The 98,270-nt window shown below is 60.6% G+C and carries 97 protein-coding genes; 56 read left to right on the top strand and 41 right to left on the bottom strand.

The window, feature by feature from the left end:
• The first annotated feature begins 123 nt into the window (after nucleotides 1–123).
• From KGB20_RS06335 to KGB20_RS06315, 5 genes are all read left to right on the top strand, one after another.
• Nucleotides 124–1,677: an amino acid permease gene (locus tag KGB20_RS06335; RefSeq protein WP_223532172.1), complete on the top strand. Its 1,554-nt coding sequence runs from the start codon at nucleotides 124–126 to the stop codon at nucleotides 1,675–1,677.
• 186 nt (nucleotides 1,678–1,863) lie between these two features.
• Entirely contained in the window at nucleotides 1,864–2,154 is a 291-nt protein-coding gene (locus tag KGB20_RS06330; protein WP_154908716.1) for a hypothetical protein, read from the top strand.
• Nucleotides 2,155–2,235: 81 nt separating this feature from the next.
• Nucleotides 2,236–2,808, top strand: coding sequence for a chorismate mutase (locus KGB20_RS06325; RefSeq protein ID WP_223532170.1), 573 nt, complete (start codon nucleotides 2,236–2,238; stop codon nucleotides 2,806–2,808).
• A 6-nt stretch (nucleotides 2,809–2,814) separates the two neighbouring features.
• Nucleotides 2,815–3,558 carry an SGNH/GDSL hydrolase family protein gene (locus KGB20_RS06320; RefSeq protein WP_154947870.1) on the top strand — a complete coding sequence of 248 codons (744 nt, stop codon included), beginning with the start codon at nucleotides 2,815–2,817 and terminating at the stop codon, nucleotides 3,556–3,558.
• Nucleotides 3,551–3,979 (top strand): nuclear transport factor 2 family protein, encoded by a 429-nt coding sequence (locus KGB20_RS06315; protein ID WP_154861318.1) that lies wholly within the window; start codon nucleotides 3,551–3,553, stop codon nucleotides 3,977–3,979. The genes KGB20_RS06320 and KGB20_RS06315 overlap by 8 nt, the downstream gene beginning before the upstream one ends.
• Before the next feature lie 149 nt (nucleotides 3,980–4,128).
• Here the strand turns inward: KGB20_RS06315 and KGB20_RS06310 are convergent, their stop codons facing one another.
• From KGB20_RS06310 to KGB20_RS06295, 4 genes are read right to left on the bottom strand one after another with little or no spacing between them, the layout of a single operon-like run.
• Nucleotides 4,129–5,253, bottom strand: coding sequence for an agmatine/peptidylarginine deiminase (locus KGB20_RS06310; RefSeq protein WP_154861319.1), 1,125 nt, complete (start codon nucleotides 5,251–5,253; stop codon nucleotides 4,129–4,131).
• Between the two features lie 48 nt (nucleotides 5,254–5,301).
• Nucleotides 5,302–6,402 (bottom strand): extracellular solute-binding protein, encoded by a 1,101-nt coding sequence (locus tag KGB20_RS06305; RefSeq protein WP_223503335.1) that lies wholly within the window; start codon nucleotides 6,400–6,402, stop codon nucleotides 5,302–5,304.
• Between the two features lies 1 nt (nucleotide 6,403).
• Nucleotides 6,404–7,312 (bottom strand): N-carbamoylputrescine amidase, encoded by a 909-nt coding sequence (aguB, locus tag KGB20_RS06300; protein ID WP_223532168.1) that lies wholly within the window; start codon nucleotides 7,310–7,312, stop codon nucleotides 6,404–6,406.
• 4 nt (nucleotides 7,313–7,316) lie between these two features.
• Nucleotides 7,317–8,369 (bottom strand): agmatine/peptidylarginine deiminase, encoded by a 1,053-nt coding sequence (locus KGB20_RS06295; RefSeq protein WP_154861321.1) that lies wholly within the window; start codon nucleotides 8,367–8,369, stop codon nucleotides 7,317–7,319.
• Between the two features lie 134 nt (nucleotides 8,370–8,503).
• Between KGB20_RS06295 and KGB20_RS06290 the strand changes: the two genes are divergently transcribed.
• Nucleotides 8,504–9,379, top strand: a complete 876-nt coding sequence (locus KGB20_RS06290; RefSeq protein WP_223503333.1) for a LysR substrate-binding domain-containing protein — start codon at nucleotides 8,504–8,506, stop codon at nucleotides 9,377–9,379.
• Here the strand turns inward: KGB20_RS06290 and KGB20_RS06285 are convergent, their stop codons facing one another.
• The 4 genes from KGB20_RS06285 to KGB20_RS06270 all read right to left on the bottom strand — a co-directional run bounded on the left by KGB20_RS06285 (nucleotide 9,380) and on the right by KGB20_RS06270 (nucleotide 11,835).
• Nucleotides 9,380–9,769, bottom strand: coding sequence for a c-type cytochrome (locus tag KGB20_RS06285; protein ID WP_057714215.1), 390 nt, complete (start codon nucleotides 9,767–9,769; stop codon nucleotides 9,380–9,382).
• Between the two features lie 235 nt (nucleotides 9,770–10,004).
• Nucleotides 10,005–10,448 carry an arsenate reductase ArsC gene (locus tag KGB20_RS06280; RefSeq protein ID WP_150814771.1) on the bottom strand — a complete coding sequence of 148 codons (444 nt, stop codon included), beginning with the start codon at nucleotides 10,446–10,448 and terminating at the stop codon, nucleotides 10,005–10,007.
• A gap of 318 nt (nucleotides 10,449–10,766) precedes the next feature.
• The gene (locus KGB20_RS06275; RefSeq protein WP_057714212.1) at nucleotides 10,767–11,105 is read right to left on the bottom strand and encodes a hypothetical protein; all 339 of its coding nucleotides are present in this window, start codon (nucleotides 11,103–11,105) and stop codon (nucleotides 10,767–10,769) included.
• Nucleotides 11,106–11,172: 67 nt separating this feature from the next.
• On the bottom strand, nucleotides 11,173–11,835 hold the full coding sequence (locus KGB20_RS06270; RefSeq protein WP_154861324.1) for an ATPase: 663 nt from the start codon (nucleotides 11,833–11,835) through the stop codon (nucleotides 11,173–11,175).
• A 230-nt stretch (nucleotides 11,836–12,065) separates the two neighbouring features.
• Between KGB20_RS06270 and KGB20_RS06265 the strand changes: the two genes are divergently transcribed.
• The gene (locus KGB20_RS06265) at nucleotides 12,066–12,383 is read left to right on the top strand and encodes an NIPSNAP family protein (RefSeq protein ID WP_102670496.1); all 318 of its coding nucleotides are present in this window, start codon (nucleotides 12,066–12,068) and stop codon (nucleotides 12,381–12,383) included.
• Nucleotide 12,384: 1 nt separating this feature from the next.
• On the opposite strand, the gene KGB20_RS06260 is transcribed toward KGB20_RS06265, so the two are convergent.
• From KGB20_RS06260 to speB, 5 genes are all read right to left on the bottom strand, one after another.
• Nucleotides 12,385–12,843 carry a GNAT family N-acetyltransferase gene (locus KGB20_RS06260; protein WP_150814720.1) on the bottom strand — a complete coding sequence of 153 codons (459 nt, stop codon included), beginning with the start codon at nucleotides 12,841–12,843 and terminating at the stop codon, nucleotides 12,385–12,387.
• A 211-nt stretch (nucleotides 12,844–13,054) separates the two neighbouring features.
• Nucleotides 13,055–14,743 carry a choline dehydrogenase gene (gene betA / locus KGB20_RS06255; protein WP_090457955.1) on the bottom strand — a complete coding sequence of 563 codons (1,689 nt, stop codon included), beginning with the start codon at nucleotides 14,741–14,743 and terminating at the stop codon, nucleotides 13,055–13,057.
• A 2-nt stretch (nucleotides 14,744–14,745) separates the two neighbouring features.
• Nucleotides 14,746–16,320, bottom strand: coding sequence for a purine-cytosine permease family protein (locus tag KGB20_RS06250; RefSeq protein ID WP_090456554.1), 1,575 nt, complete (start codon nucleotides 16,318–16,320; stop codon nucleotides 14,746–14,748).
• A 226-nt stretch (nucleotides 16,321–16,546) separates the two neighbouring features.
• Entirely contained in the window at nucleotides 16,547–18,058 is a 1,512-nt protein-coding gene (locus tag KGB20_RS06245; protein ID WP_150814722.1) for an aldehyde dehydrogenase family protein, read from the bottom strand.
• 53 nt (nucleotides 18,059–18,111) lie between these two features.
• Nucleotides 18,112–19,113: an agmatinase gene (gene speB / locus KGB20_RS06240; RefSeq protein ID WP_057714206.1), complete on the bottom strand. Its 1,002-nt coding sequence runs from the start codon at nucleotides 19,111–19,113 to the stop codon at nucleotides 18,112–18,114.
• A gap of 151 nt (nucleotides 19,114–19,264) precedes the next feature.
• Here speB and KGB20_RS06235 point away from each other — a divergent pair, with 151 nt between their 5' ends.
• From KGB20_RS06235 to KGB20_RS06205, 7 genes are all read left to right on the top strand, one after another.
• The gene (locus tag KGB20_RS06235; protein WP_150814723.1) at nucleotides 19,265–20,179 is read left to right on the top strand and encodes a LysR family transcriptional regulator; all 915 of its coding nucleotides are present in this window, start codon (nucleotides 19,265–19,267) and stop codon (nucleotides 20,177–20,179) included.
• 68 nt (nucleotides 20,180–20,247) lie between these two features.
• Entirely contained in the window at nucleotides 20,248–21,756 is a 1,509-nt protein-coding gene (locus KGB20_RS06230; protein WP_223532167.1) for a sigma-54-dependent transcriptional regulator, read from the top strand.
• A gap of 404 nt (nucleotides 21,757–22,160) precedes the next feature.
• Nucleotides 22,161–22,544 (top strand): glycine cleavage system protein GcvH, encoded by a 384-nt coding sequence (gcvH, locus tag KGB20_RS06225; RefSeq protein WP_057714203.1) that lies wholly within the window; start codon nucleotides 22,161–22,163, stop codon nucleotides 22,542–22,544.
• A gap of 40 nt (nucleotides 22,545–22,584) precedes the next feature.
• Nucleotides 22,585–23,841 (top strand): serine hydroxymethyltransferase, encoded by a 1,257-nt coding sequence (gene glyA, locus KGB20_RS06220; protein ID WP_223532166.1) that lies wholly within the window; start codon nucleotides 22,585–22,587, stop codon nucleotides 23,839–23,841.
• A gap of 144 nt (nucleotides 23,842–23,985) precedes the next feature.
• Complete coding sequence (gene lipA / locus KGB20_RS06215) at nucleotides 23,986–24,975, top strand: lipoyl synthase (protein WP_223532164.1); 990 nt, start codon at nucleotides 23,986–23,988, stop codon at nucleotides 24,973–24,975.
• 33 nt (nucleotides 24,976–25,008) lie between these two features.
• Nucleotides 25,009–25,767, top strand: coding sequence for a M15 family metallopeptidase (locus KGB20_RS06210; RefSeq protein WP_223532162.1), 759 nt, complete (start codon nucleotides 25,009–25,011; stop codon nucleotides 25,765–25,767).
• Nucleotides 25,764–26,483, top strand: a complete 720-nt coding sequence (locus tag KGB20_RS06205) for a L,D-transpeptidase (protein ID WP_150814728.1) — start codon at nucleotides 25,764–25,766, stop codon at nucleotides 26,481–26,483. The genes KGB20_RS06210 and KGB20_RS06205 overlap by 4 nt, the downstream gene beginning before the upstream one ends.
• Nucleotides 26,484–26,628: 145 nt before the next feature.
• Here the strand turns inward: KGB20_RS06205 and KGB20_RS06200 are convergent, their stop codons facing one another.
• From KGB20_RS06200 to KGB20_RS06170, 7 genes are all read right to left on the bottom strand, one after another.
• Nucleotides 26,629–28,017 carry a purine-cytosine permease family protein gene (locus KGB20_RS06200; RefSeq protein WP_223532160.1) on the bottom strand — a complete coding sequence of 463 codons (1,389 nt, stop codon included), beginning with the start codon at nucleotides 28,015–28,017 and terminating at the stop codon, nucleotides 26,629–26,631.
• A 46-nt stretch (nucleotides 28,018–28,063) separates the two neighbouring features.
• Nucleotides 28,064–28,804 carry a TorF family putative porin gene (locus KGB20_RS06195; RefSeq protein ID WP_150814730.1) on the bottom strand — a complete coding sequence of 247 codons (741 nt, stop codon included), beginning with the start codon at nucleotides 28,802–28,804 and terminating at the stop codon, nucleotides 28,064–28,066.
• 106 nt (nucleotides 28,805–28,910) lie between these two features.
• Nucleotides 28,911–30,650, bottom strand: coding sequence for an amidohydrolase (locus KGB20_RS06190; RefSeq protein ID WP_150814731.1), 1,740 nt, complete (start codon nucleotides 30,648–30,650; stop codon nucleotides 28,911–28,913).
• A gap of 18 nt (nucleotides 30,651–30,668) precedes the next feature.
• The gene (locus tag KGB20_RS06185) at nucleotides 30,669–32,465 is read right to left on the bottom strand and encodes an amidohydrolase (protein ID WP_223532176.1); all 1,797 of its coding nucleotides are present in this window, start codon (nucleotides 32,463–32,465) and stop codon (nucleotides 30,669–30,671) included.
• 202 nt (nucleotides 32,466–32,667) lie between these two features.
• On the bottom strand, nucleotides 32,668–33,690 hold the full coding sequence (locus KGB20_RS06180) for a helix-turn-helix transcriptional regulator (RefSeq protein WP_223532174.1): 1,023 nt from the start codon (nucleotides 33,688–33,690) through the stop codon (nucleotides 32,668–32,670).
• Between the two features lie 100 nt (nucleotides 33,691–33,790).
• On the bottom strand, nucleotides 33,791–34,618 hold the full coding sequence (locus KGB20_RS06175) for a nitrilase-related carbon-nitrogen hydrolase (RefSeq protein ID WP_223532158.1): 828 nt from the start codon (nucleotides 34,616–34,618) through the stop codon (nucleotides 33,791–33,793).
• Nucleotides 34,615–36,114: a purine-cytosine permease family protein gene (locus KGB20_RS06170; protein WP_150814733.1), complete on the bottom strand. Its 1,500-nt coding sequence runs from the start codon at nucleotides 36,112–36,114 to the stop codon at nucleotides 34,615–34,617. Before KGB20_RS06170 ends, KGB20_RS06175 begins: the two co-directional genes overlap by 4 nt.
• 199 nt (nucleotides 36,115–36,313) lie before the next feature.
• On the opposite strand from KGB20_RS06170, the gene KGB20_RS06165 reads away from it, so the two are divergent.
• Nucleotides 36,314–37,219, top strand: a complete 906-nt coding sequence (locus tag KGB20_RS06165; RefSeq protein ID WP_150814734.1) for a LysR family transcriptional regulator — start codon at nucleotides 36,314–36,316, stop codon at nucleotides 37,217–37,219.
• A gap of 116 nt (nucleotides 37,220–37,335) precedes the next feature.
• On the opposite strand, the gene KGB20_RS06160 is transcribed toward KGB20_RS06165, so the two are convergent.
• Nucleotides 37,336–37,869 carry a cysteine hydrolase family protein gene (locus tag KGB20_RS06160; RefSeq protein WP_223532157.1) on the bottom strand — a complete coding sequence of 178 codons (534 nt, stop codon included), beginning with the start codon at nucleotides 37,867–37,869 and terminating at the stop codon, nucleotides 37,336–37,338.
• A 69-nt stretch (nucleotides 37,870–37,938) separates the two neighbouring features.
• Complete coding sequence (ggt, locus tag KGB20_RS06155) at nucleotides 37,939–39,666, bottom strand: gamma-glutamyltransferase (RefSeq protein ID WP_154947854.1); 1,728 nt, start codon at nucleotides 39,664–39,666, stop codon at nucleotides 37,939–37,941.
• A 136-nt stretch (nucleotides 39,667–39,802) separates the two neighbouring features.
• On the opposite strand from ggt, the gene KGB20_RS06150 reads away from it, so the two are divergent.
• Nucleotides 39,803–40,318, top strand: a complete 516-nt coding sequence (locus KGB20_RS06150) for a methylated-DNA--[protein]-cysteine S-methyltransferase (RefSeq protein WP_150814737.1) — start codon at nucleotides 39,803–39,805, stop codon at nucleotides 40,316–40,318.
• A 168-nt stretch (nucleotides 40,319–40,486) separates the two neighbouring features.
• Here KGB20_RS06150 and KGB20_RS06145 read toward each other — a convergent pair whose 3' ends face one another.
• Together KGB20_RS06145 and KGB20_RS06140 are read right to left on the bottom strand one after the other, a co-directional pair.
• A complete protein-coding gene (locus KGB20_RS06145; protein WP_150814738.1) occupies nucleotides 40,487–41,080 on the bottom strand; it encodes an NUDIX domain-containing protein in 594 nt (197 codons plus the stop codon).
• 66 nt (nucleotides 41,081–41,146) lie between these two features.
• Nucleotides 41,147–41,584: a hemerythrin domain-containing protein gene (locus tag KGB20_RS06140; protein ID WP_150814739.1), complete on the bottom strand. Its 438-nt coding sequence runs from the start codon at nucleotides 41,582–41,584 to the stop codon at nucleotides 41,147–41,149.
• Between the two features lie 147 nt (nucleotides 41,585–41,731).
• Between KGB20_RS06140 and KGB20_RS06135 the strand changes: the two genes are divergently transcribed.
• A complete protein-coding gene (locus KGB20_RS06135; RefSeq protein WP_150814740.1) occupies nucleotides 41,732–42,157 on the top strand; it encodes a GNAT family N-acetyltransferase in 426 nt (141 codons plus the stop codon).
• A gap of 128 nt (nucleotides 42,158–42,285) precedes the next feature.
• On the opposite strand, the gene KGB20_RS06130 is transcribed toward KGB20_RS06135, so the two are convergent.
• On the bottom strand, nucleotides 42,286–42,636 hold the full coding sequence (locus tag KGB20_RS06130) for a hypothetical protein (protein ID WP_090456593.1): 351 nt from the start codon (nucleotides 42,634–42,636) through the stop codon (nucleotides 42,286–42,288).
• A 148-nt stretch (nucleotides 42,637–42,784) separates the two neighbouring features.
• Between KGB20_RS06130 and KGB20_RS06125 the strand changes: the two genes are divergently transcribed.
• From KGB20_RS06125 to KGB20_RS06085, 9 genes are all read left to right on the top strand, one after another.
• A complete protein-coding gene (locus KGB20_RS06125) occupies nucleotides 42,785–43,024 on the top strand; it encodes a hypothetical protein (RefSeq protein ID WP_150814751.1) in 240 nt (79 codons plus the stop codon).
• 28 nt (nucleotides 43,025–43,052) lie between these two features.
• Nucleotides 43,053–43,382: a DUF6388 family protein gene (locus KGB20_RS06120; protein ID WP_102670523.1), complete on the top strand. Its 330-nt coding sequence runs from the start codon at nucleotides 43,053–43,055 to the stop codon at nucleotides 43,380–43,382.
• A gap of 25 nt (nucleotides 43,383–43,407) precedes the next feature.
• Nucleotides 43,408–44,112: a YoaK family protein gene (locus KGB20_RS06115; protein WP_090456597.1), complete on the top strand. Its 705-nt coding sequence runs from the start codon at nucleotides 43,408–43,410 to the stop codon at nucleotides 44,110–44,112.
• 200 nt (nucleotides 44,113–44,312) lie between these two features.
• On the top strand, nucleotides 44,313–44,705 hold the full coding sequence (gene tusD, locus KGB20_RS06110) for a sulfurtransferase complex subunit TusD (protein ID WP_150814752.1): 393 nt from the start codon (nucleotides 44,313–44,315) through the stop codon (nucleotides 44,703–44,705).
• A 1-nt stretch (nucleotide 44,706) separates the two neighbouring features.
• Nucleotides 44,707–45,069: a sulfurtransferase complex subunit TusC gene (gene tusC, locus KGB20_RS06105; RefSeq protein WP_150814741.1), complete on the top strand. Its 363-nt coding sequence runs from the start codon at nucleotides 44,707–44,709 to the stop codon at nucleotides 45,067–45,069.
• Nucleotides 45,069–45,362 carry a sulfurtransferase complex subunit TusB gene (tusB, locus tag KGB20_RS06100; RefSeq protein ID WP_150814742.1) on the top strand — a complete coding sequence of 98 codons (294 nt, stop codon included), beginning with the start codon at nucleotides 45,069–45,071 and terminating at the stop codon, nucleotides 45,360–45,362. The genes tusC and tusB overlap by 1 nt, the downstream gene beginning before the upstream one ends.
• The gene (locus KGB20_RS06095) at nucleotides 45,359–45,694 is read left to right on the top strand and encodes a TusE/DsrC/DsvC family sulfur relay protein (RefSeq protein WP_057714179.1); all 336 of its coding nucleotides are present in this window, start codon (nucleotides 45,359–45,361) and stop codon (nucleotides 45,692–45,694) included. Before tusB ends, KGB20_RS06095 begins: the two co-directional genes overlap by 4 nt.
• Nucleotides 45,691–46,692 (top strand): glycosyl transferase family protein, encoded by a 1,002-nt coding sequence (locus KGB20_RS06090; RefSeq protein WP_154946703.1) that lies wholly within the window; start codon nucleotides 45,691–45,693, stop codon nucleotides 46,690–46,692. Before KGB20_RS06095 ends, KGB20_RS06090 begins: the two co-directional genes overlap by 4 nt.
• Before the next feature lie 91 nt (nucleotides 46,693–46,783).
• Entirely contained in the window at nucleotides 46,784–47,785 is a 1,002-nt protein-coding gene (locus tag KGB20_RS06085; protein ID WP_154861340.1) for a glutathione S-transferase family protein, read from the top strand.
• 115 nt (nucleotides 47,786–47,900) lie between these two features.
• Here KGB20_RS06085 and cysG read toward each other — a convergent pair whose 3' ends face one another.
• The 6 genes from cysG to KGB20_RS06055 form a co-directional block, all read right to left on the bottom strand.
• A complete protein-coding gene (gene cysG / locus KGB20_RS06080) occupies nucleotides 47,901–49,295 on the bottom strand; it encodes a siroheme synthase CysG (RefSeq protein WP_090456605.1) in 1,395 nt (464 codons plus the stop codon).
• Nucleotides 49,296–50,576, bottom strand: a complete 1,281-nt coding sequence (gene serS, locus KGB20_RS06075; RefSeq protein ID WP_223532155.1) for a serine--tRNA ligase — start codon at nucleotides 50,574–50,576, stop codon at nucleotides 49,296–49,298.
• 16 nt (nucleotides 50,577–50,592) lie between these two features.
• On the bottom strand, nucleotides 50,593–50,967 hold the full coding sequence (gene crcB / locus KGB20_RS06070; protein WP_056723806.1) for a fluoride efflux transporter CrcB: 375 nt from the start codon (nucleotides 50,965–50,967) through the stop codon (nucleotides 50,593–50,595).
• The gene (locus tag KGB20_RS06065; protein WP_223532153.1) at nucleotides 50,967–52,289 is read right to left on the bottom strand and encodes a replication-associated recombination protein A; all 1,323 of its coding nucleotides are present in this window, start codon (nucleotides 52,287–52,289) and stop codon (nucleotides 50,967–50,969) included. Before KGB20_RS06065 ends, crcB begins: the two co-directional genes overlap by 1 nt.
• 221 nt (nucleotides 52,290–52,510) lie before the next feature.
• Complete coding sequence (gene lolA / locus KGB20_RS06060) at nucleotides 52,511–53,134, bottom strand: outer membrane lipoprotein chaperone LolA (RefSeq protein ID WP_008049385.1); 624 nt, start codon at nucleotides 53,132–53,134, stop codon at nucleotides 52,511–52,513.
• A gap of 66 nt (nucleotides 53,135–53,200) precedes the next feature.
• A complete protein-coding gene (locus tag KGB20_RS06055) occupies nucleotides 53,201–55,612 on the bottom strand; it encodes a DNA translocase FtsK (RefSeq protein WP_057714172.1) in 2,412 nt (803 codons plus the stop codon).
• A 307-nt stretch (nucleotides 55,613–55,919) separates the two neighbouring features.
• Between KGB20_RS06055 and trxB the strand changes: the two genes are divergently transcribed.
• From trxB to infA, 4 genes are all read left to right on the top strand, one after another.
• On the top strand, nucleotides 55,920–56,879 hold the full coding sequence (gene trxB / locus KGB20_RS06050; protein ID WP_057714171.1) for a thioredoxin-disulfide reductase: 960 nt from the start codon (nucleotides 55,920–55,922) through the stop codon (nucleotides 56,877–56,879).
• A 62-nt stretch (nucleotides 56,880–56,941) separates the two neighbouring features.
• Nucleotides 56,942–57,622, top strand: coding sequence for a leucyl/phenylalanyl-tRNA--protein transferase (aat, locus tag KGB20_RS06045; RefSeq protein WP_057714170.1), 681 nt, complete (start codon nucleotides 56,942–56,944; stop codon nucleotides 57,620–57,622).
• Nucleotides 57,623–57,679: 57 nt separating this feature from the next.
• Nucleotides 57,680–58,387: an arginyltransferase gene (locus KGB20_RS06040; RefSeq protein WP_057714169.1), complete on the top strand. Its 708-nt coding sequence runs from the start codon at nucleotides 57,680–57,682 to the stop codon at nucleotides 58,385–58,387.
• Nucleotides 58,388–58,498: 111 nt separating this feature from the next.
• Complete coding sequence (gene infA / locus KGB20_RS06035; RefSeq protein ID WP_002553999.1) at nucleotides 58,499–58,717, top strand: translation initiation factor IF-1; 219 nt, start codon at nucleotides 58,499–58,501, stop codon at nucleotides 58,715–58,717.
• 358 nt (nucleotides 58,718–59,075) lie between these two features.
• On the opposite strand, the gene clpA is transcribed toward infA, so the two are convergent.
• Nucleotides 59,076–61,346: an ATP-dependent Clp protease ATP-binding subunit ClpA gene (clpA, locus tag KGB20_RS06030; protein ID WP_057714168.1), complete on the bottom strand. Its 2,271-nt coding sequence runs from the start codon at nucleotides 61,344–61,346 to the stop codon at nucleotides 59,076–59,078.
• A gap of 30 nt (nucleotides 61,347–61,376) precedes the next feature.
• Nucleotides 61,377–61,760: an ATP-dependent Clp protease adapter ClpS gene (gene clpS / locus KGB20_RS06025; RefSeq protein WP_020799529.1), complete on the bottom strand. Its 384-nt coding sequence runs from the start codon at nucleotides 61,758–61,760 to the stop codon at nucleotides 61,377–61,379.
• 224 nt (nucleotides 61,761–61,984) lie between these two features.
• On the opposite strand from clpS, the gene cspD reads away from it, so the two are divergent.
• On the top strand, nucleotides 61,985–62,251 hold the full coding sequence (gene cspD, locus KGB20_RS06020; RefSeq protein WP_150812623.1) for a cold shock domain-containing protein CspD: 267 nt from the start codon (nucleotides 61,985–61,987) through the stop codon (nucleotides 62,249–62,251).
• Nucleotides 62,252–62,331: 80 nt separating this feature from the next.
• On the opposite strand, the gene icd is transcribed toward cspD, so the two are convergent.
• The gene (icd, locus tag KGB20_RS06015; RefSeq protein WP_007972065.1) at nucleotides 62,332–63,588 is read right to left on the bottom strand and encodes an NADP-dependent isocitrate dehydrogenase; all 1,257 of its coding nucleotides are present in this window, start codon (nucleotides 63,586–63,588) and stop codon (nucleotides 62,332–62,334) included.
• Here icd and KGB20_RS06010 point away from each other — a divergent pair.
• The 25 genes from KGB20_RS06010 (at nucleotide 63,587) to KGB20_RS05890 (ending at nucleotide 91,375) form a co-directional block, all read left to right on the top strand.
• Nucleotides 63,587–63,754 (top strand): hypothetical protein, encoded by a 168-nt coding sequence (locus tag KGB20_RS06010; protein WP_167362871.1) that lies wholly within the window; start codon nucleotides 63,587–63,589, stop codon nucleotides 63,752–63,754. The two genes, icd and KGB20_RS06010, sit on opposite strands and share 2 nt — an antisense overlap.
• Before the next feature lie 327 nt (nucleotides 63,755–64,081).
• Complete coding sequence (locus tag KGB20_RS06005; protein ID WP_223532151.1) at nucleotides 64,082–66,307, top strand: NADP-dependent isocitrate dehydrogenase; 2,226 nt, start codon at nucleotides 64,082–64,084, stop codon at nucleotides 66,305–66,307.
• A 199-nt stretch (nucleotides 66,308–66,506) separates the two neighbouring features.
• Nucleotides 66,507–66,953, top strand: coding sequence for an NUDIX hydrolase (locus tag KGB20_RS06000; protein WP_154861345.1), 447 nt, complete (start codon nucleotides 66,507–66,509; stop codon nucleotides 66,951–66,953).
• Between the two features lie 59 nt (nucleotides 66,954–67,012).
• Entirely contained in the window at nucleotides 67,013–68,146 is a 1,134-nt protein-coding gene (gene mnmA / locus KGB20_RS05995; protein ID WP_150812620.1) for a tRNA 2-thiouridine(34) synthase MnmA, read from the top strand.
• The gene (hflD, locus tag KGB20_RS05990; RefSeq protein ID WP_057714163.1) at nucleotides 68,143–68,766 is read left to right on the top strand and encodes a high frequency lysogenization protein HflD; all 624 of its coding nucleotides are present in this window, start codon (nucleotides 68,143–68,145) and stop codon (nucleotides 68,764–68,766) included. The genes mnmA and hflD overlap by 4 nt, the downstream gene beginning before the upstream one ends.
• A 124-nt stretch (nucleotides 68,767–68,890) precedes the next feature.
• On the top strand, nucleotides 68,891–70,261 hold the full coding sequence (purB, locus tag KGB20_RS05985; RefSeq protein WP_007972090.1) for an adenylosuccinate lyase: 1,371 nt from the start codon (nucleotides 68,891–68,893) through the stop codon (nucleotides 70,259–70,261).
• Nucleotides 70,262–70,348: 87 nt separating this feature from the next.
• A complete protein-coding gene (locus KGB20_RS05980) occupies nucleotides 70,349–71,518 on the top strand; it encodes a cupin domain-containing protein (protein ID WP_008053451.1) in 1,170 nt (389 codons plus the stop codon).
• Nucleotides 71,511–71,936, top strand: coding sequence for a GNAT family N-acetyltransferase (locus KGB20_RS05975; protein WP_057714161.1), 426 nt, complete (start codon nucleotides 71,511–71,513; stop codon nucleotides 71,934–71,936). Before KGB20_RS05980 ends, KGB20_RS05975 begins: the two co-directional genes overlap by 8 nt.
• A 362-nt stretch (nucleotides 71,937–72,298) precedes the next feature.
• The gene (locus KGB20_RS05970) at nucleotides 72,299–73,060 is read left to right on the top strand and encodes a secretin N-terminal domain-containing protein (RefSeq protein WP_154908743.1); all 762 of its coding nucleotides are present in this window, start codon (nucleotides 72,299–72,301) and stop codon (nucleotides 73,058–73,060) included.
• A 473-nt stretch (nucleotides 73,061–73,533) separates the two neighbouring features.
• The gene (gene aceA / locus KGB20_RS05965; protein WP_034146910.1) at nucleotides 73,534–74,859 is read left to right on the top strand and encodes an isocitrate lyase; all 1,326 of its coding nucleotides are present in this window, start codon (nucleotides 73,534–73,536) and stop codon (nucleotides 74,857–74,859) included.
• Between the two features lie 649 nt (nucleotides 74,860–75,508).
• The gene (locus KGB20_RS05960; protein WP_003223812.1) at nucleotides 75,509–75,922 is read left to right on the top strand and encodes an NADH-quinone oxidoreductase subunit A; all 414 of its coding nucleotides are present in this window, start codon (nucleotides 75,509–75,511) and stop codon (nucleotides 75,920–75,922) included.
• A gap of 10 nt (nucleotides 75,923–75,932) precedes the next feature.
• Nucleotides 75,933–76,607 (top strand): NuoB/complex I 20 kDa subunit family protein, encoded by a 675-nt coding sequence (locus KGB20_RS05955; protein WP_046037844.1) that lies wholly within the window; start codon nucleotides 75,933–75,935, stop codon nucleotides 76,605–76,607.
• Nucleotides 76,608–76,679: 72 nt separating this feature from the next.
• A complete protein-coding gene (gene nuoC / locus KGB20_RS05950; protein WP_057714159.1) occupies nucleotides 76,680–78,464 on the top strand; it encodes an NADH-quinone oxidoreductase subunit C/D in 1,785 nt (594 codons plus the stop codon).
• Between the two features lie 2 nt (nucleotides 78,465–78,466).
• Nucleotides 78,467–78,964, top strand: a complete 498-nt coding sequence (nuoE, locus tag KGB20_RS05945) for an NADH-quinone oxidoreductase subunit NuoE (protein WP_008020715.1) — start codon at nucleotides 78,467–78,469, stop codon at nucleotides 78,962–78,964.
• Nucleotides 78,961–80,316 (top strand): NADH-quinone oxidoreductase subunit NuoF, encoded by a 1,356-nt coding sequence (gene nuoF, locus KGB20_RS05940; RefSeq protein ID WP_057714158.1) that lies wholly within the window; start codon nucleotides 78,961–78,963, stop codon nucleotides 80,314–80,316. The genes nuoE and nuoF overlap by 4 nt, the downstream gene beginning before the upstream one ends.
• A 135-nt stretch (nucleotides 80,317–80,451) precedes the next feature.
• Nucleotides 80,452–83,166 carry an NADH-quinone oxidoreductase subunit NuoG gene (gene nuoG, locus KGB20_RS05935; protein WP_150812615.1) on the top strand — a complete coding sequence of 905 codons (2,715 nt, stop codon included), beginning with the start codon at nucleotides 80,452–80,454 and terminating at the stop codon, nucleotides 83,164–83,166.
• A complete protein-coding gene (gene nuoH, locus KGB20_RS05930; RefSeq protein WP_090456620.1) occupies nucleotides 83,163–84,170 on the top strand; it encodes an NADH-quinone oxidoreductase subunit NuoH in 1,008 nt (335 codons plus the stop codon). Before nuoG ends, nuoH begins: the two co-directional genes overlap by 4 nt.
• Before the next feature lie 12 nt (nucleotides 84,171–84,182).
• Complete coding sequence (gene nuoI / locus KGB20_RS05925; RefSeq protein WP_015094374.1) at nucleotides 84,183–84,728, top strand: NADH-quinone oxidoreductase subunit NuoI; 546 nt, start codon at nucleotides 84,183–84,185, stop codon at nucleotides 84,726–84,728.
• A gap of 9 nt (nucleotides 84,729–84,737) precedes the next feature.
• Nucleotides 84,738–85,241, top strand: a complete 504-nt coding sequence (gene nuoJ / locus KGB20_RS05920) for an NADH-quinone oxidoreductase subunit J (protein WP_053161453.1) — start codon at nucleotides 84,738–84,740, stop codon at nucleotides 85,239–85,241.
• A 2-nt stretch (nucleotides 85,242–85,243) separates the two neighbouring features.
• Nucleotides 85,244–85,552 carry an NADH-quinone oxidoreductase subunit NuoK gene (gene nuoK, locus KGB20_RS05915; RefSeq protein WP_007946416.1) on the top strand — a complete coding sequence of 103 codons (309 nt, stop codon included), beginning with the start codon at nucleotides 85,244–85,246 and terminating at the stop codon, nucleotides 85,550–85,552.
• Nucleotides 85,549–87,402: an NADH-quinone oxidoreductase subunit L gene (gene nuoL, locus KGB20_RS05910; protein WP_150812614.1), complete on the top strand. Its 1,854-nt coding sequence runs from the start codon at nucleotides 85,549–85,551 to the stop codon at nucleotides 87,400–87,402. The genes nuoK and nuoL overlap by 4 nt, the downstream gene beginning before the upstream one ends.
• A gap of 39 nt (nucleotides 87,403–87,441) precedes the next feature.
• Nucleotides 87,442–88,974 (top strand): NADH-quinone oxidoreductase subunit M, encoded by a 1,533-nt coding sequence (nuoM, locus tag KGB20_RS05905; RefSeq protein ID WP_102670548.1) that lies wholly within the window; start codon nucleotides 87,442–87,444, stop codon nucleotides 88,972–88,974.
• 7 nt (nucleotides 88,975–88,981) lie between these two features.
• Nucleotides 88,982–90,445 carry an NADH-quinone oxidoreductase subunit NuoN gene (nuoN, locus tag KGB20_RS05900; protein WP_223532149.1) on the top strand — a complete coding sequence of 488 codons (1,464 nt, stop codon included), beginning with the start codon at nucleotides 88,982–88,984 and terminating at the stop codon, nucleotides 90,443–90,445.
• Between the two features lie 205 nt (nucleotides 90,446–90,650).
• The gene (locus KGB20_RS05895) at nucleotides 90,651–91,001 is read left to right on the top strand and encodes a type II toxin-antitoxin system Phd/YefM family antitoxin (protein ID WP_223507709.1); all 351 of its coding nucleotides are present in this window, start codon (nucleotides 90,651–90,653) and stop codon (nucleotides 90,999–91,001) included.
• A complete protein-coding gene (locus KGB20_RS05890) occupies nucleotides 90,998–91,375 on the top strand; it encodes a type II toxin-antitoxin system VapC family toxin (RefSeq protein ID WP_154908744.1) in 378 nt (125 codons plus the stop codon). Before KGB20_RS05895 ends, KGB20_RS05890 begins: the two co-directional genes overlap by 4 nt.
• 211 nt (nucleotides 91,376–91,586) lie before the next feature.
• Here the strand turns inward: KGB20_RS05890 and KGB20_RS05885 are convergent, their stop codons facing one another.
• From KGB20_RS05885 to KGB20_RS05855, 7 genes are all read right to left on the bottom strand, one after another.
• On the bottom strand, nucleotides 91,587–91,787 hold the full coding sequence (locus KGB20_RS05885) for a co-regulatory protein PtrA N-terminal domain-containing protein (protein WP_223532147.1): 201 nt from the start codon (nucleotides 91,785–91,787) through the stop codon (nucleotides 91,587–91,589).
• Between the two features lie 216 nt (nucleotides 91,788–92,003).
• Nucleotides 92,004–93,746 carry an extracellular solute-binding protein gene (locus KGB20_RS05880; protein WP_150758930.1) on the bottom strand — a complete coding sequence of 581 codons (1,743 nt, stop codon included), beginning with the start codon at nucleotides 93,744–93,746 and terminating at the stop codon, nucleotides 92,004–92,006.
• A 47-nt stretch (nucleotides 93,747–93,793) separates the two neighbouring features.
• Nucleotides 93,794–94,066 carry a DUF2160 domain-containing protein gene (locus KGB20_RS05875; protein ID WP_057716585.1) on the bottom strand — a complete coding sequence of 91 codons (273 nt, stop codon included), beginning with the start codon at nucleotides 94,064–94,066 and terminating at the stop codon, nucleotides 93,794–93,796.
• Between the two features lie 10 nt (nucleotides 94,067–94,076).
• Nucleotides 94,077–94,877 (bottom strand): carbohydrate ABC transporter permease, encoded by an 801-nt coding sequence (locus KGB20_RS05870; protein WP_008046506.1) that lies wholly within the window; start codon nucleotides 94,875–94,877, stop codon nucleotides 94,077–94,079.
• A 7-nt stretch (nucleotides 94,878–94,884) separates the two neighbouring features.
• Nucleotides 94,885–95,751: a carbohydrate ABC transporter permease gene (locus tag KGB20_RS05865; protein ID WP_008046507.1), complete on the bottom strand. Its 867-nt coding sequence runs from the start codon at nucleotides 95,749–95,751 to the stop codon at nucleotides 94,885–94,887.
• Nucleotides 95,748–96,863 (bottom strand): ABC transporter ATP-binding protein, encoded by a 1,116-nt coding sequence (locus KGB20_RS05860; RefSeq protein ID WP_057714146.1) that lies wholly within the window; start codon nucleotides 96,861–96,863, stop codon nucleotides 95,748–95,750. Before KGB20_RS05860 ends, KGB20_RS05865 begins: the two co-directional genes overlap by 4 nt.
• Nucleotides 96,863–97,957 (bottom strand): ABC transporter ATP-binding protein, encoded by a 1,095-nt coding sequence (locus tag KGB20_RS05855; RefSeq protein WP_057714145.1) that lies wholly within the window; start codon nucleotides 97,955–97,957, stop codon nucleotides 96,863–96,865. The genes KGB20_RS05860 and KGB20_RS05855 overlap by 1 nt, the downstream gene beginning before the upstream one ends.
• Nucleotides 97,958–98,270: the final 313 nt, after the last annotated feature.

Genomic DNA, 98,270 nt, shown 5'->3' with positions numbered 1-98,270 from the left:
GGGCCAGGCTCCCCGCGTCATCGTTGACGTTCATCGCGAGCAAGCTCGCTCCTACAGAAAACCAAGGTCGAGCCTACGGCGGCTTAGTTCGGCCTGTCCAAAACCTGAAAAGGGGCACACATCATGAACCCAGCAAGCCAGCCGGGCACCGAAACGCACGACGATGACGTCAAGGTGCTGCACAGCATGGGCTATGCCCAGCAACTCTCACGACGAATGGGGGTTTTCTCCAACTTCGCCATTTCCTTTTCGATCATCTGCATCCTCTCGGGTGGCATCAACTCCCTGGCCCAGGGCACCTCGGGCGCGGGCGGGGCATCCATCGGGATCGGCTGGCCAATCGGTTGCCTGATCTCCGGGGTATTCGCCATGGCCATGGCGCAGATTTCTTCGGCCTACCCCACCGCTGGCGGCCTGTACCACTGGGGTTCGATCCTGGGTAACCGCTTCACCGGATGGCTGACCGCGTGGTTCAACCTGCTGGGGCTGGTCACGGTGCTGGGCGCGATCAACGTCGGTACCTATTACTTCTTTTTCGGTGCCTTCGGGCCGGCACTGGGCATGGAAGACACGACCACGGTCAGGGTGATTTTCCTGGCGATCCTCACCGGCCTGCAGGCCTTGTGCAACCACTTGGGTATCGGCCTGACCGCCAAACTCACTGACTTCTCAGGTTACCTGATCTTCGCCACGGCGCTGGCCCTGACCATCGTCTGCCTGATATCGGCACCCAGCTATGAATTCGCACGGCTGTGGACCTTCGGCAACTATTCCGGCGAAGCGGGTGGCAGCGTCTGGCCGCAGGTCTCCAACGGCTGGGTTTTCATGCTCGGCCTGCTGTTGCCGATCTACACCATCACCGGCTATGACGCCTCTGCGCATACCTCCGAGGAAACCCGCAACGCGGCCATGTCGGTGCCGCGCGGCATGGTCATGTCGGTGGTCTGGTCGTTGCTGTTCGGCTGGCTGATGCTCAGCGCGTTCGTGCTGATGCTGCCGAACATGGACGAGGCGGCCAAGCAAGGCTGGAACGTGTTTTTCTGGGCCATGAACACCCAGGTCAACCCGACCTTGAAACTGGTGCTTTTCGTGGCGATTTTCATCTCGCAGGTGCTCTGCGGACTGGCCACCGTCACCTCGGTTTCACGGATGATTTTCGCGTTCTCCCGGGACGGTGGCCTGCCCTGCTCAAAAGCGCTGTCCACGGTCTCCTCGACCCATCGCAGCCCGGTAGCGGCCATCTGGACCGGCGCCACCCTTGCCGTCCTGTTCGATTGGGGCTCGTCGGTGATCTCGGTCGGGGATACTCCGGTCTATACGATCGTGGTGTCCTGCACGGTGATCTTCCTGTTCTTCTCCTTCGCCATTCCCATCGCGCTCGGCCTGTTTACCTTTGGGACGTCGAAGTGGCCGACCATGGGGCCGTGGAACATGGGGCGTTTCTGGTACTCGGTGTTCGCCATCCTCTCGATCCTGGCGATGGTCATCATTTTCGTCATCGGCATCCAGCCACCGAACGATTGGGCGCTGTACATCACCATCGGTTTCCTGATCCTGACGGCCATCGTCTGGTTCGGTTTTGAAGCCCGGCGCTTCCAGGGGCCGCCGGTGGGCGACATGATCGTCAAGCGCCAGGCTGAAATTGCCGCGGCGGAGGCAGCGTTGGACAGGAAATAGACGAGCGCTGATTAACCTGTGGGAGCGAGCTTGCTCGCGATGGCGGCGTGTCAGGCGCCATCGATGTTGGATGTGCCGGCCTAATCGCGAGCAAGCTCGCTCCCACAAGGTTGTTTGGCGTTTCCGGGCTTTTTTGCAGGCTGATGATCTATCCTGTGCCTCCCCGATTCCGCCCCGGAGACACCTGTGCCCGCCCTCACCGCCCGCGAGGTTTACCAGCCGTTGCGCGATGCCGCTCAAGGTATTTGCACCTTCAAGCGAGTCGACAACGCCTGCGAGTTTGATCATGTACAGGTCGACATCGACGGTTGGCGCCTGACGCTCGACGTCGACGCCGGTCACCTGCGCCACTGCCTGCACGGCCAAAGCCCCGATGGCCGTGAATATGTGTTCGACAACGGGCAGCGCTTCGGCACCGACCCGGTGAGTTTGCTCAGCACCTGGGAGCTGGCGCAGATTGAACGGCTGCTGGCCTGAATCTTTCGCAACCTGTCGTTCCCTGGCCGCACTTGTGATACACAAGCCGGAGTGATTTTCGCGTCCAAGGAGGTTCTGCCCATGCCCCGTTCCCTGCGCCTGCCGCACTGGCTGGCCTGCACCCTGCTCGGTTTGCTCGCTAGCAGCGCCCAGGCCGGCACGACACCCCCGGCGCCCGATGCCTTGCAGCCCTTGCTGGCGACGATGAATGAGCGGTTGAACATCAGCGAACTGGTGGCGCTGACCAAGTGGGACAGCGGCAAACCGGTCCAGGACAACACCCGGGAAGCGCAAGTCATCGCCAACGCCAGGAAGCAGGCGGCTGAACGCCAGCTTGACCCCGACGATGTCGCCGTCCTGATCGCCGCCCAGATTGAAGCCAGCAAACTGGTGCAATACGGCCGGCTCGCACAATGGCAAGCGGCGCACAAGGCACCGGACACGCCACGGCCAGACCTGGGCAACGACATCCGGCCCAAGCTCGACAACCTGCTGAACCTGCTGCTCACGCAGTACGCCGCGTTCCTGCCCTACCGCAACGACCCGAACTGCCCGCAATGGCTGGCCACCGAACGTTCCGCGCTGATCAAGGATTATTTGCATGGCCAGGCGATGATTCGTGCGACCGGGGAGCTGTGTATTGCAGGGCGATAACGTCAAATGAGCCACATTGAAACCCTCGCCAAAATCCTGCTCGGCCCGTTGTTGCTGGCGCAGGGCCTGTATACGCGGCGGGTGACGCCCAAGTTGCCGGAGGCCGAAGGTGACCGCCAGGGCGAGGCCGGCAGCGGTGACGTGCTGCGCTTGTTGATTGTCGGCGACAGCGCAGCAGCGGGGGTGGGTGCGGCGACTCAAGGTGAAGCCCTCAGTGGTCGGCTGGTCGCGCGCCTGGCCGATGATTACCAGTTGTCGTGGAAACTCTGGGCGCACTCGGGGCTGGATTCACAAGGGTTGCTGGAGCTGCTCGAACAGCACGCCCCCGAGCCGTTCGATGTGGCGCTGTTGTCGATTGGTGTCAACGATGTCACCAGCTCTCTCACCCTGGATCAGTGGCTCGCTCGGCAACGGCGCTTGATGGCGCTGCTGTGCGATAAATACGCGGTGAGGCAGATCGTGGTGTCGCCGCTTCCGCCGATGCATTTGTTCCCCGCGCTGCCCCAGCCGCTGCGCTGGTTTCTGGGTTTCAGGGCGCGGCGGTTCAATGCACATCTTGCGGATCTGGCCGCATGCCTGGATCAATGTACGATGCTGACCACCCCGCTGGCGCCCGAACCGGGCTTGATGGCCAGCGATGGTTTTCATCCGGGGCCGCTGCTCTACCGTCAGTGGGCCGACGATGCCGCCAGGGTGATCGACCAACGCTTTCGCACCACAACAATAAAAACAGGAGTTGAAGATGTCTGAGCTGAAACTGAACCCCAATGTCGCAGCGTCCCTGAAGCAGTGGCACGCGATGCTCGACAACCGCGACTTGAGCGGTTTGCCCGAAATGCTCGATCCGCAGGCGGTGTTCCGTTCGCCGATGGCGCACACGCCGTATCCGGGAGCGCCGGTGGTGTCGATGATCCTCAATACGGTCATGGACGTGTTCGAGGATTTTGCCTATCACCGTGAGCTGACGACGGCGGATGGCTTGAGCGTGATTCTCGAATTCAGCGCCAGGGTCGGCGAGAAAGAGCTGAAGGGTATCGACATGATCCGCTTCAACGAACAGGGCAAGATTGTCGAGTTTGAAGTGATGGTGCGGCCGCTCAGTGGCTTGCAGGCGCTGGGTGAGGAAATGGGGCGACGGTTGGGGGCTTACCTGAAGGCCAGCAAGGCCTGACTTACCTGACTCACCAAAAATCCCTGTGGGAGCGGGCTTGCTCGCGAAGGCGGCGAACCAGTCGATAAAGATGTTGACTGACACTCCGCTTTCGCGAGCAAGCCCGCTCCCACAGGATTTGTGTTTAACCTGAAATCAGGGGCAAACCGTTAAACCATCGGCTGGTGGCTGGTCACGCAGTGAATCCCTCCACCGCCTGCAGAGATCGCGTCGATGTCGAGTTGCACCACCTTGCGCTGCGGGTAGAGTTCGGACAGCAGGTCGAAGGCCTTGGCATCGGCTTCTTCGTCGCCGAATTGCGGAGCGATGATCGCGCCATTGATCACGAAGTAGTTGATGTAGCCGGCGGCGAAATCCGGGTTGTCCTTGCTGAACCGGCTGTTGCGCGGGTTGAGCGGCGGCGACACGGTATGCACCTGCAACTTGCGGCCATCGGCATCCGTGGCGTTTTCCAGGATCTGCAGATGGGCGCGAGTGACCTTGTAGTCGTAGGACTCGGGGTCGTTGTCGAGGTTGGCGATGACCACGCCGGGCTTGACGAAGCGCGCATAGAAATCGACGTGGGCGTCGGTGATGTCCTTGCCCTTGATGCCCGGCAGCCAGATGATTTTGCGCAGCCCCAGGCGCTCTTTCAGTTCTGCCTCGACCTCGGCCTTGCTCCAGTCGGGATTGCGGTTGCGGTTGATCCAGCTGCTTTCGGTCATGATCCCGGTGCCGTGGCCATCCACTTCGATGCCACCGCCCTCGCCCACCAGTTCGCTTTGCTGGTAATCCGCCTTGGCGTTTTCGGCGACCAGGGCGGCCAGTTGCGCATCGTCCGCATGCTGCTGTTTGTTGCCCCAGCCGTTGAAGTTGAAGTCCACGGCAGCAAGGCCGCCGCTTCCGTCGACGACAAAATTGGCGCCGATGTCGCGCATCCAGATGTCGTCCAGTTCGGTGATCACGAAGGTGGTGTTGTGGCTGCCGCATTTGGCTTCGGCCAGGCGCCGTTCGCTCTGGCGACAGAACACGGTGACCGGCTCGTGTTCGGCAATGCTGCGGGCGATCCGGCCAAGGGCGTCTTGCACATGGGGCGTGAAGTCCTCCCAGATCGCGGCCTGTGCCCCGAAAGCGATGAAGGCCCGCTGGTGTTTGTCCCCTTCATCGGGCATGTACCAGTTGCCTTTACCGGCCGCTCGCACCGGCTGGGAGGCAAAGCCCAATCCCATGGACGCCAGCGCGCCCAGTCCGGCAGCGACCGATACCTGCTTGATGAATGTTCGACGTGTCGGCATGTGGTTTCCTGAAATCGAGGTTTGGCCGGCCCTCGGGCCGGCCGGTGATCATTTGACTGTAGCGGTCTTGAACTTGGTCCAGGTGCGCATGCGTGCCCGCATGTCGGCCTGGGGAATGTCCTTGCCGGGAATCAGCCGCGCGTAGGTGGCATCATCGAGGTAGATGTCCGGGTTGTTGCGCATCGCGGCATCGACATCCGGTCGTGCCTTGGCGTTGGAGGTCGGGTAGCCGGTGAAGTTGCTGATGGCTGCCATGTTTTGCGGGCGCATCACGAAGTTGATGAACGCGTAGGCGTACTCTGGATGCCGGGCGTCGACGGGAATGGCCATGGTGTCCATCCACACCGTGGTGCCTTCGCGGGGGATGCGGTAGTGGAAGGCGGTTTTCTTGCCGGCACTATCAGACGTGCGTTGCGCCTGGGTCATGTCGCCGCTGTAGCCGAGGGACATGCACAGGTTGCCGTTGACCAGGTCGGTCACCGGTTGCGACTGGAACTTGCGAATGTACGGCCGCAGTTTCATCAGCAAGTCACTGGCCGCCGCCAGGTCCGCCGGTTTGGCGCTCCGCGGGTCGCGGCCCAGGTAATTGAGCACCACGGCCAGCACTTCGTCCGGCGAGTCGATCATCGAGATGCCGCAGTCGGCGAATTTCGCCGCCAGTTCCGGTTTGAACAGCATGTCCAGGCTGTCGACCGGCGCATCCGGCGCACGCTGGGCAATCTGCCCGGCGTTGTAGGTCAGACCGATGGTGCCCCAGGTGTACGGGACCGTGGCCTGGCGCGACTGCTCATAGTGCGAGCGCAATTTCTGCAACCCCGGCTCGACGTCATTCAGAGCAGTAAGTTTTGACTGATCCAAGGGCTGCAAACTGCCAGCGCGCATCAGGCGTTCGGCCACGGTGTCACCGGGGAAGATCAGGTCGTAGCCACTGCCGCCAGCGAGCATTTTCGCTTCCAGGGTTTCACTGCCGTCCATCACGTCGTAGATCACTTTGATCCCGGTTTCGGCGGTGAACTTGCTCAAGGTGTCCTCGGCGAAATAGTCGGCCCAGTTGTACAGCCGCAGGGTTTTCTCTTCGGCGTGCAACGCAGGCACCGCACAGCTCAGCGCCAGCCCCATGGCCAGGCACAGCTTGTTGATCGTGTTCATGTCACACCCCTTGGGTTGCCCAGCGTGAATGGATCTGACGACCGTCCTGGGTCAACAAGGCGCCGTACATTTCCGGACGGCGATCGCGGTAGATACCCCAGGTCAGGCGGTCCTCGCGCATGGCCGCCAGGTCCAGGCTGTGGACCAGCACGCCGGTGCTGTCACGGTCGGCTTCGGCGAGCAACTTGCCCTTGTGGTTGCAGATGAACGACGAGCCATAGAAGCTCATTTGCAGAGTCGGGTCGGTGGTCGCCGCTTCCCGGCCGACCCGGTTGGCCGCCACCACCGGCAGCAGGTTGGCGGCGGCGTGGCCGCGCATGGTCATCTGCCAGTGATCCCGGGAATCGAGAGTGGAACAACCCGGTTCGGAGCCGATGGCCGTCGGGAACAGCAGCACTTCGGCCCCCATCAACGCCAGGCAGCGAGCGGTTTCGGGGAACCACTGATCCCAGCAGATGCCCAGGCCGATGCGCCCGAACGCGGTGTCCCAGACCCGGAAACCGCTGTCGCCGGGGCTGAAGTATTCTTTCTCCTGATAGCCGATGGCGTTGGGGATGTGGGTCTTGCGGTACACACCCAACAGGCGCCCGTCGGCGTCGGCCACGCTCAGTGAGTTGAAGTAGGCGTTGCCGGCCTTCTCGTACCAGCTCAGCGGCAGCACCACGCCCAACTCTTTCGCCAATGCGGCGAAGCGCTGGAGCACGTGGCTGTCGCGATACTCCTCGGCCAGTGCCAGGTGTTTGTGGTGTTGCTCGATGCAGAAATACGGCGTGGCGAACAGCTCCTGCAACAGGATGACCTGCGCGCCCTTGGCCGCAGCTTCGCGGACCAGTTGCTCGGCCTGGTCGAGGTTGTGTTTCAGGTCCCAGGTGCAGGGCATCTGGGTGGTGGCGATGGTCAGCAGTGTCATGGCATCAACCCCGCACCGGCCAGGCCGGCTGTTGCTGGGTGATGCAATGCACACCGCCACCACCATGGGCCAGATGGTTGATCCGCACCGGCACCACTTCACGACCGGGGAACGCCTGCGCCAGCACTTCGGCAGCGACCTTGTCGGCATCGATGCCGTAGGCCGGCATGATGATCGCGCCGTTGGCGATATAGAAATTGGTGTAGGAGGCGCAGAACACTTCGGCCTCGGTGTCCACCGCATCGGTGGCTTCGAACAGTTCGATCAGTTCGAACTGGCGGCCCTGGGCGTCGGTGGCCAGTTCAAGGGCGCGGCGGTTCTCCCGGGCCACTTCGGCGTACACCGATTGCTTGTCGTGGGTGGCGTCCACCAGCAACACGCCGGGACGGGCAAAGGCGCACACGCCATCGACGTGGCCGTCGGTCATGTCGCCCGTCACATAGTCGGGATCGCCCGGCAGCCAGATGGTTTTCTTCACACCCAGCAGGCGGGTGAAGATCTCTTCGATCTCGGCCTTGCTCACGCCCGGGTTGCGATTGGGGTTGAGCAACACCGATTCAGTGGTGATCAGCGTGCCCTCGCCGTCCACATGAATCGCGCCGCCCTCGTTGCTCAACGCCGTGCCGAAGCACTCCAGTCCCAAATGATTGAGCGCACGGCGGGCCAGGCTTTCGTCCAGATCGTGAGCCGACTTGCCGCCCCACGCATTGAAGCGCCAGCTCACACCGGCCAGGCCTTGCTGCGGGTGGCAGACGAAGCTCGGGCCGGAGTCGCGGCACCAGCTGTCGTTGACCGCCAGTTCGATCAACTCGATGTTCGGCCCGCACAACGCCTTGGCGCTGGCGACGGCTGAAGGATCGACCACCAGTTTCACCGGTTCGAAGCGGGCGATGGCGTTGGCCACGCGGGCGAAATCTTCTTGAACCTGTGGCAGTGTCACCCGCCAGCCTGACTCCCACAGGGTCTTGTTGTGCGGCCAGACCATCCAGGTGGCGGCGTGAGTGACCCACTCGGCCGGCATCGTCCAACCGCTGTTTTGAATTACGTTCTGCTGCATGACAAGCACCTCTGAGTTAAGTCATTGTGTTCAATGAAAACGGCCTTGGCGGTCTTGGCATGCATGCTACGGCTGTAAAAACGGGCAAACAAACGATGGATTTTGCAGACAACTGATTAGAGGAACTTATCGATATGCTCAAACACTGGCCGCCCCTGAGCACCCTGCGCGGCTTCGAAGCCGCCGCCCGGCTGGGCAGTTTTCACAAGGCTGCCGACGAGTTGCACCTCACCCAATCGGCGATCAGCCAGCAGATCCGCAGCCTTGAGGCCTACCTGGAACAACCGTTGTTCCATCGCAGCGGGCGCAGCGTCAGCCTGACCGATGCCGGGCACGATCTGCTGAGCACCACCCAGGCGTTGTTGCAGCAACTGGCGGTGGGCATTCGCCGCTTGGGGCAATACCAGAAGCCCAATCAACTGGTGCTCAACACCACCCCGGCGTTTGCCCGGCATTGGTTGTTGCCGCGCCTAGGGGATTTCCGCCGGCAGCATCCGCAGGTCGATCTGTGGATTTTCAGCACCGATGAAGTGCCGGACATGGCCAGCCAGACCATCGATCTGGCGGTGCGCGACGACATCAGTTCCCAGGCCGAATGCAGTTTCAAGGTGCTGCACGCCGACCGCCTCTACCCCGCTTGTCACCCGAGCCTGTTGGCCGTGCCCGTGGAACAGCGCACCACCCTGCATGGCGAGCGGGAAATGGACTGGAGCCACTGGGCGGTGGAATCGGGAATTGATGTGGGGCAGATGGATCAGGGGCTGAATTTTTCCGATCCGGGTTTGCTGCTGGACGCCGCCTGCACCGGGCTCGGTATTGCGCTGGTGAGCCAGTTGCTGAGTCGGCAGGCGCGGGCCACCGGGCTGTTGCAGCCGATGGTGGAGCAAACCATCCGCGGCCCGAACTGGGCGCTGCTGACCCACCGTGACAGCGAGAACATCCCGATGGCCCGGGCCTTTACCCAGTGGCTGGTCGACAACCTGGCGGCCGAGCAGCAGACCGCGGCGTGATCATTGCGCCGGGAAAGTTTGCAGGTAGGCCAGCAGGTCTTCGATTTTTTCCGGATCACTGAGGCCCCAGAAAATCATGCGGGTGCCGGGCACGACTTTCTTCGGCGCTTCGAGGTAGGCGATCAGGGTTTCGCGGTCCCAGACCAGGTTGGCGGATTTCATCGCATCGGAATACACGTAGTCCGTGGTGACGGCGGAATGGCGACCGATCACGCCATTGAGTTGCGGGCCAAAGAAGGCGCGAGCCGATTCACCGATCTGATGGCAGCCGCTGCAGAGGCGCTTGTACACTTTCTCCCCGGCCTGGACATCGCCTGCAGCAAGGGTGGGTGTGCTGAACAGGCCCGCGGTGAGCGCCGAGGCGAGGGTCAGTGCTGCGAGTTTTTTCATGTTCCGTTTCCAGTCGGGTGTTGCCGGATGGCTATTGGAACATGCGGGTCGGGGATATCCCAAGTGGTCAAATGGACGCAATCCCTGTGGGAGCGGGCTTGCTCGCGAAAGCAGTAGTCCAGCCACCTACGATGTTGAATGTGGAGGCCTCTTCGCGAGCAAGCCCGCTCCCACAGGGGGCCTGTGCTCATCATGATGGTTGTGACCGATGAGGGTAGACGGTGTTCGAGGGGTTTCAGGAGTCGCTGACTGACGGCGCCTGGGGCATGGGGCGGGTTTTCACGGTGACGAACATTTTGATGCGGTCGCCGATTTCCTGGAGGGTATGGCGGAACGGGTCGTGTCTTTCGCTGGTGGTCGGGTCTTCGAAGCTCCAGACCATCACTTCACCGGTAAACGGCATGCGTGAGGCCTCTTCGCAAGACTTGTCGCACAGGGTGATGACGTAGTCGAATTCCTGACCTTCGAAATCTTCGAGGGACTTGCTGCGCAAGCCGCTGGCATCGACACCGATGTGATCGAGGGATTCGAATGTGCGCGGGTCGATCTCGCTGGCCTCAAGCCCGGCGCTGAAGGCCTGGAAATCGGCAGGATCGGTGTGGCGAAGCAGGGCTTCAGCCATGGGTGAGCGGACATCGTTTCGGGCGCAGACGAACAGCACGCGACGGGGGTCGGTCATGGGTTTTCCTCGGCTGGCAGGTTTTTAGTGTTTGCTCATCAATCCATGCAGAACGCCAAACCGCAGACCCGGTTCAGACGGCCACCGGGGCACTCAAGACGGATTGCGAGGATCTTGCCATTGCTTTGATGACACCCGGATGACAGGCCTGGAGTTCTGAGCCACACCACAACAGTGGCAGGATTTTCGGCATCCTGATGGATGGCCATCAAGCTGTCATCGAATCGTCATGAACCGAGCGCCATACTCAGTCCATCCAATGCGTGCTTTAACTTTCCGCTGCCAGTCCCGGCAGCTTTTTTTTGCCTGAAATTGCCCTTACAAACACTCCTGCGCCGCACGCTCGAACGTCGACGGCACGAAGGTCGACGCCAGCAGCTTGCGCTCGTACAGGAATACCTTGCCGCCGTTCGAGGCTTTATAGGTTTCAAGCACGTTGTCCGCCGACACTTTGCTTGATACGACGATCCGGTAGCTGCGCTGGGTCTGCGACACCGTTGGGTTGAGCGCATCGTGCTGCAACTTCGGCACCACGCAATGGGTGTACTCCTCCGGCGACTTGCTGGTCTGCAAGGTCATGGTCGGATCATTCGGCGTGGCACAACCGGCCAGCAGCAGCGAAGCGAAGGCCAGGGTCGGGGCAAAAACAGTGCGCATGAATCAGGTCCTGAATAGAAATCCACGGTGGATCGGGTTGCCCGCCGCTCAATGGGCGTTGGACTTGTTAATTTGTTGTTGCGGTCAATCCGGCGGTTACCAGCGCCTTCAACGATGCATCGAACTGTTTCAGCGCGGTCAGTTGCAGGTCGCGTTGCTGTTCGATTTGCGCGGCGATCTCGGGCGCGGTCTTGTCATGCACCCATACCGACGGCAGTTGTTTTTCCACCGCGCCTTCGGCCTTGCCGATGTACTGCAGGTTGGCGTCGTAGAACCGCGCGGCGAAACGCGCCTCGACCCGGTCGTTACGCTGAGTCAGCAACTGATTGTGGGTATCGAGCATCACCACCACATCGGGATGGGCCTGCACCAGGGCATCGAGATTTTCGTAGACCGTCACCGACAGAAAAGTGTGGTGCAACGAACCCATCAGCCAGTCGATGGCCAGGTCCGGATCGGAACTGTTGACGAACGCCTGGCGAATCCGCGTATCCAGTGCGTTTTTCGCACCGTTGACGGCCACCGAGTGGTATTGCTCAAGGTATTGCAGGTTTTCCACAGTGTTGTCGCTGTAGAGCACCCCGACCGTCTGACCGTATTGCAGCCCGCTGTGACCGCCGGTGATCGGCGGCAGATGGCAGGCGCGTGCATCTTCGGCAAAGGCCGATGCGGTGGACGCAACGCTGCCCAGCAACAGGGCAATCACAGCCAGTCGGGTCAAGATTTTCATCGCGCAGGTTCCTTGAGCAGCGTGTTCAATGCAGGCAATTTTCCGCCTTTGCGCAAAAAACAGAACTTGCGATTCTTGATGGTGACTATTGACTGAACCAATAGTGCTGCGGCGCCAGTAGCTGCCTTTGGCGCAAAATTACCGGTCAATGTCGAACAAGCGGCTGTGCCGCACGCCCACTGTTCATTACAGTGGCGACTGCCCTCAAAACCTGATCAAGGAACGAAAAAATGGTCACTTGCTACCTGAAATACGTGCTCGACCCCTACCAGCTCGACGCTTTCGAGCACTACGGCAAGATGTGGATTCCCCTGGTGGAAAAGTTCGGCGGCCAGCACCATGGCTACTTTTTGCCGTCGGAGGGCGCCAACAACATCGCCCTGGCGCTGTTCACCTTCCCCAGCCTGGCGGCGTACGAGCATTACCGGCAGCAGTCGATGAACGATCCAGAGTGCATCGCGGCCTTCAAGTACGCCGAGGAGAAGAAATTCATCCTCAGCTACGAGCGTTCATTCATGCGGCCGGTGTTTGGCGAGCAGGCGCGCTGAGTCAGCCTTTTTGCAGATCCAGGCAATAGGTGTAATAACCGGGGTCGCGCACCCAGCCCAGGGATTCATACAGACGCTGGGCGGTGACGTTGTCGGTGGCGGTTTCCAGGGTCATGCCTTTGCCACCGGCCAGCTTCGCAAAATCCCGGGCGGTGTTCATCAGCAAGGTGCCGACGCCTTTGCCCCGGGCGGCGGGCGTGGTGAACAGGTCACCGAGCAGCCAGGTGCGATGGGCGTCGATCGAGGAAAAGGTCGGGAACAGCTGGACGAAGCCGAGGTTTTCACCATCGCTGTCCCGGGCAAGAAAAATCACCGATTCATCCCGGGCGAGGCGCTCGGCGATAAAGGCGCGCGATTGCGAAAGGTTCGACGGCTGCTTGTAGAACATCCGGTAGGCGTCAAACAAAGGGGCGATCTGGTCGATGTGCGATGCGTCGGCGCGCAGGGCCTGAATAGCCATGAGGGTGCTCCATTGCGGTCTCAAGGAATTACAGACTAGCAATGGCGAGGCAACAGCGACGTAAAATTTTCTGAAAACACCGCCGCCTACTGTGGGAGCGGGCTTGCTCGCGAAGAGGCCGTGTCAGTCGACATAAATGTTGAATGACACGCCGCTTTCGCGAGCAAGCCCGCTCCCACATTAGGCTCCCACATTGGATTGCGGATTGCGGTCAGACCCGCACATTACGCCCCGGCAGCGAAGTACGCTGGCTGCTTTCCCAGCCCTCGACCAGCCCCACCGGCACATCCGCCGACGGCAACATCTGCACGCCACGCACCAGGTCGGATGCCCGCTCGGCGAGCATGATGGTCGGCGCATTGAGGTTGCCGTTCGGCTCGGTCGGGAACACCGACGAATCGATCACCCGCAGACCGGCGATACCACGCACGCGCAACTCGGAATCGACCACCGCCATGTCGTCCTCGCCCATGCGGCACGAACCGCACGGATGGTAGGTGCTTTCCAGGTTGTCGCGCACGAACGCGTCGAGGTCTTCATCGCTGGTTACTTGCGCCCCCGGGGCGATTTCGCCGTCGCGGAAGCGGTCCATGGCTTTCTGGCCGATGATCTCGCGGGTCAGGCGGATGCAGCGGCGGAAACCTTCGCGGTCCTCTTCCCGCTCCAGATAGTTGAAGCGGATTTCCGGATGCTCGTAAGGGTCGGCCGAGCGCACCCGCACGTAACCACGACTTTTCGGTTTGTTCGGCCCGGTGAGCACCATGAAGCCGTGGCCCTTGATCGGCTTGTTGCCGTCGTAGCGCATCGCTGCCGGCAGGAAGTGAAACTGGATGTCCGGCCAGCGCAGGCCCTTCTCGGAGCGAATGAAACCACCGGCCTCGAAATGGTTGGTGGCGCCCAGGCCGTCCTTGAACAGCAGCCAGCGCAGACCGATCATCAGCTTGCTCAGCGGATCCATCTTGCTGTTGAGGGTCACCGGCTCCTTGCAACCGAACTGGATGTACACCTCGGCGTGATCCTGCAGGTTCTCCCCTACCCCCGGCAGGTCATGGCGTACGCCGATCCCGGCCTTGCGCAGGACGTCCGCCGGGCCGATGCCCGAGCGTTGCAGCAGGTGCGGCGAACCGATCGGCCCGGACGAGATCAGCACTTCGCGGTTGCAATACACCTGGTGGGTCTGGCCGCCGTGGTCATACATGACCCCCACCGCACGCTTGCCTTCGAGGATGACCTGGCGCGTCATCGCATGGGTGATCACCGTCAGGTTCGGACGGCCCATGGCCGGGCGCAGATAGGCGTTGGCCGTGGAGCAGCGCACGCCGTTCTTCACAGTCATGTGCATGGCACCGAAACCTTCCTGCATGTAGCCGTTGCAGTCTTCGGTCTTGATGTAGCCAGCTTCCGCGCCGGCTTCGACCCAGGCACCGTACAGCGGGTTTTTCATGTGATTGCCGTTGGTGGTGTGCAGCGGCCCGGTTTGCCCGCGATAGCTATCACCACCCGACTCGTAGCTCTCGGCGCGCTTGAAGTACGGCAGGCAGTTGCGATAGCCCCAGCCTTCGGCACCCAGGGATTCCCACTCGTCAAAGTCCAGTGCATGGCCACGGATGTACACAAGGCCATTGATCGACGAAGAGCCGCCCAGCACCTTGCCCCGTGGGCAGTGAATGCGCCGGCCGTTGAGGTGGGTCTCCGGCTCGGTTTCGTAGCGCCAGTTGTACTTCTTGGTGTTCATCGGGATCGAGAATGCGCTCGGCATCTGGATCACTACGCTCTTGTCACTGCCGCCGAATTCCAGGACCAGCACCGAGGTGGCCGGGTCTTCGCTCAGGCGGTTGGCCAACACACAACCTGCCGAGCCTGCGCCAATGATGATGTAGTCGTATTTTTGCGTAGCCATGGTCATCTCCCGACCGTCGATTCAGTGAATACCGGCATAGGCTGCTGTTTGTGGGTCAGCGTGTCGCCGGTGGTGTATTGCGGGGAGTTTTTCTCAATCTGCTGGATCACCGCTTCTTCGCGCTTGAGGTCGATCGAGCGGCTCAGCCAGTAGTACGCCAGGCCCGATACGATCAGCCCGACCAACCAGGCGATGTCGATGCTGCCCAGCGCCTTGGCTAGCGGACCGACATACACCTCGCGCTGTTCAACGCCGTCGAAGATGTAGAAGAACGGGATCATCGAGATAAAACCGATGGCATAAGCGGCGATACCGCGCAGTCCCCAGCTGCCGTAAATGTTGCCGTGGGGCATGAAGAAGTGCGGGATGGCGTAGCGGCCCTTGCGCACGAAGAAGTAGTCGGTGAGGTTGACCGAGGTCCAGGGCACCAGGAAGTACAGCATCACCACCAGGTAGATCCCCAGTACCGACAGGCCTTTGCCGGAACTCTGGATGCTCAGGGCCACGCCCAGTTGCAGCAGGATCACGAAGCCGATGGCCAGGATGCGTGCCTTGCGGGTTGGCTCGATGTGCTTGATCGAGTCGACGCAGGTCAGCGTGGTCAGCTTGGCGCTGTAGATGTTCATCGCGATCACCGGCAGGAACGCCAGGATGGTAACGACCACCACCGCCGTGCCCACCAGCGGCGACACAGTGTTGCCGACTTGCCCGAGGGCCACCAGCACGTCAGTGGAGTGCAGGTGATCGGCCAGCCAGCCACCCACGGAAATCATCCACGCACCGGACAGCGACGCCCCAAGGAACACCACGGCGATCAGCTTGCCGCTGGAAGTATTCTTCGGCAGGTAGCGCGAGTAGTCCGACACATAAGGCGCATAGGCGATGTTGTAGCTGGCGGCCGCCGCAAACTGCGCGATGAAACCGGTCCAGTTGAAACCCAGCGGCTCCCGGGCCACTTCGCCCGCCGCCAGCGCCGGCATTACCGCGTCCGGCACCCAACCCATCAACACCGCCACGGTGACAAGGCCATACAGCGGCAGCGACAGGAACAACGCCCATTTGAAGCTGCGGTGCATCCAGTCATGGCCGAGAATCGCCAGCACCGCCGCCGGTATGGTCACCGCCACCGCGATCACCGCGGGGTTGAAGCCGAACAGCGTGTGCAGCCCCTGCATCATCAGCACCAGGTTGACGATGTTGAAGCCGGCGAACACGAACAGCGTCGCCAGCAGCACCAGGATCACCCCGCGATAACCGAACTGCGCGCGGGACTGGATCATCTGTGGCAGGCCAAGGTGCGGGCCTTGCGAGCCGTGAAACGCCATGAACAGCGTGCCGAACATGATGCCCAGCGTGCCGGCGAGCGTGGTCCACAGTGCGGTCAGGCCGACGCTTGGGCCAACGAAGCCGATGGTCATGGTGAAGAAGGTGAAATTGCCGAGGAACCAGAACGGGCCCTGGCTCGACAGTTTGTCGGTGCGCTCGTTCTCGGGGATGAAGTCGATCGAATGCCCCTCGACGACGGATTTTTCGTCGAGGCTGGACACGCTCGGGGCGGACTTGGCGTTAGTGTTCATGACGGACTCTTATTGTTGGAAGATCATGACGAGATAACCGCGTTCTTTCGGGTGAACGACGCCCGGGAGCTTCCTTGCCGTTCCCGTTTTTCAAAGGCTCGATTGCCTTCAGCCCTAGTGCAAAACCTGTGGGAGCGGGCTTGCTCGCGAAAGCGGAGCACCAGCCGACATCAATGTTGGATGTGCCGGCCTCTTCGCGAGCAAGCCCGCTCCCACAAGGGGCGGGTCAGCCTGGCAGCGTGATCCACACCGCCTTGGTTTCGAGCAAGTAGTCGAGCTGCTCGGCGCCCAGGTCCTTGCCGAATCCGGACTGCTTGTAGCCACCGAACGGCATCGACGGATCGAGGGTGCCGTGGGCGTTGACGTAGACCGAACCGGCCTTGAGGCGCGGGATCAGGCTGTGCACTTTCCCGAGGTCGTTGGAATACAGTGCGGCAGCCAGGCCGTATGGCGAGTCGTTGGCCAGGGCCAGCGCTTCTTCCTCGTCGTCGAACGGTGCGGTGACCAGCACCGGGCCGAAGATCTCTTCCTGGACAATGCGCATGTCGTTGCGGCAATTAGCGAAAATGGTCGGCTCGACGAAGAAGCCAGGGCCATCGACCGGTTGACCGCCGTAGACCAGTTCGGCGCCTTCGGCCTTGCCGGTTTCGATGTACTCGGTCACGCGCTGCTTTTGCAGCGCCGAGACCAGCGGGCCGATGAAGCAGTCCGGGTCCAGGCCCGGGGCCATTTTCAGGGTGCGCGTGTAGGCGATCAGCTCACGCAGGAATTCGTCGTAGACACTGCTATGAATATAGGCCCGTGTACCGGCGTCGCATACCTGCCCGGAGTTGAAAAACACGCCGTTGGCGACCGCTTGGGCGGCGGCCGGGATGTCGGCGTCGGCACAGACGATGACCGGTGATTTACCACCGAGTTCGAGGGTCAGCCGCTTCATGTCATCCAGCGCTGCGCGGCCGACAGTCTGGCCGACCGGGGTCGATCCGGTGAAGGTCAGTTTGTCGATGCCGGGATGGGTGGCCATGGCCGCGCCGACCACGCTGCCGCGCCCGGTGACGATGTTGATCACGCCGTCAGGGATGCCCGCTTCCTGCACCAGTTCAGCGAAACGCAGGGCCGACAACGAAGTCAGTTCGGCGGGCTTGACCACCACGGTGCAACCGGTGGCCAGCGCCGCGCCGAGTTTCCAGGCCATGGTTTGCAGCGGGAAATTCCACGGCACGATGGCGCCGACCACACCCACCGCTTCCTTGCGGGTATAGGCCAGGTAATTACCCGGCAGCGAAGGTTCGACGGTACGCCCGTGCAACTTGGTGGCCCAGCCGGCGAAGTAACGCAGGGTATCGACGGTGCCCTGGATGTCAACGTCCTTGGCGAAGGCAACCGATTTGCCCATGTCGATCGATTCGATTTGCGCCAGCTCAGCAGCGTTCTGCTCGATCAGGTCGGCCAGGCGCTGCATCATGCGCTCGCGTTCCGCGGGTTTGGCCTGGCGCCAGGCGCCGCCGTCGAACTGGGCGCGGGCGGCTTGCACGGCGCGGTCCAGGTCATCGGTGGTGCCCATGGGAATGCGGGTGATCAGGCCTTCGGTCGAGGGTTCGATCACATCGGAGGTTTCGCCGTTGCTGGCCTCGACCCAGGCGCCGCCGATGAACATTTTCTGGACCTTGCCGAGGAAGGTCTGGGTGGCTTCGCTGACGCCGAATTTTTGCAGGTAACTTTTGACGATCGTGTCCATTTTTGTTCTCTCTGCCCGGCAGTCAGGGCCTGCCGGGTCACTGGTTTCGATGATCAGGCTGATGCGGTTTCGCTTTCGGCGGCCGCCCGCACCTTGCCTCGTTCGTGGAAGATGAAACCGATGCTGTTGAGCAGCAGTTGTGCGGCCAGGATCGAGGTCATGCCGGTCGGGTCGTAGACCGGAGCCACTTCCACCAGGTCCATGCCGACGATGTTGCCCTTGCTGCGCTTGGCCAGGGCCTGGATGATTTCCAGCACTTCGTAGTAGAGAAAGCCGCCGTGGCTCGGGGTGCCGGTGCCGGGGGCGATGGACGGGTCGAAACCGTCAATGTCGATGGTGATGTAGTAGTTGATGTTCTGCGGGATCAGCGCCAGCACGCCTTCGACACCGAGACGACGCACGTCGCGCACCGAAAGGATTTTCGAGCCGGCTTCGTGGGCCGCTTCGTAGTCATCACGGTTGGACGACGACACGTTGCGAATGCCCATTTGGGTCATGCCGACAATGTGGTTCATTTCCGAGGCGCGGCGCAGCGGGTTGCCGTGGCCATAGCGAACACCGTGGCGCTCGTCGACGAAATCCAGGTGCGCATCGAAGTGAATGATGTGGATCGGGCCGCGGCCCTCGAAGGCCTTGATCACTGGTGCGTGCACCGAATGGTCGCCGCCGAGAACAACCGGCATGACACCAGCGTCGAGGATCTTGCGCACGGCGTACTCGGTGTTCTTGTTGCTGGTAGCCATATCGGTGTGGACGATGTCGGCATCACCGACGTCAACCATGCGCACGTCCGATGCGGTGAGGTACATCACGTCATCTTCATGATCGTAGGCGCCGGCGTGGCCGAAGGAAAACAGCGTCGATGCTTCACGAATCCCGCGTGGTCCGAAGCGTGCGCCGGAGCGCCACTGGGTGCCCATGTCGTTGGGCACGCCGAGCACCGCGACGTCGGCATCCAGTGCATCCCAATCGGTGCACACCGGGGATTTGCCAAAGGTGCAATGACCCACGAATGGCAGGTTCAGGCGACCGGATTCATAACCGTTGTTCGACATTTCTAGCCTCTCCACTTCTTGTTATCGGCTTGACGGACTGCAAGGCGACCGTCGTTGGAAAGACTATGGGCGCAGGTTTTCGTGGAAAAAATGCTAAACATCAGATACTCATATCGGCATTCCCGATGCATCCACATGCCGGAGGTTCAAGATGATCCAGCTGCACGACGTCGACCTGAAACTGCTCAGGGTGTTTGCCACGATTGTGCGCTGTGGCGGTTTCTCGGCCGCGCAGGCAGCGTTGAATGCCGGACAGTCGACCATCAGCGAACAGATGACCCACCTGGAAACCCGTCTTGGGGTGAAACTCTGCCAGCGTGGGCGCAGCGGCTTTCGCCTGACCGAACAAGGGGTGGCGATTCATGAAGCCACCCAGCGCCTGCTGTCGGCGGTGGAAAACTTCTGCATGGACGCCGACGTGCTCAAGCAGCACATCAGCGGCAAGCTCAACCTGGGGATCATCGACACCACGATTACCGACCCCGACTCACCGATTCCGCGCACCACACAGCGCTTCGTCTCCCGCGGGCATGATGTGCACCTGAACGTGTACGTCGGCACCCCGGCGGAACTCGAAGAACGGGTGCTCGACGGTCGCCTGCACCTGGCCATCGGGCACTTCCCGATCCATGTGCCGGGCCTGCTGCAATCACCGCTGTACCAGGAAGCGCTGGGTTTGTATTGCGGCCGGCGACACCCGTTGTTCGGCAGCCAGGCCGAGGGCGCCGAGCTGCTCGAAGAGGTCGGCGCGGGGCGCATCGTCGTGCGCGGCTACATGCAGCAATACGACCTGGAACACCTGGGTATCACCAAAGCGGCGGCCACCGTGGACAACATCGAGGCGTCGGCCATCCTGATCATCTCCGGCGCTTATGTGGGTTTCCTGCCGGAGCACTTCGCCAGCCAGTGGGTGAAAAGCGGCGAGATGCACCAACTGGCACCCGCGAGCCTGCGCCTGAAATCACCGTTCGACGTGATCACCCGTCGCGGCACGGCACCACCGCCGATCCTCCAGGCGTTCCTGGAAGACCTGGCCGCCAGCGCCCGTAAAACCGGCCAGCTGTGATGTGACACTCGCCAAATTGAAAATTTGCCGGGCATACTGATTCGGTTCGCCAACCTTGCAGGCCCGTCATGCGCATCCACGTCACCTTCATCGACCGCGTCGGAATCACCCAGGAAGTGCTGGCCCTGCTCGGTGGACGCAGTTTCAATCTGGACGCCGTGGAGATGGTGCCGCCGAACGTCTACATCGATGCGCCAACCCTTGGCGCCGAGGTGCTGGAGGAGTTGCGTGAGGCGCTTTTCGGTGTGCGCGGCGTGCAAGCGGTGACCATGGTCGACATCCTTCCGGGGCAACGCCGGCGTCTGCAACTGGACGCGTTGCTGGCAGCCAGTTCCGACCCGGTGCTGGCGGTGGATGACCGAGGTCATGTGCTGCTGGCCAACCCGGCGCTGATCGCCCTGTGCGGGCGCGAACCGGCCGGTGAATCGCTGACCGCGCTGTTCGACGATGCCGATTTGCAACGCACCTTGATCGCTCACCATTTCCGCCTGCCGATGCACGAGGTCAGCCTCGGTGGCCAGACCTTGCTCCTCGACGCGATGCCGATCACCGACGCCGGCGCCCTGCTCACCTTGTATCAACCCAATCGCATCGGCGAACGCCTGTCGGCACTGCACCATGACCATGCCGAAGGCTTCGATGCACTGCTGGGCGAATCACCGCCGATTCGCGCGCTCAAGGCGCGTGCGCAAAGAGTGGCGGCCCTCGACGCGCCGCTCTTGATCCAGGGCGAAACAGGCACCGGCAAGGAGCTGGTGGCCCGCGCCTGCCACGCCATCAGCCCACGGCACGACGCGCCTTTTCTGGCCCTGAACTGCGCGGCACTGCCGGAGAGCCTGGCCGAAAGCGAGCTGTTCGGCTACGCCCCCGGCGCCTTCACCGGTGCGCAAAGGGGCGGCAAGCTCGGCCTGCTGGAACTGGCCGACCAGGGCACGGTGTTCCTCGATGAAGTCGGGGAAATGTCGCCGTACCTGCAAGCCAAGTTGCTGCGTTTTTTGAGCGATGGCTGCTTCCGTCGGGTCGGTGGCGATAAAGAGGTCCGGGTCAATGTGCGGGTGCTCAGCGCGACCCACCGCGACCTGGAAAAAATGGTCGCCGAAGGGCGTTTTCGCGAAGACCTGTTCTACCGTCTCAATGTGCTCAACCTGCAAGTACCGCCGCTGCGCGAGCGCGGTCACGACATCCTGTTGATGGCCAATCACTTCATGCAACAGGCCTGTGCGCAGATCCAGCGACCGGCGTGTCGTTTGGCACCGAGCACCTTCAGCGCCCTGCTCGGCAACCGCTGGCCGGGCAATGTGCGGCAATTGCAGAACGTGATCTTCCGTGCAGCGGCGATTTGCGAAAATCCGCTGGTGGACATCGACGATCTGGACATCGCCCGCACGGCGGTAGAGCGGCAGAACGACGGCGAAGTCGGTAGCCTGGAAGAGGCTGTGGGTGATTTTGAAAAGAACCTGCTGGAACAGCTTTATCGCAGCTATCCGTCCAGTCGGTTGCTGGCGGCGCGGTTGCAGACGTCCCATAGCGCCATTGCGATTCGCCTGCGCAAGTACGGCATTCCCGCCAAGCCCTGAGTGATCTGTCGGAACACATTGTCACCGACAACACATTCCCCTGTGGGAGCGAGCTTGCTCGCGATGAGGCCGTGTCAGTCGATATCAATTTTGCCTGTCACACCGCAATCGCGAGCAAGCTCGCTCCCACAGGGGATCAGTGGTGTTGCTGAATTCTTCGTCTGTAAATCGATACAGCGTAGCGAAATCAAGACAATCCCTTCCACGCCAACAATCACGGCGCTTGCCCCCAAGGCCATACCTGCTTGTATTGAATTCAATACGAGCGAGATGTCACAAACTCCGCACAAACAACTCAACCTATTGATTTAAAACAAATAAAAAACATTGGCACCACCCTTGCTATCACTCCTCCAACCCCGCTCGTCGCCCCGCCACGAGCCTTAAAACAATAAGGAGTTGAGATGAGCGAATTGCGTTTTACCGTCGATCACGAATGGCTGCGCCTTGAGAGCAATGGCCTGGTCACCGTCGGCATCACGGCGTTTGCCCAGCAGGCGCTGGGGGATGTGGTATTCGTTCAGGTGCCTGAGCTGGGCGCCTTCGATGCAGGCGCTGAAGTGTCGGTGCTGGAATCGGTGAAAGCCGCCAGCAGTATCGGCATGCCGCTGGACGGTGAAGTGGTCGAGATCAACGCGACACTGGAGAACACCCCGGAACTGGTCAACGAAGACCCATTGGGCGAAGGCTGGTTCTTTCGCTTCAAACCGGTCGATGTCCAGGCGTTGAGCGATCTACTGGATCAAGACGCCTATGAACGCCTGACCGCAGAACACGCCGACGCTTGAAGCCCCCTACGCATTCCCGAATCCGAAAAAGGACCACACCATGTTCAGCAAGCACGACCAGATCAAAGGCTATGACGACGAACTGCTGGCGGCGATGAACGCCGAGGATGCACGGCAGGAACACCATATCGAACTGATCGCCTCGGAGAACTACACCAGCCAGCGGGTGATGCAAGCCCAGGGCAGCGGCCTGACCAACAAGTACGCCGAAGGCTATCCGGGCAAGCGCTATTACGGCGGTTGCGAGCACGTCGATGTGGTAGAGCAATTGGCCATCGACCGCGCCAGGCAGCTGTTCGGCGCCGATTATGCCAACGTCCAGCCGCACTCCGGCAGCCAGGCCAACGCGGCGGTTTATCTGGCCCTGCTGCAAGCCGGCGACACCGTGCTCGGCATGAGCCTGGCCCACGGCGGTCACCTGACCCACGGCGCCAAGGTGAGCTTTTCCGGCAAGCTCTACAACGCCGTGCAGTACGGCATCGACACCACCACGGGCCTGATCGATTACGACGAAGTCGAGCGCCTGGCTGTCGAGCACAAGCCGAAGATGATCATCGCCGGGTTCTCGGCCTATTCGAAGACCCTGGACTTCCCGCGCTTCCGTCAGATCGCGGACAAGGTCGGCGCGTACTTCTTCGTCGACATGGCCCACATCGCCGGCCTGGTGGCGACCGGTCTGTACCCCAATCCCCTGCCCTACGCCGACGTGGTCACCACCACCACCCACAAGACCCTGCGCGGCCCCCGTGGCGGTCTGATTCTGGCCAAAGCCAATCCGGAACTGGAGAAGAAGCTCAACGCCGCTGTGTTCCCGGGTGGTCAGGGTGGCCCGTTGATGCACGTGATCGCCGCCAAGGCCGTGTGTTTCAAGGAAGCGCTCGAGCCCGGCTTCAAGACCTATCAGTCGCAGGTGATCCGCAACGCCCAGGCCATGGCGCAGGTGTTTATCGAGCGTGGTTATGACGTGGTGTCCGGCGGCACCGACAACCATCTGTTCCTGGTCAGCCTGATCCGCCAGGGCCTGACCGGCAAGGACGCCGACGCCGCCCTCGGTCGCGCCGGCATCACCGTGAACAAGAACGCCGTGCCCAACGATCCGCAATCGCCGTTCGTGACCTCCGGCCTGCGCATCGGTACCCCGGCGATCACCAGCCGTGGCTTCAAGGAGGCGCAGAGCATTGCCCTGGCCGGCTGGATCTGCGACATCCTCGATCACCTGGGTGATGCCGATGTGGAGGCTCAGGTCGCTCAACAAGCTGCTGCCTTGTGCGCGGACTTCCCGGTCTACCGCGACTGATCACACCACACAAAACCCCTTGTGGGAGCGGGCTTGCTCGCGAAGGCGGTGTGTCAGTCAACATTAATTTCAACTGACACTCCCTCTTCGCGAGCAAGCCCGCTCCCACAGGTTTCGTGCCCATTGCTGCAAAAGGAAAGCATCATGAACGCCATTGTCGAGTCGACCGGCAACAGCCCAGCCAAAGTGGAGGTCGGCACCAAACTGCGCGGTGCGCAAAAGGTTGCGCGGATTCCGGTGAAGATCATTCCCACGGATGAATTCCCGCGCAAACCCGACTGGATTCGCGTGCGCATGCCGATCTCTCCCGAGGTCGACCGCATCAAGCAACTGTTGCGCAAGCACAAGCTGCACAGCGTCTGCGAAGAAGCCTCGTGCCCGAACCTCGGTGAATGTTTCTCCGGTGGCACCGCGACCTTCATGATCATGGGCGACATCTGCACCCGTCGCTGTCCGTTCTGCGATGTCGGCCATGGCCGGCCCAAGCCGCTGGACGCCAACGAGCCGATGAACCTGGCCGTGGCCATCGCCGAGCTGCGCCTGAAGTACGTGGTGATCACCTCGGTGGACCGCGACGATTTGCGCGACGGCGGCGCCCAACACTTTGTCGATTGCCTGCGCGAGATCCGCAAGCTGTCGCCCGGCATTCAACTGGAAACCCTGGTGCCGGATTATCGCGGACGCATGGACGTGGCCCTGGCGATCACCTCCCATGAGACGCCGGATGTGTTCAACCACAACCTGGAAACCGTACCGCGCCTGTACAAGGCCGCGCGGCCGGGTTCGGACTTCGAGTGGTCACTGGACCTGCTGCAGAAATTCAAGCACGCGGTGCCCCACGTACCGACCAAATCCGGCCTGATGCTGGGCCTTGGCGAAACCGACGAGGAAGTCATCGAGGTCATGCAGCGCATGCGCGAGCACGATATCGACATGCTGACCCTCGGCCAATACCTGCAACCGTCCCGCAGTCACTTGCCGGTACAGCGCTTCGTGCACCCGGACACCTTTGCCTGGTTCGCCGAAGAAGGCACGCGCATGGGCTTCAAGAACGTGGCGTCCGGGCCGCTGGTGCGTTCGTCCTATCACGCCGATCAACAACTCCATGGAGGTACGGACGGTTTCAAGCCATGATGGAATGACTGGTCATGCATGGAGCCGTTTCCGATGTCGCGTTCACCCTGTCTGTTGTTGCTGTGCCTGAGCCTTGCCACGCCGTGCATGGCCGACGAGTCGAAACCCGGGCACATGGTGTATGTGCGCAGCGTCGCCCCGGGCATCGAGCAGGACATCCGCTACGCCAGCGCGCACAACTTCACCGGGCACCCGCTCGACGGCTACCAGGCGGCGGAGTGCCTGCTGTCGGAGGATGCGGCGAAGGCGTTAGCCCGAGTGCAAAACTCACTGAAAGCCGAAGGCTACGGCTTGAAGGTATTCGACTGCTATCGCCCGACCCGCGCGGTGGCGGACATGGGACGCTTCGCCAGCGAACCCGGCGACCCGCTCAAGACCGAGTTCTATCCACGGGTCGACAAGCAGGACTTCTGGCGCCTGGGTTATGTCGCGCGGGTGTCCAATCACTCTCGAGGCAACACCGTCGACCTGACCCTGACCGGCCCCGACGCCCTGCCCGCCGACACCTGGACACCTTCGGCGATACCGGCGGATTGCACCGCCCCCTACGGCGAGCGCTGGCACGACGGCGCGCTCGACATGGGCACCGGTTTCGATTGCTTCGATGAGCGGGCGCACACCGACTCGGCGCTGATCAACGCCACGGCCAAGGCCAATCGCCAGCGGCTGACCAGTGCCATGGCCAAGGAAGGCTTTGTGGGTTATTCGGCCGAGTGGTGGCACTTCACGTACAGCGGGAATCCGCCGAAGCCGGACGTCATGAACTTCCCCATCACGCCGCTCGCACCATGAACATTCTCTTCAAGCCCCTGTTGGTGGCGTTTTTTCCGCTGGCCGCCATGGCCCAGGGACTCGACGGCAGTGACCAACTGATCGTGGTCACCAGTAAAGGCTGGGATGACATCCAGGGTACTGCCCAGCGCTATGAACGGCACGGGCAGACCTTGCAGAAGTTCGAAGCGCCCTTTGCAGTGGTGCTCGGCAAGAATGGCATGGGCTGGGGCAAGGGCCAACTCAACCCCGGGCGGCCTGAAGGGCCGATCAAAAAGGAAGGCGACGGCAAGGCGCCGGCCGGGATGTTCAGCCTGGGCACGGCGTTTGGCTACGAGCCTTCGGCCAATACCCGCCTGCCCTACCTGGCGCTGACAGCGACCATCGAATGCGTGGACGACAGCCAGTCGGCTCGCTACAACGAGCTGGTCGACAGCTCGGTCATTGCAAGAGACTGGAACAGTTCCGAACGCATGCGCCGCAGCGATGACTTGTATCGCCAGGGCATTTTCATCCGGCACAACACCCTGGCCACTCCCGCTGCCGGATCATGCATTTTCTTCCACATCTGGCGCGGACCCACCGCACCGACTCGCGGCTGCACCGCCATGGCCCCGGCGGATATCGCGCGGTTGTTCAACTGGCTGGACCCGGGAAAATCCCCGATGCTGGTGCAACTGCCCGAAGCGCAGTACGAACAGTTGCGCCAGCGCTGGGAACTTCCCGAACGCGAGTAAACGCTGAACCCTGTGGCGAGGGGGCTTGTCGGAACGCCGCATCGCCCCGTTGGGGCACGAAGTGCACCCAAAAAAGGGACTGCTACGCAGTCCAACGGGGGCAAGCCCCCTCGCCACAAAAGCCCCCTCGCCACAAATGCGGGAATTAACCCCACTCAACCACTACGCCACTCATCGACGGCTTGGCCAGCGCGTAATAGATCACACCCGGTACCAGCAGCCCGACGATCCAGGAAATGTCCACGCCGCCCAGTTGCGCAACCATCGGCCCGGAGTAGAAATGGGTGTCGACAAAGGGCAACTGGATCAATACGCCGATCACGTACACGCTGATCCCCAGCACGTTCCAGCGACCGTAGCGCCCGTAAGGGTCGGACAACGCAGGAATGTCGTAACGTTCCTTGTTGATGAAGTAGTAATCCACCAGGTTGATCGCGCTCCAGGGGGTGAAGAACGTCAGCAAGAACAGGATGAAGTACTTGAACGAGTTGAGGAACGAGTACTGCCCCAGCAATGCCAGCGCGGTGGACGCCGCGACGATCAGCAGCACAAACAGCATGCGCTGGCGGGCGGTGATTTCCAGGCGACGACGAAAGCCGCTGATGATGGTGGCGATGCACATGAAACTGCCATAGGCGTTGAGGGTGGACACCGTGACCTTGCCGAACACAATGCTCAGGTACAGCAAGGACGCGATCACACCGCTACTGCCCAGGCCGACAATGGTCGCCACTTCGTGCCCACGGAAATTCGCCCCGGCCAGTGCGGCGGCGAACACCCCCAGCACCATCGAAGTCTGGGCCCCCAGCACGGTGCCAAGGCCCACGGCGGCGAAGGTTTTCCACGATGAGGTCTTGCTCGGCAGGTAACGTGAGTAGTCCGCCACGTAGGGGCCGAAGGCGATCTGCCAGGATGCCGAGAGCGAAACCGCCAGCAGGAAGGTGCTCCAGCCAAAATGACGATTGTCGAGCAGCAAGCCGATGTCGTTGAGGGTCATCAACCGGGTGAACAGGTAGGCGAACGCGATGATCCCCAGCACGCTGGCCACCCGCCCGACCAAGTGAATCACCCGATAACCGAAGATCGTCAGGAACGCGATGCACGCGGCGAAAATCAGGATGCCGGCGCTGTCGCTGACGCTGATCAATTGCGCAATCGCCTGCCCCGACAGCACCGCGCCGGTGGCGCTGAAACCGAGGTACATCAGGCACACCAGCACAATCGGGATTGCCGCGCCATACACCCCGAACTGCACTCGGCTGGAGATCATTTGCGGCAGCCCGAGCTTCGGACCTTGCGCCGCGTGCAGCGCCACTACGGCACCACCCAGCACCTGCCCGATCAGCAAGCCGATCAGTGACCAGAACACATCGCCGCCCAGCACCACGGCGAGGGCGCCGGTGACGATGGCGGTGATCTGCAGGTTGGCGCCTAGCCACAAGGTGAACTGGCTATAGAGGCTGCCGTGACGCTCAGCCTCGGGAATGAAATCGATCGAGCGAGTCTCGATCAGCGGACTTCGTTGCGCACTCATGACGATGTTTCCTTTGAGGAACTGTTTTTGTTGTCAGGGATGGAAGTTAGAACGTCTTGGTTGCACTGGCTACAACCGTTGCAGAGCAGAGGTCGTCATAACCGTACCAACTGGCGCACTCGCTTTTCGACAAGTCCGTGTCGATATAGCTCAGGCCCCAGGTGACGCCGACGAAGTCGCGGGTCAGCTTGGCTTCCCACTCGTAGTAAGACTCACGGCTATCGCCATTGGCGGACCAGAACGCGGGGTCATTCACATCGTTGCGCCCAAAGCGCAGGTCCAGGCCGACTTCGGCCGGCAAATCGATTTTGTAGCCCAGGTAGGTGTAAAGGGTGTCCTGGTCCTCGCCGAAGAAGTTCGGCGTGTCCTTGGAGTAATAGGCACCCAGCTTCACGCCGTACAGGTCGAGGACGGCGTAGACCTCGCTGAGGTTGAAGTCGGAATTTTTCGGGTAGTCGTACTTGATGTAGCCCAGATCCAGGCTGATGGCATCCGTCGCCTGCCAGTAATAACCGGCGTAGTACTCAAGCTCCTGGCGGGTATCGAAGCCGCCGCCGAAATCGACGTTGGAGGTCCAGGCCCCGATGTACAGGCCGCTGCTGTGCAACAGCGTTGCGCCGCCCTGCACTGCCGGGTCGCCCAGGGTTTGCGAGATGCCCCGGGTGCGGTAATCGCTGACCACGCCAAGGGTCATGTCCAGGCTGAAATCATCGTTGAGGGTCAGGGCCTGGCTGCTCAGGGGGATCAATGCCAGTGTCGCGAGGGTCAATGCTGAAAGTGCGTTCATACAATTCTCTTGTTGTTATGGCGTACGGGAATTTCAGGCATGGCGATGCCAGGCCCCTCGCGCTACGAGGGGCTGGCGGTTTTTGCGTGTGCTGGGTGTACGCAGGTCAGGACGCGGGGGCGTAGACCTGCTTGCCGGCGAAGAAGGTGTTCAGGACTTTGGTTTCGAACAGTTCGTCATCGCTGACTTTGAACACATCGCGGTCGAGGATGATCAGGTCGGCCTGCTTGCCCGGTGCCAGCGAACCGATCTGCTGATCCAGGCGCAGGGTTTTCGCCGCGTTGATGGTGTAGGCGTAGAACATGGTCTGGCGGTCGATGCTTTCCTTGGCATTGAGTACACCCAACGGACCCTTGCGCGTGCTGGCCTGGGCAATGGCGTTGAACGGATTGGCGCTCGACACCGGCCAGTCGCTGCCACCGGCAATCGTCGCGCCGGCGTTATGCAAGGACCGCGCGGGATACTGGTAACCGTAGGCAAAGGCGCTGATGTAAGGCTTGACCAGCTCGACAGTGTAGGACTCCCCAGTGGCCCACAGCAGCTGCATCGAGGCAATCACGCCCAGTTGCTTGAAGCGCGCAAACTCCTTGGGGTTGACCAGTTGCAGGTGCGCGATGCTGTGGGGCACAGGTGTCGGGCTGAGCTTGCGCGCATACGCCACGCCATTGAGCGCTTCACGCACCGCGCGGTCGCCGACGGCATGCATGTGCACGATCCAGCCGCGTTTTTCCGCTGCCACCACCAGTTCGCCAAAGTGCGCCGGGTCGGTCAGCAGCTGACCGTCCTTGTGGCTGTTCTTGTACGGCACGACGACCGCCGCTGTTTGCCCCGGGAATTCGAGAATGCCGTCGACAAACACCTTGACGCCGGGGAACGTCAGGTTAGGCACGCCCTCGAACTGTTTCATTACTGTGGCGATCACCTCCAGGTCGGCAGGTTTGCTCTTCGGATTGGTGACCATCAGCGCGGCGACGTGGGCACTGAGTTCGCCGTTCTGTGCCAGTTCCTTGTACAGCGGCAGCACGCCGACACTTTCGGCGGTGGCATGGAAATCGAACAGCGAATCCTCACTGCCGCCGTTCGCCGCCGCGTCCATCCAGGCGGTGACGCCGAATTGATTGTTGATCTTCACCGCCTCGCGAGCGGCCTTGAGCATGGCCTCCGGGCTGGGCGCCGGAATCCCGTTACGCACCACGTCCCAGCGGGATTCGGCAAAGTAGCCGTTAGGAGTGAAGTCCGCTTCATGGCCGATGTAACCGCGTTCCTTTTCCGGCAGGCTCTTGACCAGCGCCGCGTCGATGTCCAGGCGTTTGAGCATCGCGTTGTTGGCCCAACCGGTGTGCCCGTCGATGCCACTGAAGACAATCGGTTGATCCGCCCAGCGTCCCTGGTTGAACACCTTGCCCAGTTCACGGCTTTTCTCCCAGTAAGCCGAACTGACCCCGGCCACGCTGATCACATCACCGGCGCGTGCGCGTCCAGCCTTGTCTTCCTCGATCAACCATTGCTCCAGTTCCGGCAAGGGTTTGACCTCGTCCAGCAGGTTGGCTTTCATGCTGTCGAAAGCGCCCACCACCGGGTGGCTGTGGGTGTCGATCATGCCCGGCATCAACACTTTGCCCGCCAAGTCGATGCGCTGGGTCTTGGCATCGGCCAGGGCATTGATTTCGGCATCGCTGCCCACTTTCAGAATCTTGCCGTCTTGCACCGCAACAGCCTGCACCAGCGCCTGGCCGGGTTCGGCGGTAAAGACCTTGCCGTTGAACAACACCAGGTCAGCGGCGGCCATCGCTTGTACCGAGGACAATGCCAGCGCGGCGGCCAACAGATTTGGAATGAATCGCATTGGAACGCTCTCTAGTTTTTATTGGATGGATCGAGAAGTGACAACTTGGGAAACAACCTGTGGCGCCAGTCCCAGGAACGGCGCCTTGGCCCACACGACCTTGCCGCCGACCAGCGTCAGCAGCACGTCATTACGGCCCAGCTCCTCCTCGGGCACCTGCATGAAGTTCTTGTCGAGCACGATCAGGTCAGCGAACTTGCCGACTTCGACCGAGCCCAGCACCGCGTCCAGCTTCAGCTGTTCGGCGGAACTGAGGGTGATGCTGCGCAGCACCTCGGCTCGCGACAGCGCCGGATCGGCGTTGAGTCGCCCGGCATACTTGGGCCCATAGCTGTGCGGATTGCTCGGGTCGCCGGAACGGGTGACACCGACTTTCAGCGCCAGGAACTCGTCGAGGGGATCGACCGGCCAATCGCTGCCGAACGCCACTCGGCCGCCGGCATGGGCGATGCTGCCGGAAGGCTCCATGCGCTCGAATCGCTCGGCACCGAGGTGATCGCTGGTACCGTCGACCGTGGACGGTGCCTGCTGTGCCCACTGGAACGACATGGTGGCCGTGACGTCCAGTGCCTTGAAGCGTGCGTAATCCGCAGGGTCGACTGACTCGGCGTGAGCGATGGCCGGGCGGAAGTCTTGACCGGGCAGTTGCTGACGCACGTAGGCAACGCTGTCCAGAGCGTCGCGCACCGCGCGCTCGCCGGTGGCGTGCAGGTGCGGATCGAGACCGGCCTTGACCGCTTGCAGCACCAGCGGATTGAGCACCTGCGGCGGGAAGTACAGCTCGCCCAGGTTCTTGCCCGGCGTCCACTGCGGCGCCTTGTCGGTACCGCTGTTGTGCAGGTACGGGGTCAACATGGCGCCGGTGTCCGCCGGGGCGTTGATGATGCCGTCCATGAACAGTTTGACGTGGCGCATGTTCACGCCCGGTGCGACCTTCACCTCACCCTGGTCGTAGGTGCTGGCCAGGGCCTTGGCCTCGGCGATGGTTTTCACCGGGTCGGCGGCCGCGGCGGCCGGGTCCAGCTTGATCGCCAGCAAGGCCCGGGCGGTCAGTTCGCCGGACTGTTGCAGGCGGGTGAAGGCCTTGCCGTTTTCCGGCCCCGCCAGCGCATCGAAGAAACTGGTGATGCCTTGCTGGCGCATGGCGTCGAGGGCCGCTCGCATCTGATTGAGTTTTTCCGCGTCGGTCGCCGGCGGCACCACGGCGGCCAACGATTCGGCGGCGCCGTCTTCACAAATACCGTTCGGGTTGCCGGCGCTGTCGCGTCGGTATTTGCCGTCTTCGGGGTCGGCGGTGTTCTTGTTGATCCCGGCCAGTTCCAGGCCGCGGGAGTTGGTCAGCACGGTGTGGAAATCGGTGGAGCGCACCTGGATCGGACGCTGGGTCTTGAGCGCGTCCAGGGTCGATTTGTCGGCATCGCCGTCGAGCCCGGTCATGCCCATGCGGTCCCAGCTGCCCACTTCCAGCCAGACGTCCGGGCCTTTGTCCTTGTCGGCATCGAGGCAGGCCTGGATGCTCGCCTGAAACTGCGCGCGGGTCATGGTCTGGTATTTCAGGTCGCACAAGGTCATGGCGCGACCGCCATCCCCGGGGTGCATGTGTGCATCGACGAAGCCCGGCATCAGCATGCGTCCGGCCAGGTCGATCAGTTGTGTCTGCTTGCCGATGTAGCCGTCGACCCCGGCATCGCTGCCGACGTAGACGATCTTGCCACCTGAAATGGCGATGGCCTGCTGCACGGAATTCTGGCCATCGACGGTGTAGACGTAGCCATTGCGCATGACCGTGTCGGCGGGCGTCGCGCCCAATGCCATGCAGGAAAACGCCGTTGTCGACGCAACGGCGATGAACAACCTGGAAAGTCTCAAATGCCTCACCCCTGTTCTTATTGTTTTGAAGCGGCCCGAAGCGACTGCGCAAGCCCTTGTATAGACAGGGCCTACCCTATAGGGCGCGGCGCGCGAATGGACCTCTGCAAATGAGGAGGGGTCAGGCAAATAATTGAAACGGCGGGGATCAGTCCCGGCGCACGGACTCCGTCAGCGCACCCGGTGAACGCAGGACGGAGCCCAGTTCCACCTTGCTTTTCACACCGAGCTGCAAGTAGCAGTTACGCAGGTAGGTGCGCACGGTCGACGGGCTCAAGGCGAGCATTCTGGCGATTTCCTTGTAGGAGTGGCCCGCGGCGAACAGCATCGCCGCCGTGCGCTCCCGAGGTGCCAGGCCGTCCCCGCCCGACGGTGCTTCGAGGGACAGGATGACGTGTTCGGCGTTGGGGCTCAGGGTCAGGGCGCAGCGGCCCAGACGAATCACGCAGGGGGCTTTGGACAATTGCGCGATTACCTCCGGTGGCAGCGTGGAACCGCTCCAGCCGGGCAGTTCGCGCTGGATGGCGACGCACAGCCTGGCCCCCACATAGAGCAGACTGCCGTCCATGCGCGCGACACCAAAATCACTCGCGCCGTTTTCGCTGTCGAAGCGAATCATGTCCTGCACCTGAAACCGCCACAGCTGGAACAGGTGATCGCAGAACGCCAAAAACAGCTCGGCTTCGTTCTCCTCGAACGCCTGTTCATCCTGCCCCCGGTAGAGGCAGACGAAAAACATCAGGCCGCTTTCGGGCAATTCGTAGGTGATGCTCATCAAGTGATAGAGGTCGAAGCGCCGGGCGAAATCATTGACCGCCTCGCAAGGGTCGTTGAAACCCGTGTCGCACACCACCTCACCGGGACGATTGAGCGTGGCGTAGGAGAATTGATCGTTGGCCGCCACCGGATGCCATTCGGCGGCAAAGGATTCAGGAAGATTGATGCTGCCATGCATCCAGCTTTGCATGGGCACCTCAGGACCTGGTGCAGACATTTCGCCCCACCAGGCAGATGCGAAGGGCACCAGCTGACCGAATGCCTGCAGGCCATCGGCGATGAATCGCGACGCCCCGCTCTCCCGCGCCAGCCGGCCCAGGTGCAATACGCAATGATTGAACGCCTTCAGCGTGGCCAACGACCCGTCGTCGCCGACCTTGTTCCCCTCCTCCATCATGACGATCCCGTTCACTGCATGGTCTGTTGCCGGGACGATGCCATAGCGCCGGGAATGGCGTCCAGTTCGCCGTGACATCAGCAGTTACAACAACCGCTCAGCCGTACAACTGCGGCCGCCGGTCCTGATGCAGGTCATTGCGCGCACTGATGCGTTTGTTGCGCGCCTCGGCGAGGTTCAGCGTGGCCAGCAACATCTGCTCACCGCCCTGCTCCGCCGGCCCGGCCAACGGATAACCATCGGCATCGACGATGACCGAACCCTGAACCCAGCCGACCCCGCGTTCATGGCCATAGCGATCACAGGCGGCGATGAACATGCGGTTGACCGAGGCATTGGCCTGCACCCGCAGCACTTCGGCCGGGCGCTCGGTTTGCGGCCGCGGACCGTCGGGCCAATTGACCGGCGCGCACAACAGTTCGGCCCCGGCCAGCGCCGCAAGACGCACCCACTCGGGGAATTCCAGGTCGTAACAAATCAGCATGCCGAGCCGTCCATGCACCGTTTCGACCACCGGCGGTGGCGCATCGCCGGCCGTGAAGATGTCCTTCTCGGCATCCCACAGATGCGCCTTGCGGTACACCGCGCGCAGGCCGTTGGCGTCGATCATCGCCGCGCTGTTGGCCAGTTCATCAGCGGGCAGGCGCTCGCAGAAGCCGCCGACGATCACCAGGTTCAGCTCACGGGCCAGGGTCTGCCAAAGTTGCAAAGTCGGACCATCAACGGTTTCCGCCAGGCCCAGCGCCTCAAAGCGGTCGGCAAACAGATAGCCGCTCTGCACCAGTTCGGGCAGCACGACGACTTGCGCGCCCTGAAAGGCTGCCTGGCGAATCGCGCGTTCGGTGAGCGTGCGGTTGTAGGCCGGGTCGCCTATTTTCGGTGCCAGTTGGCAGCAGGCGACCACTGTGTTTTTAGCGTTGTTCAACGCACTGTCTCCGCAGATGAATGGGTCATGGCGACGATGTCGCTTTCGCTCAGCGCGTCGATCACCCGGCGTTCGGCGGCCAGATCAATCGAGCGACTGAGCAGGTAGTAGGTCAGCCCCGACACCACAAGACCCACCAGCCAGGCGATGTCCACGCCTTCAAGCATCCGCGCCAGCGGACCAACGAACACTTCCTTGTTCGCCGCTGCGTTGAAGATGTAGAAGAACGGCACCATCGCGGCGAAGCCGATCAGGTACGAAACGATGCCGCGAAATTGCCAGGCGCCGTAGATGCCTTTTGGCGTGAAGAAATGCGGGATCGCATAACGGCCCTTGCGCACGAAGAAGTAGTCCACCAGGTTGACGGCGGTCCACGGCACGAGGAAGTACAGCAGCAACACCAGGAAGGTGTTCAGCAGAGCGATGCCGTCACCTTTGATCGACAGCACGCAGGTCAACAGGATGACGCTGATCACACTGATCGAGAGCACACGGGCGCGGGGTGTCGGGGTGATTTTTTTGATCGAGTCGACGCCGGTCAGCAGCGTCAGCATGGCGCTGTAGGTGTTGAGCGCGATGATCGGCAGGAAGCCCGCCACCGAAACGATCACCAGCAGGTTGCCCAGCCCCGGAATCATCGACGAGCCGACCTGATTCAACGCCACCAGCGCATCCGCCGCTTTCAATTGCTGCGCCAGCCAGGCACCGAGGCCGATCATCCAGCTGCCCGACAACGAGGCGCCGATGAACACCGCCGCAATCAGTTTCGTCCGGCTGGTGTTTTTCGGCAGGTAACGGGAATAGTCGGACACGTAGGGTGCATAGGAAATGTTGTAGCTGGCACCGATGGCGAACAACGTGGCGAAGGCCACCCAGTTGAAGCCCAGGTCGGTTGCCGGGGTGACGCCTTCGGAACCTGCGCCGAACATCAGGGCGATGGTCACCAGTGCGTACAGCGGCAAGGTCGCCAGCAAGGCCCACTTGAAGGCCTTGTGCATCAGGTCGTGGCCGTAGATCGACAACAGCGCGCCGATCATTACCACGGCCACGGCCACGATGGTCGGGTCGATGCCAAACACATGTTCAAGGCCGTTCATGATCAGCGAGATGTTCACCACATTGAAACCGACGAACACAAACATCGTCGCCATCAACGCCAGGATCACCCCGCGATAACCGAACTGCGCACGGGACTGGATCATCTGCGGCAGGCCCATTTCCGGGCCCTGGGAGCCGTGGAACGCCATGAAAATGGTGCCGAACATGATGCCCAGGGCACCGGCGAGCATGGTCCACAGCGCCGACAAGCCGAGGCTCGGGCCGACAAAGCCGATGGAGATGGTGAAGAAGTGGAAATTGCCGAGGAACCAGAATGGGCCCTGGCTGCCGAGTTTGGCGTGACGTTCGTTTTCCGGAATGTAATCGATGGAGTGGCCTTCGATGGCCAACCCGCCGCTCGCCTCGGTGGCGTGCGCAGACACTGGGGAACCTGACATACGATTGTTCCTATGCTGTTGTTTGTTGTTTTTGTGGGTACAGCGCTCGCTACGACGTCCAGATCAGGTGAAAATCCATAAAAAGCTGACGATGACGCTGGTTTCACGGCAATGTAGGGCGTGAGTTCTGGCAGTAAAATATCGCAGGCACACTGTTCACATAGATCGGTATCTATGTAAGCGAGAATCGGGAGCCCCCATGCTGGGAACTGTTACGGAGCTGGATCTGCGTCTGATCCGGGTATTTCTGACCGTCGTCGAAGCGGGCGGCATCTCGGCGGCACAAACCGCTCTCAACACCACGCAACCCACGATCAGCGCGCAACTGGCAACGCTGGAAGCGCGGGTCGGTTTCCGCCTGTGCGAACGCGGACGCGGCGGGTTTTCGGTAACGCCCAAAGGCACTCAATTCATCGAGGCGGCCCGACGCCTGCTGGCGGCGGCCGAGGGCTTCCGGGTCGAGGTGCAGCACATCAACCGCAAAGTCTCGGGCAGCATCAACATCGGCCTGCTGGGGCAAATCGATCCGGTGGCGAACAGGAAAATCGGCCAGGCCATTGCCCGTTTGCGAGCGCGGCACGAGGGGCTGTACTTCCACTTCACCGAGCTGTCGTCGTCGCTGCTGGAAGAAAAAATCATCAATGGCCATATCGACCTGGCCATCGGTTACTTCTGGCACCGCTTGCCCAGCATCGATTATTTCCCGCTGTTCCCGGAAACCCAGATTGCCTACTGCGCGCCATCGCATCCACTGTTCGACCAGGTTGGCGCGCTGACCCGGGAAGATGTCAGCGGGTTTGACTGGGTCTGGCCGAGCCATCCGCTGCCGGAAATGCCGGCCCCCACCTCCATCGAGCGCCTGACCGTGCTCACCGACAGCATGGACGGCGCGGCCCTGCTGATTCTGTCCGGCCAGCACCTGGGGTTTCTGCCGCAGCACTACGCGACCCGGCATGAACAGCTGGGGCAGTTGCACCCGCTGAACCCGGACCTGCTGCGCTATGAGGTGAGCTTTCATGCGGCGGTGCGGCATTCGGCGCGGCAGCGGGATCTGGTGAGTGCGTTCCTGAACGAGCTGATCGAGATTTTCGGTTCACCCTTGTAGGAGCGAGCCTGCTCGCGATGGACTTCCGGGCACCGCTGGGTATCTGGCCCCCCGCGTAATCGTTAACGTCCATCGCGAGCCGGATCGCTCCTACAAGGGGGGGCGCAATGGTGTTATCAGAAGCGGATTTCAGCAGCCGGGACCACATCGATCCGGGCCACCGAGCCGCTCAGATCTGCCCAATCCTTGTTGTGTTGGGCAATGATGTCCTCGGCAGTGACATTGCCATTGTCGACGGTGGAGTGCGCGTCGGCGGCCAGCACCACGTCATAGCCCAATTGATGCGCCTGACGCAGGGTTGCATTCACGCAGTAATCGGTTTGCAGGCCGCAGATGACCAGCCTTTCGAAGTCTTCTACCGGCAACAACCGTTGCAGGTTGGTCTGATAGAACGAATCACCAGTGGTTTTGCGTACGCGATGATCTTCGGGCGATGTTTGCAGCCCTTCGGCCAATTGCCAGCCCGGGACACCGTGTTTCAACAGACCATCCTCTTCTTCATGCTGGATCAGCACCACCGGAACGCCGGCCTTGCGCGCCCGGGCAGACAGGTCATTGATGGTGTTGATGACCCGTCCAATCTCGAAGCACTCGTACTCCCCGGAACACAAAGCTTGCTGGACGTCGATGATTAATAACGCAGTGGTCATGATTTCCTTCCTTGATATGTCGAGGGATCAGGGGACGAACATAAGCCCGTCCCCCTCCGGACACAACCCTCAATAACCCAGCGACAACCCAGTGTTACGCCGTGGGTCGTTCGCCCCGTAGAAACGGTTATTGCCTACCGGTTTTCCACCCAGGGATGGCGCGCCGACAAGGATCGCCGCCAGGTGGTTGGCATCCTGGGGACCGGCGAACTTGTGGCCCCAGCTCTCGAGGATTTTCACCGTGTCCGGGCTGGTGGTGAAGGCTTCCAGGTTGGTTTCCTCCGGCAGCCACTGCTGGTGGAAACGCGGTGCATCCACCGCCTCCTGGATGTTCATGCCGTAGTCGATCACGTTGAGCATGGTCAGCAAGGTCGCGGTGATGATGCGGCTGCCACCCGGAGTGCCGACCACCATCACCACTTTGCCGTCCTTGGTGACGATGGTCGGGCTCATGGACGACAGCGGCGCCTTGCCGGGCGCGATGGCGTTGGCCTCGCCCTGTACCAGGCCGTACATGTTCGGTACGCCGATCTTCGAGGTGAAGTCGTCCATTTCATCGTTGAGGATGACCCCGGTCTTGCTCGCCATCACGCCGGCACCGAACCAGTCGTTGAGGGTGTAGGTCACCGACACCGCGTTGCCCCACTTGTCGACGATGGAGTAATGGGTGGTGTTGCTGCCTTCATGGGGCGCTACGCCGGGCTTGAGTTCACTGGATACCGCGGCTTTTTGTGGTTTGATCGCCTCGCGCAGCTTGGTCGCGTAGTTTTTATCCAGCAGGTGGGCAATCGGGTTCTTCACGAAATCCGGGTCGCCCAGGTAACTGTTGCGGTCCACATAGGCGTGGCGCATTGCCTCGATCTGATAGTGCATGCCCTGGGCCGAGTGGTAGCCCAGTTCCTTCATCGGGTAGCCTTCGAGGATGTTCATGATCTCGCAGATCACCACGCCGCCGGAGCTCGGTGGCGGTGCGGAAACCACGTGATAGCCACGGTAGTCGCACTCGATGGGCGCCAGTTCACGGGTCTTGTATTTGTCGAGGTCGGCCTGGGTGATGATGCCCTTGTTGGCCTGACTGGAGGTGACGATGGCGTCGGCCACCCAGCCTTTATAGAAACCGTCGGCGCCTTTGTCGGAGATCTCCCGCAAGGTTTTGCTCAGGTCCTTTTGCACCAGTTTCTGGCCGACCTGCATCGGCTCGCCGTTACTCAAGAAGATCGAGCCGGAATCCTTGATGTCCTTCTTGAACATGTCGGTGGCGTAATCCAGCAGATCGACATCCCCCTGCTCCAGCACGAAACCGTCTTCGGCCAGCTTGATGGCCGGGGCGATGATTTCCTTGCGCGGCTTGGTGCCGTACTTGGACAGCGCCAGTTCCATGCCCGAAACGGTGCCCGGCACGCCCACGGCCAGATGACCACGGGTACTCAGATCGGGGACGACATTGCCCTCCTTGTCCAGGTACATGTTGGCGGTTGCGGCCAGCGGGGCTTTTTCACGGAAGTCGAGGAAGGTCTTGCGCCCGTCCGCCAGTTGAATGGTCATGAAACCACCGCCGCCAAGGTTGCCTGCCGCGGGGTACACCACTGCCAGCGCATAGCCGACCGCGACCGCCGCATCCACGGCATTGCCGCCGTTCTTGAGCACATCCACGCCCACATGGCTGGCCAGGTGCTGGGCCGTGACCACCATGCCGTTTTCCCCGGTAGCCGGGGCCACGGAGGCGGCATGGGCGGTCAGGCAGCTGAGCGCCAAGGAGGTCGCAATCAGCGATTTGGCAAAAGGTTCGTACTTCATGAGTCGGTCTCTTCTTGTTATTAAACAGGGGAACGTTTCGAAAGCAGTAGGCAAGTATGGTCGGGATTACGTATTGCGCCTCCCCGCCGAGGCAGTATCCTTAACGCCTGTTCAGCAATTTTGCGCGAGCCCTGGCATGACCTATACCTGCACCACCGTGGCCTCCCCCGTGGGCCAGTTGAAGCTGGTCGCGAACGGTTCACGACTGGCGGCCATCCTCTGGGAAAACGACAAACCCGGGCGGGTGTGCCTGGGACCGATGAGCGAAGCGCCGGACAATCCGATCCTGGTGCGCACGGCTGCGCAGCTACACGAATATTTTTCCGGCACCCGCGATCGCTTCGAACTGGATCTGGATTTTGCCGGCACGGAATTTCAAAAGAAGGTCTGGGCGGCGCTGCTGACCATCCCGTTCGGCGAGACCCGCAGCTACAGCCAGATCGCCGAACAGATCGGCAACCCGGCGGCAGTCAGGGCGGTGGGTGCGGCGAATGGCAAGAACCCGATTTCGATCGTGGCGCCCTGTCATCGGGTGATTGGCGCGTCGGGCAAGCTCACCGGGTTTGCCGGTGGGCTTGAGGCGAAGGCGTTGTTGCTGACCCTGGAGGGCTGCGAGTGGTCAGGCGCCAGTCGCATGGATGATTTGTTTTAGGGACGCACTGCATCTTTGTGGCGAGGGGGCTTGCCCCCGTTGGACTGCGCAGCGGTCCCAAAAGCATTTGTACTTTTATTCTGGACGTTCGCACGCTCCGCGATGACGACTGCTTCGCAGCCGAACGGGGGCAAGCCCCCTCGCCACAAAAGCCCTTCCACCACAGGGTCAGGTTGGGGCGAAGAGGTTTTTCATCGCCGCATACTGCAACAGCATGATGGTCTTGGCGTCGCAGATTTCGCCACGGTAAAACGCTTCGAGCGCGTCCTCGAACGTCCACTCCAGCACTTCCAGCTCCTCGGTTTCCGCCTCCAGCCCGCCACCGTCGCTGACTTTCGACTTCGCGTCGTATTCGGCAATGAAGAAGTGCAGTTTTTCCGTCACCGAACCGGGGCTCATGTACGCCTCGAACACCTTCTGCACATGGTGCACGCGGTAACCCGTCTCCTCCTCCGCTTCATCGCGGATGCGGTCTTCAGGTGCCGCGCCTTCCAGCAGCCCTGCCGCCACTTCGATCAACAGCCCATCGTGACCGTTGACGAATACCGGCAGGCGAAATTGCCGGGTCAGTACCACGGTTTTCTTTTCGCGGTTGTACAGGAGAATCGCCGCGCCATTGCCACGGTCGTAGACCTCCCGGACCTGGCGTTGCCACTCGCCGTTGTTGCGTTGGTAATCGAAGGTGATTTTCTTGAGCAGGTACCAGTCGTGGGACAATACCTGAGACTCAAGGATGTTGACCCGCTCGGCTGTGTTCGACATGACAACGCGTCCTGTGATTTGTCTGAGGGTCCACATGTTAAGTGAAAACGCACAGCCTTTGCCCCCTCAGGCAAGCTGCGCCTTGTACTCCTTCTCGTATTGTCCGGCCAATGACTCTTTCTGTTTGTCGTTGAGCAGCTTGCCAGCCATCTGGAAGAACTTCTGCTCTTCTTCCTCGAGGTGATGATGCACTTTCTCCGAGAGTTTCTTCGCGGTCACCAGCCACGCCGGGCTGGACATCTCGGTGTCGTCCAGTTCCTCCATCATTTCGTCCATTTCGTGATGTTCGGCGATGCCATGACGGCTGAGGTCGATACCGTTGTCGACCTCCATCAACGGGATGTAGAAATGCCGCTCTTCGGCCGTGGCGTGTGCCTGCAATTCAGACTTGAGTTGCTTGTACGCCTCGACCCGCTCAGGCGTATCGCCGCTGGTATGGATCAGCGCTTTTGCATAGGTCCGTTGGCGTTCGTGGCTTTCACGCAAGGCTTCAAAAATGTTCACGGGGTGGTTGTCCTCATCAGCTGCGTTCTGGAGTGACGCGTCTTAAGGAATGACAGCTGCGCATTGGCCACGGTTCAACTTTTCCGGGGATGGAACAATCGCGACAACCGGGATAGGCTGCGGTTTCACTGCCATAAGGATATAGCCATGAACCTGCGTATCGAACGCAAGCACAACCCCAGCACCGAAGAGCGCGAGGCGATCCTCGTGCCGTTACGCGCCTACAACTCCTCGAAGTCTGCAAGCCCGCCACCGGAACATATCGCGTTGCTGATACGCGACGACAACGACGAAATCGTCGGCGGCGTTTACGCCCGGTTGTTCTATCAGTGGTTGTTCATAGACTTGCTGGCGGTGCCGGAACAGGCCCGGGGACAAGGCATGGGCACCCGGTTGATGCAGATGGCCGAAGACCTTGCACGGGAAAAGGAATGCGTCGGTCTGTGGCTGGAAACCTTCGAGTTCCAGGCGCCGGAGTTCTACAAGAAATGCGGCTACAGCGAGATCGGCCACATTGCCGATTACCCGCCGGGCCACAAGCACTTCTTCTTCCAGAAGCGCCTGAATTACTGACCACACACAAAACAACTGTGGGAGCGGGCTTGCTCGCGAAAGCGGTCTATCAACCAACATTGATAGCGACTGACACTAAGTCTTCGCGAGCAAGCCCGCTCCCACAAGTTACTGCGCAAGCCTTCGAATCATAGGCAAGTCGCCAACGCCGCCAACCGGCGCTTGGCCACGAAATCATCCTTCTGAGCGTAGTAGCTCAACACCGTGCCCGAGGCATCGGTGGTCACGTCGACGAAGGACTCCGCCGAACGGGTGTAAACCGTCGTGCCGCCCTTCTCCCCCGGTTGCAGATAGGCAGCGGCATCGACGCCGAACACGGCCTCGTCCTGCCAGGAAAACTGCACGCACTGGGCGACGTCTTTGCCCGGTTTTTCCGAGTTCAGGGTCTTGTACGGGGCCTTGGTGCGGGCGTCGTTCATCGCCGAGCCTGCGCATCCGGCCAGCAACGTCACGGCCAGCGCCACCATCAGAATTCGCATTGCATTCACTCATCAGGAAAAAGCGGACTTTATCACCCCGGCGGGCCGTACCGTTCTGCTTTACTGCATTTATACCGCGACAGCGCGCAACGATTCGCGCACCCTGTCGCGCCAATATCGCCCCATCGCACCCATGACTGGAAACCTGATGACACCTAATGCCGAGTTCTACAAACCGAGCACTGAATATGCCGACAAGCTGATCAGCCAGATCGGTCAGACGCCCTCCTGGATTGCCAAGCGAATCGGCGTCACCGACAAGCGGATTCGTTACATCCTCGACGGCGAAAGAACCGTCAAAGGCGAAACCACGCCGATCCAGATGACCTACATCGAACAGTTTGCCCTCGAATGCCTGGCGGCAGCGGCCAAGGCCAGCAAGAAGTAGTCTTCGTAATCCCATCCAAGGAGCGACCATGGCGGCAACCGAGCAGCAACATGAGCAGGCACTGAAGCGGTTTCTCGATGCGCGCCCCGAGTTGCGCGAAGAACTCGACCACCTCAACCCGCTGTTGGCCCAGGCCAAGGGTGAAACGGCGGCACAGTATCGCGAAGAACGGCTGCACGAAGCGTTTGAAGCTGAAGCAGAACGCCAGCAGTTGTTCGCCTGGGAACTGACGTTGCAGTTAACTGCCGCCACGCCCCGGGACTACGAAGCGCAGCGCCTTGAAGTACACCGGGAAGTGGCGGAAATGGCCGGCATGGACTGGCTGGAATATTGCGAGTTGAATGGGATAAAACCGTAAACACTGTTCATGGAGGCCATCGCCGATGCTGCCCAACACCGCCAGGACCCACGCCAGCCCCGGTCATTTGCACACACAGAAATGGCGCGGGCGCATAGGCTTGAGCCTGGTGGCCATGCTCTCGGTACTCGCCGGCATGACCGACGCCATCGGCTTCATGGCCAGCGGCGACTTCGTTTCGTTCATGAGCGGCAATACCACCCGGATGGCGGTCGCCATCAGTACTGGTGACCTTGGGTTGACCCTGCGCCTGGTGATCCTCATCGCCACCTTCATCGTCGGCAACGCGCTGGGCATTATCGTCAGCCGCCTGGGCAGACGCCGGACCCTGCCCTTGTTACTGTGCATTGCCGCCCTGCTGTGCGCCGCCGCGGCCTGGTCGTATGACGAGCAACTGCCAGCCCTGCTGGCGGCGATCATCGCCATGGGCATGCTCAACGCCGCGGTGGAAGAAGTAAATGGCCTGCCGGTGGGCCTGACCTACGTTACCGGTGCCCTGTCGCGTTTCGGCCGCGGGCTGGGCCGCTGGATGCTCGGCGAGCGCCGTAGCGGCTGGCGGGTGCAGTTGATCCCCTGGACCGGCATGTTCGCCGGCGCGGTACTCGGTGCCGTGCTGGAACACCACCTGGGGCTCAAGGCGTTGTTTGCCAGTGGCCTGCTGGCTGCCGGGCTCGGGGTGCTGTCGTTGAAGATCCCGCGGCGTTGGCAGTTGGGGTATATGCCGCGCTGAGTCTGGTGTTGTCTGGGCGGGCCTCATCGCGAGCAAGCTCGCTCCCACAAGGGATTTGCGTCGGACACAAAATCAGCAACCACCACAGGTCCACTGTGGGAGCGAGCTTGCTCGCGATGAGGCCCGCCCAGACAACATCACTTTAGCCGCCCCGCCGATAAAGCATTATCATGGCGGCAGTTTCGCTGATCGAGTCCGTCATGAAGTTCGCCATCGCCGTATTTTCCGCCGCCCATGCGCCCTCCTCGCGCCGAGCCCTGCTGTTCGCCCAGGCCGCGCTGGCCGGCGGGCACGAGATTGTCCGGCTGTTTTTCTATCAGGACGGCGTCTACAACGCGTCCGCCAGCGTGGTCACGCCCCAGGATGAACTGGACCTGCCCAAGCAATGGCGTGCCTTTGTCGGTGACCATCAACTCGATGGCGTGGTGTGCATCGCCGCCGCGCTGCGTCGTGGCGTGTTGAACGAGGAAGAAGCCAGGCGCTATCAGCGTGAGGCTGTAGCCGTCGGCGCACCGTGGGAATTGTCCGGCCTCGGCCAATTGCATGACGCGGCGCAGGATGCCGACCGTCTGATCTGTTTCGGAGGCGCATGACATGGCCAAATCCATATTGATCATCAACCGCCAGTCGCCATGGTCCGGCCCAGGCGCGCGGGAAGCGCTGGATATCGTGCTGGCCGGGGGCGCTTTCGATCTGCCGATCGGCCTGTTGTTTCTCGATGACGGCGTGTTCCAGCTGGCCGCCGGTCAGAACGCCAAGGCCCTGCAACAGAAAGACCTGAGCGCCAACCTGCAAGCCCTGCCGATGTTCGGTGTCGAGGAACTGTTTGCCTGTGGCGACAGCATCACCCAGCGTGGCCTGGACCCCAGCGGCCTGTCGCTGGAAGAAGCCCAGGTATTGGCCGCCCACGAAATCACCGCCCTCATTGACCGTTACGACCAGGTGATCACCCTCTGATGTCGACTTTGCATGTGTTGTCTCATTCCCCGTTCGGCGACGAACGCCTGACCAGTTGCCTGCGCGTGATCGGCGCCAACGACGGGTTGCTGTTGTCCGGTGATGCCGCCTATGCATTGCAACCAGGCACCGCGCCGTTCACTGCGCTCAGCACGCGCGGCCTGAAGCTGTTCGTGCTGGCCGAAGATGCCCAGGCCCGTGCGCTTGCGGTTCCAGACTGGGCCAGTGCCATCGATTACCCGGCCTTCGTCGAGCTGTCGATTCACTACGACAAGGTCAACAGTTGGCTATGAAGGCATTGACGGTCGGCCCCCGCGCCATCGAACTGGACAAGGACGGTTTCCTGGTCGAACTGAGTGACTGGTCCGCCGATGTGGCCAGTGCCCTGGCGGCTGCCGAAGACATCGAGTTGACGCCCGAACACTGGGAAGTCCTCGAACTGCTGCGCAGTTTCTACGCTGAATTCCAGCTGTCACCGGCCACCCGCCCCTTGATCAAGTACACCGCATTGAAACTCGGCCCGGAAAAAGGCAACAGCCTGCACCTGAACCGACTGTTCAAAGGCACTCCCGCCAAACTCGCCGCGAAACTGGCGGGCCTGCCCAAACCGACGAATTGCTTATGACCGATTACCCAGCACTGACACTCGAAACGCCCGCCGAGCACCCGTTCGCCCAGTTCGTACGGATCCTTGGCAAAGGCAAGCGCGGCGCTCGTGACCTGACCCGGGTCGAGGCCCGCGAAGCCATGGGCATGGTGCTCGATGAAAAGGTCGAGGAAACCCAGCTCGGCGCCTTCCTGATGCTGTTGCGGCACAAGGAAGAAAGCTTCGAGGAGATGGCGGGTTTCACCGAAGCCTTGCGCGAACGCCTGAATCCTCCGGCAATGGCAGTGGATCTGGACTGGCCGACCTATGCCGGCAAGAAGCGGCACTTGCCGTGGTATCTGCTGGCGGCCAAGTGCCTGGCGCAAAACGGCGTGCGGATTTTCATGCACGGCGGCGGCGCCCACACGGCCGGACGCTTGTACAGCGAGCAACTGCTGGGCGAATTGAACATCCCGTTGTGCCGTAACTGGCAACAGGTGGGGTCGGCGCTGGATAACGGCGGCCTGGCCTTCATGCCATTGATGGACTGGGCGCCACAGCTGCAACGCATGATCGATCTGCGTAATACCCTGGGCCTGCGCTCGCCGATCCACTCCCTGGCGCGGATTCTCAACCCGCTGGGCGCCCGTTGCGGCCTGCAGAGCATTTTCCACCCGGGTTATCAGGCCGTGCATCGCGACGCCAGTGGATTGCTCGGTGATACCGCCATCGTGATCAAGGGCGATGGCGGCGAAATAGAGATCAACCCGGACGCCGACAGTCACCTGTACGGTACGAGCGGGGGCGAGAGCTGGGACGAGGAATGGCCGCAGTTGTCGGCGCAGCGTCACGTCAAACCTGCCTCGCTTGATCCTGAGCATTTGAAAGCTGTCTGGCGTGGCGACGTGGTCGACAGCTACCCGCAAATGGCCCTGATCTCGACCATGGCCTTGGCCCTGCGTGGCCTCGGCCAGACCCGCGAACAGGCCTTCGAAACCGCTGAAAAATACTGGGCCGCGCGGGACAAATCGATTTAATCGATCATTCGCGCCCGATCTTTGCGCTTTTTGTTCGAACTCATCGGAATAGACTCGACTCCATCAATTATGGGTTTCGGGAGTCTTGAACATGGGTTTGTTAGTGGATGGCCGCTGGCAGGACAAGTGGTACGAAAGCAGCAAGGACGGCGCGTTCCAGCGCGAACAGGCGCAGCGTCGCAACTGGCTGACCGCTGACGGCAAGCCGGGACCGACCGGCATCGGCGGTTTCGCGGCCGAACCCGGGCGCTATCACCTGTACGTGTCCCTGGCCTGTCCGTGGGCCCATCGCACACTGATCCTGCGCAAACTCAAAGGCCTCGAAAACCTGATCGACGTTTCGGTGGTCAGTTGGTTGATGCTGGAAAACGGCTGGACCTTCGACCGGAACCTGGGTTCGACCGGCGACAAGCTCGACCACTTCGAATTCATGCACCAGCGCTACACCGCCGACACCGCCGACTACACCGGTCGCGTCACCGTGCCGGTGCTGTGGGACAAACAGCAAAAGCGTATCGTCAACAATGAATCATCGGAAATCATCCGCATGTTCAATGGCGCCTTCGACGATCTGACCGGTAACGACCTGGACTTCTACCCGGCGCCGCTGCGGGGAGAAATCGATGCGTTGAACGAGCGGATTTACCCGGCGGTGAACAATGGCGTGTACCGCGCCGGGTTTGCTACCTCGCAACAGGCTTATGAACAAGCCTTCGATGAGGTGTTTGCCGAGCTGGACCGACTGGAGCTGCTACTGGGTGCCAACCGCTATCTGGCGGGCGAGTACCTGACCGAAGCGGACATCCGCCTGTTCACCACGCTGATTCGCTTCGATGCGGTGTACTACGGGCACTTCAAGTGCAATCTGCGGCGGATTGCGGATTATCCGAACCTGTCGAACTGGCTGCGGGAGATTTATCAGTGGTCGGGGATTGCCGAGACCGTCGACTTCACCCACATCAAAAACCACTACTATGCCAGCCACCGCACCATCAACCCGACGGGTGTGGTGCCGAAAGGGCCGGCGCAGGACTTCACCGCGGCCCATGATCGGGAGCGGTTGAGTGGGAAAGGGGTTTGGCGCAGAGCTTGAGATTTGTGCAGGTTTTGAAGACCCCATCGCGAGCAAGCTCGCTCCCACAGGGGATTTGTGTCGTTCACAAATCCCCTGTGGGAGCGAGCTTGCTCGCGATGAGGGCAACTCGGTCTCAGACCTGCCCCTGAGCCCCTTCGAACCACGCCAGTTTCTCGCGCAGTTGCACCACTTCACCCACGATCACCAAGGTCGGCGCATGCACTTCATGCTCCGCCACCAGTCGTGGCAGGTCCGCCAGGGTGCCGGTAAACACCCGCTGGTTGACCGTGGTGCCCTGCTGGATCAGTGCCGCTGGGGTATCGGCAGCGCGACCATGCTTGATCAACTGTTCGCAGATGATCGGCAAGCCCACCAGCCCCATGTAGAACACCAGGGTTTGCGCCGGGGCGACCAGATCGGCCCATGGCAAATCGCTGGAGCCGTCCTTGAGGTGGCCGGTGATGAAACGCACCGACTGCGCATAATCGCGGTGGGTCAGCGGAATCCCGGCATAGGCCGCGCAACCGCTGGCTGCCGTGATCCCCGGCACGACCTGGAACGGGATGCCATGGGCCGCCAGTTCTTCGATCTCCTCGCCACCACGACCGAAGATGAACGGATCGCCGCCCTTCAATCGCACCACACGCTTGCCTTGCTTGGCCAGATCCACCAATTGCTGGTTGATCTGATCCTGCGGCACCGCGTGATCGGATCGGCGCTTGCCGACGTAAACCCGCTCGGCGTCGCGACGGCACAGTTCGAGAATCGCCGGTGCCACCAAACGGTCGTACAGCACCACGTCGGCTTGCTGCATCAGACGCAATGCCTTGAACGTCAGCAGGTCGGGATCACCTGGCCCTGCGCCCACCAGATAGACTTCACCGGTCGCCACTGGCGCCTCACCATCGATTTTCGCCTGGAGCAACCGCTCGGCTTCACCGCCCTGCCCAGCCAGTTGCCGATCGGCAACCGGGCCCTGGAAAACATCCTCCCAGAACGCCCGACGCTGCTGCACATCCGGAAACAGGCCTTTGACCTGATGACGGAATCGCGCAGCCAGCCCGGCCAATTGACCGTAGGTGGAAGGAATCCAGGTTTCGATCTTGGCGCGAATCAAACGCGCCAGCACCGGCGCATCGCCGCCGCTAGACACTGCAATGATCAAGGGAGAACGGTCGACGATGGCCGGGAAGATCACGCTGCACAGGGCCGGCGCGTCCACCACATTGACCGGCACGCAACGCCGATGGGCATCGGCGGAAACTTGTGCGTTGAGCGTTTCGTCGTCGGTGGCGGCAATGATCAGCCCGCAACCGTCCAGATCCGCCTCGGCGTAGCCACGCAACAGGCACTCGCCACCGCTGCCGGCAACTAGCTCGCGCAATTGCGCTTCGATTTCAGGTGCAACCACCCGCAGCAGCGCACCGGCATCGGCCAGCAGGCGGGATTTGCGCAAGGCAATCTCCCCCCCGCCGACGACCAACACACGACTGCCGCGAAGGTTGTGAAACAGCGGCAGATAGTTCATTTAGCCGATGACCTCAAGGCCACCCATGTAGGGCTTGAGGACTTCAGGCACACGGATGGAACCGTCGGCCTGCTGATAGTTCTCGAGCACCGCGACCAGGGTACGGCCCACCGCCAGGCCGGAGCCGTTCAGGGTGTGTACCAGTTCCGGCTTGCCGGTTTCCGGGTTGCGGAAACGCGCTTGCATGCGGCGGGCCTGGAAGTCGCCGCAGTTGGAGCACGACGAGATTTCGCGGTACTTGTCCTGGCTCGGGATCCACACTTCCAGGTCGTAGGTCTTGACCGCGCTGAAGCCCATGTCGCCGGTGCACAGCGCCAGAGTGCGGTAAGGCAGTTCCAGCAGTTGCAGGACTTTCTCGGCGTTGGCGGTCAGGCCTTCCAGCGCTTCCATGGATTTCGATGGCTCGACGATCTGCACCATTTCAACTTTTTCGAACTGGTGCTGGCGGATCATGCCGCGGGTGTCACGACCCGATGCACCGGCTTCGCTGCGGAAGCACGGCGTGTGGGCGACGAACTTGATTGGCAGCAGTTTCGAATCGACGATTTCGCCGGCGACGATGTTGGTCAGCGACACTTCGGCGGTCGGGATCAGGTACAGGTCGGCTTCGCCTTCGCGCGCGATCTTGAACAGGTCTTCTTCGAACTTCGGCAGCTGGCCGGTGCCTTGCAGCGCCGGGGCCTGGACCAGATAAGGCGTGTAGGCCTCTTCGTAGCCGTGCTCGGTGACGTGCAGGTTGATCATGAACTGCGCCAGGGCGCGGTGCAGACGGGCAATCGGGCCGCGCAGCAGGGCGAAACGGGCGCCGGACAGCTTGGCGGCGGTTTCGAAGTCCAGCCAGCCGAACTTCTCGCCCAGGGCGACGTGGTCCTGAACCGGGAAATCGAAGGCAGTCGGGGTGCCCCAGCGGCGCACTTCGACGTTGCCGTCTTCGTCTTCGCCGACCGGCACCGATTCGTGCGGCAGGTTGGGGATACCCAGCAGGATCGAGTCCAGATCGGTCTGGATCGCGTCCAGTTCGACTTTACCCGCGCTCAATTCGCCCGCCATGCGCTCGACGTCCGCCATCAGCGGCGCGATGTCTTCGCCGCGCTGCTTGGCCTGACCGATGGATTTGGAGCGCGCATTACGTTCAGCCTGCAGTGCTTCGGTGCGGGTCTGGACGGTCTTGCGCTGTTCTTCCAGCGCTTCGATGCGCGCAACATCCAGGGTATAGCCACGGGATGCCAGGCGGTCCGCTACGTCCTGAAGGTTGCTACGTAACAGTTTGGAATCGAGCATGTCGGTTTCTCGTTTATCAAAGTTTGGTCAAGGACAGGCCGGCCCAGGTGGCAAGCAGCCCGCCGAATACGCTGAGCGCCGCATAGCCCAGGGCTAGCGGCACTTGCCCGCTTTCCAGCAGGCGCACCGTATCCAGTGAAAAGGATGAAAAAGTCGTCAGCCCCCCGAGGAAGCCAACGATCAACCCGGCACGCACCTCGATGGGCACCTCCGGGCGTATCAAAAACAGACCGTATAGAACGCCGATCAGCAAACAGCCCACGATATTAACGGCCAGCGTCGCGGTATAGAAGTGCCGCGGCCAATTCGCGTTGATCCAGTTGCCCGTGGCGAAGCGCAACAACGTGCCGGCCATCCCGCCGACGGAAACCGCAACGATCAAGGGAAGCACTATTTTCTCCGCTGCCTTGGGCTTAAACGGTCGAGTTTCGCCAGGTGATTGAGTTTTTCGCCGATCTTCAACTCCAGGCCACGGGGCACGGGCTGATAGAACGGGATCGGGTCGAGTTCTTCCGGGAAATAGTCTTCGCCAGCGGCATACGCGTCCGGCTCATCGTGGGCATAACGGTATTCATCGCCGTAGCCCAATTGTTTCATAAGCTTGGTCGGCGCGTTGCGCAGGTGCAGCGGCACTTCCAGCGAGCCGTGCTCGGCGGCGGCGCGCAATGCCGTCTTGAAGCCCATGTACACCGCGTTGCTCTTTGGCGCGCAGGCCAGATAGGTGATGGCCTGGGCCACCGCCAGCTCGCCTTCGGGGCTGCCGAGGCGCTCCTGCACTTCCCAGGCCGCCAGGCACAGGCTCAGGGCGCGGGGGTCGGCATTGCCAATGTCTTCGCTGGCCATGCGCACCACACGCCGGGCCAGGTACAAGGGGTCGCAACCGCCATCGATCATCCGTGCGAACCAGTACAAGGCGCCGTCGGGGTTGGAGCCGCGCACCGATTTATGCAGCGCGGAAATCTGGTCGTAGAACGCTTCGCCGCCCTTGTCGAACCGCCGGCGGGTATCGCCGAGCAGGCTTTGCAGCAGGTCGGTGCCGATTTCGCTGTTGTCTTCTGCCAGGTCCGAGGCGTTTTCCAGCAGGTTGAGCAGGCGCCGACCATCGCCATCGGCGGCCGACAGCAGCATCTGGAAGCCTTCGTCGCTGAGGGTCAGGTTACGTTTACCCAGGCCACGCTCTTCGGTCAGCGCGCGCTGCACCAGTTTGCGCAGGGCCGCTTCGTCGAGGCTTTTCAGCACATAGACCCGCGCCCGCGACAGCAAGGCGTTGTTGAGTTCGAACGAGGGATTTTCCGTGGTTGCGCCGATGAAAATCAGCGTACCGTCTTCGACATAGGGCAGGAACGCATCCTGCTGGGACTTGTTGAATCGATGCACTTCGTCGACGAACAGAATGGTGCGGCGGCCGTACTGCGCGGCCTGCTGTTTGGCGATTTCCACCGCCTGACGGATCTCCTTGACCCCGGCCAGCACCGCCGAGACCGTTTCGAAGTGCGCGTCCGAGACTTCCGCGAGCAATCGCGCCAGGGTGGTTTTGCCCACGCCCGGCGGCCCCCAGAAAATCATCGAATGCAGGGCACCCTGCTCCAGCGCTTCGCGCAGGGGCTTGCCGCGAGCGAGCACGTGTTCCTGACCGACGTACTCGTCCAGATTGGCCGCACGCAGGCGGGCGGCCAATGGCTGGGCGATGGGGGTGCTGCGAAACAGATCCATGACGTACGTTTAAAACCTCGGGTTATTACGTGGTACTCAAGCCTGTCAAACATCCTGTGGCGAGGGGGCTTGCCCCCGTTCGGCTGCGGAGCAGTCGCAAAACCATTACACACGGTATGTCTGATATACCGCAGTAGCAGGTTTTAGGGCCGCTTCGCGACCCAACGGGGGCAAGCCCCCTCGCCACAAAAGCTCGCTCCCACAGGTTTTGCATCAGCCGTTTATTCCTGGATTACATCGGCACCCTTGGGGATGTCGAACTTGAACTTGGACGCAGGGATCGGCTCGTTCGCCTTCACGCCGGTGAACAGGATATTGGTGCGCTGGCCGACGCTGTCGATCAGTTGCATATCATTGACCAGGCCATTGCGGAACGACAGGCGCAGGCTGTCGAACAGGGTGTCCTTGGTCTTCGGCTTCAGGGTGAAGTCAATCACGCCGCCGGCTTCCTTGGCACTGATGTCGAAGCTCTGGCTGATCTTGGACACGTCACCGGACAACAGCAAGGCCGGGGTCTGGGTCAGGCGCTGGTCGAGGTTCTTGATGGTGGCCTGTTCCAGGTCCGGGTCCCACAAGGTGACTTTCTTGCCATCGGAGATCATGGTCTGTTCGGCCGGCGCATCGGTGTGCCAGTAGAACAGGCCCGGACGCTGCAAGGACATCTCGCCGGCGGTTTCCTGCAATTGGGTGCCTGTGCCATCAAGGGTCAGTTGCGAGAAACGTGCGGTCAGGGTCTGGGATTTTTCCAGCAGTTGGGTCAGGCGCGCCACGTCCTTGTCATCGGCGTTAGCCTGGAGCGTGGTCAAGGCCAGTACCGGCAGCAACAGCATGCGGATCAGACGCATGGGAGTCCTCATAACATTCGTGGGAGTGCGGGCGGCGCAAAAGGCGCCCCCCCTTTCATACTCGGGTCAGTCGCGCACCGGCCCCGGGGCCAGGACTTCACGCGAACCGTTGGTGTTCATGGACGTCACGACCCCGGCCATTTCCATGGCTTCGATCATGCGCGCAGCGCGGTTGTAGCCGATCTTCAGCTTGCGCTGAACCGCGGAAATGGAGGCACGACGGCTTTCCAGCACGAACTGGACCGCTTCGTCGTACAGCGCGTCGGCCTCGGGATCGTCACCGTCGCCGCCACCGCTGCTGCCTTCAAAGCCGCTGCCCGCCTCTTCGACCCCATTGAGGATGTCGTCGTTGTATTCCGGCGCACCCCGCAGCTTCCAGGCTTCCACCACACGGTGAACCTCATCGTCGGACACGAAAGCACCGTGAACACGAATCGGCAGGCTGGTACCCGGCGGCATGTAGAGCATGTCACCGTGGCCCAGCAGTTGTTCGGCGCCGCCCTGGTCGATGATGGTCCGCGAGTCGATCTTGCTCGATACCTGGAACGCCATGCGGGTCGGGATGTTGGCCTTGATCAGACCGGTGATCACATCCACCGACGGACGCTGGGTCGCAAGGATCAAGTGGATACCGGCCGCACGAGCCTTTTGCGCGATACGGGCGATCAGTTCTTCAACCTTCTTGCCGACGATCATCATCATGTCGGCGAATTCGTCGACTACGACCACGATGGTCGGCAGCTTCTGCAGCAGTGGCGCTTCGTCGTGGATGCTTTCGCGCTTGTACAGCGGATCGCTCAACGGCTCGCCGGCGTCCTGGGCTTCCTTGACCTTGGCGTTGAAGCCCGACAGGTTTCGCACCCCCATCTTGGCCATCAACTTGTAGCGTCGCTCCATCTCGGCAACGCTCCAGCGCAGGGCGTTGGCGGCGTCCTTCATGTCGGTGACAACCGGGCACAGCAGGTGCGGAATGCCTTCGTAGATCGACAGTTCCAGCATTTTCGGGTCGATCATGATCAGCTTGGCGTCTTCCGGGCCAGACTTGAACAGGATCGACAGGATCATCGCGTTCACACCCACCGACTTACCGGAACCGGTGGTACCGGCGACCAGCAAGTGCGGCATTTTCGCAAGGTCGGTGATGACCGGCTTGCCGCCGATGTCATGGCCCAGGGCCAGGGTGACCGGGGATTTGAAGTTGTCGTACTCCGGAGTCGACAACACCTCGGAGAAACGCACGATCTGCCGATCTTCGTTGGGAATCTCGATACCGACCGTGGTCTTGCCCGGAATCACTTCCACCACGCGCACGCTGGTCACGGCCAGGGAACGGGCCAGGTCTTTGGCCAGGTTGGAGATTCGGCTGACTTTTACCCCGGCCGCCGGCTGGATTTCGTAACGGGTGATCACCGGGCCCGGGTGGATCGAATCCACTGCGACTTCAACGCCGAATTCCTTGAGCTTGATTTCCAGCAAGTGGCCAACCGCAGCCAGGGATTCAGGCGAGTAATTGAGTTGTTTCTTTTCCGCCGGATCGAGAATCGAAATCGGCGGCAAGGTGCCTTCCACGGCGCTGTCGACGAACAGCGGCGCCTGCTTCTCTTTTTCGACGCGTTTGCTCGGTGCGGCGGGCTTTGGCGGCGCGGGCGCAATCACCGGCGGCACCTGCTTCTCGCGCTCGGACATGTGCTTGCTCAGGGCTTGCTCACGTTCGATCAGGCGCTCCTTGACCTTGGCCTGCTCGCGTTTGTCGGTGACGGTCGGCGCAACCACTTCATCCATACGGTCGTCGACTTCACGCAACTGGGCAACCAGCTGTTTGCGCTCGGTACGGGCCGCCCACCAGCGATTGGCGGCGCCCTGGAACAGTTCGAACAGGTCGAGGGTGATCTTGCCGGTGATGTCCATCACCTTGAACCACGACAGGTCGGTAAACACGGTCAGGCCGAACAGGAATAACGCAATGAACAACAGCGTACTGCCCTGGATATTCAGGGCGTTCCTGGCCAGTTCGCCGAGGCTTTCCCCCAGCGCACCGCCCGCACCGGCCGGCAGACCGGTCGCGGCATGAAAATGGATATGGGCCAGAGCGGCGCCCGACAGCACCAGGAACACCAGGCCGATCAGGCGCCAGGAGAACAGCCACCCGCTCCACTGCCACGGTTCGTGACGCTGGCGGAAGATCTGGTACGCCTTGATGGCCAGCAGCAACGGAAAGATGTAGGCGAAGTAACCCAGCACCATGAACAGGATATCGGCGCTGTAGGAGCCCGCTGGTCCGCCGAAGTTCTGCACGTCGTCGATCTTGCTGTTATGGCTCCAGCCCGGATCATCCTTGCCATAGGTCAACAAGGCCATCATCAGGAACAGGCACAAGGCACCGATGGCGATCAGCGCACCTTCCTTGAGTCGGTAGTGCAAGTGCTGGCGCCAGAGCGGCACGACGGCTGGTTTGGGTGCTGCGGTGGATTTCTTCAAAACGCTTCTTTTCCTGCGCCAATGGCGCGTCCATCTGGTGAATGTCTATAAAAACCGCGAAAAAACTGCCCAATCCAGGCAGGTAATAAAGTTAACACGTGTAACCGGGACTACTTTTAACACTGCACCCCTGTTTCTATAAACACGGCGCACACTGAATATATGTAACACGCAGGGCATTGTACGGGTTTGTACGCACGACGCCATGCTTGAGACCCTTGGATGCAGCATAGTCAACAGCACATGACATGCCATTCAATTTGAGCATGCATTCTCTTTGGTGACAAAGGCTTATGAGGTGTTTTTTATGAGTGAAGCGAAGCATTCCCGCCTGATTATCCTGGGCTCCGGCCCTGCCGGTTACAGCGCGGCAGTTTATGCCGCCCGCGCCAACCTCAAGCCGGTTGTCATTACCGGCATCCAGGCAGGCGGCCAGCTCACCACCACCGTCGAAGTGGATAACTGGCCAGGCGACGTTGAAGGCCTGACCGGACCGGTGCTGATGGATCGCATGCAAAAACACGCCGAACGCTTTGCCACCGAGATCGTTTACGACCACATCCATACCGCCAAGTTGCAACAACGACCGTTCGAGCTGATCGGCGATGGCGGCACCTACACCTGCGACGCCTTGATCATTGCCACCGGCGCCTCCGCGCAATACCTGGGCCTGCCGTCGGAAGAAGCGTTCGCCGGCAAAGGGGTTTCGGCGTGCGCGACCTGTGATGGATTTTTCTATCGCAATCAAGTGGTTGCCGTGGTCGGCGGCGGCAACACGGCGGTCGAGGAAGCCTTGTACCTGTCGAACATCGCCAAAGAAGTGCACCTGATCCATCGGCGCGACAAACTGCGCTCGGAGAAAATCCTCCAGGACAAACTCTTTGAAAAGGCCGCCAACGGCAATGTTCGCCTGCACTGGAACCAAAACCTGGACGAAGTGCTCGGCGATGCCAGCGGCGTGACCGGTGCCCGCCTGCGGGACAGTCACACGGGTGAAACCCGGGAGCTGCCGCTGGCCGGGGTGTTTATCGCCATCGGCCATAAACCCAACACCGACCTGTTCACAGGCCAGCTGGAAATGCGCGACGGGTATCTGCTGGTCAAGGGTGGCAGCGAAGGCGATGCCACCGCTACGGCGATTGCAGGTGTGTTTGCCGCCGGTGACGTGGCCGACCACGTTTATCGCCAGGCCGTTACATCTGCCGGTGCCGGTTGCATGGCGGCGCTGGACGCTGAAAAATACCTGGACGACATTCCAACCGTTTGAAGGCAAACTTTATGGCGGGCCAACACCCGCCACTGCCCTCCCCTTCTGCAAGCCCGGATGCCATGCTGACTTGGTTACAACGCAATACCTTGCATTTCCCTCCACTGGAAAAGGCCATGCGCGACCCCAACGGGCTGCTGGCTGCCGGTGGTGATCTGTCCGCCGATCGGCTGATCTCGGCTTATCGCCACGGCTGTTTCCCCTGGTTCTCCGAGGGCCAGCCAATCCTCTGGTGGTCTCCGGACCCGCGTACGGTGCTGTTTCCCGACGAATTGCATGTCTCGCGCAGCCTGAACAAACTGCTACGTCAGCAACGCTATCAAGTGACCTTTGACCAGGACTTCGCCGCCGTCATCCGCGCCTGTGCCGCGCCCCGGGATTACGCCGACGGCACCTGGATCACCGAGGCCATGCAGGACGCCTACATCGAACTGCACAGGCGTGGCCACGCGCACTCGGTGGAAGTGTGGGACGGGGACGAACTGGTGGGCGGACTCTACGGCCTGGCAATGGGCCAGCTGTTTTTCGGCGAGTCCATGTTCAGCCTCGCTGACAACGCCTCGAAATTCGGCTTTGCCACACTGGTGCGGCATCTGAAAGACTCGGGTTTTGTACTGATCGATTGCCAGATGCCCACCGATCACCTGCACAGTCTCGGAGCCCGGGCGATACCCCGCCATGAATTTGCCAACTATCTGGCCAGGCATCTGGACCAGCCCAATCGCGCTAGCTGGGTTTGCTGAGCGACTTTTGCGCAGGTGGCTTACACTTATTCAAAAGCATTATCCCGAGGGTTGATCATGACCGAGTTGGCGCGATTGAAGTTCTATGCCACTCAGCCGCACTCTTGCAGTTATCTGCCGGAGGAGCAGGCCACAACCCTGTTCCTCGACCCTAGCCAGCCCATGGATGTGCATGTCTATGCAGACCTGTCGGAGATGGGGTTTCGTCGCAGTGGCGATCATCTCTATCGGCCGCATTGCCAGAATTGCAATGCCTGCGTTCCGGCGCGCATTCCCGTGGGACAGTTCACGCCCAACCGGCAACAGAAACGCATCTTCAAGCGCAACGTGGATTTGCAGGTACGTCCAGCCAAGCCCGGCTTCAACGAAGAATACTTCGACCTCTACCAGCGCTATATCGAACAGCGTCACGCCGATGGCGACATGTACCCGCCGAGTCGCGACCAGTTTTCGACATTCCTGGTGCGGGACCTGCCGTTTTCAAGATTTTATGAATTTCGCCTGAATGGCCGGCTGCTGGCCGTCGCCGTCACCGATTTACTGCCGAACGGTCTTTCGGCGGTCTACACCTTCTACGAACCCTCCGAAGAGCGTCGCAGCCTTGGGCGCTATGCGATCCTGTGGCAAATCGCCGAGGCCAGGCGGCTGGGGCTGGATGCGGTCTACCTCGGCTACTGGATCAAAAACTGCAAAAAAATGAACTACAAGACTCAATATCGCCCTATCGAGTTGCTGATTAATCAGCGCTGGGTGGTTCTAAACTAGAGCCGGCCCTAAACCCCTTGGCTTAAACCCCATTTTTCGGGCACAATGCACGCCGCTTTTGCCTGGCGCAGTTGCACCGGGCCATTCATTGGACACCGAGGGCTTTACTGCATGTCGAAAGAAGACAGCTTCGAAATGGAAGGCACTGTCGTCGACACCCTGCCCAACACCATGTTTCGTGTGGAGTTGGAAAATGGGCACGTCGTAACCGCGCACATCTCCGGCAAGATGCGCAAGAACTACATCCGTATTCTTACCGGCGACAAAGTGCGCGTAGAGCTGACTCCTTATGACTTGAGCAAAGGGCGCATCACTTACCGCGCTCGATAAGGCTGGAGCGAGCTTGCTCGCGAAAAACCTGACGGTACCGCGTCAAGTCAGAGTCCCCGCATCATCATTGACGAACATCGCGAGCAAGCTCGCTCCTACAGAGATAGGGCTCACTCGCTAAGCAAGTCAATACAAAACGCCCGGCTTATGCCGGGCGTTTTTGTTTGTCTGTAATTTACCTCCCCCCTGTAGGAGCGAGCCTGCTCGCGAAAAACCCGAGGGCGCCACGTGAAACCAGACTTCCCGCGTCATCGTTAACGACCATCGCGAGCAGGCTCGCTCCTACAGACAGCGGATATGCCGATCAACAGACAGCAAAAAGGCGCCTCTCGGCGCCTTTTTGTTTTGCTTTTGAACGTCAGGCCATCTCGGCCGTGGTCTCGAACTCGAAGGTCAGCTCCCCGTCCTTGATGTCGATGTGTACCACACCGCCATGCTCGGCCAGTTCGCCAAAGAGAATCTCCTCCGCCAGCGGACGCTTGATCTTGTCCTGGATCAGGCGAGCCATTGGGCGAGCACCCATCGCCGCGTCGTAGCCACCTTCGGCCAGCCAGTTGCGGGCCGCATCGGTGACTTCCAGCAACACTCGCTTGTCTTCCAGTTGCGCCTGAAGCTCGGTAAGGAACTTGTCCACCACGCTCTTGATAACCTCATGACTGAGGCGACCAAACTGGATGATGGTGTCCAGACGGTTGCGGAATTCCGGCGTGAAGCTCTTCTTGATCACTTCCATCGCATCGGACGAGTGATCCTGATAGGTGAAACCGATCGAAGCGCGGGCTGCGGTCTCGGCACCGGCGTTGGTCGTCATGATGACGATCACGTTACGGAAATCCGCTTTGCGCCCGTTGTTATCGGTCAACGTACCGTGGTCCATGACCTGCAGCAGCAGGTTGAAGACTTCCGGATGCGCCTTTTCGATTTCATCGAGCAACAACACGCAGTGTGGCTGCTTGGTAATGGCTTCGGTGAGCAGACCGCCCTGATCGAACCCGACATAACCAGGAGGCGCACCGATCAGACGCGATACGGTGTGGCGCTCCATGTACTCGGACATGTCGAAACGAATCAACTCGACACCCAAGGCCTTGGCCAACTGACGCGCCGCTTCGGTCTTACCGACACCGGTAGGCCCTGCGAACAGGAACGAACCGACAGGCTTGTCAGGGGATTTGAGGCCGGCACGGGACAGCTTGATCGCGGTTGCCAGCGAGTCGATCGCGGCATCCTGACCGAACACGGTCAACTTCAGGTCACGCTCGAGGTTACGCAGCAGTTCCTTGTCGGAACTGGTGACGTGTTTTGGCGGAATGCGCGCGATTTTCGCGACGATGTCCTCGACTTGCGGCACTTCGATGCGCTTCACACGCTTCTCGACCGGTTGCAGGCGCTGATAGGCACCCGCCTCGTCGATGACATCGATGGCCTTGTCCGGCATATGACGGTCGTTGATGTAACGCGAGGCCAGTTCGGCAGCCGCGCGCAGGGCCTCATCACTGTATTCGATATTGTGATGGCTTTCGAAACGCCCTTTCAGACCGCGCAGAATGCCAATGGTGTCTTCCACCGAAGGCTCCGACACATCGACCTTCTGGAAGCGCCGGGCCAAGGCACGGTCCTTCTCGAAGATGCCGCGGAATTCCTGGAAGGTGGTTGAACCGATGCAACGGATATCACCCGAGGACAGCAGCGGCTTGAGCAGGTTCGAGGCATCCATGACGCCACCGGACGCGGCCCCCGCACCAATGATGGTGTGGATCTCATCGATGAACAGGATCGCCTGCGGACGTTTTTTCAGCTCATTGAGCAACGCCTTGAAGCGCTTCTCGAAATCGCCACGGTATTTGGTCCCGGCCAGCAACGCGCCGAGATCAAGAGAGTAAACCACGCTGTTGGCCAGCAGGTCCGGTACCTGGTCGTCGACAATGCGCTTGGCCAGGCCTTCGGCAATCGCGGTTTTACCCACGCCCGCCTCGCCCACCAGCAGCGGATTGTTTTTGCGCCGACGCGCCAGGATCTGCGCAACGCGCTCGACTTCCAGCTCACGCCCCACCAGCGGATCGATGCGACCCTGACGCGCGAGTTCGTTGAGGTTGCTGGCATAAGCATCCAGGGGATTGCCTGAGGAAGAAGACTCACCGCCCTCGTCGTCCTGCATATCTTGCTCACCTTCAGAGTGATCGCCATGCCCCGGCACTTTGGAAATGCCATGGGCGATGTAGTTGACGACATCTATACGGGCAACGCTCTGCTGTTTCAGCAGGAACACCGCCTGACTCTCTTGCTCACTGAAGATCGCGACCAGCACGTTGGCGCCAGTCACTTCGCGTTTGCCCGAGCTCTGTACGTGAAACACAGCACGTTGCAGTACACGCTGGAAGCCCAGGGTTGGCTGGGTTTCGCGATCCTCGTCATGCACGGGGATCAATGGCGTGGTGGAGTCGATGAACTCCTGCAGGTCATGCTTGAGTTTGTCGAGGTTTGCGCCGCACGCACGCAGAACGGTGGCGGCAGCCTCATTGTCCAATAGGGCCAGCAAGAGGTGCTCGACGGTCATGAACTCATGACGCTTCGAACGAGCTTCCTTGAAGGCAAGATTGAGGGTGACTTCGAGCTCGCGGTTTAACATAGCTTCACCTCATACCCAAGTGTCCGGCGATTAACCGTCCTTCTCGATTTCACAGAGTAGCGGATGCTGGCTTTCCCTGGCGTACTGGTTGACCTGCATGGCCTTGGTCTCGGCGATGTCGCGGGTAAACACTCCACATACTGCCCGTCCTTCTGTGTGGACGGCCAGCATGACCTTGGTCGCCAGCTCGCGATTCAGGTTAAAAAACACCTCGAGCACTTCGACGACGAAATCCATCGGTGTGTAGTCATCATTGAACAAAACCACCTTGTACATCGGCGGCGCCTGTAAAGCAGGCTTGGCCTCCTGAACAGCAATGCCTGCGGAATCGTCGTCGTGTTCCTCCGGGCGATCCTTCTGGAGAGTCGGGCGATCCTGATTGAATGTTAGTCGAATCTGGCTGATTGCATGCATGGAAAGAAAGGTTCGTCAGTTGTTCAAATACAGTGGTGGGGGCGGCTATCAGCGATTTCAACTCCGACTGCCGGGTCAGCTTGACTATCGGCAAAACGGTGTTACAACCAATAGAGCCCACAGTGGGTAAAAAAGGTCCGCGGAGTCAATCTTATTTACAGATTCGACTGCGGATGTACTGGATGATACTCCAGTGATGGAGTCTGTTGCAGAGGGAGTTGGGTATGTCAGGCGGCAAGGTCAGCGGCAAGGTCAAATGGTTCAACAATGCCAAGGGTTACGGTTTCATCAATGAGGACGGCAAGACAGAAGACCTGTTTGCCCACTACTCCGCCATCCAGATGGAAGGTTATAAAACCCTGAAAGCCGGACAAGCTGTCGTATTCGATATCATCCAGGGCCCCAAAGGCCTCCACGCGGTCAACATCGGCAACCCGGCGGGCGCTTCGAAAGCAACGGCATCCGCCCCGCAACAGACCGTTACAGTGTAAGTCCACACCGTCATAGCGCCATAAAAAAACCGCCTGACTCATCTACTTGAATCAGGCGGTTTTTGTGTGCCTGCGTTTTCTTACATGTGCGAGATCAGCGCATCACCGAAGCCGGAAGACGACACCAGTTTCGCGCCTTCCATCAGACGCTCGAAGTCATAGGTCACGGTCTTGGCGGAAATCGCTCCGTTGGTGCCCTTGATGATCAGGTCGGCCGCTTCGGTCCAGCCCATGTGGCGCAGCATCATTTCAGCCGACAGGATCAACGACCCCGGGTTGACCTGGTCCTTGCCGGCGTACTTCGGCGCCGTACCGTGGGTGGCTTCGAACATGGCGACGGTGTCGGACAGGTTGGCACCCGGCGCAATACCGATACCGCCCACTTCCGCCGCCAGGGCGTCGGAGAGGTAGTCGCCGTTCAGGTTCAGGGTCGCGATCACATCGTACTCGGCCGGGCGCAGCAGGATCTGCTGGAGCATGGCATCGGCGATGGCATCCTTGACGATGACGTTCTTGCCGGTTTTCGGGTTCTTGAACTGCATCCACGGGCCACCGTCGAGCAGGGTCGCGCCGAACTCTTCAGCCGCCACTTCGTAGGCCCATTCCTTGAAGGCACCTTCGGTGAACTTCATGATGTTGCCTTTGTGTACGATGGTCAGCGAATCGCGATCGTTGTCGACCACATATTGCAGGGCCTTGCGCGCCAGACGCTTGGTACCCTGCAGGGACACCGGCTTGACGCCGATACCGCAGTTCTCGTCGAAACGGATCTTGGTAACGCCCATTTCTTCTTTCAGGAACTTGATGACCTTGGTGGCTTCCGGCGTACCGGCCTTCCACTCGATGCCCGCATAGATGTCTTCGGAGTTCTCGCGGAAGATGGTCATGTCGACATCGCCTGGCTTCTTGACCGGGCTAGGCACGCCTTCGAACCAACGCACCGGGCGCAGGCAGACGTACAGGTCGAGTTGCTGACGCAGGGCCACGTTCAGGGAACGGATGCCGCCACCGACCGGGGTGGTCAGCGGGCCCTTGATGGAAACCACGTAATCCTTGACCGCGTCCAGGGTTTCCTGAGGCAGCCAGGTGTCCTGATCGTAAACCTGAGTCGCCTTTTCCCCGGCGTACACTTCCATCCAGGAAATCTTGCGTTCGCCACCGTAGGCCTTCTTAACAGCAGCATCGACAACCTTGATCATGACCGGGCTGATGTCGACACCAATGCCGTCGCCTTCGATGAAGGGGATGATCGGGTTATTAGGAACATTGAGAGAATGGTCTGCATTGACGGTGATTTTGTCGCCGACGGCTGGAACCTGAATCTTCTTGTAACCCATGCTGAACTCCATTGATTGGATTGAACATCTGGCTTGGTTCGAGCGTAACCCAGTTGAATCGGCGCGCAAACCCTATGTTCCATCGATCTGGCGCAAAGCCTTGCAACTTGCGCGCTACAAGCCTGAAAGCAAAGGGAAAAGCGCCAAAACCAAGCACGACGAGTGACCTTACGCCCTGCTCGCCCCTGCGACCTTTAGACCAATGGACGACATTCGTTGCATATGAACCATCGGCAGATTGCCAGCTACCTATGTATAATGCCGCCCGCTGACCACAGGGTCACGACGGCTGAAGTGCTCTACGATGAGACTTTCCGCCCGGCAAGCCGGCCTGTTATCGCAGTCCGGCTACTTGACGCCCTACTGATGCACCCAACATCACAGCAACGAAACCTCGATATTCGGCTCATGGATGACTTTGAACGAACGCGCTTACCCGGCGCCCTCGAGTTTCTGCGCACGCTTTAGCAAAGAAGAGAGAGTTAATCCGAATATGCCCACCCGCTCGAAGATCATCTATACCTTCACCGACGAAGCTCCTGCCCTCGCCACCTATTCACTGTTGCCTATCGTAGAGGCGTTCACCGCCTCGGCTGATATCGCCGTTGAAACCCGCGATATCTCTCTTGCAGGGCGCATCCTGGCCAGCTTCCCCGAGCAACTGGGTGACAAAGCCGTAGCCGACCACCTCGCCGAACTGGGCGCCCTGGCCGTTACGCCTGAAGCCAACATCATCAAATTGCCGAACATCAGCGCCTCGGTTCCGCAACTGCAAGCCGCGATCAAAGAGCTGCAAGCCCAGGGTTACGCACTGCCGGACTACCCGGAAACCGTGACCTGCGACGCCGACAAGGAAGCCAAGGCGCGTTACGACAAGATCAAGGGCAGCGCCGTGAACCCGGTCCTGCGCGAAGGCAACTCCGACCGCCGCGCACCGTTGTCGGTCAAGAACTACGCACGCAAGCACCCGCACAAAATGGGCGCTTGGGCCAAGGACTCCAAGTCCCACATCGCGCACATGAGCAACGGCGATTTCTACGGCAGCGAAAAAGCCGCCCTGATCGACGCCGCTGACGCCGTGAAAATCGAGCTGATCGCCCAAGACGGCTCCGCTACCGTCCTGAAAGAAAAGACCAGCGTACAAGCCGGTGAGATCCTCGATTGCGCGGTACTAAGCAAAAACGCCCTGCGCAGCTTCATCGCGGCTGAAATCGAAGACGCCAAGGCACAAGGCGTGCTGCTGTCGGTTCACTTGAAAGCCACCATGATGAAGGTCTCCGACCCGATCATGTTCGGCCAGATCGTTGCCGAGTTCTATAAAGACGCACTGGCCAAGCACGCTGACGTGCTGGCACAGATCGGCTTCAACCTGAACAACGGCATCGGCGACCTGTACGCTCGTATCAAGGCTTTGCCTGCCGAGCAGCAAGCGCAGATCGAAGCTGACATCCAGGCGGTCTACGCCGTTCGCCCTTCCCTGGCGATGGTCAACTCCGACAAAGGCATCACCAACCTGCACGTGCCGAGCGACGTGATCGTCGACGCCTCGATGCCGGCCATGATCCGTGACTCCGGCAAGATGTGGGGCACCGACGGCCAGTTGCACGACACCAAAGCCGTGATCCCGGATCGTTGCTACGCCACCATCTACCAGGCCGTGATCGAAGATTGCAAAGCCAACGGTGCGTTCGATCCGACCACCATGGGCAGCGTGCCGAACGTTGGCCTGATGGCGAAGAAAGCCGAAGAGTACGGCTCTCACGACAAGACTTTCCAGATCAAGGCTGACGGCGTTGTTCGCGTCACCGACAGCAAGGGCAACCTGCTGATGGAACAGGCTGTTGAAGCCGGCGACATCTTCCGCATGTGCCAGACCAAAGACGCGCCGATCCAGGACTGGGTCAAACTGGCCGTCAACCGTGCTCGCGCCAGCAGCACCCCGGCGATCTTCTGGCTGGACCCGATGCGCGCCCACGACGGCGTAGTGATCGAGAAAGTTCAGGCTTACCTGAAGGATCACGACACTGCCGGCCTGGACATCCAGATCATGGCCCCGGTCGACGCGATGAAGTCCACCCTGCAGCGCACCCGCGCAGGCAAGGACACCATCTCGGTAACGGGCAACGTACTGCGCGACTACCTGACCGACCTGTTCCCGATCATGGAACTGGGCACCAGCGCCAAGATGCTGTCGATCGTGCCGCTGATGAACGGCGGTGGCCTGTTCGAAACCGGCGCCGGCGGCTCGGCTCCGAAGCACGTTCAGCAACTGCTGGAAGAAAACTTCCTGCGCTGGGATTCGCTGGGTGAATTCCTGGCCCTGGCCGCGTCCCTGGAACACCTGGGCGTGACCTACAACAACCCCAAGGCGCTGGTTCTGGCCAAGACCCTGGACCAGGCCACCGGCCAGTTCCTGGACAACAACAAGTCGCCATCGCGCAAAGTCGGCAACATCGACAACCGCGGCAGCCACTTCTATCTGGCGCTGTACTGGGCTCAGGCCCTGGCTGCCCAGACCGAAGACGCTGCACTGCAAGCGCAGTTCGCGACCCTGGCCAAGACCCTGACCGAGAACGAGGCGACCATCGTTGCCGAACTCAACGCCGTTCAGGGCATGCCAGTGGACATCGGCGGTTACTACCACGCCGACGCCGAGCTGATCAGCAAGGCCATGCGCCCAAGCGCAACCTTCAACGCGGCTGTCGCTGCGCTGGTTTAAGGTTGTAAGGGAACATCACAAACCCCGGCCCTGTGCCGGGGTTTGTGCTTTCAGACCTTACACACACCCCATGTGGGAGCGGGCTTGCTCGCGAATGCGGTTTATCATTCAACATCGATGTTGACTGACCCACCGCTTTCGCGAGCAAGCCCGCTCCCACATTTGACTGTATTTCAACACTGAAAACCGAGGAAACCATATGGATTGGCAACCCCACATCACCGTCGCCACCATCGTCGAAGACAACGGCCGCTTCCTGATGGTCGAGGAACAAAAGCACGGACGCGTGGTGCTCAATCAGCCCGCCGGCCATCTGGACCCGAACGAAACCCTGACCGAAGCCGCCGTGCGCGAAACCCTCGAGGAAACCGGCTGGGACGTCGAACCGACCGGCGTACTGGGCATTTACCTCTACACCGCCCCGAGCAATGGCGTGACCTACCAGCGGGTCTGCTTCATCGCCAAACCACTGAAACACCACGCGGATTATCAACTGGATGACGGCATCGTCGGCGCCAAGTGGTTGACCCGTGAGGAATTAATCGAGCAGCGCGACAACTGGCGCAGCGAGCTGATCATCCGCTGCATCGACGACTATCTGGCAGGCCAACACTTCGGCCTCGAATTGATCCGTCCTTCTCTTTAGCCTTGCGGGCCTGAGCCTGCTAGAATCGCGTCCTTTTTCAAGACACTCATTGAATCCCTATGCGTGATCCAGCCCCTTCTGACACACAAAAGAAGCGCGTCATTGTCGGCATGTCCGGCGGCGTGGACTCTTCCGTTTCCGCCCTCCTGCTGATCGAGCAGGGTTATGAGGTGGAAGGCCTGTTCATGAAGAACTGGGAAGAAGACGATGGAACGGAATACTGCACCGCCATGGATGACCTGGCGGACGCCCAGGCCGTGTGCGACAAGATTGGCATCAAGCTGCACACCGCCAACTTCGCCGCCGAGTACTGGGACAACGTGTTCGAGCATTTCCTGGCCGAATACAAGGCCGGACGCACGCCGAACCCGGACATCCTGTGCAACCGCGAAATCAAGTTCAAGGCGTTCCTCGACTACGCCATGATGCTTGGCGCCGACCTGATCGCCACCGGCCACTACGTGCGTCGTCGCGACATCGATGGTCGCACCGAACTGCTCAAGGGCCTGGACCCGAACAAGGACCAGAGCTACTTCCTGCACGCCGTCGGTGGCGAACAGATCGCCAAGACCCTGTTCCCGGTCGGCGAGCTGGAAAAACCGCAAGTGCGCGCCATTGCCGAGAAGTACGAGCTGGCGACCGCGAAGAAAAAGGATTCCACCGGGATCTGCTTTATCGGCGAACGCCGCTTCAGCGACTTCCTCAAGCAATACCTGCCGGCGCAACCGGGCGAGATCAAGACCACCGAAGGCGAAGTCATCGGCCGTCACCACGGCTTGATGTACCACACCATCGGCCAGCGTCAGGGCCTGGGCATCGGCGGCCTGAAAGACGCCGGCGACGAGCCGTGGTATGTGCTGATCAAAGACCTGGAACACAACGAACTGATCGTTGGCCAGGGCAATGATCACCCTTACCTGTTCTCCCGCGCCCTGCTCGCCTCGGACATCTATTGGGTCAACCCGATCGATTTGACCGAGCCGCGCAAACTGACCGCCAAGGTGCGTTATCGCCAGAGCGACCAGCCCTGCACCCTGGAAAAAACCGCCACCGGATATCGCGCGACCTTCGATGATCCGCAACGCGCCGTCACTCCGGGCCAGTCCGTGGTGTTCTATGACGGTGAAATCTGCCTAGGCGGCGGCGTGATTGAAGTAGCCGAGCCGTGGACGAGCAAGGGCCAGGCCCTATGAACCCGATTCAGGAGCAACTGACGGCACTGGGCGGGGTGTTTCTCGCCGCGGTGCTGGTGGACAGGATCGCCAAGACCGGCCAGACCAACGAAGCCGGCCTGAGCTGCATGCTCGGCAGCCTGCTGATCCGCGACCCCAAGGACACGCTGGAAGTCTATGGTGGCGACGACATCAACCTGCGCGAAGGCTACCGCGCGCTGATCGGTGCCCTCGAACGCGACCCAAGTGCCCTGCAGCGCGAGCCACTGCGTTATGCCCTGGCCATGCTCGGCCTTGAGCGTCAACTGGCCAAACGCGGCGACATGCTCGACGTGATCGGCAAACGCCTGCCGCAGATTCAGTCCCAGGTCGAACACTTCGGCCCGGCCCACGAAAACGTGATCGCCGCCTGCGGTGCGCTGTATCAGGACACCCTGAGCACGCTGCGCCAGCGCATTCAGGTGCACGGCGACATGCGCAACCTGCAACAACCGAGCAACGCCTCGAAAATTCGCGCCCTGCTGCTGGCCGGCATTCGCTCAGCACGCCTGTGGCGGCAATTGGGCGGTCATCGCTGGCAACTGGTGATCAGCCGCCGCAAATTGCTCAAAGAGCTTTACCCCTTGATGCGTAACGAATAACCCGCATCGACAGAACCGAACTCAGCAATACGCGTAATACGCCGGTCAGTTGGCGACGGACCGGCGGATTTTTTCATGTATGATACGCGCCCCATTTCGTTGCCCGACTGTCCGAGAACACCCCATGCAGCTTTCTTCGCTCACTGCGGTTTCCCCTGTTGACGGCCGCTACGCCGGCAAAACCCAGGCCCTGCGCCCAATTTTCAGCGAGTACGGCCTGATCCGTGCCCGCGTTCTGGTTGAAGTGCGCTGGCTCCAGCGCCTGGCCGCTCACCCTGCCATCAGTGAAGTGCCGGCGTTCTCCGCCGAAGCCAACGCTGTGCTCAACACCCTGGCGGAAAACTTCTCTCTGGAGCACGCCGAGCGCGTCAAAGAGATCGAGCGCACCACCAACCACGACGTCAAGGCCATCGAGTACCTGCTCAAAGAGCAAGCGGCCAAGTTGCCGGAGCTGGCCAAGGTCAGTGAATTCATCCACTTTGCCTGCACCAGCGAGGACATCAACAACCTGTCCCACGCCCTGATGCTGCGCGAAGGCCGTGATGACGTGATGCTGCCGCTGATGCGCCAGACTGCCAACGCCATCCGCGAACTGGCCATCCGTTTCGCCGACGTGCCGATGCTGTCGCGCACCCACGGTCAGCCGGCCTCGCCGACCACCCTGGGCAAAGAGCTGGCGAACGTGGTTTACCGCCTGGAGCGCCAGATCGCTCAAGTCGCTGCCGTTCCGCTGCTGGGCAAGATCAACGGCGCTGTCGGCAACTACAACGCCCACCTGTCGGCCTACCCTGAGATCGACTGGGAAGCCAACGCCCGCGCCTTCATCGAAGACGAGCTGGGCCTGGGCTTCAACCCGTACACCACGCAGATCGAACCGCACGACTACATTGCCGAGCTGTTCGACGCGATCGCCCGCTTCAACACCATCCTGATCGACTTCGACCGCGACATCTGGGGCTACATCTCCCTGGGTTATTTCAAACAGCGCACCATCGCTGGCGAAATCGGTTCGTCGACCATGCCGCACAAGGTCAACCCGATCGACTTCGAAAACTCCGAAGGCAACCTGGGTATCGCCAACGCACTGTTCCAGCACCTGGCGAGCAAACTGCCGATCTCCCGCTGGCAGCGCGACCTGACCGACTCCACCGTACTGCGCAACCTCGGTGTCGGCTTCGCCCACAGCGTGATCGCTTACGAAGCCAGCCTCAAGGGCATCAGCAAGCTTGAGCTCAACGAGCAGAAGATTGCCGCCGACCTGGACGCCTGCTGGGAAGTACTGGCCGAGCCGATCCAGACCGTGATGCGTCGCTACAACATCGAAAACCCGTACGAAAAGCTGAAAGAACTGACCCGCGGCAAGGGCATCAGCCCAGAAGCGCTGCAGACTTTCATCGACGGCCTGGACATGCCAGCCGCCGCCAAGGCCGAGCTGAAATTGCTCACCCCGGCGAACTACATCGGCAACGCTGTAGAACAAGCCAAACGCATCTGATCGACCGCTAGACCCTTTATAAGACGCCCGGCCGCGCCGGGCGTTTTTATTCCCGTCTGAAAAGTGCATTTTTTCAATAGGTTACACATGAATCCTGATATTCCTCTTCAACTTCTGGGCGGCATCACGGCACGGGAATTCCTGCGCGACTACTGGCAGAAAAAGCCGCTGCTGATCCGTCAGGCCATTCCTGATTTCGAAAGCCCGATCGACGCCGACGAACTGGCCGGCCTGGCGCTGGAAGAAGAAGTCGAATCGCGACTGATCATCGAGAATGGCGAGCGCCCATGGGAACTGCGTCGCGGCCCGTTCGCCGAAGATGAATTCAGCAAGCTGCCTGAAACTGACTGGACCCTGCTGGTTCAAGCCGTGGATCAGTTCGTCCCGGAAGTCAGCGAACTGCTGGAAAATTTCCGCTTTCTGCCGAGCTGGCGCATCGACGACGTGATGATCAGCTACGCCGCACCGGGTGGCAGCGTTGGTCCGCACTTCGACAACTACGACGTGTTCCTGCTGCAAGGCCACGGCAAGCGCAACTGGAAGATCGGCCAGATGTGCAACACCGAGAGCCCGATGCTGGCCCACGCCGACCTGCGCATCCTCTCCGAATTCGAAGCCACCGATGAATGGGTGCTGGAACCGGGCGACATGCTCTACCTGCCACCGCGCCTGGCCCATTGCGGCGTTGCCGTTGATGAATGCATGACCTACTCGGTCGGCTTCCGTGCACCGAGCGCCGCTGAAGTGCTGACCCACTTCACCGACTTCCTCAGCCAGTTCCTGTCGGACGAAGAACGCTACACCGACGCCGACGCCTTGCCGACCGCCGATCCTCACCAGATCCAGCGCGACGCACTCGACCGCCTCAAAGGCCTGCTGGCCGAGCACATGAGCGACGAGCGCCTGCTGCTGACCTGGTTCGGCCAGTTCATGACCGAGCCACGCTACCCGGAACTGGTGGTGGGCCCGGAAGACGTCGAAGAAGAGGACTTCATGTCCGCCCTGGAACAAGGCGCGATCCTGATTCGCAACCCGAGCGCACGCCTGGCGTGGTCTGAAGTCGATGACGACCTGCTGCTGTTCGCCAGCGGCCAGAGCCGTTACCTGCCGGGCAAACTGCGCGAATTGTTGAAGATGATCTGCGCCGCCGACGCGCTGCACGCCGACAACCTTGGCGACTGGCTGAGCGACGAAGACGGTCGCGGGCTGCTGTGTGAACTGGTCAAGCAAGGAAGCCTGGGGTTTGCCGATGAATAAGATTCACGTACGTGTCGCAGACTGGCAGAAGGACAACGCCGAGATCCGGCGCATTCGTGAGACGGTGTTCGTCGCCGAGCAATCCGTTCCGCCCGAGCTGGAATGGGATGCCGATGATGTAACGGCCGTGCATTTCCTCGCCCTCGAAGGCGACTTTCCGATTGGCACCGCCCGCCTGCTGCCTGACGGTCACGTCGGCCGGGTATCGGTACTCAAGGACTGGCGCGGCCTGAAAGTCGGCGATGCGCTGATGCACGCAGTGATTGGTGAAGCCGAAGAGCGCGGGCTGAAGCAGCAGATGCTCAGCGCCCAGGTACAAGCCACGGCGTTCTATGAACGGCTGGGCTTTCACATGGTCAGTGAGGAGTTCCTGGAAGCCGGGATTCCGCACGTGGACATGGTTCGCCATTCGGCATAAGGCCCAGGTGCCGCCATCGCGAGCAAGCTCGCTCCCACATTGGATTTGTGAGTTGCTGAAGATTTCAGCAACACCATCGATCCCTGTGGGAGCGAGCTTGCTCGCGATTAGGCCCGACGAAACACCACAAAACGCCCCGCCATCTCCAGATGCCGGGGCGTTTTGCTGTCTACGATTCAACTTACCCCACCCCGGGCCGACAAACTGTAGGAGCGAGCCTGCTCGCGATGGTCTTGAGAGCGCCGCGGGGGTGTCAGACTTCCAGCATTATCGTTCACGCCCATCGCGAGCAAGCTCGCTCCTACAAACCCCGGGCCGACAAAGTGGCAATATCAAGCCTTTAGAACGCGGAGATAACGGACATGTCCCTACGCACCCTGCTCACCACCCTACTGCTCGGCTGCAGTTTTTCGGTGCTGGCTGCCACAGAAATCATCCCCCTCAAATACCACACCAGTGCCGACCTGCTGCCGGTGGCGCAGGATTTCGTCGGCAAGGACGGACAGGTCAGCGCCTACGGCAATCAATTGATCGCCAACGCCGATCAACGCAAGATCGACGAACTTAAAGCCCTTCTTTCCCAACTCGACACCGCACCCAAGCGCTTGCTGATCACCGTCGACACCAGCGACAACAACTTCCAGGGTGACCAGGGTTATTCGGTGAACGGCGCCAAGCCAAGCCAGACCCGCATCATCAACTACACCACCGACAGTCGTGACGGCGGCATTCAGCAGGTGCAGGCCAGCGAAGGCACACCGGCGCTGATCCAGGTCGGCCAGAGCGTGCCGCTGACCAGCTCGCAGACCGATTCCTACGGCGACCTGCGCAGCCAGACCGAATACCGCAACGTCACCCAGGGCTTCTACGTCACCGCAAACGTCACCGGCGACATCGTCCACCTGTCGATCAGTACCAACCGTGACCGCATGAGCCAGGAACGTCCAGATGTAGTGAACGTACAAAGCACCGACACAACCGTCACCGGCCACCTCGGCGAGTGGATCCTGCTGGCCGGGGTCAACGGCCAGACCCAGGCCGACAAACAGGGCCTGACCCGCAGCTACTCGACCCAGAGCCGCAACGACATGACTTTGCGGGTGAAAGTCGACACCTTGGACTAAAGCACCAAAAACTGACTGACTAGTCGTATTAGACCAAAGATGTAGTGCCTTAAAAAAAGCACTACAAAACGTTTGACGAGCCAAAAAAGCGAAGGCATGATGGCCTCGCTCCCGCTAATCAGAGGCCCTGGCAAGGGCCTTCGAGGCGATGTTCGCACCTACCCCGCGAACCGCTTCGTGTCTGTACCGCCCACAAGGTGTGTTTGACGAGGTTGTCGACTGGAACGAAGTTGTCCCGAGGGACGGAAGCGTAATAGGTAACCCGGCACCACACTGATGTTCGCACCAAGGCCCACGACGCCCGAATGCGCCCGCAGTTCGCCTTTACCTGCTCACTTCCCCTCGAGCCGATCGTTCATCCCGTCGCCCTCCCCGCCGAATCCGACTTGACCGCTTAAGCTTCTGGTCAGCGAGCGCAGGAATTTTCCACCGCAGAACAACTTTTCATAAAGACGCGACGAGGTTTATCTCCCATGGCACTGACACGCGAACAGCAAATTGCAGCCCTCGAAAAAGACTGGGCTGAAAACCCGCGCTGGAAAGGCGTGACACGCACTTACTCCGCTGCTGACGTCGTCCGCCTGCGTGGCTCGGTTCAACCTGAGCACACTTTTGCAAAAATGGGCGCCGAGAAGCTGTGGAACCTGGTGACCCAGGGTGCCAAGCCAGCCTTCCGTCCTGAGAAAGATTTCGTCAACTGCATGGGCGCCCTGACCGGCGGCCAGGCTGTGCAACAAGTCAAGGCCGGCATCCAGGCGATCTACCTGTCTGGCTGGCAAGTGGCTGCGGACAACAACTCCGCCGAATCGATGTACCCGGACCAGTCGCTGTACCCGGTGGACTCGGTTCCAACCGTGGTCAAGCGCATCAACAACTCGTTCCGTCGTGCCGACCAGATCCAGTGGAAAGCCGGCAAGAACCCGGGCGACGACGGCTACATCGACTACTTCGCGCCAATCGTGGCTGACGCCGAAGCCGGTTTCGGTGGCGTACTGAACGCTTACGAGCTGATGAAGAGCATGATCGAAGCAGGCGCCGCCGGCGTTCACTTCGAAGACCAGCTGGCTTCCGTGAAGAAATGCGGCCACATGGGCGGCAAGGTACTGGTTCCTACCCAGGAAGCCGTACAGAAGCTGACCGCCGCCCGCCTGGCTGCTGACGTTGCCGGTACTCCGACCATCATCCTGGCCCGTACCGACGCTAACGCCGCTGACCTGCTGACGTCCGACTGCGACCCGTACGACCAGCCATTCGTGACTGGCGAACGTACCCAGGAAGGTTTCTACAAAGTGCGCGCCGGCCTGGATCAAGCCATCGCCCGTGGCCTGGCCTACGCTCCGTACGCCGACCTGATCTGGTGCGAAACCGCCAAGCCGGATCTGGACGAGGCTCGTCGCTTCGCTGAAGCGATCAAGAAGGAATACCCGGACCAACTGCTGTCGTACAACTGCTCGCCTTCCTTCAACTGGAAGAAAAACCTGGACGACGCGACCATCGCCAAGTTCCAGCGCGAACTGTCCGCCATGGGTTACAAGCACCAGTTCATCACCCTGGCCGGCATTCACAACATGTGGCACAGCATGTTCAACCTGGCGCACGACTACGCCCGCAACGACATGACTGCCTACGTGAAGCTGCAAGAGCAGGAATTCGCTGACGCTTCCAAGGGCTACACCTTCGTGGCGCACCAGCAGGAAGTGGGCACCGGCTACTTCGACGACATGACCACCGTGATCCAGGGTGGCTCGTCCTCGGTAACCGCACTGACCGGTTCGACTGAAGAAGAACAGTTCCACTGATCTGCTTCGCCTGAGACATCAGCCGCTGCGGGCCGAATAGAAAGCTAACCGCAGCGCTGCACCTCTGACGCCCCGACTGGTTCGGGGCGTTTTTTTACCTGCGATTCAATGAGCGCCCCCCCCCCCTGTAGGAGCGAGCCTGCTCGCGATGAACCTGAGGACGCCGTGGGGTGTCAGGCCCCCAGCGTCATCGTTGACCACCATCGCGAGCAGGCTCTCTCCTACAGGGGATGGTGGTGACCTGGAAAAACATTGATCCAGAGCGCTACGACCGTCAGAAAAATCCGCTAAAACGCTCTCCGCCGCTACTTGCTGTAACGCCCATATAAGACAACTTCCGGAGTATCCGAAGGATAAGCAGTTTAAAAACCAGGCCAAACAATATTGATTATCATTTAGCGCCAACTATGTTCGTTACATTCCCTACAAAACATAATTGACGAAATGCCGGCTAATGCCCAAGGCGCAAGGCCTGCGGGGCTTTTGAAGCGCGCTATGTCCTTATTCCTATAAATAATTTCGCTATAGGAATTTTACTTGCCGAGTGTTTAGCCATAAAATCAGCGGGATTGATTGCTGCGACATATCGTCACTGCTTTTGTTTCTTTTCAAGCTCAGAGACCTTTGCTCTCTGTTAAGGATTACCAGCATGCCCGAAGCGACAGGACTCATGGCCCACAACTGGGGCTTTGCCATTTTCCTTCTAGGCGTCGTCGGCCTCTGTGCCTTCATGCTGGGCGTCTCAAGCCTCCTTGGGTCAAAAGCCTGGGGCCGCAGCAAAAACGAACCGTTCGAGTCCGGCATGCTACCTACAGGTGGCGCCCGCTTGCGGCTCTCAGCCAAATTCTATCTGGTCGCGATGTTGTTCGTGATCTTCGATATCGAAGCCCTCTTTCTCTTTGCATGGTCTGTGTCCGTCCGCGAAAGCGGCTGGACCGGATTCGTCGAAGCTCTCGTTTTCATAGCAATTCTGTTGGCAGGCCTTGTCTACCTATTCCGAGTGGGCGCCCTTGACTGGGCTCCGGAAGCTCGGCGCAAGCGGCAAGCGAAGCTGAAACAATGAGGCTTTGGCAATGCAATACAATCTCACCAGGATCGACCCCGATGCTCCTAACGAGCAGTATCCGATTGGCCAGCGGGAAACCGTTTCCGATCCGTTAGAAGATCAAGTCCACAAAAACATTTTCATGGGCAAGCTCGAAGACGTGCTTAACGGCACGATCAACTGGGGGCGCAAGAACTCCCTGTGGCCGTATAACTTCGGTCTTTCGTGCTGCTACGTGGAAATGACCACCGCCTTCACGGCGCCCCACGACATCGCGCGCTTTGGCGCCGAGGTTATCCGGGCATCGCCGCGCCAGGCGGATTTCATGGTTATCGCCGGTACCTGCTTCATCAAGATGGCGCCGATCATTCAGCGTCTCTACGAGCAAATGCTCGAGCCTAAATGGGTCATCTCCATGGGTTCGTGCGCCAACTCCGGTGGCATGTACGACATCTACTCCGTCGTTCAAGGGGTGGACAAGTTCCTGCCCGTGGACGTCTACGTGCCTGGCTGCCCGCCCCGCCCTGAGGCTTTCCTGCAAGGCTTGATGCTGTTGCAGGAGTCGATTGGACAGGAGCGTCGCCCGCTTTCCTGGGTCGTTGGTGATCAAGGCGTCTATCGCGCCGAGATGCCTTCCGAGAAGGAAAAGCGCCGCGAACAGCGAATCGCAGTCACCAACCTGCGCAGCCCCGACGAAGTCTGATCCAGATCTGCTTCTTAAATAGAACGAGAACCTGGCTTCATTCTTTACGTTGACCGAAAGCGATAAATAACCATGACTACAGGCAGTGCTCTGTACATCCCGCCTTACAAGGCAGACGACCAGGATGTGGTCGTCGAACTGAACAACCGTTTTGGCCCGGAGGCGTTCACCGCCCAGCCGACCCGCACCGGCATGCCGGTGCTTTGGGTTGCCCGCGCCAAACTCGTCGAAGTCCTGACCTTCCTGCGTAACCTGCCCAAGCCGTACGTCATGCTTTATGACCTGCACGGCGTGGACGAACGTCTGCGCACCAAGCGTCAAGGGCTGCCGAACGGCGTCGACTTCTCCGTGTTCTATCACTTGATGTCGATCGAACGTAATAGTGACGTAATGATCAAGGTTGCCTTGTCCGAGGGCGACCTCAGCTTGCCGACCGTCACCAGCATCTGGCCGAACGCCAACTGGTACGAGCGTGAAGTCTGGGACATGTTCGGCATCGACTTCAAAGGTCACCCTCACCTGTCGCGCATCATGATGCCGCCGACCTGGGAAGGTCACCCGCTGCGCAAGGACTTTCCGGCCCGTGCCACCGAGTTCGACCCGTTCACCCTGAACCTGGCCAAGCAACAGCTCGAGGAAGAGTCCGCGCGCTTCAAGCCGGAAGACTGGGGCATGAAGCGTTCCGGCCCGAACGAGGACTACATGTTCCTCAACCTCGGCCCGAACCACCCGTCCGCGCACGGTGCGTTCCGCATCATCCTGCAGCTGGACGGTGAAGAGATCGTAGACTGCGTACCGGACGTCGGTTACCACCACCGTGGTGCCGAGAAGATGGCCGAGCGTCAGTCCTGGCACAGCTTCATCCCGTACACCGACCGTATCGACTACCTCGGCGGCGTGATGAACAACCTGCCGTACGTGCTTTCGGTCGAGAAGCTGGCCGGCATCAAGGTACCGGAGAAGGTCGACGTCATCCGCATCATGATGGCCGAGTTCTTCCGGATCACCAGCCACCTGCTGTTCCTGGGTACCTACATCCAGGACGTCGGCGCCATGACCCCGGTGTTCTTCACCTTCACCGACCGCCAGCGCGCGTACACGGTGATCGAAGCCATTACCGGTTTCCGCCTGCACCCGGCCTGGTACCGCATCGGTGGCGTCGCCCACGACCTGCCGCGTGGTTGGGAAAAACTGGTCAAGGATTTCGTCGAGTGGATGCCCAAGCGTCTGGACGAATACCAGAAAGCCGCACTGGACAACAGCATCCTGCGTGGCCGCACCATCGGCGTCGCCGACTACAACACCAAAGAGGCCCTGGAATGGGGCGTCACCGGTGCCGGCCTGCGTTCGACCGGTTGCGATTTCGACTTGCGTAAAGCGCGTCCGTACTCGGGCTACGAGAACTTCGAATTCGAAGTGCCGCTGGCCGCCAACGGCGATGCCTACGACCGCTGCATCGTGCGTGTCGAGGAGATGCGCCAGAGCATCAGGATCATCGACCAGTGCCTGCGCAACATGCCGGAAGGCCCGTACAAGGCGGATCACCCGCTGACCACGCCGCCGCCGAAAGAGCGCACCCTGCAGCACATCGAAACCTTGATCACGCACTTCCTGCAGGTTTCGTGGGGCCCGGTCATGCCGGCCAACGAATCCTTCCAGATGATCGAAGCGACCAAGGGCATCAACAGTTATTACCTGACGAGCGATGGCGGCACCATGAGCTACCGCACCCGGATTCGTACCCCAAGCTTCCCGCACTTGCAGCAGATCCCTTCGGTGATCAAAGGCAGCATGGTCGCGGACTTGATTGCGTACCTGGGTAGTATCGATTTCGTTATGGCCGACGTGGACCGCTAAGCATGAACAGCACGCTTATCCAGACAGACCGTTTCACCTTGAGTGAAACCGAGCGCTCGGCCATCGAGCACGAGCTGCATCACTACGAAGACCCGCGCGCGGCGTCGATCGAAGCCCTGAAGATCGTCCAGAAGGAACGTGGCTGGGTGCCGGACGGCGCCCTGTACGCCATCGGCGAGATCCTCGGCATCCCGGCCAGCGACGTTGAAGGCGTGGCGACGTTCTACAGCCAGATCTTCCGTCAGCCAGTGGGCCGTCACATCATCCGCGTCTGCGACAGCATGGTCTGCTACATCGGCGGCCACGAGTCCGTGGTCAGCGAAATCCAGAGCAAGCTCGGCATCGGCCTGGGTCAGACCACCGCCGACGGTCGTTTCACCCTGCTGCCGGTCTGCTGCCTCGGCAACTGCGACAAGGCGCCGGCGCTGATGATCGACGACGACACTTTCGGTGATGTGCAGCCTGCAGGCGTTGCCAAATTGCTCGAGGGCTACGTATGACCCTGACTTCCTTCGGTCCAGCCAACCGCATCAAGCGTTCGGCCGAGACTCACCCGCTCACCTGGCGTCTGCGTGACGACGGCGAAGCCGTATGGCTCGACGAGTACCAGGCCAAGAACGGTTACGCCGCTGCGCGCAAGGCCTTCGCCGACATGGCCCAGGACGACATCGTCCAGACCGTGAAAGACTCCGGCCTCAAAGGCCGCGGCGGTGCAGGCTTCCCCACTGGCGTGAAGTGGGGCCTGATGCCAAAGGACGAATCCATCAACATCCGCTACCTGCTGTGCAACGCGGATGAAATGGAGCCCAACACCTGGAAAGACCGCATGCTGATGGAGCAACTGCCCCATCTGCTGATCGAAGGCATGCTGATCAGTGCCCGCGCACTGAAAACCTACCGTGGCTACATCTTCCTGCGTGGCGAATACACCACCGCCGCCAAGCACTTGAACCGTGCTGTGGAAGAAGCCAAGGCAGCCGGCCTGCTGGGCAAGAACATCCTGGGTTCGGGTTTTGATTTCGAGCTGTTCGTTCACACCGGCGCCGGGCGTTATATCTGCGGTGAAGAAACCGCACTGATCAACTCCCTCGAAGGCCGTCGCGCCAACCCGCGCTCCAAGCCGCCCTTCCCTGCCGCCGTTGGCGTGTGGGGCAAGCCGACTTGCGTGAATAACGTCGAAACCCTGTGCAACGTGCCGGCGATCATTGCCGACGGCGTGGACTGGTACAAATCGTTGGCTCGCGAAGGCAGCGAAGACATGGGCACCAAGCTCATGGGCTTCTCCGGCAAGGTCAAGAACCCGGGCCTGTGGGAACTGCCGTTCGGCGTCACCGGTCGCGAGCTGTTCGAAGACTACGCTGGCGGCATGCGCGACGGTTACAAGCTCAAGGCCTGGCAGCCTGGCGGCGCCGGTACCGGTTTCCTGTTGCCGGAACACCTGGACGCACAAATGTACGCCGGCGGCATCGCCAAAGTGGGCACCCGCATGGGTACCGGCCTGGCCATGGCGGTGGACGACAGCGTCAACATGGTGTCCCTGCTGCGCAACATGGAGCAGTTCTTCGCCCGCGAATCCTGCGGCTTCTGCACCCCTTGCCGCGATGGCTTGCCATGGAGCGTAAAGCTCCTGATGGCCATCGAGAACGGTGAAGGCCAGCCAGGCGACATCGAGACCCTGCTGGGTCTGGTCGGTTTCCTCGGCCCAGGCAAGACCTTCTGTGCTCACGCACCGGGCGCCGTGGAGCCGTTGGGCAGCGCAATCAAATACTTCCGCCATGAGTTCGAAGCCGGTATCGCGCCTGTCAGCGCCGCCGTCCCGCCTCTGGCAAGGCCGATCGTAGTCGGCGCGTAAACGCTTAAAAAGCGAAGGGTCCGCGCCCTTCGCTTTTCGTGTGATGACGCCTTTAACGGCTGTGTTGATTCACGCGGATAACAAGATTCCATTAGCCACGCCCGCTGACACCGGGCCAACGAAGAACTTTGAACCATGGCCACTATCCACGTAGACGGCAAAGCGCTCGAAGTCGATGGGGCAGACAACCTGTTACAGGCATGTCTGTCTCTGGGCCTCGATATTCCGTATTTCTGCTGGCACCCTGCCCTCGGCAGCGTTGGCGCTTGCCGCCAGTGCGCGGTCAAGCAGTACACCGACGAGAACGACACCCGTGGTCGTATCGTGATGTCCTGCATGACCCCAGCCACCGACAACACCTGGATCTCCATCGAAGATGAAGAATCCAAGGCCTTCCGCGCCAGTGTTGTCGAATGGCTGATGACCAACCACCCTCACGACTGCCCGGTCTGTGAAGAAGGCGGTCACTGCCACCTGCAAGACATGACGGTAATGACCGGCCACAACGAGCGCCGTTACCGCTTCACCAAGCGTACCCACCAGAACCAGCAACTGGGCCCGTTCATTTCCCACGAAATGAACCGCTGCATCGCTTGCTACCGCTGCGTGCGCTTCTATAAGGACTACGCCGGCGGCACCGATCTTGGTGTGTTTGGCGCCCACGACAACGTGTACTTCGGTCGCGTTGAAGACGGCACCCTGGAAAGCGAGTTCTCCGGCAACCTCACCGAGGTCTGCCCGACCGGTGTGTTCACCGACAAGACTCACTCCGAGCGCTACAACCGTAAATGGGACATGCAGTTCTCGCCGAGCATCTGCCATGGCTGCTCCAGCGGTTGCAACATCTCCCCGGGCGAGCGTTACGGCGAGCTGCGTCGTATCGAAAACCGTTTCAACGGTTCGGTGAACCAGTACTTCCTGTGCGACCGTGGCCGTTTCGGCTATGGCTACGTCAACCGCGAAGACCGCCCACGCCAGCCGCAGCTGGCGGGCGGCACCAAGCTGAGCCTCGACGAAGCCCTGGATAAAGCCGCGGACCTGCTGCGCGGTCGCAACATCGTCGGTATCGGTTCGCCCCGCGCCAGCCTCGAAAGCAACTACGCGTTGCGTGAACTGGTCGGTGCCGAGCACTTCTACTCCGGTATCGAAGCTGCCGAGCTGGAGCGCATCCGCCTGGTCCTGCAAGTGCTCAAAGACAGCCCGCTGCCAGTACCGAACATGCGCGACATCGAAGACCACGACGCCGTGTTCGTCCTCGGTGAAGACCTGACCCAGACTGCTGCGCGCATGGCGCTGTCCCTGCGTCAATCGGTCAAGGGCAAGGCCGAAGACATGGCCGACGCCATGCGCGTCCAGCCTTGGCTCGACGCCGCGGTGAAGAACATCGGCCAGCACGCGCTGAACCCGCTGTTCATCGCCAGCCTGGCTGAAACCAAGCTCGACGACATCGCTGAAGAATGCGTTCACGCCGCTCCAGACGACCTGGCCCGCATCGGTTTCGCCGTGGCTCACGCCCTCGACGCCAGCGCTCCAGCCGTTGAAGGCCTGGATGCTGAAGCACTCGAACTGGCCAAGCGCATTGCCGACGCCCTGCTCGCCGCCAAGCGTCCATTGATCATTGCCGGTACCTCGTTGGGTTCCAAGGCGTTGATCGAAGCTGCTGCGAACATCGCCAAAGCGTTGAAGCTGCGCGAGAAGAACGGTTCCATCAGCCTGATCGTGCCAGAGGCCAACAGCCTCGGCCTGGCCATGCTCGGTGGCGAATCGGTCGACGCCGCGCTGCAAGCCGTGATCGATGGCAAAGCCGACGCCATCGTCGTACTGGAAAACGATCTGTATACCCGTACCGACAAGGCCAAGGTCGATGCCGCCCTGACCGCCGCCAAAGTGCTGATCGTCGCCGACCATCAGAAGACTGCCACCAGCGATCGCGCGCACCTGGTTCTGCCAGCCGCCAGCTTCGCTGAAGGCGACGGCACCCTGGTCAGCCAGGAAGGCCGCGCCCAGCGCTTCTTCCAGGTTTTCGATCCGAAGTACATGGACGCGAGCATCCTGGTTCACGAAGGCTGGCGCTGGCTGCATGCCCTGCGCGCGACCCTGCTGAACCAGCCGATCGACTGGACCCAACTGGACCACGCCACCGCCGCCGTCGCTTCCAGCACTTCGATCCTGAATCGCATCGTCGATGCCGCACCGTCCGCCGCGTTCCGCATCAAGGGCATGAAACTGGCCCGCGAACCGCTGCGTTACTCCGGTCGTACCGCCATGCGCGCCGACATCAACGTGCACGAACCGCGTGCCCCGCAAGACAACGACACCGCGTTCAACTTCTCGATGGAAGGTTACTCGGGCTCGGTCGAACCGCGTCAGCAAGTGCCATTCGCCTGGTCTCCGGGCTGGAACTCGCCGCAGGCCTGGAACAAGTTCCAGGACGAAGTCGGTGGTCACATCCGCGCTGGCGACCCGGGCACCCGCCTGATCGAAAGCAGCGGTGACTCGCTGAACTGGTTCGCCAGTGTTCCGCGCGCGTTCAACCCGGCACAAGGTACCTGGCAAGTCGTGCCGTTCTTCCACCTGTTCGGCAGCGAAGAGAACTCTTCGAAAGCCGCGCCGGTTCAGGAACGCATCCCGGCCGCCTACGTGTCGCTGGCCAAGTCCGAAGCCGACCGCCTGGGTGTCAATGACGGCGCGATGCTGAGCTTGAATGTCGCTGGCCAGACCCTGCGTCTGCCGCTGCGCATCAACGAAGAGCTGGGCGCCGGTCTGGTGGCATTGCCTGCGGGCATCGCCGGCATTCCGCCAGCGATCTTTGGCAAATCCGTTGATGGTCTGCAGGAGGCAGCTCAATGACCTGGTTCACTCCTGAAGTGATCGACATCATCATCACGGTCCTCAAGGCCGTGGTGATTCTGCTCGCCGTGGTGGTTTGCGGTGCCCTGCTGAGCTGGGTCGAGCGTCGTCTGCTCGCCCTCTGGCAGGACCGTTACGGTCCGAACCGCGTCGGTCCGTTCGGCGCGTTCCAGATCGCCGCCGACATGATCAAGATGTTCTTCAAGGAAGACTGGACGCCTCCATTCGCCGACAAGATGATCTTCACCCTGGCACCAGTAGTCGCCATGAGCGCCCTGCTGATTGCCTTCGCGATCATCCCGATCACCCCGACCTGGGGCGTGGCGGACATCAACATCGGTATCCTGTTCTTCTTCGCCATGGCTGGCCTGTCGGTCTACGCGGTGCTGTTCGCCGGCTGGTCGAGCAACAACAAGTTCGCCCTGCTGGGCAGCTTGCGCGCCTCGGCGCAGACCGTGTCGTACGAAGTGTTCATGGGCCTGTCGCTGATGGGCATCGTGATCCAGGTCGGCTCGTTCAACATGCGCGATATCGTTGAATATCAAGCGCAGAACCTGTGGTTCATCATTCCGCAGATCTTCGGCTTCCTGACCTTCTTCATCGCTGGCGTGGCCGTGACTCACCGTCACCCGTTCGACCAGCCGGAAGCGGAACAGGAACTGGCAGACGGTTACCACATTGAATACGCCGGCATGAAATGGGGCATGTTCTTCGTCGGCGAGTACATCGGCATCGTGCTGATCTCGGCGCTGCTGGTGACCTTGTTCTTCGGTGGCTGGCACGGTCCGTTCGGCATCCTGCCGCAGATCCCGTTCATCTGGTTCGCACTGAAAACCGCGTTCTTCATCATGATGTTCATCCTGTTGCGCGCATCGATTCCGCGCCCACGGTATGACCAGGTGATGGATTTCAGCTGGAAGTTCTGCCTGCCGCTGACCCTCGTCAACATGCTGGTGACCGCTGCGATCGTGTTGCTCAACACGCCCGCCGTCGCGGCTCAGTGAGGATAGAGAATCATGAAGTACATATTTGACATCGTGCATGGCTTCTACACCCAGCTTCGCAGCCTGGTGATGATTTTCGGCCACGCCTTCCGCAAGCGTGACACGCTGCAGTACCCGGAAGAACCGGTCTACCTGCCGCCGCGCTACCGTGGTCGTATCGTCCTGACCCGCGACCCCGACGGCGAAGAGCGTTGTGTAGCCTGTAACCTGTGCGCCGTGGCGTGCCCGGTCGGTTGCATCTCGCTGCAGAAAGCTGAAACCGAAGACGGTCGCTGGTACCCGGACTTCTTCCGCATCAACTTCTCGCGCTGCATTTTTTGCGGCCTCTGCGAGGAAGCCTGCCCGACCACCGCGATCCAGCTGACACCGGATTTCGAAATGGCCGAGTTCAAACGTCAGGACCTGGTTTACGAGAAAGAAGATCTGCTGATCTCCGGCCCCGGCAAAAACCCTGATTACAACTTCTATCGTGTTGCAGGTATGGCGATTGCCGGGAAGCCGAAAGGCTCCGCGCAGAACGAAGCCCAGCCGATCAACGTGAAGAGCTTGCTGCCTTAAGGAAGAAAGATGGAATTCGCTTTCTATTTCGCATCGGGTATCGCTGTGGTGTCCACGCTTCGCGTGATCACCAACACCAACCCTGTGCACGCCCTGCTCTACCTGATCATTTCGCTGATTGCCGTGGCGATGACCTTCTTCGCCCTCGGCGCGCCGTTCGCCGGCGTCCTGGAAGTGATCGCCTACGCTGGCGCCATCATGGTGCTGTTCGTGTTCGTGGTGATGATGCTCAACCTTGGCCCGGCCTCGGTTCAGCAAGAGCGCGTCTGGCTCAAGCCCGGTATCTGGGGCGGCCCGGTGCTCCTCGCTGCGCTGCTGCTGGTGGAACTGCTGTACGTGCTGTTCTCCCACCAGACCGGTGAAGCCATCGGCCATACCACCGTAGACGCCAAGGCCGTGGGCATCAGCCTGTTCGGTCCGTACCTGCTGGTGGTCGAACTCGCCTCGATGCTGCTGCTCGCCGCAGCCGTCACGGCGTTCCACTTGGGCCGCAACGAAGCCAAGGAGCAATGACGATGCCTGCTATCCCCATGGAGCATGGTCTGGCGGTCGCCGGCATCCTGTTCTGCCTCGGTCTGGTCGGCCTGATGGTCCGCCGCAACATCCTTTTCGTGCTGATGAGCCTGGAGGTCATGATGAATGCCTCCGCGTTGGCGTTCATCGTTGCCGGTAGCCGCTGGGCACAGCCGGATGGACAGATCATGTTCATCCTGGTGATCAGCCTGGCAGCCGCCGAGGCCAGTATCGGCCTGGCGATCCTGCTGCAACTGTATCGCCGCTTCCACACGCTCGATATCGACGCTGCCAGTGAGATGCGCGGATGAATCTTCTCTATCTGACTTTCCTGTTCCCTCTCATCGGTTTCCTGCTGCTGGCGTTTTCTCGCGGCCGTCTCTCGGAAAACCTTTCGGCGCTGATCGGCGTCGGTTCCGTCGGCTTGTCTGCCATCGTCGCGGCTTACGTGATCTGGCAATTCAATGTCGCACCACCTGAAGGCGGCCACTACACCCAGGTGTTGTGGCAGTGGATGGCGGTGGAAGGCTTCACGCCGAACTTCGCCCTGTACCTGGACGGCCTGTCGCTGACCATGCTCGGTGTGGTGGTTGGCGTCGGCTTCCTGATCCACCTGTTCGCGTCCTGGTACATGCGCGGTGAAGCCGGTTACTCGCGCTTCTTCGCCTACACCAACCTGTTTATCGCCAGCATGCTGTTCCTGGTGCTGGGCGATAACCTGTTGTTCCTGTACTTCGGCTGGGAAGGCGTGGGCCTGTGCTCCTACCTGTTGATCGGTTTCTACTACAGCAACCGCAACAACGGTAACGCCGCACTCAAAGCCTTTATCGTGACCCGTATCGGTGACGTGTTCATGGCCATCGGCCTGTTCATTCTGTTTGCCCAACTGGGCACGCTGAACGTTCAGGAACTGCTGGTGCTGGCTCCGCAGAAATTCCAGTCCGGCGACTTCTGGATGGTCATGGCCACCCTGATGCTGCTCGGTGGTGCTGTCGGTAAATCCGCGCAACTGCCGCTGCAAACCTGGCTGGCGGACGCGATGGCCGGTCCTACCCCGGTTTCGGCACTGATCCACGCCGCAACCATGGTGACCGCCGGTGTCTACCTGATCGCCCGTACCCACGGCCTGTTCACCCTGGCGCCGGAAATCCTGCACCTGGTGGGCATCGTCGGCGGTGTGACCCTGGTCCTGGCTGGCTTCGCAGCACTGGTCCAGACCGACATCAAGCGTATCCTCGCCTACTCGACCATGAGCCAGATCGGCTACATGTTCCTGGCCCTGGGCGTCGGCGCCTGGGATGGCGCGATCTTCCACCTGATGACCCACGCCTTCTTCAAGGCCCTGCTGTTCCTTGCCTCCGGTGCGGTGATCGTTGCCTGCCACCACGAGCAGGACATCTTCAAGATGGGCGGTCTGTGGAAAAAGCTGCCACTGGCCTACGCCAGTTTCATCGTCGGCGGCGCGGCCCTGGCGGCCCTGCCACTGGTAACCGCAGGCTTCTACTCCAAGGACGAAATCCTCTGGGAAGCGTTCGCCAGCGGCAACAACGGTCTGCTCTACGCAGGTCTGGTCGGCGCATTCATGACTTCGTTGTACACCTTCCGCCTGATCTTCATCGCGTTCCACGGTGAAGCGAAGACCGAAGCCCACGCCGGTCACGGCATCGCTCACTGGCTGCCTCTGTCGGTGCTGATCGTACTGTCGACCTTCGTCGGCGCGATGATCGTTCCGCCGCTGCACGGTGTACTGCCGCAAAGCGTCGGCCATGCCGGCGGCGAAGCCAAGCACAGCCTGGAAATCGCCTCGGGCGCCATCGCCCTGGCCGGTATCCTGCTGGCCGCGTTGCTGTTCCTCGGCAAGCGTCGCTTCGTCACCGCCATCGCCAACAGCGGCATCGGCCGTTTCCTCTCGGCCTGGTGGTTCGCTGCCTGGGGCTTCGACTGGATATACGACAAACTGTTCGTCAAGCCATACCTGGCGATCAGCCACATCCTGCGCAAAGACCCGCTCGACCAGACCATCGGTCTGATCCCGCGCATGGCCAAAGGCGGTCACACCGCCCTGAGCCGTACCGAGACTGGTCAACTGCGTTGGTATGCCGCCTCGATGGCTGCTGGTGCCGTGCTGGTTATCGGCGCCGTCGTGCTGGTAGCGGTCTGATATGAACCTTGCGAACTTGCGAAAGGAATTGAGCCCGTCATGATTCTGCCTTGGCTAATCCTGATCCCCTTCATCGGCGGCCTGCTGTGCTGGATGGGTGAGCGCTTCGGCGCCACCCTCCCCCGCTGGATTGCGCTGATCACCATGTCCCTGTTGCTCTCCCTCGGCCTCTGGCTGTGGGCCAACGGTGATTATTCATTTGCCCCGGCGCCTGGCGCCGACCCGACCTGGGCGCTTGAGTTCAAGCACGTCTGGATCCAGCGCTTCGGCATCAACGTGCACCTGGCCCTCGACGGCCTGTCGCTGTTGATGATCATGCTGACCGGTCTGCTGGGTGTCCTCTCGGTACTCTGCTCGTGGAAAGAGATCCAGCGTCACGTGGGCTTCTTCCACCTGAACCTGATGTGGATCCTGGGCGGTGTCGTCGGCGTGTTCCTCGCCCTCGACCTGTTCATGTTCTTCTTCTTCTGGGAAATGATGCTGGTGCCGATGTACTTCCTCATCGCGCTCTGGGGTCACAGTTCTTCGGACGGCAAGAAAACCCGGATCTACGCGGCGACCAAGTTCTTCATCTTCACTCAGGCTTCCGGCCTGATCATGCTGGTGGCGATCCTGGGCCTGGTACTGGTCAACTTCAACGACACCGGCGTAATTACCTTCAACTACGCCGACCTGTTGAAGACCAAGATGTCGATGACCACCGAGTACATCCTGATGCTCGGCTTCTTCATCGCCTTCGCGGTCAAGCTGCCGGTTGTACCGTTCCACTCCTGGTTGCCTGACGCTCACGCCCAGGCGCCGACTGCAGGCTCCGTCGACCTCGCCGGTATCTTGCTGAAGACCGCGGCCTACGGTCTGCTGCGTTTCGCCCTGCCGCTGTTCCCGAATGCTTCGGCCGAGTTCGCGCCGTTCGCAATGGCCCTGGGTCTGATCGGGATTTTCTACGGTGCGTTCCTGGCGTTCGCGCAAACCGACATCAAGCGTCTGATTGCCTTCTCGTCCGTTTCCCACATGGGCTTCGTACTGATCGGCATCTACTCCGGCAGCCAACTGGCGCTGCAGGGCGCGGTGATGCAGATGCTGGCGCACGGTCTGTCGGCAGCGGCACTCTTTATCCTGAGTGGCCAGCTGTACGAACGCACCCACACCCGCGACATGCGCGAGATGGGTGGCCTGTGGTCGAAGATCGCCTACCTGCCGGCTCTCAGCCTGTTCTTCGCGGCGGCGTCCCTGGGCTTGCCGGGTACCGGTAACTTCGTCGGTGAGTTCCTGATCCTGATCGGCACCTTCCCGATCGCCCCGTGGGTCACCATCATCGCCACGTCCGGCCTGGTGTTCGGTTCGGTCTACTCGCTGATCATGGTCCACCGTGCCTTCTTCGGCCCGGCCAAGTCGGACGCGGTGCTGCATGGCATGGACGGTCGCGAACTGATCATGGTGGTCGGTCTGGCTGCACTGCTGATCTACATCGGCGTGTACCCACAACCGTTCCTCGATACCTCTGCCGCTACGATGCATGGCGTGCAGCAATGGCTCGGCACCGCCTTCACTCAACTCGCTTCGGCCCGGTAAGAGCGCTATGGAATTCACGACTCAACACTTTATCGCGCTTGCGCCGTTGTTGATCACCAGCGCCACGATCATCGTGGTGATGCTGGCGATCGCCTGGCGCCGCAACCACTCCCAGACCTTCCTGCTGTCGGTGGCAGGTCTGAACCTGGCGTTGCTGTCGATCCTGCCAGCCTTGAAGGTCGCGCCATTGGCTGTGACCCCACTGCTGCAAATCGATAGCTTCGCTTGCTTGTACATGGCGCTGATCCTGGTCGCCACCCTCGCTTGTGTCACCCTCGCCCACGCCTACCTCGGCGATGGCGGCACGGGTTACCCGGGCAACCGTGAAGAACTGTACCTGCTGATCCTGATGGCCGCCGCCGGTGGCCTGGTGCTGGTCAGCGCGCAGCACCTGGCCGGGTTGTTCATCGGTCTGGAACTGCTGTCGGTGCCGGTCTACGGTCTGGTGGCCTATGCCTTCTTCAACAAGCGTTCGCTGGAAGCCGGTATCAAGTACATGGTGCTGTCGGCTGCCGGCTCCGCGTTCCTGTTGTTCGGCATGGCGCTGCTGTACGCAGACTCGGGTTCCCTGAGCTTCGTCGGCATCGGTCAGGCGCTGGCGGCTACCGGTCTGCCAAGCTCGCTGGCGCAACTGGGCCTGGGCATGATGCTGATCGGCCTGGCGTTCAAGCTGTCGCTGGTGCCCTTCCACCTCTGGACACCAGACGTTTACGAAGGTGCTCCGGCGCCGGTCGCAGCGTTCCTCGCTACCGCTTCGAAAGTGGCTGTGTTCGCGGTGATGGTGCGCCTGTTCCAGATCTCGCCAGCGGCAAGCAGCGGTGTGCTGAGCGACGTGCTGACCATCATCGCCATCGCGTCGATCCTGTTCGGTAACCTGCTGGCCCTGACCCAGAGCAACCTCAAGCGTCTGCTGGGTTACTCGTCCATCGCCCACTTCGGCTACCTGCTGATCGCCCTGGTGGCGAGCAAGGGCCTGGCCGTGGAAGCCATCGGCGTGTACCTGGTCACCTACGTGATCACCAGCCTCGGCGCTTTCGGTGTGATCACCCTGATGTCCTCGCCGTACAAAGGCCGTGACGCAGACGCCCTGTACGAATACCGCGGCCTGTTCTGGCGCCGTCCGTACCTGACCGCCGTGCTGACCGTGATGATGCTGTCCTTGGCCGGTATCCCGCTGACCGCGGGCTTCATCGGCAAGTTCTACATCATCGCCACCAGCGTCGAGTCCCATCAGTGGTGGCTGGTCGGTTCGCTGGTACTGGGAAGCGCCATCGGCGTGTTCTACTACCTGCGCGTCATGGTCACCCTGTACCTGATCGAGCCAAACCTGCGCCGCGTCGACGCTCAATTGCACTGGGAACAGAAGGCAGGCGGCGTGATGCTGCTGGCCATCGCGGTACTGGCTTTCTTCCTCGGCCTGTACCCACAACCGCTGCTGAACCTGGTTCAACAGTCGGGCCTGGCGGGTTGATCGCTTAGAGCCATTCAGTAGTAAACAGAAACGGCACCTTCGGGTGCCGTTTTTGCGTTTGTAGGATATGTTACCGGCGCGCTCCCCTCCTCCGACAATCCCCGAAAGCTCACGCGGGATTACCCGCCTCGTCCTACATCAAGATCAAGCACTTGGTTTTATCTTTAATGACTGCTGGATAGAGAAACCAATACGAGAGCGAACAATGAACCGCGACATCTTTTCCGAACTGGCTCCCGCCATCCCTGAGAAACCACGCACCTTTGCCCTCCGTGAATATTCTGGCTATATTTGTCCAGAATATAGGAGGGAAATCATGATCGTCGTTCCGTTGGCCGAAGCAAAAAACAATCTATCCAAACTCGTTGATGACGCAGCCGCTGGACAGATCATCACGATTGCCAAACACGGTCGGGCTCTCGCACGTCTGGTGCCGGTGGGAAAAACCTGCGGCCAGCGCATCGGAACGATGAAAGGCAAACTTGTACTTCCCGATGATTTCGACGCGCCACTGTCGGACGACATGCTCGATATTTTTGAAGGCACTCACGAATGAGGCTTCTGCTCGACACGCACATTTTGCTCTGGACACTCAGTGATGATCCCAGACTCTCCGGCAAAGCCAGAAAGCTCATCGAGAACGCTGCCGACATATATGTCAGCGCAGCGTCATTCTGGGAGATGGCGATCAAGGTCGGGTTGGGAAAGCTGAACGTTGATTTGGAGGAAATCCGGCAGTACTGTCTCGAAAGCGGGTTCATCGAATTGCCGGTAACGTCCGAGCATGCCATTGCCGTGAAAGACCTCGAGCATCACCATCGTGACCCATTCGACCGCCTAATTGTTGCAACAGCCATGACTGAACCCATGAAGCTTCTCACCGCCGACCCGTTGGTTGCCAGGTACACGGATTTGGCTGTTTTGGTCTGATTGGTTCAAAACACCACAAATGATGAATGTTTCTGTGAGTGATTTTGCTCGGCTGGAGAACTTTGTTATCGGGAGTGGCCTCTTCGCTGGCAAGCCAGCTCCTACACGAGACCGCGTCTGAGTCGAAAATGAAGTGACCTCCAAACCATTGCGCATTAAAAAAAAGCCCACCATCGGCATTCGATGACGGGCTAGTTCCAGTGCGTCACGCTTACAAGTGTTTGGTCTTGTCGTCCTTTTTTTCATTCAATACGACGGGGGGACGCGCCTGTTCCTTCGCGACAAACTTCTCCACCGAGCGGTCATTGGCCGCCATCATTTTTTCGAAAGCCTTGTCACCGCCACCTTCTGCCAAAACAATAGAAGACATCACCAACGCCGCTACAAACGCACTCAGTTCTGCAAGTTTCATGTTTGATTCCTCGTTTAATTAACTAACGAGGTCAAGGTAACAATCCGAACCTTTCATGACAGTGGCGCGCAAATTACATATCCGTTATGTAGCCTGAAAGGTATCTGTGGCGAGGGAGCTTGCTCCCGCTGGGTCGCTTGCTCGCGAAAGAGGTCCGTCAGGCACAAAGTAAAACGGCACCTTCCGGTGCCGTTCGCCTTTTACAGTCCAATCACTTTACTTGCGCGCCGCCTCCCAGGATTTCAGCAGTTCGCTGTAGCTCACGGTCTCGCCTTTCGGTTTCTCGTTCGCCAGTTTCGGCTTCGGTGCGCCCGGTTGGTCGAACCAGTATTGCGCATCGCGCTCTGGATTCATTTTCGGTGCGCAGGTGGCTTGTGCCTTCGAGCGTTCCAGACGGGTCATGATTGCGTCCTGATCCTTGGCCAGGCCATCCAGCGCCTCTTGCGGGGTTTTCTCGCCGCTGGCGGCTTCGGCGATGTGGCTCCACCACAACTGCGCCAGGCGAGGATAATCAGGCACGTTGGTCCCGGTCGGGGTCCATTGCACGCGGGCCGGGCTGCGATAGAACTCCACCAGGCCACCGAGTTTCGGCGCCAGGTCGGTCATGGCCTGGGAGTTGATGTCCGATTCGCGGATCGGAGTCAGGCCGACGATGGTTTTCTTCAGCGACACGGTTTTCGAGGTCACGAACTGCGCGTACAGCCAGGCCGCCAGTTTCTGCTTCTCAGGCGTGGACTTCATGAACGTCCAGGAACCGGCGTCCTGATAACCGAGCTTCATGCCCTCTTCCCAATACGGACCTTTCGGCGACGGCGCCATGCGCCATTTCGGCGTGCCGTCGGCGTTCATCACCGGAAGGCCAGGCTTGGTCATGTCGGCGGTAAACGCGGTGTACCAGAAGATCTGCTGGGCAATGTTGCCCTGGGATGGCACGGGACCTGATTCGGAGAAAGTCATGCCCGCCGCTTCCGGTGGCGCGTACTTTTTCATCCAGTCAACGTACTTGGTGGTCGCATACACTGCTGCCGGGCCGTTGGTGTCGCCACCGCGGGTCACGCTGGAGCCGACCGGATGACAATCCTCGACGCGGATCCCCCACTCGTCCACCGGCAAGCCGTTAGGTATGCCTTTATCGCCAGCGCCTGCCATGGAGAACCAGGCATCGGTGAAACGCCAACCCAGCGACGGGTCTTTCTTGCCGTAATCCATGTGCCCGTAAACGCGCTTGCCGTCGATTTCCTTGACGTCTTCGCTGAAGAATTTGGCGATGTCTTCATAGGCCGACCAGTTCACCGGTACGCCCAACTCGTAGCCGTACTTTTCCTTGAACTTGGCCTTCAGGTCCGCACGCTCGAACCAGTCGGCGCGAAACCAGTAAAGGTTGGCGAACTGTTGGTCGGGCAGTTGATAGATCTTGCCGTCCGGCGCGGTGGTGAAGGAGATGCCGATGAAGTCCTTGATGTCCAGGGTCGGCGAGGTGAAGTTCTTGCCCTCGTTGGCCATCAGGTCGGTGATCGATTCGGTCTTGCCGTAGCGGAAGTGTGTACCGATCAGGTCCGAGTCGTTGACCCAGCCGTCATAGATGTTCTTGTCCGACTGCATCTGGGTCTGCAGCTTTTCCACCACGTCGCCTTCCTGCAGCAGGTCGTGGGTCAGCTTGATCCCGGTGATCTCGGTGAAGGCCTTGGCCAGCACCTTGGACTCATACTCGTGGGTGGCGATGGTTTCCGACACCACTTTGATGCTCATCCCGCGAAACGGCTCAGCCGCCTTGATGAACCACTTCAGCTCTTCGAGTTGTTGATCGGCCGTCAGGGTGGACGGCTTGAATTCACTGCCGATCCATTTCTTCGCCGCGTCTTCATAGGCATCGGCCCAGGCAGATGCGCTCAAACCGCTGAGTGCCAGCATGGCTGCCAATGAAATGCTATGTCGCAGCTTATTGTTTTTGTCGAACATAGAGACCTCCTTATTGAGTTTCGGAGCAACATTGCCGAGCGATTCGACTAGCCCCAACGCATCACAGCCAACAGCCACACCAGGGACATCGCGAAGGCGACCCAGATGCTCCAGTCGGTGACGCCGATTACCAGCAGATGCAGGTAGGCGCTGCCGAGAAGACCGATGAACAACCGATCGCCACGGGTGGTGGCAATCGGTAGAAAACCTCGCCTGAGCACACTCGGCGAACGCAATTCCCAGGTGGTCATGCCCACCAGGATCAAGGCAATGACGCCGAAGAACGCCGCCGTGGGGACGGTCCAACTCATCCATTCCATCATCAGTTCCTCATACCCGGCCCAGGGCAAAGCCCTTGGCCACGTGGTTGCGAACAAACCAGATCACCAACATGCCCGGCAGGATGGTCAACACCCCCGCCGCCGCCAGCACGCCCCAGTCGATACCGGATGCCGAGACCGTGCGGGTCATCACCGCTGCGATCGGTTTGGCGTTCACCGAAGTGAGGGTTCGCGCCAGCAGCAGTTCGACCCAGGAAAACATGAAGCAGAAGAACGCCGTGACGCCGATGCCGGAGCCGATCAGCGGGATGAAGATCTTCACGAAGAACTTGGGAAAGCTGTAGCCATCGATGTAGGCGGTTTCGTCGATCTCCTTGGGCACGCCGGACATGAAGCCTTCGAGAATCCACACCGCCAGCGGCACGTTGAACAGGCAATGGGCCAGGGCCACGGCGATGTGGGTATCGAACAGCCCGATCGAGGAATACAGCTGGAAGAACGGCAACAGGAACACCGCCGGTGGCGCCATGCGGTTGGTCAGCAGCCAGAAGAACAGGTGCTTGTCACCGAGGAAGCGGTAGCGCGAGAACGCATAGGCCGCCGGCAAGGCCACGGTCAGGGAAATGATCGTGTTCAGGCTCACGTAGTACGCCGAGTTGATGTAGCCGGTGTACCAACTCGGATCGGTGAAGATCACCTTGTAGTTCGCCAGGGTGAAATCCTGCGGAAACAACGTCAGGCCACCGAGGATCTCGCTGTTGCTCTTGAAGGACATGTTCAGCAGCCAGTAGATCGGCACCAGCAGGAACAGGATGTAGATCAGCAGTGGAATCAGCTTTCTCTTGCTCATGATGGCCTCAGCGGTTGGCGTCGGAGTGAGTCATGGCGGTGTAGAACAGCCAGGACACCAACAGGATGATCAGGAAGTACACCAGCGAGAATGCGGCGGCCGGCCCCAGGTCGAACTGCCCGATCGCCATTTGCGTCAGGGTCTGGCTCAAGAAGGTCGTGGAATTGCCCGGACCGCCACCCGTAAGCACGAAGGGCTCGGTGTAGATCATGAAACTGTCCATGAAGCGCAGCATCACCGCGATCAGCAACACACTCTTGAGCTTGGGTAACTGGATATGCCGGAACACCGCCCAGGCCGAGGCACGGTCGATCCGCGCCGCCTGGTAATACACGTCCGGAATCGCCCGCAGGCCGGAGAAGCACAACAGCGCCACCAGCGAGGTCCAGTGCCAGACGTCCATCACCAGTACGGTGACCCAGGCGTCCATGGTGTTCGCCGCATAGTTGTAGCTGATGCCCATGGCCTTGAGGCTCGCCCCCAGCAGACCGATGTCGGCCCGGCCGAAGATCTGCCAGATGGTGCCGACCACGTTCCACGGGATCAGCAACGGAATCGCCAGGATGATCAGCACCACCGACGACCAGCGCCCTTTGGTCGGCATGGTCAGGGCAATCGCAATCCCCAGCGGGATTTCGATCAACAGCACGCAGGCCGAGTAGATGAACTGGCGCAACAACGAGTCGTGCAGGCGCGGATCGAGCAGCACCTGCTTGTACCAGTCGGCACCGACAAAGTAGCGGCTGGACTGGTCGAAGATGTCCTGCACTGAATAGTTGACCACGGTCATCATCGGGATCACCGCACTGAACGCCACCAGCAGGAACACCGGCAGCACCAGCCACCAGGCCTTGTTGTTCTGCACCTTGTTCATGGCTGCGCCTCTTGGTTGGCATTGGCTTCGAGCAGAAATTCATCGGCGTAGACCATCAGCCACTGCGCCGGAAAACTGATGTAGGCCGTGCCTTGCGGCACCGGTTTGTCTTCGGCCAGGCGCACTTTCAGGGGGACGCCATCGAGGTTGAGGGTCATGATCTTGTAGGTGCCCAGGTCTTCGACGTGTACGACCTGTGCCCGCAGCGCGTCATCAAAGGCTTCGTCCCACACATGGACGAACTCCGGACGAATGCCGACCTTCAGGGTTTTCCACTCCGATTCAGCAATACGCTGCTGCATCGCCTCGGACAGCGGCAGGTGAGTCGAGGCGAAACCGACGCCACCCGGTTGCGGCTGCACCTCGATCAGGTTCATCCCGGGGCTGCCAATGAAGTAGCCGACAAAGGTGTGGCTCGGGCGCTCGAACAACTCCCTTGGCGTACCGAATTGCACGATCTGCCCGCCGTACATCACCGCAATCTTGTCGGCGAAGGTCGAGGCCTCCAGCTGATCGTGGGTGACGTAGACCATGGTGATGTTGAACTGTTCGTGGATCTGCTTGAGCTTGCGCCGCAGTTTCCACTTGAGGTGCGGGTCGATCACCGTCAGCGGTTCATCGAACAGGATCGCCGACACGTCGTCGCGCACCAGCCCACGCCCCATGGAGACTTTCTGTTTTTCGTCGGCGGTGAGGTTGCGGGCCTTTTTGCTCAACAGGTTCTGCAGGTCGAGAACTTCGGCGATTTCCTGCACCTTGCTATGCACCCGGGCCTCGGCCATGCCCTGATTACGCAGCGGGAAGGCCAGGTTGTCGAACACCGTCATGGTGTCGTAGACCACCGGGAACTGGAAAACCTGGGCGATGTTGCGCTTCTCCGGGGTCAGGTTGTTGACCGCTTTGCCGTCGAACAGCACATGGCCCTGGGACGGGCTGAGCAGCCCGGAAATGATGTTGAGCAAGGTTGATTTGCCACAGCCCGATGGGCCAAGCAACGCGTAGGCGCCACCCTGCTCCCAGATGTGGTCCATCTCGCGGATCGCGTAGTCCTCCGGTCCCGCCGGAGTCTTGGTGTAGCTGTGGGCGAGGTTCTGCAAACGGATTTCGGCCATCAGGCAACCCTCGTGACACGCCGGCCCGGCGCCTGGACCAGCCGCCCCTGCGTATCGAACACAAACAGTTTATGGGTCGGGATGTAGATGCGGATCGGCGCATCGACGTCGTATTCGTGAACGCCGGGCAAGTGCAGCACCAGCAGGAAATGCTCGTTGCGCACGTGCAGGAAGGTTTCCGAGCCACTGATTTCCGCGACTTCGACAGTCACCGCCAATTCGAGGTCATCGTCGTTGCTCGGCACCAGCGAGATATGGCTGGGTCGCACGCCGAAACGGAACTCGCCCTCGCCTACCGGGCGCAGATCGACATTCAGCGGGAAGTGCACGAAATTGGCGAAACTCACTTCGTTGCCGGCAATGCGCCCCGGCATCAGGTTGATCGGCGGCTCGGAGAACAGCTCCGCCGCCAGCACCGTTTGCGGCTGATGATAGACCGACGAAGACTGGCCGCTCTGGATCACCCGGCCTTCGTGAAGAATGGTGGTGGTGCCGCCCAGGGCCAGGGCCTCGTTGGGCTCGGTGGTGGCGTAGATCGCGATGGTGTGGCGCGCCTTGAACAGCTCGCGCATTTCCTGGCGCAGCTCTTCGCGCAACTTGTAGTCGAGGTTGACCAGTGGCTCGTCGAACAGGATCAGCTCGGCGTCCTTGACCAGCGCCCGGGCCATGGCCGTGCGTTGTTGCTGACCACCGGAAAGCTCCAGCGGATAGCGTTTGAGAAACTTCTCGATGCGCAGCATCTTCGCGGTTTCCAGCACCTTGCTCTGAATTTGCTCGCTGGAAACCCCGGCCTGACGCAGCGGCGAGGCGATGTTGTCGAACACCGTCATGGTCGGGTAGTTGATGAACTGCTGATAGACCATCGACACATTGCGCAAGCGCACGGGCCGTTGGGTGACGTCGACGCCGTTCATCAGGATACGGCCGCTGTCGGGCTTGTCCAGACCGGCCATCAGGCGCATCAGGCTGGTTTTGCCGGACAAGGTGCGACCCAGCAAAACGTTGAAGGAACCGGGTTCAAAACTCAGGTTGGCATCGTCGATCCAGGTCTGGCCCTCGACGGTGCGGCTGACGTGTTCCAGGGTGAGTGACATGGCTCGGCCTTTTTCTTATTGGAGTCAAGCGACCGGAGCTGTAAAGCGACATTTGTGCCAGAAATTGCAAACGATTGATTCAGTTTGAAATTCCTGAAAATGACTACAGAGTCACGTTCATTGCTGAACACAAATGAACAACCGCGACTGAACAACTGAACACTTCAACGGTTGACAATGAACATTAGTGAACAACACTCTACGGATGTTTTGTGCCTTTCCCGGAACATGGAAATAAACACAGATCCTGTGGGAGCGGGCTTGCTCGCGAAGGCGGTGTGTCATTCAGCGATGATCTGACTGACACACCGCC

This window comes from Pseudomonas sp. BF-R-30, assembly GCF_019956175.1.
In the GTDB taxonomy this organism is placed as follows: Bacteria; Pseudomonadota; Gammaproteobacteria; order Pseudomonadales; family Pseudomonadaceae; genus Aquipseudomonas; species Aquipseudomonas jessenii.
Note: the sequence above shows the minus strand (reverse complement) of the source record. Positions and strands in the feature narration are given on the sequence as shown.

Excerpts from the sequence above, each read along its gene's own strand:
- KGB20_RS06335 (WP_223532172.1), top strand. The coding sequence starts at position 124 with ATGAACCCAGCAAGCCAGCCGGGCACCGAAACGCACGACGATGACGTC.
- KGB20_RS06325 (WP_223532170.1), top strand. The coding sequence starts at position 2,236 with ATGCCCCGTTCCCTGCGCCTGCCGCACTGGCTGGCCTGCACCCTGCTC.
- KGB20_RS06320 (WP_154947870.1), top strand. The coding sequence starts at position 2,815 with ATGAGCCACATTGAAACCCTCGCCAAAATCCTGCTCGGCCCGTTGTTG.
- KGB20_RS06315 (WP_154861318.1), top strand. The coding sequence starts at position 3,551 with ATGTCTGAGCTGAAACTGAACCCCAATGTCGCAGCGTCCCTGAAGCAG.
- KGB20_RS06310 (WP_154861319.1), bottom strand. The coding sequence starts at position 5,253 with ATGCCGACACGTCGAACATTCATCAAGCAGGTATCGGTCGCTGCCGGA.
- KGB20_RS06305 (WP_223503335.1), bottom strand. The coding sequence starts at position 6,402 with ATGAACACGATCAACAAGCTGTGCCTGGCCATGGGGCTGGCGCTGAGC.
- aguB (WP_223532168.1), bottom strand. The coding sequence starts at position 7,312 with ATGACACTGCTGACCATCGCCACCACCCAGATGCCCTGCACCTGGGAC.
- KGB20_RS06295 (WP_154861321.1), bottom strand. The coding sequence starts at position 8,369 with ATGCAGCAGAACGTAATTCAAAACAGCGGTTGGACGATGCCGGCCGAG.
- KGB20_RS06290 (WP_223503333.1), top strand. The coding sequence starts at position 8,504 with ATGCTCAAACACTGGCCGCCCCTGAGCACCCTGCGCGGCTTCGAAGCC.
- KGB20_RS06285 (WP_057714215.1), bottom strand. The coding sequence starts at position 9,769 with ATGAAAAAACTCGCAGCACTGACCCTCGCCTCGGCGCTCACCGCGGGC.
- KGB20_RS06280 (WP_150814771.1), bottom strand. The coding sequence starts at position 10,448 with ATGACCGACCCCCGTCGCGTGCTGTTCGTCTGCGCCCGAAACGATGTC.
- KGB20_RS06275 (WP_057714212.1), bottom strand. The coding sequence starts at position 11,105 with ATGCGCACTGTTTTTGCCCCGACCCTGGCCTTCGCTTCGCTGCTGCTG.
- KGB20_RS06270 (WP_154861324.1), bottom strand. The coding sequence starts at position 11,835 with ATGAAAATCTTGACCCGACTGGCTGTGATTGCCCTGTTGCTGGGCAGC.
- KGB20_RS06265 (WP_102670496.1), top strand. The coding sequence starts at position 12,066 with ATGGTCACTTGCTACCTGAAATACGTGCTCGACCCCTACCAGCTCGAC.
- KGB20_RS06260 (WP_150814720.1), bottom strand. The coding sequence starts at position 12,843 with ATGGCTATTCAGGCCCTGCGCGCCGACGCATCGCACATCGACCAGATC.
- betA (WP_090457955.1), bottom strand. The coding sequence starts at position 14,743 with ATGGCTACGCAAAAATACGACTACATCATCATTGGCGCAGGCTCGGCA.
- KGB20_RS06250 (WP_090456554.1), bottom strand. The coding sequence starts at position 16,320 with ATGAACACTAACGCCAAGTCCGCCCCGAGCGTGTCCAGCCTCGACGAA.
- KGB20_RS06245 (WP_150814722.1), bottom strand. The coding sequence starts at position 18,058 with ATGGACACGATCGTCAAAAGTTACCTGCAAAAATTCGGCGTCAGCGAA.
- speB (WP_057714206.1), bottom strand. The coding sequence starts at position 19,113 with ATGTCGAACAACGGTTATGAATCCGGTCGCCTGAACCTGCCATTCGTG.
- KGB20_RS06235 (WP_150814723.1), top strand. The coding sequence starts at position 19,265 with ATGATCCAGCTGCACGACGTCGACCTGAAACTGCTCAGGGTGTTTGCC.
- KGB20_RS06230 (WP_223532167.1), top strand. The coding sequence starts at position 20,248 with ATGCGCATCCACGTCACCTTCATCGACCGCGTCGGAATCACCCAGGAA.
- gcvH (WP_057714203.1), top strand. The coding sequence starts at position 22,161 with ATGAGCGAATTGCGTTTTACCGTCGATCACGAATGGCTGCGCCTTGAG.
- glyA (WP_223532166.1), top strand. The coding sequence starts at position 22,585 with ATGTTCAGCAAGCACGACCAGATCAAAGGCTATGACGACGAACTGCTG.
- lipA (WP_223532164.1), top strand. The coding sequence starts at position 23,986 with ATGAACGCCATTGTCGAGTCGACCGGCAACAGCCCAGCCAAAGTGGAG.
- KGB20_RS06210 (WP_223532162.1), top strand. The coding sequence starts at position 25,009 with ATGTCGCGTTCACCCTGTCTGTTGTTGCTGTGCCTGAGCCTTGCCACG.
- KGB20_RS06205 (WP_150814728.1), top strand. The coding sequence starts at position 25,764 with ATGAACATTCTCTTCAAGCCCCTGTTGGTGGCGTTTTTTCCGCTGGCC.
- KGB20_RS06200 (WP_223532160.1), bottom strand. The coding sequence starts at position 28,017 with ATGAGTGCGCAACGAAGTCCGCTGATCGAGACTCGCTCGATCGATTTC.
- KGB20_RS06195 (WP_150814730.1), bottom strand. The coding sequence starts at position 28,804 with ATGAACGCACTTTCAGCATTGACCCTCGCGACACTGGCATTGATCCCC.
- KGB20_RS06190 (WP_150814731.1), bottom strand. The coding sequence starts at position 30,650 with ATGCGATTCATTCCAAATCTGTTGGCCGCCGCGCTGGCATTGTCCTCG.
- KGB20_RS06185 (WP_223532176.1), bottom strand. The coding sequence starts at position 32,465 with ATGGCATTGGGCGCGACGCCCGCCGACACGGTCATGCGCAATGGCTAC.
- KGB20_RS06180 (WP_223532174.1), bottom strand. The coding sequence starts at position 33,690 with ATGGAGGAGGGGAACAAGGTCGGCGACGACGGGTCGTTGGCCACGCTG.
- KGB20_RS06170 (WP_150814733.1), bottom strand. The coding sequence starts at position 36,114 with ATGTCAGGTTCCCCAGTGTCTGCGCACGCCACCGAGGCGAGCGGCGGG.
- KGB20_RS06165 (WP_150814734.1), top strand. The coding sequence starts at position 36,314 with ATGCTGGGAACTGTTACGGAGCTGGATCTGCGTCTGATCCGGGTATTT.
- KGB20_RS06160 (WP_223532157.1), bottom strand. The coding sequence starts at position 37,869 with ATGACCACTGCGTTATTAATCATCGACGTCCAGCAAGCTTTGTGTTCC.
- ggt (WP_154947854.1), bottom strand. The coding sequence starts at position 39,666 with ATGAAGTACGAACCTTTTGCCAAATCGCTGATTGCGACCTCCTTGGCG.
- KGB20_RS06150 (WP_150814737.1), top strand. The coding sequence starts at position 39,803 with ATGACCTATACCTGCACCACCGTGGCCTCCCCCGTGGGCCAGTTGAAG.
- KGB20_RS06145 (WP_150814738.1), bottom strand. The coding sequence starts at position 41,080 with ATGTCGAACACAGCCGAGCGGGTCAACATCCTTGAGTCTCAGGTATTG.
- KGB20_RS06135 (WP_150814740.1), top strand. The coding sequence starts at position 41,732 with ATGAACCTGCGTATCGAACGCAAGCACAACCCCAGCACCGAAGAGCGC.
- KGB20_RS06130 (WP_090456593.1), bottom strand. The coding sequence starts at position 42,636 with ATGCGAATTCTGATGGTGGCGCTGGCCGTGACGTTGCTGGCCGGATGC.
- KGB20_RS06125 (WP_150814751.1), top strand. The coding sequence starts at position 42,785 with ATGACACCTAATGCCGAGTTCTACAAACCGAGCACTGAATATGCCGAC.
- KGB20_RS06120 (WP_102670523.1), top strand. The coding sequence starts at position 43,053 with ATGGCGGCAACCGAGCAGCAACATGAGCAGGCACTGAAGCGGTTTCTC.
- KGB20_RS06115 (WP_090456597.1), top strand. The coding sequence starts at position 43,408 with ATGCTGCCCAACACCGCCAGGACCCACGCCAGCCCCGGTCATTTGCAC.
- tusD (WP_150814752.1), top strand. The coding sequence starts at position 44,313 with ATGAAGTTCGCCATCGCCGTATTTTCCGCCGCCCATGCGCCCTCCTCG.
- tusC (WP_150814741.1), top strand. The coding sequence starts at position 44,707 with ATGGCCAAATCCATATTGATCATCAACCGCCAGTCGCCATGGTCCGGC.
- tusB (WP_150814742.1), top strand. The coding sequence starts at position 45,069 with ATGTCGACTTTGCATGTGTTGTCTCATTCCCCGTTCGGCGACGAACGC.
- KGB20_RS06095 (WP_057714179.1), top strand. The coding sequence starts at position 45,359 with ATGAAGGCATTGACGGTCGGCCCCCGCGCCATCGAACTGGACAAGGAC.
- KGB20_RS06090 (WP_154946703.1), top strand. The coding sequence starts at position 45,691 with ATGACCGATTACCCAGCACTGACACTCGAAACGCCCGCCGAGCACCCG.
- KGB20_RS06085 (WP_154861340.1), top strand. The coding sequence starts at position 46,784 with ATGGGTTTGTTAGTGGATGGCCGCTGGCAGGACAAGTGGTACGAAAGC.
- cysG (WP_090456605.1), bottom strand. The coding sequence starts at position 49,295 with ATGAACTATCTGCCGCTGTTTCACAACCTTCGCGGCAGTCGTGTGTTG.
- serS (WP_223532155.1), bottom strand. The coding sequence starts at position 50,576 with ATGCTCGATTCCAAACTGTTACGTAGCAACCTTCAGGACGTAGCGGAC.
- KGB20_RS06065 (WP_223532153.1), bottom strand. The coding sequence starts at position 52,289 with ATGGATCTGTTTCGCAGCACCCCCATCGCCCAGCCATTGGCCGCCCGC.
- lolA (WP_008049385.1), bottom strand. The coding sequence starts at position 53,134 with ATGCGTCTGATCCGCATGCTGTTGCTGCCGGTACTGGCCTTGACCACG.
- trxB (WP_057714171.1), top strand. The coding sequence starts at position 55,920 with ATGAGTGAAGCGAAGCATTCCCGCCTGATTATCCTGGGCTCCGGCCCT.
- aat (WP_057714170.1), top strand. The coding sequence starts at position 56,942 with ATGCTGACTTGGTTACAACGCAATACCTTGCATTTCCCTCCACTGGAA.
- KGB20_RS06040 (WP_057714169.1), top strand. The coding sequence starts at position 57,680 with ATGACCGAGTTGGCGCGATTGAAGTTCTATGCCACTCAGCCGCACTCT.
- infA (WP_002553999.1), top strand. The coding sequence starts at position 58,499 with ATGTCGAAAGAAGACAGCTTCGAAATGGAAGGCACTGTCGTCGACACC.
- clpA (WP_057714168.1), bottom strand. The coding sequence starts at position 61,346 with ATGTTAAACCGCGAGCTCGAAGTCACCCTCAATCTTGCCTTCAAGGAA.
- clpS (WP_020799529.1), bottom strand. The coding sequence starts at position 61,760 with ATGCATGCAATCAGCCAGATTCGACTAACATTCAATCAGGATCGCCCG.
- cspD (WP_150812623.1), top strand. The coding sequence starts at position 61,985 with ATGTCAGGCGGCAAGGTCAGCGGCAAGGTCAAATGGTTCAACAATGCC.
- KGB20_RS06010 (WP_167362871.1), top strand. The coding sequence starts at position 63,587 with ATGCTGAACTCCATTGATTGGATTGAACATCTGGCTTGGTTCGAGCGT.
- icd (WP_007972065.1), bottom strand. The coding sequence starts at position 63,588 with ATGGGTTACAAGAAGATTCAGGTTCCAGCCGTCGGCGACAAAATCACC.
- KGB20_RS06005 (WP_223532151.1), top strand. The coding sequence starts at position 64,082 with ATGCCCACCCGCTCGAAGATCATCTATACCTTCACCGACGAAGCTCCT.
- KGB20_RS06000 (WP_154861345.1), top strand. The coding sequence starts at position 66,507 with ATGGATTGGCAACCCCACATCACCGTCGCCACCATCGTCGAAGACAAC.
- mnmA (WP_150812620.1), top strand. The coding sequence starts at position 67,013 with ATGCGTGATCCAGCCCCTTCTGACACACAAAAGAAGCGCGTCATTGTC.
- hflD (WP_057714163.1), top strand. The coding sequence starts at position 68,143 with ATGAACCCGATTCAGGAGCAACTGACGGCACTGGGCGGGGTGTTTCTC.
- purB (WP_007972090.1), top strand. The coding sequence starts at position 68,891 with ATGCAGCTTTCTTCGCTCACTGCGGTTTCCCCTGTTGACGGCCGCTAC.
- KGB20_RS05980 (WP_008053451.1), top strand. The coding sequence starts at position 70,349 with ATGAATCCTGATATTCCTCTTCAACTTCTGGGCGGCATCACGGCACGG.
- KGB20_RS05975 (WP_057714161.1), top strand. The coding sequence starts at position 71,511 with ATGAATAAGATTCACGTACGTGTCGCAGACTGGCAGAAGGACAACGCC.
- KGB20_RS05970 (WP_154908743.1), top strand. The coding sequence starts at position 72,299 with ATGTCCCTACGCACCCTGCTCACCACCCTACTGCTCGGCTGCAGTTTT.
- aceA (WP_034146910.1), top strand. The coding sequence starts at position 73,534 with ATGGCACTGACACGCGAACAGCAAATTGCAGCCCTCGAAAAAGACTGG.
- KGB20_RS05960 (WP_003223812.1), top strand. The coding sequence starts at position 75,509 with ATGCCCGAAGCGACAGGACTCATGGCCCACAACTGGGGCTTTGCCATT.
- KGB20_RS05955 (WP_046037844.1), top strand. The coding sequence starts at position 75,933 with ATGCAATACAATCTCACCAGGATCGACCCCGATGCTCCTAACGAGCAG.
- nuoC (WP_057714159.1), top strand. The coding sequence starts at position 76,680 with ATGACTACAGGCAGTGCTCTGTACATCCCGCCTTACAAGGCAGACGAC.
- nuoE (WP_008020715.1), top strand. The coding sequence starts at position 78,467 with ATGAACAGCACGCTTATCCAGACAGACCGTTTCACCTTGAGTGAAACC.
- nuoF (WP_057714158.1), top strand. The coding sequence starts at position 78,961 with ATGACCCTGACTTCCTTCGGTCCAGCCAACCGCATCAAGCGTTCGGCC.
- nuoG (WP_150812615.1), top strand. The coding sequence starts at position 80,452 with ATGGCCACTATCCACGTAGACGGCAAAGCGCTCGAAGTCGATGGGGCA.
- nuoH (WP_090456620.1), top strand. The coding sequence starts at position 83,163 with ATGACCTGGTTCACTCCTGAAGTGATCGACATCATCATCACGGTCCTC.
- nuoI (WP_015094374.1), top strand. The coding sequence starts at position 84,183 with ATGAAGTACATATTTGACATCGTGCATGGCTTCTACACCCAGCTTCGC.
- nuoJ (WP_053161453.1), top strand. The coding sequence starts at position 84,738 with ATGGAATTCGCTTTCTATTTCGCATCGGGTATCGCTGTGGTGTCCACG.
- nuoK (WP_007946416.1), top strand. The coding sequence starts at position 85,244 with ATGCCTGCTATCCCCATGGAGCATGGTCTGGCGGTCGCCGGCATCCTG.
- nuoL (WP_150812614.1), top strand. The coding sequence starts at position 85,549 with ATGAATCTTCTCTATCTGACTTTCCTGTTCCCTCTCATCGGTTTCCTG.
- nuoM (WP_102670548.1), top strand. The coding sequence starts at position 87,442 with ATGATTCTGCCTTGGCTAATCCTGATCCCCTTCATCGGCGGCCTGCTG.
- nuoN (WP_223532149.1), top strand. The coding sequence starts at position 88,982 with ATGGAATTCACGACTCAACACTTTATCGCGCTTGCGCCGTTGTTGATC.
- KGB20_RS05895 (WP_223507709.1), top strand. The coding sequence starts at position 90,651 with ATGAACCGCGACATCTTTTCCGAACTGGCTCCCGCCATCCCTGAGAAA.
- KGB20_RS05890 (WP_154908744.1), top strand. The coding sequence starts at position 90,998 with ATGAGGCTTCTGCTCGACACGCACATTTTGCTCTGGACACTCAGTGAT.
- KGB20_RS05885 (WP_223532147.1), bottom strand. The coding sequence starts at position 91,787 with ATGAAACTTGCAGAACTGAGTGCGTTTGTAGCGGCGTTGGTGATGTCT.
- KGB20_RS05880 (WP_150758930.1), bottom strand. The coding sequence starts at position 93,746 with ATGTTCGACAAAAACAATAAGCTGCGACATAGCATTTCATTGGCAGCC.
- KGB20_RS05875 (WP_057716585.1), bottom strand. The coding sequence starts at position 94,066 with ATGGAATGGATGAGTTGGACCGTCCCCACGGCGGCGTTCTTCGGCGTC.
- KGB20_RS05870 (WP_008046506.1), bottom strand. The coding sequence starts at position 94,877 with ATGAGCAAGAGAAAGCTGATTCCACTGCTGATCTACATCCTGTTCCTG.
- KGB20_RS05865 (WP_008046507.1), bottom strand. The coding sequence starts at position 95,751 with ATGAACAAGGTGCAGAACAACAAGGCCTGGTGGCTGGTGCTGCCGGTG.
- KGB20_RS05860 (WP_057714146.1), bottom strand. The coding sequence starts at position 96,863 with ATGGCCGAAATCCGTTTGCAGAACCTCGCCCACAGCTACACCAAGACT.
- KGB20_RS05855 (WP_057714145.1), bottom strand. The coding sequence starts at position 97,957 with ATGTCACTCACCCTGGAACACGTCAGCCGCACCGTCGAGGGCCAGACC.